Source organism: Mycoplasma sp. 394 (genome assembly GCF_054353895.1).
On record NZ_JBTHHL010000001.1, the window covers coordinates 57,672 to 173,014 of the forward strand.

At 28.0% G+C, this 115,343-nt stretch carries 88 protein-coding genes (2 of these 88 cut by a window edge); 34 read left to right on the forward strand and 54 right to left on the reverse strand.

Features of this window, described 5'->3' with window-relative positions:
• The 14 genes from ACXYRQ_RS00155 to ACXYRQ_RS00220 all read right to left on the reverse strand — a co-directional run.
• Window positions 1-358, reverse strand: the 5' portion of a protein-coding gene (locus tag ACXYRQ_RS00155) for a hypothetical protein (RefSeq protein WP_458614422.1). 305 nt of this gene lie to the left of the window's left edge; the window shows 358 of its 663 coding nt (coding positions 1-358); the start codon lies at window positions 356-358; the stop codon falls past the left edge of the window.
• Entirely contained in the window at window positions 351-1,364 is a 1,014-nt protein-coding gene (locus tag ACXYRQ_RS00160) for a hypothetical protein (protein WP_458614423.1), read from the reverse strand. Before ACXYRQ_RS00160 ends, ACXYRQ_RS00155 begins: the two co-directional genes overlap by 8 nt.
• On the reverse strand, window positions 1,364-2,650 hold the full coding sequence (locus ACXYRQ_RS00165) for a glucose-6-phosphate isomerase (protein ID WP_458597309.1): 1,287 nt from the start codon (window positions 2,648-2,650) through the stop codon (window positions 1,364-1,366). Before ACXYRQ_RS00165 ends, ACXYRQ_RS00160 begins: the two co-directional genes overlap by 1 nt.
• Before the next feature lie 8 nt (window positions 2,651-2,658).
• Window positions 2,659-5,097 (reverse strand): putative immunoglobulin-blocking virulence protein, encoded by a 2,439-nt coding sequence (locus ACXYRQ_RS00170; RefSeq protein ID WP_458614424.1) that lies wholly within the window; start codon window positions 5,095-5,097, stop codon window positions 2,659-2,661.
• Between the two features lie 153 nt (window positions 5,098-5,250).
• Window positions 5,251-7,851 carry a coiled-coil domain-containing protein gene (locus ACXYRQ_RS00175; protein WP_458614425.1) on the reverse strand — a complete coding sequence of 867 codons (2,601 nt, stop codon included), beginning with the start codon at window positions 7,849-7,851 and terminating at the stop codon, window positions 5,251-5,253.
• 22 nt (window positions 7,852-7,873) lie between these two features.
• On the reverse strand, window positions 7,874-8,755 hold the full coding sequence (tsf, locus tag ACXYRQ_RS00180) for a translation elongation factor Ts (protein ID WP_458614172.1): 882 nt from the start codon (window positions 8,753-8,755) through the stop codon (window positions 7,874-7,876).
• A 9-nt stretch (window positions 8,756-8,764) separates the two neighbouring features.
• Window positions 8,765-9,622 carry a 30S ribosomal protein S2 gene (gene rpsB / locus ACXYRQ_RS00185; protein WP_458607307.1) on the reverse strand — a complete coding sequence of 286 codons (858 nt, stop codon included), beginning with the start codon at window positions 9,620-9,622 and terminating at the stop codon, window positions 8,765-8,767.
• Between the two features lie 285 nt (window positions 9,623-9,907).
• The gene (locus tag ACXYRQ_RS00190; protein ID WP_458614426.1) at window positions 9,908-10,921 is read right to left on the reverse strand and encodes a hypothetical protein; all 1,014 of its coding nucleotides are present in this window, start codon (window positions 10,919-10,921) and stop codon (window positions 9,908-9,910) included.
• Window positions 10,906-11,622: a hypothetical protein gene (locus tag ACXYRQ_RS00195; protein ID WP_458597314.1), complete on the reverse strand. Its 717-nt coding sequence runs from the start codon at window positions 11,620-11,622 to the stop codon at window positions 10,906-10,908. Before ACXYRQ_RS00195 ends, ACXYRQ_RS00190 begins: the two co-directional genes overlap by 16 nt.
• A complete protein-coding gene (locus ACXYRQ_RS00200) occupies window positions 11,586-12,755 on the reverse strand; it encodes a S8 family serine peptidase (protein WP_458607309.1) in 1,170 nt (389 codons plus the stop codon). The genes ACXYRQ_RS00195 and ACXYRQ_RS00200 overlap by 37 nt, the downstream gene beginning before the upstream one ends.
• Window positions 12,756-12,828: 73 nt before the next feature.
• Window positions 12,829-15,039 carry a type 2 periplasmic-binding domain-containing protein gene (locus ACXYRQ_RS00205; protein ID WP_458614427.1) on the reverse strand — a complete coding sequence of 737 codons (2,211 nt, stop codon included), beginning with the start codon at window positions 15,037-15,039 and terminating at the stop codon, window positions 12,829-12,831.
• On the reverse strand, window positions 15,040-15,831 hold the full coding sequence (locus ACXYRQ_RS00210) for an ABC transporter permease (protein ID WP_458597317.1): 792 nt from the start codon (window positions 15,829-15,831) through the stop codon (window positions 15,040-15,042).
• Window positions 15,824-16,666: an ABC transporter permease gene (locus ACXYRQ_RS00215; RefSeq protein ID WP_435130416.1), complete on the reverse strand. Its 843-nt coding sequence runs from the start codon at window positions 16,664-16,666 to the stop codon at window positions 15,824-15,826. Before ACXYRQ_RS00215 ends, ACXYRQ_RS00210 begins: the two co-directional genes overlap by 8 nt.
• Window positions 16,650-18,086 carry an ABC transporter ATP-binding protein gene (locus ACXYRQ_RS00220; protein ID WP_458614429.1) on the reverse strand — a complete coding sequence of 479 codons (1,437 nt, stop codon included), beginning with the start codon at window positions 18,084-18,086 and terminating at the stop codon, window positions 16,650-16,652. Before ACXYRQ_RS00220 ends, ACXYRQ_RS00215 begins: the two co-directional genes overlap by 17 nt.
• Window positions 18,087-18,480: 394 nt before the next feature.
• Here ACXYRQ_RS00220 and efp point away from each other — a divergent pair, with 394 nt between their 5' ends.
• From efp to ACXYRQ_RS00260, 8 genes are all read left to right on the forward strand, one after another.
• Entirely contained in the window at window positions 18,481-19,044 is a 564-nt protein-coding gene (gene efp, locus ACXYRQ_RS00225) for an elongation factor P (protein ID WP_458614430.1), read from the forward strand.
• A 2-nt stretch (window positions 19,045-19,046) separates the two neighbouring features.
• Window positions 19,047-19,358, forward strand: a complete 312-nt coding sequence (locus ACXYRQ_RS00230) for an MMB_0454 family protein (protein ID WP_458614431.1) — start codon at window positions 19,047-19,049, stop codon at window positions 19,356-19,358.
• Window positions 19,359-19,420: 62 nt separating this feature from the next.
• Window positions 19,421-20,428, forward strand: a complete 1,008-nt coding sequence (locus ACXYRQ_RS00235; protein WP_458614432.1) for an MAGa3780 family membrane protein — start codon at window positions 19,421-19,423, stop codon at window positions 20,426-20,428.
• On the forward strand, window positions 20,418-21,467 hold the full coding sequence (locus tag ACXYRQ_RS00240) for a nicotinate phosphoribosyltransferase (RefSeq protein WP_458614433.1): 1,050 nt from the start codon (window positions 20,418-20,420) through the stop codon (window positions 21,465-21,467). The genes ACXYRQ_RS00235 and ACXYRQ_RS00240 overlap by 11 nt, the downstream gene beginning before the upstream one ends.
• 51 nt (window positions 21,468-21,518) lie before the next feature.
• Window positions 21,519-24,362 carry an excinuclease ABC subunit UvrA gene (gene uvrA, locus ACXYRQ_RS00245; RefSeq protein WP_458614434.1) on the forward strand — a complete coding sequence of 948 codons (2,844 nt, stop codon included), beginning with the start codon at window positions 21,519-21,521 and terminating at the stop codon, window positions 24,360-24,362.
• A 20-nt stretch (window positions 24,363-24,382) separates the two neighbouring features.
• Entirely contained in the window at window positions 24,383-25,315 is a 933-nt protein-coding gene (gene hprK, locus ACXYRQ_RS00250; protein ID WP_458614435.1) for an HPr(Ser) kinase/phosphatase, read from the forward strand.
• Window positions 25,308-26,291 (forward strand): prolipoprotein diacylglyceryl transferase, encoded by a 984-nt coding sequence (gene lgt, locus ACXYRQ_RS00255; RefSeq protein ID WP_458614165.1) that lies wholly within the window; start codon window positions 25,308-25,310, stop codon window positions 26,289-26,291. Before hprK ends, lgt begins: the two co-directional genes overlap by 8 nt.
• Window positions 26,292-26,314: 23 nt before the next feature.
• Window positions 26,315-27,241 (forward strand): NAD(P)/FAD-dependent oxidoreductase, encoded by a 927-nt coding sequence (locus ACXYRQ_RS00260; RefSeq protein ID WP_435130433.1) that lies wholly within the window; start codon window positions 26,315-26,317, stop codon window positions 27,239-27,241.
• 42 nt (window positions 27,242-27,283) lie between these two features.
• On the opposite strand, the gene nusG is transcribed toward ACXYRQ_RS00260, so the two are convergent.
• From nusG to rpmG, 3 genes are read right to left on the reverse strand one after another with little or no spacing between them, the layout of a single operon-like run.
• Window positions 27,284-27,883, reverse strand: coding sequence for a transcription termination/antitermination protein NusG (gene nusG / locus ACXYRQ_RS00265; protein ID WP_458597324.1), 600 nt, complete (start codon window positions 27,881-27,883; stop codon window positions 27,284-27,286).
• Window positions 27,884-27,890: 7 nt separating this feature from the next.
• Complete coding sequence (secE, locus tag ACXYRQ_RS00270) at window positions 27,891-28,106, reverse strand: preprotein translocase subunit SecE (RefSeq protein ID WP_458597325.1); 216 nt, start codon at window positions 28,104-28,106, stop codon at window positions 27,891-27,893.
• Window positions 28,107-28,259: a 50S ribosomal protein L33 gene (rpmG, locus tag ACXYRQ_RS00275; RefSeq protein WP_435130437.1), complete on the reverse strand. Its 153-nt coding sequence runs from the start codon at window positions 28,257-28,259 to the stop codon at window positions 28,107-28,109.
• Window positions 28,260-28,414: 155 nt separating this feature from the next.
• On the opposite strand from rpmG, the gene ACXYRQ_RS00280 reads away from it, so the two are divergent.
• Genes ACXYRQ_RS00280 through trmB form a run of 4 tightly spaced genes read left to right on the forward strand, consistent with a single transcriptional unit; the run spans window position 28,415 to window position 31,259 of the window.
• Window positions 28,415-28,855 carry an RpiB/LacA/LacB family sugar-phosphate isomerase gene (locus ACXYRQ_RS00280; protein ID WP_458614436.1) on the forward strand — a complete coding sequence of 147 codons (441 nt, stop codon included), beginning with the start codon at window positions 28,415-28,417 and terminating at the stop codon, window positions 28,853-28,855.
• Window positions 28,855-29,094 carry a DUF2188 domain-containing protein gene (locus ACXYRQ_RS00285; protein ID WP_458614437.1) on the forward strand — a complete coding sequence of 80 codons (240 nt, stop codon included), beginning with the start codon at window positions 28,855-28,857 and terminating at the stop codon, window positions 29,092-29,094. The genes ACXYRQ_RS00280 and ACXYRQ_RS00285 overlap by 1 nt, the downstream gene beginning before the upstream one ends.
• A gap of 43 nt (window positions 29,095-29,137) precedes the next feature.
• Window positions 29,138-30,643: a phospholipase D-like domain-containing protein gene (locus ACXYRQ_RS00290; RefSeq protein ID WP_458614438.1), complete on the forward strand. Its 1,506-nt coding sequence runs from the start codon at window positions 29,138-29,140 to the stop codon at window positions 30,641-30,643.
• A gap of 7 nt (window positions 30,644-30,650) precedes the next feature.
• Window positions 30,651-31,259, forward strand: a complete 609-nt coding sequence (gene trmB, locus ACXYRQ_RS00295; RefSeq protein ID WP_458614163.1) for a tRNA (guanosine(46)-N7)-methyltransferase TrmB — start codon at window positions 30,651-30,653, stop codon at window positions 31,257-31,259.
• 18 nt (window positions 31,260-31,277) lie between these two features.
• On the opposite strand, the gene ACXYRQ_RS00300 is transcribed toward trmB, so the two are convergent.
• A complete protein-coding gene (locus tag ACXYRQ_RS00300) occupies window positions 31,278-31,817 on the reverse strand; it encodes a hypothetical protein (protein WP_458614162.1) in 540 nt (179 codons plus the stop codon).
• Between the two features lie 121 nt (window positions 31,818-31,938).
• Between ACXYRQ_RS00300 and ACXYRQ_RS00305 the strand changes: the two genes are divergently transcribed.
• From ACXYRQ_RS00305 to ACXYRQ_RS00335, 7 genes are all read left to right on the forward strand, one after another.
• Window positions 31,939-33,960: an Mbov_0121 family peptidase domain-containing ABC transporter gene (locus ACXYRQ_RS00305; protein WP_458614439.1), complete on the forward strand. Its 2,022-nt coding sequence runs from the start codon at window positions 31,939-31,941 to the stop codon at window positions 33,958-33,960.
• A complete protein-coding gene (locus ACXYRQ_RS00310) occupies window positions 33,941-34,339 on the forward strand; it encodes an MAG1140 family protein (RefSeq protein ID WP_458614160.1) in 399 nt (132 codons plus the stop codon). The genes ACXYRQ_RS00305 and ACXYRQ_RS00310 overlap by 20 nt, the downstream gene beginning before the upstream one ends.
• 17 nt (window positions 34,340-34,356) lie before the next feature.
• Complete coding sequence (ybeY, locus tag ACXYRQ_RS00315; protein WP_458597334.1) at window positions 34,357-34,827, forward strand: rRNA maturation RNase YbeY; 471 nt, start codon at window positions 34,357-34,359, stop codon at window positions 34,825-34,827.
• A gap of 1 nt (window position 34,828) precedes the next feature.
• Window positions 34,829-35,227, forward strand: coding sequence for a cytidine deaminase (cdd, locus tag ACXYRQ_RS00320; RefSeq protein WP_458597335.1), 399 nt, complete (start codon window positions 34,829-34,831; stop codon window positions 35,225-35,227).
• Window positions 35,227-36,105: a GTPase Era gene (gene era / locus ACXYRQ_RS00325; RefSeq protein ID WP_458614440.1), complete on the forward strand. Its 879-nt coding sequence runs from the start codon at window positions 35,227-35,229 to the stop codon at window positions 36,103-36,105. Before cdd ends, era begins: the two co-directional genes overlap by 1 nt.
• Before the next feature lie 361 nt (window positions 36,106-36,466).
• Window positions 36,467-43,591 (forward strand): beta-N-acetylglucosaminidase domain-containing protein, encoded by a 7,125-nt coding sequence (locus ACXYRQ_RS00330; RefSeq protein WP_458614441.1) that lies wholly within the window; start codon window positions 36,467-36,469, stop codon window positions 43,589-43,591.
• Between the two features lie 128 nt (window positions 43,592-43,719).
• Window positions 43,720-49,854, forward strand: coding sequence for a glycoside hydrolase family 20 zincin-like fold domain-containing protein (locus ACXYRQ_RS00335; RefSeq protein ID WP_458614499.1), 6,135 nt, complete (start codon window positions 43,720-43,722; stop codon window positions 49,852-49,854).
• Between the two features lie 58 nt (window positions 49,855-49,912).
• Here the strand turns inward: ACXYRQ_RS00335 and ACXYRQ_RS00340 are convergent, their stop codons facing one another.
• From ACXYRQ_RS00340 to ACXYRQ_RS00415, 16 genes are all read right to left on the reverse strand, one after another.
• Window positions 49,913-51,850, reverse strand: a complete 1,938-nt coding sequence (locus tag ACXYRQ_RS00340) for an ABC transporter ATP-binding protein (RefSeq protein ID WP_458614442.1) — start codon at window positions 51,848-51,850, stop codon at window positions 49,913-49,915.
• Window positions 51,840-53,588, reverse strand: a complete 1,749-nt coding sequence (locus ACXYRQ_RS00345) for an ABC transporter ATP-binding protein (protein WP_458614443.1) — start codon at window positions 53,586-53,588, stop codon at window positions 51,840-51,842. Before ACXYRQ_RS00345 ends, ACXYRQ_RS00340 begins: the two co-directional genes overlap by 11 nt.
• Entirely contained in the window at window positions 53,588-53,908 is a 321-nt protein-coding gene (locus tag ACXYRQ_RS00350) for a hypothetical protein (protein WP_458607356.1), read from the reverse strand. Before ACXYRQ_RS00350 ends, ACXYRQ_RS00345 begins: the two co-directional genes overlap by 1 nt.
• On the reverse strand, window positions 53,908-57,672 hold the full coding sequence (locus ACXYRQ_RS00355) for a DEAD/DEAH box helicase (RefSeq protein ID WP_458614444.1): 3,765 nt from the start codon (window positions 57,670-57,672) through the stop codon (window positions 53,908-53,910). The genes ACXYRQ_RS00350 and ACXYRQ_RS00355 overlap by 1 nt, the downstream gene beginning before the upstream one ends.
• Before the next feature lie 6 nt (window positions 57,673-57,678).
• Complete coding sequence (locus tag ACXYRQ_RS00360) at window positions 57,679-58,035, reverse strand: PTS glucose transporter subunit IIB (protein WP_458607354.1); 357 nt, start codon at window positions 58,033-58,035, stop codon at window positions 57,679-57,681.
• A gap of 216 nt (window positions 58,036-58,251) precedes the next feature.
• Complete coding sequence (locus ACXYRQ_RS00365; RefSeq protein ID WP_458614445.1) at window positions 58,252-59,301, reverse strand: FtsZ/tubulin family protein; 1,050 nt, start codon at window positions 59,299-59,301, stop codon at window positions 58,252-58,254.
• A complete protein-coding gene (locus tag ACXYRQ_RS00370) occupies window positions 59,301-60,455 on the reverse strand; it encodes an MAG3720 family protein (RefSeq protein ID WP_458597345.1) in 1,155 nt (384 codons plus the stop codon). Before ACXYRQ_RS00370 ends, ACXYRQ_RS00365 begins: the two co-directional genes overlap by 1 nt.
• A gap of 11 nt (window positions 60,456-60,466) precedes the next feature.
• Window positions 60,467-61,369, reverse strand: a complete 903-nt coding sequence (rsmH, locus tag ACXYRQ_RS00375) for a 16S rRNA (cytosine(1402)-N(4))-methyltransferase RsmH (protein ID WP_458597346.1) — start codon at window positions 61,367-61,369, stop codon at window positions 60,467-60,469.
• A complete protein-coding gene (locus tag ACXYRQ_RS00380) occupies window positions 61,369-61,794 on the reverse strand; it encodes a division/cell wall cluster transcriptional repressor MraZ (RefSeq protein ID WP_458597347.1) in 426 nt (141 codons plus the stop codon). Before ACXYRQ_RS00380 ends, rsmH begins: the two co-directional genes overlap by 1 nt.
• 209 nt (window positions 61,795-62,003) lie before the next feature.
• On the reverse strand, window positions 62,004-62,678 hold the full coding sequence (locus ACXYRQ_RS00385; protein WP_435130478.1) for a potassium channel family protein: 675 nt from the start codon (window positions 62,676-62,678) through the stop codon (window positions 62,004-62,006).
• Window positions 62,679-62,686: 8 nt separating this feature from the next.
• Window positions 62,687-64,474, reverse strand: coding sequence for a potassium transporter TrkG (locus tag ACXYRQ_RS00390; RefSeq protein WP_458597348.1), 1,788 nt, complete (start codon window positions 64,472-64,474; stop codon window positions 62,687-62,689).
• A gap of 15 nt (window positions 64,475-64,489) precedes the next feature.
• On the reverse strand, window positions 64,490-64,726 hold the full coding sequence (locus tag ACXYRQ_RS00395) for a YneF family protein (RefSeq protein ID WP_458597349.1): 237 nt from the start codon (window positions 64,724-64,726) through the stop codon (window positions 64,490-64,492).
• A 16-nt stretch (window positions 64,727-64,742) separates the two neighbouring features.
• The gene (locus tag ACXYRQ_RS00400) at window positions 64,743-65,864 is read right to left on the reverse strand and encodes a zinc-binding metallopeptidase family protein (protein WP_458597350.1); all 1,122 of its coding nucleotides are present in this window, start codon (window positions 65,862-65,864) and stop codon (window positions 64,743-64,745) included.
• A gap of 65 nt (window positions 65,865-65,929) precedes the next feature.
• Entirely contained in the window at window positions 65,930-66,523 is a 594-nt protein-coding gene (locus ACXYRQ_RS00405) for a hypothetical protein (protein WP_458614446.1), read from the reverse strand.
• On the reverse strand, window positions 66,513-67,235 hold the full coding sequence (rlmB, locus tag ACXYRQ_RS00410; RefSeq protein WP_458614447.1) for a 23S rRNA (guanosine(2251)-2'-O)-methyltransferase RlmB: 723 nt from the start codon (window positions 67,233-67,235) through the stop codon (window positions 66,513-66,515). The genes ACXYRQ_RS00405 and rlmB overlap by 11 nt, the downstream gene beginning before the upstream one ends.
• A gap of 15 nt (window positions 67,236-67,250) precedes the next feature.
• A complete protein-coding gene (locus tag ACXYRQ_RS00415; RefSeq protein ID WP_458614144.1) occupies window positions 67,251-68,471 on the reverse strand; it encodes a class I tRNA ligase family protein in 1,221 nt (406 codons plus the stop codon).
• Window positions 68,472-68,621: 150 nt separating this feature from the next.
• Here ACXYRQ_RS00415 and ACXYRQ_RS00420 point away from each other — a divergent pair, with 150 nt between their 5' ends.
• The 3 genes from ACXYRQ_RS00420 to ACXYRQ_RS00430 are packed head-to-tail and all read left to right on the forward strand — an operon-like array spanning window position 68,622 to window position 71,422.
• Window positions 68,622-69,410, forward strand: coding sequence for a DNA-methyltransferase (locus tag ACXYRQ_RS00420; protein WP_458614448.1), 789 nt, complete (start codon window positions 68,622-68,624; stop codon window positions 69,408-69,410).
• A 30-nt stretch (window positions 69,411-69,440) separates the two neighbouring features.
• Window positions 69,441-70,490 carry a hypothetical protein gene (locus tag ACXYRQ_RS00425; protein WP_458597355.1) on the forward strand — a complete coding sequence of 350 codons (1,050 nt, stop codon included), beginning with the start codon at window positions 69,441-69,443 and terminating at the stop codon, window positions 70,488-70,490.
• Window positions 70,478-71,422 (forward strand): hypothetical protein, encoded by a 945-nt coding sequence (locus tag ACXYRQ_RS00430; RefSeq protein ID WP_458614449.1) that lies wholly within the window; start codon window positions 70,478-70,480, stop codon window positions 71,420-71,422. The genes ACXYRQ_RS00425 and ACXYRQ_RS00430 overlap by 13 nt, the downstream gene beginning before the upstream one ends.
• A 246-nt stretch (window positions 71,423-71,668) precedes the next feature.
• On the opposite strand, the gene ACXYRQ_RS00435 is transcribed toward ACXYRQ_RS00430, so the two are convergent.
• The gene (locus tag ACXYRQ_RS00435) at window positions 71,669-73,060 is read right to left on the reverse strand and encodes a DUF2179 domain-containing protein (protein WP_458614450.1); all 1,392 of its coding nucleotides are present in this window, start codon (window positions 73,058-73,060) and stop codon (window positions 71,669-71,671) included.
• Between the two features lie 161 nt (window positions 73,061-73,221).
• On the opposite strand from ACXYRQ_RS00435, the gene ACXYRQ_RS00440 reads away from it, so the two are divergent.
• The 3 genes from ACXYRQ_RS00440 to ACXYRQ_RS00450 all read left to right on the forward strand — a co-directional run bounded on the left by ACXYRQ_RS00440 (window position 73,222) and on the right by ACXYRQ_RS00450 (window position 80,530).
• The gene (locus ACXYRQ_RS00440; RefSeq protein WP_458614451.1) at window positions 73,222-74,475 is read left to right on the forward strand and encodes an Mbov_0400 family ICE element protein; all 1,254 of its coding nucleotides are present in this window, start codon (window positions 73,222-73,224) and stop codon (window positions 74,473-74,475) included.
• A gap of 144 nt (window positions 74,476-74,619) precedes the next feature.
• Window positions 74,620-76,074, forward strand: a complete 1,455-nt coding sequence (locus ACXYRQ_RS00445) for a hypothetical protein (RefSeq protein ID WP_458597360.1) — start codon at window positions 74,620-74,622, stop codon at window positions 76,072-76,074.
• A 619-nt stretch (window positions 76,075-76,693) separates the two neighbouring features.
• The gene (locus ACXYRQ_RS00450; RefSeq protein ID WP_458614452.1) at window positions 76,694-80,530 is read left to right on the forward strand and encodes a hypothetical protein; all 3,837 of its coding nucleotides are present in this window, start codon (window positions 76,694-76,696) and stop codon (window positions 80,528-80,530) included.
• Window positions 80,531-80,567: 37 nt separating this feature from the next.
• On the opposite strand, the gene ACXYRQ_RS00455 is transcribed toward ACXYRQ_RS00450, so the two are convergent.
• From ACXYRQ_RS00455 to mip, 3 genes are read right to left on the reverse strand one after another with little or no spacing between them, the layout of a single operon-like run.
• Window positions 80,568-80,957: a hypothetical protein gene (locus tag ACXYRQ_RS00455; RefSeq protein WP_458614453.1), complete on the reverse strand. Its 390-nt coding sequence runs from the start codon at window positions 80,955-80,957 to the stop codon at window positions 80,568-80,570.
• Entirely contained in the window at window positions 80,947-82,353 is a 1,407-nt protein-coding gene (gene gltX, locus ACXYRQ_RS00460; protein ID WP_458614454.1) for a glutamate--tRNA ligase, read from the reverse strand. The genes ACXYRQ_RS00455 and gltX overlap by 11 nt, the downstream gene beginning before the upstream one ends.
• Window positions 82,340-84,943, reverse strand: coding sequence for an Ig-specific serine endopeptidase MIP (gene mip, locus ACXYRQ_RS00465; protein WP_458614455.1), 2,604 nt, complete (start codon window positions 84,941-84,943; stop codon window positions 82,340-82,342). The genes gltX and mip overlap by 14 nt, the downstream gene beginning before the upstream one ends.
• Window positions 84,944-85,119: 176 nt before the next feature.
• Between mip and ACXYRQ_RS00470 the strand changes: the two genes are divergently transcribed.
• On the forward strand, window positions 85,120-87,618 hold the full coding sequence (locus tag ACXYRQ_RS00470; protein ID WP_458614456.1) for a putative immunoglobulin-blocking virulence protein: 2,499 nt from the start codon (window positions 85,120-85,122) through the stop codon (window positions 87,616-87,618).
• A 20-nt stretch (window positions 87,619-87,638) separates the two neighbouring features.
• On the opposite strand, the gene ACXYRQ_RS00475 is transcribed toward ACXYRQ_RS00470, so the two are convergent.
• Window positions 87,639-88,640, reverse strand: a complete 1,002-nt coding sequence (locus ACXYRQ_RS00475) for an Mbov_0400 family ICE element protein (protein WP_458614457.1) — start codon at window positions 88,638-88,640, stop codon at window positions 87,639-87,641.
• An 86-nt stretch (window positions 88,641-88,726) separates the two neighbouring features.
• On the opposite strand from ACXYRQ_RS00475, the gene ACXYRQ_RS00480 reads away from it, so the two are divergent.
• The 7 genes from ACXYRQ_RS00480 (at window position 88,727) to ACXYRQ_RS00510 (ending at window position 94,038) form a co-directional block, all read left to right on the forward strand.
• Complete coding sequence (locus ACXYRQ_RS00480; protein WP_458607473.1) at window positions 88,727-89,902, forward strand: DNA cytosine methyltransferase; 1,176 nt, start codon at window positions 88,727-88,729, stop codon at window positions 89,900-89,902.
• The gene (locus tag ACXYRQ_RS00485) at window positions 89,883-90,176 is read left to right on the forward strand and encodes a hypothetical protein (protein WP_458614458.1); all 294 of its coding nucleotides are present in this window, start codon (window positions 89,883-89,885) and stop codon (window positions 90,174-90,176) included. Before ACXYRQ_RS00480 ends, ACXYRQ_RS00485 begins: the two co-directional genes overlap by 20 nt.
• Window positions 90,177-90,195: 19 nt before the next feature.
• Window positions 90,196-90,744: an Eco57I restriction-modification methylase domain-containing protein gene (locus tag ACXYRQ_RS00490; RefSeq protein WP_458614459.1), complete on the forward strand. Its 549-nt coding sequence runs from the start codon at window positions 90,196-90,198 to the stop codon at window positions 90,742-90,744.
• 24 nt (window positions 90,745-90,768) lie between these two features.
• Entirely contained in the window at window positions 90,769-91,227 is a 459-nt protein-coding gene (locus ACXYRQ_RS00495; RefSeq protein WP_458614460.1) for a hypothetical protein, read from the forward strand.
• Entirely contained in the window at window positions 91,228-91,725 is a 498-nt protein-coding gene (locus ACXYRQ_RS00500) for a hypothetical protein (protein WP_458607476.1), read from the forward strand.
• 303 nt (window positions 91,726-92,028) lie between these two features.
• Window positions 92,029-92,484, forward strand: a complete 456-nt coding sequence (locus tag ACXYRQ_RS00505; protein ID WP_458607477.1) for a hypothetical protein — start codon at window positions 92,029-92,031, stop codon at window positions 92,482-92,484.
• Window positions 92,485-92,496: 12 nt separating this feature from the next.
• Window positions 92,497-94,038 (forward strand): Mbov_0400 family ICE element protein, encoded by a 1,542-nt coding sequence (locus ACXYRQ_RS00510; protein ID WP_458614461.1) that lies wholly within the window; start codon window positions 92,497-92,499, stop codon window positions 94,036-94,038.
• Between the two features lie 138 nt (window positions 94,039-94,176).
• Here ACXYRQ_RS00510 and ACXYRQ_RS00515 read toward each other — a convergent pair whose 3' ends face one another.
• The 12 genes from ACXYRQ_RS00515 to secG form a co-directional block, all read right to left on the reverse strand.
• Window positions 94,177-96,102 carry a hypothetical protein gene (locus tag ACXYRQ_RS00515; protein ID WP_458614462.1) on the reverse strand — a complete coding sequence of 642 codons (1,926 nt, stop codon included), beginning with the start codon at window positions 96,100-96,102 and terminating at the stop codon, window positions 94,177-94,179.
• A gap of 1 nt (window position 96,103) precedes the next feature.
• Complete coding sequence (locus tag ACXYRQ_RS00520) at window positions 96,104-96,379, reverse strand: hypothetical protein (RefSeq protein WP_458597372.1); 276 nt, start codon at window positions 96,377-96,379, stop codon at window positions 96,104-96,106.
• A gap of 2 nt (window positions 96,380-96,381) precedes the next feature.
• A complete protein-coding gene (locus ACXYRQ_RS00525) occupies window positions 96,382-97,410 on the reverse strand; it encodes a carbohydrate ABC transporter permease (protein ID WP_458597373.1) in 1,029 nt (342 codons plus the stop codon).
• Window positions 97,367-98,404, reverse strand: a complete 1,038-nt coding sequence (locus tag ACXYRQ_RS00530) for a carbohydrate ABC transporter permease (RefSeq protein ID WP_435130539.1) — start codon at window positions 98,402-98,404, stop codon at window positions 97,367-97,369. Before ACXYRQ_RS00530 ends, ACXYRQ_RS00525 begins: the two co-directional genes overlap by 44 nt.
• Window positions 98,385-100,469, reverse strand: coding sequence for an ATP-binding cassette domain-containing protein (locus ACXYRQ_RS00535; protein ID WP_458614463.1), 2,085 nt, complete (start codon window positions 100,467-100,469; stop codon window positions 98,385-98,387). The genes ACXYRQ_RS00530 and ACXYRQ_RS00535 overlap by 20 nt, the downstream gene beginning before the upstream one ends.
• A gap of 12 nt (window positions 100,470-100,481) precedes the next feature.
• Window positions 100,482-101,855, reverse strand: a complete 1,374-nt coding sequence (locus tag ACXYRQ_RS00540; RefSeq protein WP_458614464.1) for a thermonuclease family protein — start codon at window positions 101,853-101,855, stop codon at window positions 100,482-100,484.
• Window positions 101,856-101,906: 51 nt separating this feature from the next.
• Window positions 101,907-104,453 (reverse strand): P68 family surface lipoprotein, encoded by a 2,547-nt coding sequence (locus ACXYRQ_RS00545; protein WP_458614465.1) that lies wholly within the window; start codon window positions 104,451-104,453, stop codon window positions 101,907-101,909.
• Window positions 104,454-104,646: 193 nt separating this feature from the next.
• Window positions 104,647-104,931 (reverse strand): antibiotic biosynthesis monooxygenase, encoded by a 285-nt coding sequence (locus ACXYRQ_RS00550; RefSeq protein WP_458597377.1) that lies wholly within the window; start codon window positions 104,929-104,931, stop codon window positions 104,647-104,649.
• Complete coding sequence (metG, locus tag ACXYRQ_RS00555; RefSeq protein WP_458597378.1) at window positions 104,932-106,482, reverse strand: methionine--tRNA ligase; 1,551 nt, start codon at window positions 106,480-106,482, stop codon at window positions 104,932-104,934.
• Window position 106,483: 1 nt separating this feature from the next.
• Window positions 106,484-107,284 carry a tRNA1(Val) (adenine(37)-N6)-methyltransferase gene (locus tag ACXYRQ_RS00560; RefSeq protein ID WP_458597379.1) on the reverse strand — a complete coding sequence of 267 codons (801 nt, stop codon included), beginning with the start codon at window positions 107,282-107,284 and terminating at the stop codon, window positions 106,484-106,486.
• On the reverse strand, window positions 107,265-109,445 hold the full coding sequence (rnr, locus tag ACXYRQ_RS00565) for a ribonuclease R (protein WP_458614466.1): 2,181 nt from the start codon (window positions 109,443-109,445) through the stop codon (window positions 107,265-107,267). Before rnr ends, ACXYRQ_RS00560 begins: the two co-directional genes overlap by 20 nt.
• Window positions 109,446-109,448: 3 nt before the next feature.
• On the reverse strand, window positions 109,449-109,682 hold the full coding sequence (gene secG, locus ACXYRQ_RS00570; RefSeq protein ID WP_458614272.1) for a preprotein translocase subunit SecG: 234 nt from the start codon (window positions 109,680-109,682) through the stop codon (window positions 109,449-109,451).
• A 151-nt stretch (window positions 109,683-109,833) separates the two neighbouring features.
• Here secG and ACXYRQ_RS00575 point away from each other — a divergent pair, with 151 nt between their 5' ends.
• Window positions 109,834-111,534: a hypothetical protein gene (locus ACXYRQ_RS00575; RefSeq protein ID WP_458614467.1), complete on the forward strand. Its 1,701-nt coding sequence runs from the start codon at window positions 109,834-109,836 to the stop codon at window positions 111,532-111,534.
• 21 nt (window positions 111,535-111,555) lie between these two features.
• Here the strand turns inward: ACXYRQ_RS00575 and pfkA are convergent, their stop codons facing one another.
• The 3 genes in view from pfkA to ACXYRQ_RS00590 are tightly spaced (at most 7 nt apart) and all read right to left on the reverse strand, a layout consistent with a single transcriptional unit that may run on beyond the window.
• Window positions 111,556-112,530 (reverse strand): 6-phosphofructokinase, encoded by a 975-nt coding sequence (pfkA, locus tag ACXYRQ_RS00580; RefSeq protein ID WP_458614468.1) that lies wholly within the window; start codon window positions 112,528-112,530, stop codon window positions 111,556-111,558.
• Between the two features lie 7 nt (window positions 112,531-112,537).
• Window positions 112,538-113,368: a bifunctional 5,10-methylenetetrahydrofolate dehydrogenase/5,10-methenyltetrahydrofolate cyclohydrolase gene (locus ACXYRQ_RS00585; protein WP_458614469.1), complete on the reverse strand. Its 831-nt coding sequence runs from the start codon at window positions 113,366-113,368 to the stop codon at window positions 112,538-112,540.
• Window positions 113,356-115,343: the 3' portion of a valine--tRNA ligase gene (locus ACXYRQ_RS00590; RefSeq protein ID WP_458614470.1), read on the reverse strand. The gene runs 502 nt beyond the window's last position; 1,988 of the gene's 2,490 nt are visible here — the last part of the coding sequence; its start codon lies beyond the right edge, outside the window; its stop codon occupies window positions 113,356-113,358. The genes ACXYRQ_RS00585 and ACXYRQ_RS00590 overlap by 13 nt, the downstream gene beginning before the upstream one ends.

Below are 115,343 nucleotides of genomic sequence, written 5' to 3' on the forward strand. Positions count from 1 at the left end.
TTTCATTATATTCACGATTGGATAAATCAAGGATGTTACCAAACTTGTTGATAAATTTAGCATCCTTACCAGTTTTGGGTAATTTAAGGATGGTAACATTATGAAGTTGATTGTGCAAGTATTCGAGTAAAATATCTTCGTGAATGTTTTGTTTATTTGGATCTTTTGCATATCTTATGAGAGCAAAAATATCTTCATTTATGATTTTATCTTTAATAAAATTAACATCTAAATCATATCTATTTGCATCCTTATAAATTTTTTCTAGCAATGATTTATCATTTTGTATCAGCAAACTTTTAACATCCTTGATATTATGCATTCTTCTTTTTCTTAATTCCAATTCTCAGTTAATCATCATAACCACCTAGTTCATAAACAACACTCATTATTCGTTTTGTCTCAGTCCAGCTAAGTCTACGACGATATTTAAAATCCTTTCTTAAACCTTTAAACGAAGATAAAAACACATCCTTAGTTTCGCAGCGATATTTAACTAAATAATCGTTTAATGCATTGATATAGGCTTTTAATTGATTATCATCAAGATTTCAGTCATTAGGCAATTTAATTCTTGTATAACTTCGTGATGAATTATTGACATTTTTGCATTTTGAATCTGCTAATGAAAATCTAATACTATCATTTTTTGTATTATCGATGCCATTTAATCATATTTGTCCATTATTATCATTAAAAACAAATTTATATTGATTTTGTGGTTGCTTTTGAAGTTGTTTTAACTCTTTATATCAACCGATAAAAACATCATTTTTATACACCAAAAAATCCTGAGTAGAATTTTTGTTAAACAAAGCAAGACAAACTGGACATTCAGTATCATCAAACATTTTCATTTGCAACGAAATTACTGCATATAAGCGAGTTTTAAGATTTAAATTAGTTGATGTGATAAAAGTTTCAGGGATAATTGCAGCGACAAAATCGGTATGTTTAAGCATAATATCCAAAGCATATTTGTATAAGTCGTCATAACCACCAAAATCATTATTTATCTTAGAACGTGTTGCACTATTTTTTGCTAAATACGGTGGATTAGTAATAGCTAATTTATATCCTTTAGGATAGTTTTTTAATGAATCATTGATGTTAATTTGATATTTATCAAAATGATTAATTTGATTGTTGTTTTGATCGTAAAAATGTTGAATATCAAAACATCTTCATGGGTTATTTAAATTAAGTTGTGATAACAAGAAAGGTATATTATTAGAACCCGCAAAAGGCTCTAAATATATGATATTATGGGATAATAAATTATTTTCTTTAAGTCACTTAAAGAAAATAATATTATCAAATGGATTACAAATAGTAAAGAATTGTCCTAATCGTTTTTTGTTCATTATTTCTTTTCTAGCATACTGAACATATTCTTTTTATATACTTCGACACCAGGTTGGTTGAACGGATTAACTCCTAATAAATATGCACTCATTGCTAATGCTCGTTCAAAGAAGATAAATAAGGTTCCTAAGGTTGCTTCATTAAATGTGTCAAATAACATATGAATTACAGGGATTTTACCACTGATATGATGTGCATTTGCAGTAGCATTAAAAGCAATGTTATTAACTTGGTGTAAATTATTTGAAGCTAGGTAATTTAGTTTGTCATAATCAATTGCTTCTTTTGAAAATTCAATGTTAGCAGAAGGGTTTTCTAAGGTTAAAACAGTTTCAAAAAGAATTTTATTACCATCTTGAATCGTTTGTCCTAGTGAGTGTAAGTCGGTAGAAAATAAGCAACTGGTAGGTCATAACCCTTTTCCATCCTTTCCTTCAGATTCACCAAACAGTTGTTTTCATCATTCTAAGAAGTATTGTAGTTTTGGTTCATATGAAACCATCATTTCGATAGCATAATTGTTATTATATAAATGATAACGAGCAGCAGCATATCAGTAAGCAGGATTTGATTCAAGTTTTGATTCAGAAAGTTCTTTATTAGTTTGGTTTGCTGCATCTAAAATTCCTTTTGCATCGATTCCAGCACATAAAAACGGAAATAAACCAACTGCTGTTAATACCGAAAAGCGTCCACCGACATCATCAGGAACAACAAACTTTTGGTAACCTTTTAAGGTTGCTAATTCAAATAAAACACCTTTTTGTTTATCGGTTGTTGCAACTATATAATCGCTTGCTTGATCACCGATTTTACTTTCAAGCAATTTTCTAAATTCACGAAAAGCAATTGATGGTTCTAATGTGGTTCCGGATTTGGAAATTACATTAATAGCAAATTTTTTATCATCAACATATTTTAGTTTTGCAACTAATGTTTCTGCTGAAATATCATTTCCAGCAAATAAAAGTTCCATTTTAGGTTTTTTGCTTGAATAAGGTCCGTAGATAAAATCATAACCACTTTTAGCACCTAAATATGAACCTCCAATTCCAATGACAACAACAACTTCGATTCCAGTTTTAAATCAAAAATCGGCTTTCTCTTGCATTGCTTTAAATTCATCTTTATCATAATCAGCAGGTAGATTATATCAACCTAACCAATCTTTTTCAGCGACATTTTTGTTAACTATATCATTATGGATTTGGGTTATTTTAGGTTGTAAGTATTTTAATTCTTCTAATGATGGGGCTTTTGAAAAATCTAATTTTAAGTGTTTCATATTTTCCTTTATGTGATTTCTAATGTATCTTGATCACTATATACTTGCACATTGTATCCGTTTTGTTGTAATTGTGCTGCTAAATTAGTAGCAATTTTATCAACTAAAATAGGTTTACTTGCAAATTCTTGGTATAAGGTTTTTGTTAATGTTCTTAATTCGGATAAACCGATTGATGTAAGTGTTCCGTTACCACTGATATATAATTGATTAGTTTCTCCGTTGCTAAAGGTAATTTTTGAATCTAGTTGAGGGGAATTAAGTACAAAGTTTTCATTAAATCCCGCATTATTAATATCGTCTGCAGTCATTGTAAAAATTTGCGAATTATTATATAACTTTAAACGACGGATTTTACGTGGTTTATTATTTGATGCTTTTTGATTATCAGAAAATATTAATCCTTTTAATGATTTAATTTCTGGTACCCTAGAAAAATCAAGTCCTTGAGGATATGAGTTATCTTTTTCTTTGGTATCTGGATCTAATCCAGATCCGTAACTACCTTGAAAGAATGGTTCATTGTTGCGAGTTCAATATACCATTCTTAAACCTAAATTAATTTCTTTATATGGATCAGAAGTATTTTTTAAATAATTTGATTCATCAAAAGCAATGGTATCAAAGATGATTCGTGTTGCTATCGGGATGTTCTTTTTATAGTTTTGGTTAGGATTATAATCATTAGTATTAATTCAAGCAACTTTGTTTAATGCTCAAGGGTTATAACTTCAAGCATCTAAAACAGGATTTCCATAGGTATATAAACCTAGTTCATCAATGTTTTTGTCTTTTAAAGCAATTAATGCAGATGTATTAGTTGCTGAAGCATCAAAGAATAATTGTAGTTGTGGAATATGATTAGGAAGCAATTTAAAGATATCAATATATTTTTGTGCAGCACTTGCTTTACCTAAGTTATTAAAGCGATATGAAGTAATTTGTATTTTATTTTCTTCAAGTTCTTTAATTAATGAAGCTGTTTTTTGGTAAGCATTTGTATCATTCATATCAATATAGAGCGCATACCCTTGGTTGCGTAAGGTTGGGCTTTTGTCATCACGGGTATAATCATAAACTTTAATTCCAGGTGTGTTATTAACATATTTGCTAAAAATTGGTTCATTAGTTACATCGGTTTTAGTTCAACCTGGATAATTTCCTTCTTCTAAATTTCCTGGTGTGATAGCTTGTCAGTCATCATAACCAAAAGCTCTTTTGTATTTGTTATCTCTGGTAACTCTTGCAGTTACACGGTTAAATCCAGGAGGTAGTTCTTGTCCATAACTATCTAGTTCTCCATTTTCATTAATAAATACATTATCAGGATCAAGTGTGTAACCTTTTTTTAGAAAATCGATTGCTCTTTGTGAAAGATTAGTAAATTTGCTGCGATCGAGATGGAAAGCGACATAAACTTTTTCTTCTATGAAGCTATTAAATTTACGTTTTAAATAGATATCACGATAGTTTTGTTTGATATATTGCAGATATCTTGGATCATTTTTATGTCTTATAATTTCTTCAGCGATTCTACCAAAACGATCATTTATTCCAGTTCAAAAACCTTTAGATAGTATATATGGAGCATTTTCAGATTCTGAATCATCGGTAGCATCTGCAATTTTACCTGCATTAGCATTAATCCCATCGATAGCAACCTTAGCATCTGCTGCAATAAGTTGTGGTGTTACTTCAACAGAGATAATTTTTCCGGTTGTAACATTTTGGTATCCTTTCGGATTGGCAATTCCATCTTCGATATCTTGTTTAGAATATTCATGTGGTATAACCTTAAAATCTACCTTAGCCCTTGCTGTTGTGTTTGCAATATTTATTTCTGTATAACCATCTCCGATTCCGTCAATGTTATACTGTGTATTTGTAATAGGTTGAGTAGGTTTTGGCGTTGTTGGTTGTTGTATAGGTTTAGGTTGCTCGACTATAACAGGTGCAGAAGGTTGTGGTTTGCTCTCTACTTTTTGCACAGGTGGTTTTTGTTTTATCGGCTCTTGTTTTACAGGTTGTGTAGTAATAACAACTGGTTTTTGTAAATCAATAGGTTTTTGTTGTGTTTGTGGTGGCTTAAAATCTGGTGCATTTATTATAATTGGCTCTTTTGGCTGTTTTGGTTGATTTTCAGGTTTTATGATAGGTTCTTTTGGTTGTTCTTTTTGTGGTTGACTTGGAGCGATATTAATAACAACCGGATTAGTAGGTTGCTCTTTAATTTTTTGCAAGTTATTATCTATATTTGATGAGTTTGCTAGATTGGTGTTTAATTTGTTTTCAGGAATTAATCTAGCATCTTGATTTGATAAATCAGTTTTGCTTCCACTTAGAATTTGAGCTGATGTTTGATAAACTACTGAAGCAATGCTGCTAGATAAAATTAAGCTACCAGAAATAGCTGCTAAGAGAATGAAATTCTTACGTTTATATGACATCTTAACCTCCATATAATTTATATATAAATTATCACAAAAAAGCAGAATATCAAAAATTATTTTTTAAATATTTTTTGATTTTTTTATGCTATGATAAAGCAAAAAAACTAATTTACAATTATGTATATTTTAATGATAATAAAAATACAAACTCTACGAGTTTGTATTTGTTTTTGTTGATTTGTTTTCTGCAGGTTGATTATTTGTAGTTTTGTTATTAGATTCGGTATTAACCTGTTCTTTTGCTCCTTGATTTTCATTAGTGCTTGCTTGTGATTTAGGATTATTTGAAGTTACTTTTGTTGTTTCTGTGGTGTTTCAAAGTGTATTTAAATGTTCTAAAACAACTAATGAAGCTTTGAAAGTTGCAAATGCATTTGCAAGTGTGTATGGGGTGAATGCAGCCTTGATTTGTGTTGCAGGAGCATACACAGACGTATCAAATTTAGTAAAAGCATTCGATCTAAAACTGATGTTTGGATCATTTAATTTAGTATAGTAAGCATTACGAGCATCTGTTAGTTCTTGTTTAAGTTGTTCAAGGTTGGCATCTTTACTTTGTATTGCTTTAAATACTTTTTCTGATGCTAAAAAGTAATTTTTCTCTAGTGCATCAAATTCTTTGTAAAAAGTTTTTGCATCAAAAGATTGTGAAGTTGATACAAATGAATTTGCATCTGTGCTATTGATATAAGCAATATTATCGTTTTGCGATATATCTAATAAAGATTTAGTAGTTGTATTATAAGCATCGGTATCGACTACTGTTGATTCTAATGATAAATCATTTCATTGATCAGAATATAAATTAGTTCATTGACGAATTCAAGCAATAGTTTCTTGACCAGGAATATAGTAGTTATATTTATTATTTTCAGATGTATCTTTTTGATATCCTAATTGATCTTTTAATACCTGTGAGTCGGGATTTAAACCTAAATCTTCTCAATATAAGTATAAGTTAGATAAAACTAATAATTTTTCATATAAGAATCTAAGTTTAAGATTCTTATCAAAGGTTTTTAGCATATCATCTTCAGTTTTAGATTTAATTGGTGTATACTCAGTATTAAAATCTTTTAAAAGTTGATCGATTTTTTCATTATGAAATTTTTGATTACCATCGTTTTGCGATTTTTTAGCAGTTATTTCGGTAATTTTGTCATCAATTTTTTTAATGTATTCAGTATTTTCTTTTTTGAATTTTTCTAAATCAGATTTAAGATTATCTGCAGTTAGTTTATATTTACTAAAATCTGAATTTGCTTGTGTAAGATATCCTAAAATTCCTAATTTAGTTTGTTCTCCATTAAAATAATCAATATATTTTAAATTACCTAGAGCGGAATAAAAAGGTTTGTTCAATTTATAGTGGTATATACTTCTAAAACCATCTCCAAGTGTTTTTAAATAATCAGCATATTTTTTATGAAGCTCTTGAGCTTGATTTTTAAGACTTAAAATATCATCGGTTTTTAATAAAGCATTTGAAAGTGGAAAGTCACTTATGACAAAGTCGATAAATCATTTGCTCTTGTCAATTATTGGATTACCATCAGAAGAAGTTGCTTTTGATGCATAATTAGGAGTTCAAATTTGTGATAAAAAAGTTGCATAATTAATTAATTGTTCTTGAAATGGTTTTGCTTCTGCAATAAGGTTTGCATCTTGTTTTTTATCATTTGACATTAATGTCTGCAGATTTAATCCACCTAATCTTGCTGTTGTGAATGCAAAAACTTTTGATTGTTGGATTTTTTCATCCTTAACTTTTTGCCCATCTGTTTGGTTTGTAGATACAAATTTTGATTTATCAGTTGCACTAACTTGTTGTTCGATTGCAACAATGTTATCATATCTTCATCTAAATAAATCGTTCATAAATGATTTATTGGATTCTAATAATTTTGGTAACTTAATTTTTGCATCTTGTAATGCAGTTGAAATGCGAGCAAAATATGAAATTCTAGATTCAATGATTGAAGCGATATTTCATAATGATGCACGGTTTTCTACAGTTTGCTGATATATTTCACGATTATTTTTAAGTGGTTCAATTAAACGATTAATTTGATTTATAAATGATCTTTTATTTGCTGCACTTATGTCTTTTGCTTCTCTAATTTCTTCTATAGTTTTTTCTAAAAATAAGATAGTAAAATCATTTATTTCAATCAAAGCTTTTTTGCCTGAATAATGTCGCTTTAAAAAACTACTTTTAATTTCTTGGTTTTCATTCTCTAATTTTTCTTTATCTGATTGTAGTTGTTCGATAGTTTCTTTGTTATGCTGAGCATTTTGTTCGTTTTGTTTTTTTAATAACTCCTCATGTTGTTTTTGCTGTTTAGTACTTTCTTCTTGAATTTTAGTATTTTCTTTTTTAAGTGAATCAACTTCAACTTTTAAATCAGAATTTTCAGTAAACAGATTTGGAATAACTGATAAAGCAGCAGTGTTATAATCAGATAATATTTTATTATATAAAGCATTTAATTGCTCTATGGTAGTAGTTTTTGAATTAGTTAATTCATCGAATTTATTTTTATTCTCAAGATATTTTTCAGAGTTAAGATTGTATAAATTTACTCTTTTTAACATCTCGTCTATTTGTTTTGATTTTAAAACAATTTCCTTTGATTGTTGTGGTTGTTGTGTTGTTTTTTCTGGTGTACATGCAACAACTAAAGCAACGGACAAAGTTAATAAAGATGTACTAGAAAGTAATTTTCATTTTTTTAATTTTTGAATTTTCATAATCTCCTTTTTTTAATATAAATTATTTCCTTACCATTTCAGCAACATCGGCAGCGAAGTTTGATTGAGTTTTTTCAATTCCTTCACCTACTTCAAATCTTATTGCTGATACAAGTTGGCTACCATGATCGTTTAAGTATTTACCTACTGAAATAGAATCTTGCATTACAAATGCCTGTTTTTCTAAAACAAATTCTGAAAGTTGTTTAGTTAATCAACCATGAAAGATTTTTTCTTGAATTTTAGCAGGTTTTGATTCGAAAGCCACTGGTTTTTCAAAACGTTCTTTTATTTCTGATAATTGTTTTTCACTTAAATCAGAAACTAATGTAACTTCAGGGTTCATTGCTGAAACATGCATTGCAACATTTTTTGCAGCATAAATATCTGTACCTTTTATTTTAACAACAGCAGCAATTTGATTATTAGCATGGACATATGTTCCTAGTATTTCACCTTCTTTTGCTTTTACCATAAACATACGACGGAATGAAATTTTTTCTCCAATAACTGATGTAGCTTCGATTAATGCTTTTTCTACTGTTAAACCATTTGGTAGAATAACTTCTAATGCTTTTTCCTTAGTTCATACATTGGCATCAAAAATAGCATGAGAGATTTGTTGAACAAGTTCTAAGAATTTATCATTTTTTGCAACAAAATCGGTTTCACTGTTTATTTCTATTAATAATGAACGATATTTGTTGGTAATTGCAGTAACAGCACCTTCAGCAGCAATTCTGCCAGCTTTTTTTGCAGCTTTAACAATTCCATTTTCCTTTAGTCATTTAACAGCTGCTTCGATATCATAATTAGTTGCTTCAAGAGCTTTTTTAACATCAATTAATGCTGAATTAGTTCTTTGTCTTAATTCTTTTATAAGTTCTATTTTATTTACTGACATAATTTACTCCTAATTATTTGTTTCTGTATTTTTTGATTGAAATTCTGGTAAGATAACTTTTTCATCATCTTGATATGCAAATAATTGTTGCCCGCCTCTTGCTTTAGCAATTGCATCAGCTAAAATTGTCATAATTAAATTAATTGATTTTGATGAATCATCATTGGCGGGAATACCGAAATCTACTGCATCAGGGTTTGCATTTGAATCAAGAATAGCGATTACTTTTAATCCTTTTCTACGAGCTTCTTTGACGGCGATTTCATCTTGCAATGGATCTGCTACAATCATAACATTTGGTAATCTTCTCATATTACGAATACCATTTAGATTTTTATGTAACTTGTCTAATTCTTTTTTGAAATTTAAAGCCTCTTTTTTGGTATAACCTTTAAAATTATTAGTTGCCTTTTCTTCTAATTCTTCCATCTTTTTAACACGAGACATAATTGTTTCATTGTTTGTTAATGTTCCACCAAGTCATCTTTCAGTAACAAAAAATGAATTTGTTCTTTCAGCTGCATTTTTAACAGAATCACGAGCTTGTTTTTTAGTTCCTACAAAAATAAATTGTGCATTTTTAGCGGCTAATGAATTTACAAGTGAGTAAGCAAATTCTAAGTATTTTTGTGTTTTAAAGATATCAATAATGTGAGCACCTTTATTCATTTTATTTGGAACAAGGTATTCCTTCATTTTTGGATTTCATGAATGTGATTTATGTCCAAAATATGCTCCGGCTTCTAAAAGTTTTGTTCTTGAAACAATAGGATTTTTTTCTTTGTTTTCTTTAACTTCCTTTGTTTCTTTATTAGTTTTTTCTACCTTAATTTCAGGTTTAATTTCAGTTTTACTTTGATTTGTCATTTTTTTCCTTTAGTTTGTTTTGTCTAAATAAACTATTCTAACACCTAGCACTTATAATTATTCAAGCACACCCAAGCGAATCCTAGTTTATTGTGATTTATAAAAATAAGTATTAAAATACTTATATTTATTTTATCATTTTTTCTTTGCTATAAAAATATGGTAACTTAATTTATTTGTCTGTATACTAGATAAAAAAGAAAACATACTTCTGAAAACTTAGTTTTTTATTTTAAAGTTGGTATAAAACACAAAAAAACACAACCAAAAATAGTTGTGTTATTTTTACGAAAGAGTAATTTTTATATTATTTGGTTTACCATCTTTATCATAAGATAATTTAGTATTTTTTAAATTTATTATATATGACTTAGCAAGTAATTTTAATACAGATGTTTGCGTATTTGATGTTAATTTAGCATATTTATCATAATTTGAAACAAATTCTACATTATTTCGAGTTCAAATGCGTCCTTCAAAGTGATTATAATATATTGCATATCATATATCATCAAATTCTCTTTGTTGAATTTTAATAATTTTATTAGGAACAAGAGTTTTATCTGGAACATAGTTTTTACTATAGAATAAATACGATTTATATGAGGGAAGTTTAATGTTATCTTTAAACTTTGTATATATTTGATTTGTTTCAGTTACTGGACTAATATTATTATTTTTTAATTTTATAGATATATTAATTTGATTATTTTCATTTTTTACAGTATTGATAGAACTGTTATTCAGTTTCTCAATTTTGTCAGGATAATAATAAAAGTAACTTGGATATCCTATTGGTTCTGCACCGTATTGTGTAATCAAATTGTAAACACGAATTGGAAAAAAATCTCCTTCGATATCTCTTACAAATAATAAATTTATAAGAACTTTATTTTCATTTTTAATTGGTAACATCTCGATTACCATATTATTATTTTTTTTATAAAATAAATTATTTTTATCATTTGAAAATATGTTCTTGATATTATCATAGTTTCATTGAAAATTATAAGAACTACTTATTTTTTTGAAAGTTAGAGTTTGTTCATTGTTTTGTGTTACTAAAGCAAAAAAAGAGTGCTCTTTATCGATAATATTGTTTAATTTTGAATATTTAGTATCAAGAATTAAATTTTGAGATTTCAAATTTTCTTTTAGTTTTCTTACTTGATCATTATTTTCTGATTCGTTTTTTGCTTCCCAAGGAGTTTTATTTTCATAATGACTACATGCTATCGAAACTGTTAATAAAGGACCAGATAAACATAGACTCAATAATTTTATTAGGTTTCTGGTCATGATTTTTCTGCTGTTAATTTTGAACGAGTTTCATAAATAGCATATTTATCATTTAAAATGTAATAGACATTTTTGTTTGTAAGGTTTGTGTTTTCAAAGTCATTTCTTAGTTTAATAGTTAAGGTAAATTCATATGGTCATGAATGATAATTTCTCCCCGCTACAAACATATTGCGATTTGTTGCATCGCTATTATCATTGTTCAGATTTGGATAATTAACTTTTAATGTTGAAAGGTGGTATTGTCTGTAAATCCATCATGAATTTGCATAAATAACACCTACCATACCTACATTAAATATATTAGAGTGATTATGTATTTCAGATACACTTAGTTTTCTTCTCTCAGAATTTGATAATCTTCATAAATCAGAATATGTAGAATAAGCAGCAAGTGGTTTTTCACCACCAGAGATTAGATTTTTATATGTCAATTGTTTTGACTTACTGTAATATAAATCATATATACTGTATTTTCTAACATTGTCTGCATAAAATTTCATTCTGTCTCAATTTATATATCCTGCACCAAGGTTTAATGGTAATATATTGATTTTATCATTATATTGTTTTAAATCAAAACTTGCTATTAAAATAGCTTTTAATTCTGGAACTTGATAACTTGAATTAGGTTTTTTTATTGCCGATAGTAAAGCAGAAGCAGCTAATAAATAGGTGTAGAAAAACTTGTTCCTGATCATCGTCAATAATCTGGATCATCAACTAATGTGTCTGTTTTTCATCATTGATCATTTAAAAAAAGTGATTGATTACTAAATTTATCTGGACCTATACCTAAAGGAGAATCCTCAAAACCTTTAATTTTACCATTTGAAAAATCTTCAATTTGATCATTATTAAAATTATATGCACCGATTATAAAAGTGTTTTTAGTTCTTTGGATAGAAGAAGCTTTTTTTCAAAAGGTGGGGTTCTGGTTAATTGTATCTCTTAACTTTTCTAATATTATTTTTTGATAGGTAGTAGGTTTAGAATTAAGTTTTTCATTTATCCATTTATTAACCTCCATTATATGATTTGGTGTTTTAAGATTTTCGTTATCAGCAGAAATGAAAAATTTCATATTATATTTATATGCATATTCATCGATTAATGCGGCTTCATCTGGATAATCTGTGTTAATTTCTACATTTAAAATATCTATAATATTGTTTATATATGAAAGATTACTATTTTTATAATATTCATTCATTTTATTTAGATCTAGTAGTTTGCGATATGAGGTTGAATAACTCATATTAATATATTCAACATTATTTTTCCTAAAGAACTCTAAATTTTCTTTTAATATGTCATAATTGCTTGCATTATATGTTCTATTATAACTTGTTGAATAAATTTCAGCATTTTTTAGTAATCCAGAATCGCTACCAATGATTGAAGCAATTTCAGTTGCATGATAATTTTTATTTCAATAATCTAAAAATGAGTGATTCATCTTGGAAAAATCATATATTTTATCATCAGTAAGGTTAGGGTCATATTTAACTCTGTTACTATTAACAACATTTGGATTATTAATTGAACCTAGAATATTATAATTATCTTCATTTATTTCTTTATCAATATTTAAAGTTGTATTTCCATCAAATTTTAAAATTCGATAATCAACTAATCCACCATCGATGATACCTATTTTAATCTTTTTATCAGTTCTTTCGTGGATTCCTAGTTTATCTCATAACTTATCAAATAAATGATTGTATTTTTTAATGTCTCTAGGTTGATTTGCAAAAATTGCTGACATTGTTAAAGGAAGGCTTGAAATGCTAGATAAACCAATAATATATTTTCAAAATTTCTTTAATTTCATAATAACCTCCTAATTTAATTATACTCTTTTGTATGAAATTATTTTCAGTAAAAAAAATCAGGTTCCCCTGATTTTAAGATTTTACTTTTGAAAAATAGTAAGTTGTAATTTGACTTAAGGTTTTATCATCAACAGGTTGGATTGCTTCGTGAATCATCCCATCAGTGTTTTTAATTTCATAAATATTTATTAAATTAAAGTCCTGACCTTCGTATTTATCATTAAAATAATTTCTAAGCACTACCTCATAGTCTGTGATAGCCACCGGATCATAATTAACATAATCAAAATTTTCTAAATTAAGATGTTTTGCCAAATATTCTTTATCTGATATATTAACATATGCCAGCATTTTAGCAATAAAACTTGTTATAAATTCGGTTCATATTTCTTGTTTTTCATTATCACTTTTTTCATTCGTTTCTTTTAAAGCATCATCAAATAATCCTTTAATTGTTTCAGATGTATCTTCATCTGAAAGATCATTGTTTACAACTGAATAAACATAAGTAGCAAGAATTTTATCACTTATTGTTTTTGAAACTTTATTAATAAATTCTTCTTTTGAAATAGTAAACAAATCAGTTTGTGATTTTTGTGCTAATTGCGAAAATTTATTTATAAATTCTGAATAATTTTTACTAAGATAATTTTCTAAAAGATGTGGGACATATGAGATTCTTTGCTCTTGATCTACATCGTTACCTTGATCGTAGTCATCTCTTAGTTTATAAAATTCATTGAATTTTTCAGCGTTTTGTTTTGATGCTAAGTTAATTTCATTGTATAAAGAATTTATAAATGTATTAATATCACTAGTTTTTATATCTGAAGAATCAATTTTGCCTAACTCTAGGGTTTTTAAATCCTTTCATACATTAGCTACATATTCTTCAGTCACTAAATTTTGTGCTTTAGCAATCTCTGCATCAGATGTGTTTTCATTAAAAGTAGATATCATTTTTTGGTTAACGAGTTTATCATACCTACTACCGATATCGTTAAGATATGAATAATAACCTTGAGAAATAGCTTTTTGATATTCATTGCTTAATTCTTTTGGAATATGTGATGAAATAACTATACCATCAACTAAAAGAATGTTTTGGTGTGGTTTAACAGCACGAATTGATCCATCAGGAACATCTGGAAAGTTATCTTCACTATAATATGCATCAATTGCATCCCCGTTATACATAATTGCAGATGTTACATCGGGACGTTTTTTATTGATTAAATCATTTGCTATTTCTAATCCATCACCTTTTAAACTTATATGTTTTGCATTGCGAACATCAAAACCAGTCCCGTCTTTAATTAAGTCTGCAAATGAATCGATAAGAATTTTATATGGTTGTGTATTAGTCGAAGAATCATCTTTTACTACTGCACCAGTAAATTTGTCTAAAGTGCGACCACCATCAGGTAGTGGTCAGTAAGCAGAACCATACAGCATATTATCACGAATTGCATCGGTGATTTCTCAGTCTTGATAACCATTAACTTTTAATGTCTTTAAAATATTAATTAATGCATATGGGTCTTTTATACTGCTTTTGTTAGGTGTGATAAATTTATCAACATATTTGCTAAAGTCAATTCCTGAATCTTCATCAAAGGCATTCTTATTTAGCTTTTCTTTATTAATTTTATGAATATTATATGCAACTACCATATCTTGTGAATAATATGGATAAAAGTATTCTCATAATGATTCATCGCTGTTGTTATCACCTTTTTTGCTTAAATCGTAACGATTTAAATGTTCTCATATCTCTGGACGCATCGATAAGCGAACATAATTTTTAATTTGAATGTATGATTTTTGTGCATCTTGATATTTAATTAAAATATGGTTATATGTCTCTTTTAATTTTTGGTTATTTGGATTGTCAATGAGTTGCTTTTTAAGATCATCCAATTGATGTTTTAAAGTTTGATATTCTAAGTAATTAGAATATTGTGGTAAGTTGAAGAAAATCGAGTAATTGAGTTTACCGATAAGTTGTTTTTTAGCAAGTTCTACTGCTAAAAATTCTGAACCAATTCCAGCAACTGCTTTGTTATTAATTAAAGCATTACTAAATTGATTAATTTCATCGAATTCTTTATAATCAAATGTATGTGCAAGTTGAGCAATATTAGCATCAGACATATATGATTTATAGTTATAAAAACTTGGTTTAAATTGATTTTCGACTTTTGATGCTAAAACTGCTGAGAAACCTGAAATTGCACCTATCGCAATAGTTGATGCTAATAAAAGTTTCTTATTTAGTTTCATTTATCCCTTTTTCTTGGTTTTGTAAATTGCATAACCAATGTTTCCTAAAATAGTAATAAATAAAACGATTGAACCGATAACCAATCCCCATGGCTCAAATGCACCCTCATATAATTTTGTACCTAAAGTACTTGCATTTGATACAGTGCGGGTTATGATAAAGTCATCAAAACTAAGAACACTTGAAACTAAAATAACTGTAATAATTGATGGAATCATATAAACAAGGTAGGTTTTAAATCATGCACGAGTTTTTGAGTAACCTAAATCCTGCGATGCTTCGAAGAGGTTATTGTTAAATTTTTCACTACGTGGTAGCATTAAAGAAATTCCATAAGGTAATGCCATAATTGTATGTGCTACTATCAATCTACCAAAACCTTCTGAATCAACTGCAACAATACCAAAGAACAATGAAAACACTAACACAAGACCTAATGCAGTGATGTTATCAGGATTGATAAGTGGGATATTTGATGTTGCTGTCAAAGTAGAACGCATTAAACGATTTTTTTGTCGATAAAGAGCATAAACGGTAATTAAACTTATAATAACAACTAATGTTGAAACAATAATTGCTAATAAAATTGTGTTTAATAAAGCAAGCCCACGTCCGTTATCAAATAAAGTTACTCAGTTTTCAAAAACACCTTTAGTTCAAGTTGGATTAAACTCACCTTTTGGTGTTTTTTGATTAAAACTAAATACTACACCTGTTATTAAAGGAACATAAATAATTGCTAAAATAATATAAATATAACTACGTCTTAAAAATTCAGTAAATTTATTCATAGTGTGCTCCTTTTTTAAATTTAAAAATGAGTTTTGGTATGAATATAAATAAAGAATATACACCAATGAAGATAGCGGAAACCACTATAACAAGTGCAGAACCACTACTTAGATCATATTTATTACCAGGATTTAGTTTTGAGTTGATTAAATCTCCGATAAGTTGGTGTTGTGAACCATCTGGAAGTAATTTTGCACTAATTACAAAGGTTGTTGCACTAGCCAAGAAAATAATTGCTAAGCCACTTAATATAGCTTTAGTTCCATATGGAACGATAACTTTAAACATTGTTTGAATATTATTGTATCCTAAATCATTACTTGCTTCAATAATATTTTTTGGCATATCTTTAAATACTGTATATAAAGGTAAAACCATTAGAGGTAGGTTTAAATAGGTAAGACCAAAGATTATAAAAAGTTCACTATTGAGTGTTTTAGGATTTGTATGAAAAATAGCTAATGCTAAACCTTTAATTGAGTAAATTCGAGCAATGGTAAAAATTGCCATCGGACTAATCATTAAACTTAATGCAAAAAGTTTAAAGATTTTTGATTTAGATGTTGAAATAAAATAAGCATATGGAAAACCGATGATTAAGCATAAGAAGGCAGAAACAATTCCTATTCATAATGAACGACCAATAATGTTTCAAGTGTTAAGATCTTTAAGCAACACTGCTGCATCAAAAGATTCATTATTGGTTGCTGAAAAAGCACTGATAACAATCATTAATACAGGTAATACAATTAAGAAAATTGCAATTAATAAGTAAGGTAAGAATAACCAGGCTTTTTTGTCAAAAGTGAATGTTTGTTTAATTTTTGAAAACATTAGTTGTATAATCTCACTTTGGATCTTTTTTCATCAAATGAATGGTATCAATTGTTCAACTTAAATATACTTTTTCATCAATGTCGAATTTTTTGGCTGTTTCAACATATAAAATATCTTCATCTTCTGTTTCAACTGTTAAATAATAATAACTTCCTCGGTAGGAAATATCTTTTACATAACTTGGTATTTTTCCGCTCATCGATGTTGGATTACTTGTTATATCTATATCTTCAGGTCTAATTAATGCATCGAGGGTGTTTTCACTTCCGAATTCTTCGATATCATGGATAGTTTTGAATTCTCTACCTAACAATTTTACATTCCCGTTAGGTAAAAATTTAGCATCAAAAATATTTGAATCTCCAACAAATCTAGCAACTCATATATTTACAGGGTAGTCATATATGTTTTTAGGTGTATCATATTGTTCGATTATTCCATCGCGCATTACAGCAATGCGATCAGAAAGTTCAAGTGCTTCAGATTGGTCATGGGTTACAAAGATGAAAGTGAGTCCTAATTCTTGTTGTACACTTCTTAGTAACTCCTGCATCTTTTTACGGATTTTAGCATCCAGAGCAGATAAAGGTTCATCAAGCAGCAAAATTTCAGGTTCAATAACTAAACTACGAGCTAGAGCAACACGTTGCTTCATTCCACCTGATAACTCAGAAATTGCTTTAGTTTCATTACCTTTTAAACCAACTAATTCGATGATTTTTTCAATTTTTTCATCCATTTCACTAGCAGTCATCTTACGTTTGAAATATCTATTTTCAAATGCTTCCTTCTTTTGAGCAACATAATTCTCTCAATAAGAATATTTAAAATCTAAATCATCCAACCAATTTTGGATGCGATTATATTGCGATGTATCTGCTGGTATCTTTTTTAAAGCTTCGATATATTTATCTTGCTGTGTATCAATTTTATCCATATTTGCATCAGCTTTTTTGGTTCATTCTTCAATTTTATGTTTAAGTAAATCGATGTGTTTTTGATTGATTTCTTCTTTTTTAATACGTTTTAATTTCAAACCATATGCAATGTTTCCTTGCACATTTAAATGTGGAAACAATGCATAATCTTGAAAAATGGTTGAAACATTACGTTTATGTGGAGAAAGGTCTTTAATATCATAACCGTTAAATAAAATTTCACCACGAGTTGCTCATTCAAAACCACCTATAAGTCTTAAGATGGTAGTTTTTCCTGAACCAGATGGACCAAGCATAGTAACAAATTCACCACGCTTGATTTGTAAATCTATCTTATGTAAGACAGTTTTGTCACCGAACTCTTTAACAACTTCTTTAAGTTCGATAATTGGCATATTTGCTTTTTTAGTTTTTTTCAAACTAATTTCACGAGTTGTTTCAATTTGTTTTGATTGATTATTATCTGAATTAATATACATGTATCTCCTTTCTTATTGATTTAAATAAGCAGCAGGGAGACGGTATCGAAAAGATTCTCACAGTATTCTTCGATACTGTAAGATAAAGACGGATATTCTAAATCACAAAAATTGCTTAAGATGTTTTTAATAGCTAATTTTTGAATTAAAATATTTTTGCTTTTCATATTTTTATATTTTATATAAGAGCAAAAAAAATCATAATAAATTCTTAATTTTTTTGTAATGTTATTTATAGAAGTAAATGGTTAATATGTTTTCGTATGATAAGACTATATATAAATTCTTCAAAATAACAAATATGATTTTATTTGTTATGAGATAAAAAGGATGCATATTTAAATTTTTTCAGTTATAATTTATAAAACATAAAAAAAGTCAGAAACGAGGAAATATGATAAATGTAAATGAATTTAAGCCTGGAATAACATTTCAAGATGATGGAGAAATTTTTGTTGTTTTAGAAGCTCAACATTCTAAACAAGGACGTGGACAAGCAAATGTTAAAGCAAAAGTAAAAAATCTAAGAACAGGTTCAACCACCGTAAAATCTTATACAGGTGGAGACAAGGTAAAACCGGCTCACATCGATAAAAGAAAAATGGATTATCTTTATTCAGATGGTGAAAATATTATTTTAATGGACAAAGAAACATATGAGCAAATTGAAATTTCACTTGATAAAGTTACTTGAGAAATGAACTTTTTAAAAGAAGGACGGGAAGTTCAGATTCGTATGTTTGAAAACGAAGTTTTGGATATCGAGCTACCTGTTAATGTAACTTTACAAGTTACATCAGCACCAGATGCTGTAAAAGGTAATACCACTACAAATCCACAAAAAAAAGTGATTGTTGAAACAGGTTATGAACTAGAAACACCGATGTTTATTAAAGAAGGTGATATTATTATTATTTCAACTGAAACAGGTAAGTATTCTGGTAAATCAAAAGAGTAATTATGTCAAATTATATTAATGTTCCCTTTAATTCAGATCAAATTTATGTTGTTAAAGAGGGTGCTTTTTTAGATATTATAAAATTTACAATGTCAGATTTTAAAGAAATTAAAGTTGTTGGTAAACCTAATTTAGTATTTGAAGAAAATCATACAAATCTAATGATATACCTAGAAATAAAAGTAAAGGAAACATCGCGAAAATCATTAAATACATTATTTAAAAATATCAGTAACCAGTTAAAAAGTGCTATAAAATCATTAATTGATATTAAACCAAAAAATATTCAATTAATTTTAAAGGGATTTTATTAGTTTTACATAAAATAATATTAAAAGTTTGTCTTATGTATCATCAGTTAAATAAAAGGAAATATATGGAAAAAGGTTTTAGAAAGTTTTATTATACTTATAAACATTTCGATTCCAAAGATTGAGCAACCTTTATTATAGGAGTCAATCTTATTCTTTTATATATTTCAATTATTTTATGAAACTGAGCAGATAAAAGTTATGAAACTTGAAAAGTATATAATCAAAATCCAGATTTACTTAGGAAAATCAAAGAAATAGCAGATTCAAATCCAAATATGCAACGTGAAGTATATCGCAGTTTGCTTCCTAATGCAGTGCTATTATTGTGAGGAGGAACAACTTATTGATTTACTTTTATGTCAAATGTTTTAATGGCAATTACGATTTTAATCTTTCCGTTTTTTAAAAAATCCCGTAAAATGCAAAAATTTTATTTTTCTGGAATAGTTTATATTATCATAGTTGTATCAGCTTTTTGATTTGGTTATATAGTTGATTCTAGCATCGGTGGAAATGATACAGATAACGATTTTTATCGAACTTTAGTATGACATGCGATCGCTCCATTCTTTGGTATAATTACTCTTTTTTGAGAAAGAAAAAGAATTCGTGTAAGTACCCGTGTTATATGAAGTTTTTCGATTTATCCAGTTACATATTTGATTTTTGTTATTTTTATATATACATTTGGTTATAAATTTAAAAATCTTAGTCAACATGACTTTTTACCGAGTATAGTAGCACAAACTAATGAAGAAAATTATATTATTCCAAAGATATATAATACCGAATTAGATCGCGGGATAGCAATTTATTCAGTTATCAGTTTCTGACATCCACTAGGTTATAGTGGAGATAATTTATATTTAAAATCTATTTTAATATTAATAATGATTTCTCTATCTTTCTTTTCGGCGCCTGCTGTTGGTTTTATCCTTAGAAAAGTATTGAGAATCTTACAACCAGGACAAAAAGCCTTACCTCCAGTTTACTTTATTAAAACTAAAGAAAGAATTGAAGCGATAGAGCAACGTAAAGCAGTTATGCAGGAAGCAAAAAATGAAAAATAAAAAGGATGATAAAGCAACCGATTATGTTGCAAGTTATTTTAATAAAACCCAAGAAGTTATAAAGCAGCATAATCCAAAAAATATTATTACACTACAGTTTTTTCAGCGTCGAGATGATAGTATTTTAGCAGGAATGCAAGAAGTTTTAGGATTACTTGAAGAACAAACTGACACTTCTAAATATAAAATTAAATATTTACCTGATGGTAGCAAAATCAATAATTTAGAGATTGTATTAGAACTTACAGGACATTATCAAGATTTTGGAATTTGAGAAGGTATGATAGACGGGATTTTGGCTCGCTATACTTCGATTGCCACCAATGCATATGATATTAAGAAAGTTGCTAATAACAAAGAAATAATTTTTATGGGTGATCGTGCTGATCATTTTATCAATCAAACAATCGATGGATATGCAGTTGGTATTGCAGGTATTCACATTGTATCGACACCGATGCAGAAATTTGCTCAAAAAAACAATCAAGAAAGTGTTTTCGGAAGTATGCCTCATGCTTTAATACAAAATTTTGATGGTGATGTAGTTGCTGCCACACTTGCATTTCAACATAGTTTTCCAAACGATAAAATTATCGCTTTAGTAGATTACAATAATGATGTTGTTAAAGATTCGTTAGCAGTATGGAATGCATTAGGTGATAAGGTTTGAGGTGTTCGGATTGATACATCTAAGAATATGAAGGATCATATGTTTGATAATGAACCTGATAATCCAGATTTTTATGGTGTTAATGTTGAACAAGTAAAAAGATTGCGTGTGGCATTGGATGATGTAGGTGCTAACAATTATAAAATTGTTGTTTCATCTGGATTTAATGCATCTAAAATAGCATATTTTGAAGCTTCAAATGCACCTGTAGATTTTTATGGAGTTGGACAAAGTATATTTAAATTAAATAATTCATTTTCTGCTGATGCAACCTTATTAAATGGTAAAAAACAAGCTAAAGAAGGTCGTGGATATCGCTATAATCCAAACCTAATTGATTATATACCTAAATCAAATAATAAAGCATAAAATGTTTATTACCGGTATATAGCTATAAACATTTATATTTAAAGAGGTGATATGAAAGATGATGTATTAGTGATTAAAGGAGCTCGCGAAAATAATTTAAAAAATATTGATTTAACAATCCCAAAAAACAAGTTAATAGTTTTTACAGGTCTCAGTGGAAGTGGAAAAAGTTCTCTTGCTTTTAATACCATCTACGAAGAAGGTCGCAGACGATATGTTGATTCGCTAAGTTCATATTCTAGAATGTTTTTAGGTGGAACAAAAAAACCTGATGTGGATAAAATCGAAGGACTTAGTCCTGCTATTTCAATTGAACAAAAAACTGTTCATAATAATCCACGTTCAACTGTTGGGACTGTAACTGAGTTATATGATTACTTTAGATTACTTTTTGCAAGGATTGGTAAGGTTTTTTGTCCAAATCATAACATTGAAATAAGTTCACAAACTTCAAAAGATATTCTTGATCAAATTTTTTTAAATAATCAAGATCAAAAAATTGCAATATATGCTCCATTGGTTGAAAGTGAAAAAGGAAGTCATCAAAACCTACTTGAAAAACTTAAAAATGATGGTTACACACGGGTAAAAATTGATGGAGATATGTATTTACTTGAAGATGAAATTAAACTAAATAAGAACAATAAACATAACATTGATTTAGTTATTACTAGAGCAATTGAAGTAAGTGAGCAAAAGTATAATGAAATTTCAGAAGCAATTAATATTGCTACTGAAAAATCAGGTGGGATAGTTAGAGTAGAGAATTTAACTACTAAACAAGTAAATATTTATTCAAAGTTATATGCATGTATTTATAAGGATTTTTCAGTTCCAAAAATAGAACCAAGAATGTTTTCGTTCAATGCTCCATATGGGATGTGTGAAAATTGTAAGGGATTAGGTTTAGAATTTAAAGCAGATATCGATGTGTTAATCTCTGAGCAATGAAGAACAATCGAACAAGGGGCAATTAAATATTTTGCTAATACTGTAAATACTCAAAATCTTGAATGACAAGAATATGATGCAATGTTAGAATATTATCATATTCCTAAAAATTTACCAATTGATGAGATGAACGATGAGCAAATGAAGCGAATTTTATACGGTTCGCAAAATGATGAAATAGATTATGTATTGATTTCATCATCAGGGAATAAATATCGCCGTCGCGATAAAATTGCAGGAATTATAACCTTAATTGAAAATCATTATTACAATACAACTTCTGAAAATCGTCGTGATTATTTAAAAAAATATATGGGAACCTTTGCTTGTTCATTATGTAAAGGAGCCCGTTTAAATCAGCATGCATTAGCAGTAAAAATAGATAAGTTGAATATTTTTGATTATATAAAAATGTCAATTGAAAAATTGCTTGAAAAAATCGAAGAAGTACAATTAAAACTTAGTGAGCATCAACTTTCAATTTCGAATCTAATTTTTAAAGAAATTATCGATCGATTATCATTTTTAAAGAATGTAGGTTTAGAATATTTAACCCTTGACCGTAGCGCAGAAAGTTTGTCAGGAGGTGAAGCACAACGGATTCGTTTAGCTACCCAAATCGGATCAAATTTATCAGGAGTTTTATATGTTTTAGATGAACCTTCAATTGGATTGCACCAAAAAGATAATCAAAAACTAATTCAAACATTGAAAAATATGGTTGATTTAGGTAACACTTTAATAGTTGTTGAACACGATGAAGAAACCATCTTTGCTGCTGATTATATAGTTGATATTGGCCCGCAAGCCGGTGAACATGGTGGAAAAATAGTAGCTTTTGGTGATTTAGAAAATATTATTAATTCTCCTGAATCAATTACTGGTAAATATTTATCAGGTGAATATCAAATCAAGATACCTAAAAAGCGTCGATCTGGTAATCAAAATTTTATTGAAATCAAAGGTGCTCGTGAGAACAATCTAAAAAATATTGATGTTAAAATTCCCCTTGGGATGCTAGTAGGGATAACAGGTGTATCAGGCAGCGGGAAAAGTACATTAGTTAATGATATTTTAGTTGCAGGAATTCAACATATGCGAGGTTTAACCGAATGAAGTGCGCAACGAAAAGCGAAGTTTGATACCATTAAAGGACTTATTAATATTGATAAAGTTGTACCTATTTCACAAAGCCCGATTGGAAGAACACCTAGATCTAATCCTGCTACATACACAGGTGTTTTCGATGATATCCGAGATGTATTTGCTAATGTAGCAGAAGCTCGTGCTAGAGGTTATAATAAAGGAACTTTTAGTTTCAATACCAATGGAGGTCGCTGCGAAAAATGCTCTGGTGATGGTTATTTGAAAATAGAAATGCATTTTTTACCAGATGTTTACATCCCTTGTGACCAATGTGATGCCAAACGCTACAACCGTGAAACACTTGAAATCAAATACCGTGATAAAAATATAAATGATATTTTAGAAATGAGTGTGGAAGCAGCTTTTGAATTTTTCAAAAATCATAAAAAAATCAGCGAAAAACTTCAATTTTTATTAGATGTTGGATTAGGTTATATCAAACTTGGGCAAATGTCTACAACTTTATCAGGTGGAGAAGCACAAAGAGTTAAATTAGCAACCTATTTACAACGCAAACCTACAGGTAAAACATTATATGTTTTAGATGAACCCACAACTGGATTACACATTCATGATGTTAAGAAATTAATTGAAATTTTAGATCGCATTGTTGATAAAGGTGATTCAGTAATTGTGATTGAGCATAATTTAGATGTGATTAAAAACTGTGATTATTTAATTGATTTAGGTCCTGACGGTGGTATTAAAGGTGGTAGAATAGTTGCATCTGGAAGTCCTGAAGAAGTTGCTAAATGACATATTGGATACACAGCTGAATTTTTATCCAAAATTTTATAATTTCTTTATAATTAATTAATATGAATCGTAAAAATATCAGTGTTAGACATATTGTGAACTTCTTTAATTTAAAACTTTTAAATAATGATTTAAATAAAGTTAATTGAGGATGTGTGTATCGGCCTGCAATAAAACAAGTTGGTCTGGAACTAACCGAACATATCGGAAATAGTGATTTATCAGGAAATATAATTTCATGAGGAACCACCGAATCTATATGATTTCAAAGCATCGGGAGAGTAGCAGCATTGCGAGCAATTGAACATGTGTTTTTAGGTAATCCACCATTGGTGCTGCTTTCAAGACGCATTTCTAAACCTGCTTTAAGTTGGATTCAATTAATGGCTGATAAATATGGTGTACCAGTTTGCTTGACTCCGATGTCTTCATCTTATATAGCAACCAATATCGGGTCTTATTTAAACAACCATTTTGCAGATGAAAAATTAGTACATGGTTGTTTAGTTTTAGTAGGTGGTACTGGTGTTTTGATAACAGGTGTATCAGGGATAGGAAAATCTGAAGCAGCCTTAGAGTTAGTGCAAAAAGGTCATGTTTTAATTAGTGATGATTCAGTTTTAATCAAAGATAATGGAAATTTATTTATCGGTAAATCACCAAAAATAACTCAAAATATGTTAGAAGTACGTGGAATTGGTATAATTGATGTAAAATATACATACGGAATTCGAGCTGTAGCACCATCATCGATTATCAATTTAGTTGTTGAATTGGTTCGTACTGAAAAACAAAATGAGTTAGATCGCATTGGAGTCGATTTTCTTAAATACCCAATTTTAGGTCGTAGCATTAAGAAAATACAAGTTCCAATCAAAGAAGGGGGTTCAGCTGCTTCATTAATTGAAGCTGCTGTCAGTGCCTATTTATCGCGTCACGATGGACTTGATATCTTGAAAGAAATAGAAAAAAGGAGGTTAGAACTAGATGACTAGTATTCCGATATGAGTACCTGAAACAGCAAAGCATGAAGGGATACCAGATGCACCTTTATTTAGTATTGGTTCATTTAGCGTGCAGGTATATTCATTAATGATTATGCTCGGTTATTTAGCATCCATTTTAACAATCATTTATTTTTGAAAACGAGAGAAGTTAAATATGGATAAACTCTTTGTGTTAATCATTATTACCATCCCACTTGGGATTTTAGGTTCACGTCTTGGATATATAATCGAGCAACTTATTTATCAAGATGAACCATTTAAAGGTTCAGCTTGGTATAAAATCTGAGAGGGTGGATTAAGTATTCAAGGTGGACTTGTAGTAACGATTTTAGTAGATTTATTTTATGTTTATACACAACGCAAACACTTAGATATTCGAAAAGCTGCATCAATAATTATTCCTACCATCTTAATAGGTCAATTTATTGGTCGTTGGGGTAACTATGCAAACCATGAAGTTTATGGAAAAATCGATTGAAGCGGACAAAGTTCATTAATCTTTGGTAAAACCTTTGCACAAAATATGTATATCTCTGATGCTTTAACTAATTCAATGGGATTAAACGGAGCATATCGTTATCCATTATTCTTATATGAAGGATTAGCAAACTTAGTTGGATATATTTTAATTGTATGAGTGATAAACTTCTTTGGTATCTTTAAACCTGGAAGCAGCATTGGTTTATACTTAATTTGATACGGACTGCTACGTATGGCGATGGAACCACTGCGTGAAGAAGCATATGGATTATATCAATATGTTGCGATTGCATTTGTTGTTGTCGGTGTATTAGTATTTATTTACTATCAAATGTGAGCTAAAGTTAAATATAAAGTAGAATACAGACATAAAGTGTTTAAATTCTATCAATATCAAGATCAAAATGCTTACTTTCAATATGTTGATGCTACATCAATAACACATATGTTTAAAAAAGCATATTCTTATATATGATTTAAATAAGTTGAATTAAATAAGGAGTTATTATGGAAAAAGAAATTTATGATTTAGTTATTATTGGAGCAGGACCTGCTGGTTTAAATGCAGCATTATATGCTTCACGTGCAGAATTAAAAACAATTTTTATTGAAAAAGGCGCACCTGGTGGAAAATTAGTGGTAACAAATAAGGTGGAAAATTGACTTGGAACCGAAATGACTGAAGGGTGACAACTTGCAACACATTTTTTAGAACATGCTAAAAAATTTGGTGCAAAATATCAATATGGTGAAGTTGAAGAACTGATTAACCATTCGGATTATGAAAAAGAAGTTAAATTAACAAACGGGAAATCAGTATTTGGTCGCACTGTATTGATAGCAACCGGAATGAAAAACCGCGAACCAAACTTTATTAAAAACTTTCAAGAATTTTTAAACCGCGGAGTTAGTTATTGTGCAATTTGTGATGGTCCACTTTATAAAGGATTTCCATCATTGGTGCTTGGTGCAGGTAATTCAGCAGTTGAAGAAGGAACTTATTTAACCAATATTGCTTCACATGTACATATTGTAATCAAAGATGCAGATTTCACAGCAGAAAAAAGATTAGTTGATGAATTACTTGCTAAGCCAAATGTTACTGTTTATCGTGAATCACAAATTAAAGAATTACAAGGACATGATTCGTTAGAATCTGCTGTTATTGTAGATAAAAACGGAAATGAAACAACTATTTCAATTGGATCATTTTTCCCTTACATTGGAATGGTTCCTACCACAACCTTTGCTAAAAACCTCAATATTTTAGATAAAAACGGGTTTATAGAAACCGATGAATTTATGCAAACTAGAATTAAAGGAATTTTTGCTGCAGGTGACATCCGAACTAAAGATATTCGTCAAATTATCACAGCTGCCTCAGATGGAGCAATTGCTGCTAAAAAAATATCAGATTATATTAATTTTAAGTAAGAAAAATAAAGGATGCTAATTGCATCCTTTATTTTTGATCAATTATTTATCTGCTAAGCGAACCGAATCTAAATCAACTGTTACTTCAGATTTTTTACCATAACTTTCAATCAACAAAGTCACTTCTTTATTTTTATGATCAATCGCTATTACTTCTGCAACATAACCAGTATATGGACCTTCAATAACTTCAACAAAATTATGTTCTTCTAAACCGAAATTGTATTCACCTGAATCAAAACGTCGTTGTGCTTCTTTTTCTTTTTTATGCATTTTAGTAATTTCAAGATTAGATACTGGAGTAGGTTTTGCTCCCTTACCAGAAGAACCAACCAATCCAGTAACATATTGAGTGTTACGCACCAAGAATCAAGCTTTATCAGACATATGCATATGAGCAAAAATATAACCTGGATATAAATTTACATATTTAACCTTAAATTCATTACCTTCTAATTTCTTTTGATGTTCTTTAGAAGTTAGTGTTGGACGTTGAAAGATTTTAAATGCTCCTTGTGGTGTTGCGGTTAAATCAAAATCATGTAATAAATCTTCAGCAACTATTCGGTTATTTAATGATTCGATAACTTGTTGTTCTTTACCTCTAACGGTAGAAATCATATATCATTTCAAATTACTCATAAGCCTCCTAAATGTTTCATAATTTGAATAAATGTGTAAAGCCAAATGATAAGGCTGTTACAAAAATAGTGAATATTACAGTAAAAATTAAAATTTTTACAAAGTTAATTGAATTTGTTTTTGCATCGGGTCATCTAACACGTCTAACCTCTTTAACTAGCTTGCGCATCCAAAAACGTTTTTTTCGCTTCGATTTAACGATATGTTCGTTTTCTTGTGACATTTAAACCTCTTCTTTATGTATTGTATGTTTGTGACAATGGATACAATGTTTTTTAACAGTTAAGCGTTCAGTTTTACCTAAACTCTTATTAGTTGTGTAATTTTTACGACGACATTCACTACAAGACATTGCTACTTTATGATTAGTCTTCATATTTATTAATTCTACCATATTATTTAAAATTTGCTATAAATCAAGCAAACAAAACAATTTAAGATTTTTATAATTCTTATGTAAAATTTCATTTTTTCTTTATAATACTATAAGAATTTAGTATAATACAAAAAAATACACAAAAAAGGAATAAAATGGATAAAAAAATTGTTGCTTTTGCAAGCGATCATGCCGGTTATAAACTTAAAGAAGAACTTAAAAATTATGTTGAATCTTTAGGTTATAAAGTAGTTGATTTAGGACCAAACACTGATGCAGTTCCAAGTTCATATGCGACTCAAGGACATAAATTAGCTGAATATATGGATAAAGAAGATCCTGCATTTGGTATCGGGGTATGTGGTACAGGTTTAGGAATTTCATATGCACTAAATCGTCATAAACACATTCGAGCTGCTAGAGTTACTTCGTTAGAAGATACTCATTTAGCAAAATTACACAATAATGCCAATGTTTTAGCATTCGGAGGACGTCAAATTGCTCCAGAAAATGCTAAAAAAATGGTTGATGAGTATTTAAAAACAAATTATGAAGGTGGTAGACACCAATCAAGAATAGAGGAGTTAGATAAATAATGGCAGACAAGTTAGTTGAGAAAAAAGACTTAAAACCTACCTGACATATCACATTAGATAAAGAAAAAGGTAAATGAAGAGTATCGCGTGAAGGTTCAGAACGCGCAACTATTACATTTGATACTCAAAAAGAAGCGATTCCATATGCTCGTGATTTAGCTAAAAAACATAACGGAACATACTATATACACGGAGAAAACGGAAAAATCCGTGCTGGAAAAGGTTATAAACCAGAATAAAAATATACGCAATATTGGTTGATATTGCGTATTTCATTAAATTATGAAAACAGGAATTTTTAGTAAAAGATTTTTTATCTTTATAGCTCAATTTATTTTTCTTTTTGCTTTATTAGCAGGGATAGCAAGTCTGTTATTTTTGATCAATGCTAACTATATTTACTTATTTTTGACAATAGCTTATTTTGTTAATACTTTTTTTGTGTTTTTTATTGGTTTACAACGGCGCAATTTTGAAGCAAAATTAGGTTGATTATATATCTTAATTTTATTCCCGGTTGTAGGACATGCTCTTTTCTTTGGTTTTGGTTGAATTTCACGAAACAGAAGTGAAATCAAACTAAAAAATGATCCTAGATATAAAATTAATACATACGAATCGCTCGGATTAACTAGCACACATGAATGTTATGATGCAAATTTAAAGGCTGTTGCTCGCATTAATGATACCAAGACCAAAAGTTCCCAATACCATTTTTATAACGAAGGTTATCGGTTTTATAAAACATTATTTGAAGCAATAAAAAATGCTCAAAAATCAGTATTTATTATTTCATATATAATCAAAAAAAGCGAAATTTCAAAAGAGTTTTTAGATCTTATTAAACAAAAACACTCACAAGGTATCGAAATAAGATGATTAATTGATTTTTTTGGTGCATATCATTCTCAAAAAAAACAAATAAAGAAATTAATTAAGTTAGGTATTAAAATTATTTATATTGGTAAAATTTATTATCCATTTATTAATGCCGCAAGTTTTAACCGCAACCATCAAAAATTTATTATTATAGATTCACAAATAGTGTTTTCTGGCGGAAATAATATTTCTGATGAATATGCTTCATTATCAAAAAAATATGGGCACTGAATTGATGTTAATTATAAAATAACAGGTGAATATGTTAATGTTTATATCTTGCTTTTTTTAAAACTTTGACATATTTTTGCTAAAGAAGAACTAAAACCTACTCAATATTTGTCATCAATTTGCGATGATGACCATCGCAATCATTCTGTTTTAGTTGCTGAATCACCAAGTTTTCCACATTCTGTTTCCGAATTTACTTGATTAAAGTTATTTGCTAACGCTAAAGAAAGTATTAAAATTGCATCACCATATTTTTCAGCATCCGATGCTCTGTATCGACAATTTTTATTATGTTTAAAAAGTGGGGTAGAAATAACTGTATACTTTCCAGGCTTACCAGATAAGAAAATAGTGCATCAAATTGGATTATGACAACTTAAAAAACTTATTAAACATGGGTTAAAGGTAAAAATATATAATGACCATTTTATGCATTCTAAAATCGGTATCATTGATTCACAAATTGCTTGAGCAGGTAGTGCTAATTTAGATAGTCGTAGTATGAATTCACAGTATGAAACAATGGATATTATTTATGGAGATGCAGTTGAGCAAGTTAATGATATTTTTGATGAATATGATAAATATTGCAGTGATTTAACAGATAATCCAAAGTTAAATAAAGACTACAATATCTTTGAAAAATTCTTTTTTTCTTGAATGAAATTATTAATATAAGGAGTATATGAGATTAAGATTTGATAAAAATGCACAAGGTAAATTAAATGAATCTATTTATTATCTAAAAGAATTTCCGATACAATTAAATCACACTAATGTTATTGAAATAGGTGCAGGTAAGGGAGAGATGATAACATCCCTTGCAAAGCAAAATCCAGATATCAAATATTATGCCCTTGAAAAATATGCAACTGTTGCAGTTAAAATTCTCAAAAAAATTGAAGAACTTAATTTGACTAACTTATTTATTATAACTGCTGATGCGATTAAAATAAATGAAATATTCAAAGGAACTTGTGATAAAATTTGACTTACCTTCAGTGATCCATGACCTAAGAATGCACATTTTAAAAGACGACTAACATATAAAACATTTTTAGATACATATAAGCAATTATTAGGACAAGGTGGAAAGTTATGATTTAAGACAGATAATGACAAACTTTTTGAATTTTCACTTGATTCGTTAATACAAAATAACTGAAAAATAATTTATCAAACCGATGATTTACATAAATCAGAATATAATAATCAAAATATTAAAACAGGTTATGAAATTAAATGAAGTCAAAAAGGAAAGAATATAAATTTTTTAATAGCAAAACCAAAATAAAATCGTCAAAAGACGATTTTATTTTTGTATTTCCATTTGTGCTTTTGCTAAAACAGCCGATGTATTATCTGGTGTAATGCTTGCTCTAAATTCTGTTTCTAATTGGTTTTGTTTATTAATATCCTTGATTTTAGGCAAGATTTGATAAAATTCTTCAATATTATCAATGCTATTTCAAGCATCCACTAATTGTTTAGTGTTTTGTGTTTGGACAATTAGTGAAATATTATAATTAGTAAATTTATCTAATCGAGGCTTTAATGCTTGTTTTAAAATTTCGCGAAATTGTTGATATAAAAAATCTAAATCATCAAATTGCTTAGGATTATGATAATTAACATCTGCTTTTTGTAATAAATTTTTTACTTGTTGATCTGCTAAACCAGGTAATTTAACAGAATTTATATATGAATCAAGCGTTGAATATTTATATTCATAATACTTTCTATCACTTGCTCCTGTGTTTAAAACTGCAATTGATAAACCAAAAGCACCAGCAGTTACAGTTGTTGCAAGAGCAGAAAATCAAAATAACTTTCTTTTAGTTTTTGCTTCCATTTTACCCCTTTGTTTATTTTATAATTATACTAATTTTTATCATATTTTTAAATTATTTACATAATATTCACATTTTTTGTTCCTTATTAGTAACTTTTTTTTGAAAAATAATATAAAAATTATGTATAAACAAATTGATTCAAGAGATTGTTCGTTATATGTATTTATACATCTAGCAAATAAATACTATAACGAACAATATGATATAAACCAATTAAAGTTAAATGTTAGTTATGATGAAGAAGGTATAAGTCTATTTCATTTTCAAAAAACTTTATCACAATACCAATATCAGTTACAAAGTTTTAAATGTAGTGTAAAAGATTTTGAAAAACTTGATGTTGATGAATATCCACTTGCTGCAATAATCTTAAATCAAAATATGCAACATATGGTGCTAATTGAAGAAGTGCAAGGAAATAAATTGTTAATCTATGATCCAAAACAAGGAAGAATAAAACAAGATAAAAACATTTTTTTAAACTTATATCGAGGAATATTGGTCAAAATAAGTAAAGATAAAGCAGCACAAAAACAAATAATAAAAAAGTATAGAAATACTTATTTCGGTGGTTTAAGTATTTCCATAAAGTTGATTTTTATGTATTTGCTGCAAATAATTATTTCACTTATTACACCATTAACAACAAAATATATTTTTGAAAATATAATTCCATTTCATCTTAAAAAGGAATTATGATTAATGAGTGGATTTTTTATTATTTTATTTGTAATTATTAGTTTAATTCAAATAATGATCACGAGAATCTTTGAAAATAAAGTATTGACTAGTTATTCAAAAGAATTCAATAATTTATTGAAATCTTGAAGTCATCAAAATATTAAAATTATTAATCAATTAGGTGAAATAGAGATAAAAAATCGCATCAGTTCTTTAATGAATTACTTAATTCATAAAAAGACTTTTTTGTCTAAGGTTTTTGTAAACATAATCAGTTTTATCATCTCATTGATTATTATTTTTGCTATAAATAAAAAATTGTTATTTATTGTAGGTGCTTTTGGAATAATTACAAGTGTTTTTGCTAGCATTTATATGTTTTGGTATTTTAAAAACAAAAATCAAATTGTTGCTCAAAGTATTCTAACCGATAAACAAATCAATAATTATATTAATATTTTAAAAGATAATTTTGATTATACATTTGCAAATTTATATCAAAAGAATTTATTGAATGATTATGCAGCATATATACAAGAAAATTCTAATTTTAATTTACAGATGCAAAATTTTAATCATTTTGAATTGTTTTTAGATGTTTTTTATCCATTTTGCATCCTAATTTATGGAACATTTCAAATATGATCGCAGAATTTGAAAGTATATGAACTGTTATTTTTTATCACAGCATCAAATTTGTTTATCAGACCTCTAAAATTTATTCCACAAGCACTTCAGATGTCAAAAGATTATAAGATTAGCAAAACTATGCTTAATATTTTTAGAACTGGTAAACCTGTAAATTCAAATCTTTTAGAGAATATCAATTCGATTGATAAAATACATCTATCATATGTATCCTTTTCATATAATAGCAATCCTAATTACAAAGTTGTTAATATTCCAAGGCTCATAATTGATCAAAAACATATCATCAAAGGCGATAATGGTAGTGGCAAAACTACATTATGCAACATCATTAGTGGTAAATATCAAATTGATTATGGTGAAATCTTAATAAATGATCAAAAAATGAATTTACACAATAACCAAATACGTGAAAAAATTTATTATGTAGGGGATAAAAATCAAAAATTAGATATGTCTATATCTGAATATTTAATGATATCTGATTCTTTTGGTTTCAATGATACCATTAATAGATTTAAGTTATATCCTATTTTAAAAAAAGCAAATTTGGATGATATAGAAAATATAAATATCAATTCTTTATCAAGTGGACAAATGCAAATAATTAAGTTGTTAAGAATTTTTATTTTAGATTACGATGTAGTTTTACTTGATGAAGCATTTGAATCAATTTCACAAGAGATTTTCTTGATGCTTCAAAAACCACTTGGATATATTTTAAAAAACAAAAAAGTAGTAGAAATTTCACATAATAATAAATATCTTTTTGCTGATTCGCAAGTAATTAATCTTGAAAAAGTACAAAATTAGTTTTTTAGAATATTTACTACTTTTTTCATTATTAGCATTGTTTGCGATGTTTATTTATTTGATTATGTATCAGTCGATTAATAAATATCAGCAGGTGATAATTAGACAAAATAATAATGAGTTGATTTTAAAAAATATAGCTTATGATAAATTAGCATTAAAAAACTATCAAATTGACTTTAATTTTGAAGATAAATTGCATCAATATCAAATTAATATTGATGCAATAAATGAAAATGAAGAAATTATTATCAAAAATTCAGATTTATCAATGTTTTTAAAACAAAAAAACCTTGAATTTATCCCAGTTCGTTTAATTGAATCAAAAGAATTAATTTATAAATATATTTATAACTGATTTATACATTTATTTAACTAATTTTATATAATTATGTTATGTTTAAATATAACCTGCAAATTAACCTTTCAAATCAACCTAAAAATACTGATATTTTTATCAATCAAATGTATGATATTTTAAATAATTTTGCTAATTATTTTAAAATTGATAAAAATAAGCAAATTATTTTAGATGTAAGCTTTGTTTCAAAAAATAAAATTAAACAACTTAATTCAGAGTATCGTAATAAAGATTATGTAACCGATATTCTTTCATTTAGTTTTCAAGAAAATAATTTATATGACAAACTACCGATTTATTTTTTAGGTGAGCTAGTAATATGTTGACATAAAATGAAGATGCAAGCAAAAGAGTTTAATCATTCACTTAAACGTGAATTTTGTTATTTATTTACACATGGATTGGTACATTTGCAAGGTTATGATCATTCAAATGAAAGTCAAAAACAACAAATGGATAGTATTGTAGATATAATTTTTAATCCATTAAAAATCACAAGGGGATAAAATGAAAATAAATGTTGAAGAATTAAAAGAATTATTAAAATATTCATATTGTCCATATTCAAAATTTGCAGTTGCAGCAATTGCAATCGATGAAAATGGAAATCAATACAAAGGTGTTAATGTTGAAAACGCTGCATATCCATCTGGTTTATGTGCCGAAAGAAGTGCGTTGTTTGGTTCAGTAGCATATGGTGGAAAAGTTGGAAAATTCAAGGAAATACATATTATTTCTTCAGGAAAATCAGAAGTAAGTCCGTGCGCAGGATGCAGGCAAGTAATGACAGAATTTATGCCTGATGATGCATTGATTTATCAATATAGCAATGATGCTAGCAAAGTTCGTATTAATAAATTGATCGAGCTTTGTCCATATCCCATTCATTCGGAGAATATTAAATAATGAAAATTTGTTTTGCAAGCATTATTGGAAGACCCAATGTTGGAAAAAGCAGTTTATTAAATGCTATTATCGGTTACAATGTTGCAATTGTTACAGATACTGCTCAAACTACTCGAGATCAAATTACAGGTATATATAACGATGATAATTACCAAATTATTTTTACTGATACACCCGGAATCCATAGACCTGAAAATAAGTTAGGTCAAACATTAAATAAAAATGCTTATGAAGCAACTAACGATGTTGATGTATTGTTGTTTTTAAGTCCATCTGATGAGAATCTCGGTAATGGTGATAAAATGATTTTAGAAAAAATACAGAATGTAAAACACAAAATTGCTGTAATTTCTAAAATTGATAAAATTCAAGGTAAACCTGAACTTTTACAACAAAAAATGCAGCAATTACTTGCGTATAATTTTGAACATATTATTTCAACAAACATCAATAATGATAAATCTATTAATGCATTAATAGATTTAATTAAAACATATACTTATGATGGACAAGAACAATATGATAGCGAATATATCACAGATAAATCGATGCGATTTATTGCTAAAGAAATTATTCGTGAATCAGCAATTAATTTATTATATGAAGAATTACCACATTCAATTGCTGTTGAAATCTTGGAATTCGATGAATCTGATCCTCAAAAAATAATAATTGATGCAGTTATTTATGTTAAAAAAGATTCACAAAAAGGAATGTTAATAGGAAAAAAAGCCGAAAAAATTAAAGCAATAGGAAAATCGGCACGTATCAAAATCGCACATCAATTTGGATTACCCACAACCTTATCATTGAAAGTAAAGGTTGCTAAAAAGTGAAATGATGATTTAAATTTATTGGGTAAATTTGGTTATAAATAGTTGTTTAACACTTTGATAAAAGTGTTAAACATTTTTTGTTCAAAATTTTAATAATTTTAGTTTTTTATTGGTTTTTATTTTATATACATACAAAAAAATTTAATAATAATGTGTATATTTAAAACTTAAATAAGTAAAAATATAAATAGAATTAAACTTTTTTATCTTATTTATAGGCATAAAATATTTAACTTACATATTTCAATGATTTTAAAAGTAGTAACGAATTAATAGCATAATGTAAGCAAAAAAAAAAAAAACATTTATAATTTCTTTGTATATCTTTAAAAAGATAAAAACATACATTTGTATGTTAATAAAAGTTTAAAGTTATACTTAATTATTATTTTATTGAGGTGAAATGAAAATCAAAAGAAAATTAAAATTATTTCTTGGTGCTAGTGGTAGTTTAGGACTACTTGCTGGTGTTGCTGCTGCTTCAGCAGGAACACCTACACAAGGACAAAGTCAGACTGCTTCAACAACATCAAGTGTTTCTGACCAACAAGGACAGACAACCACATATAAAATTACTCCATATGTGCATTCTATTTCATATTCAACAGATACAACTAATAGTCAAAAACGAACTTTTTTAGTTACTAGAGAAGTCAATTTAGTATTTGAAAATGGAATCGATTCTGTTACTAGAGCAAAATATGAAACAATTTTTAAAGATAAAGGATTAAAATATTCTGTTTCTAGAAGGTTTGTTAAAGGTAAAACAAATATTTTAGTAGGGATTCATGGAGATTCAGATGTTTTAGTTGATAATAAATTATCAGATTTATCAAATAATCTACCTTATGGAGATAATTTATGACTTCAAACTGATGCATATTGAATTTCAACTTTAAAAGATGGATATGTTTCTGTTTTAGCAAAAAATACTAATGCTGCTTTTTATGCTGCAACTACCTTAGCAGAAGTCTTTAAACAACTTAATGGTTATGAAATTGAAAAATTTACCATTAAAGACTATGCAGATATAAAAATGCGTGGAACATTAGATGATTTCAAAGAATCACAGTGATCACAACAAGATCGTCTTGATTATTTTGCATGAGCATCTAAATATAAATTAAATACATATTTATATGCTGCTAGTGACGACTTAAAACATAGTAGTCAATGAAAATTATTATATACACCAGGTGAGCTTGCTAATATCAAAGAATTAGCAACAACTGGAGAATCTACTAAAGTTAGATTTGTATATACAATTAATCCATTTAACCAAGGTGACTTTACAGCAGATACATATAATTCAGATTTAGCAAGTTTAGAAAGTAAAATTTGACAACTTGCAACAGCTGGTATTAAACGTATTGCGCTATATGCAAGCAATGATGCGAATTTAAATACTAAAATCTTAAATGATTTAACATCTTGAATTAAAGAAAAAGTCGTTACTGCTTTTTCAGATTTTGATGCATCAACTTTATTTTTAGTATCTAATACCGAATACCAAGATTATTACAATTTATTACCAAAAGAAATTGAGATTGTAAAATTACCTAAATCTAATGCAGCAGAAGTTACATCAAATGTAAGTGACTTTGTAAATAAAGCAAATCGTGGAGTTAGTTTATTATTAAATTGACCAACTACACAAAAATATGAAGATCAAGGAAATATGGTTTTAGGTGGTTTATCAACATATCTACCATCAATTACAAATAATCAATCTTTAACTAAAGGATTAGATGGAATTATTGTAAAACCAATGCAAGCTAAACTTGCTTCTCGCATCGCATTATTTGAAACAGCAAATTATGGCTGAAAAGTATGACAATCATCTAACGATGCTTGAGTACAATCGTTTAATTATCTTTTAAATGATTCAGATTTAGAGAGCAAAGACGCACAAGCGTTACGTACCATTGCATTAAGACTATTTGATAATCCTTATTCAGCAACAAACACTGTTGCTAATACCGATTCAGTTGCTTTAGAAAGTCATGCTAATAAGTTTAAACAAACATATAATACTAAAGCATTTAATTTATATGATGTATATACATTACAAGATGAGTTAAATAATTTAACTGATGCAGTTGATTTATTAAAAATTTCAACAGCAACAAAAACCAAAGCATTCTTTTCAGAAATTAAACCTTGAGCAAATATGCTTAAAGATTTATCAACAGCAGCAAATCATCTAATTGATGCAGCTGTTGATATTAAATCAAATAAATATGATGATGCACTTAATGCATTCACATTAGGGGTAAATTTATATAAGAGTGCCATTGAATCACATCAGTATAACTACGATGGAGTGGCAGTTGAAGTAAATGCTGGAAACAAGGTTCTTAAGCCATTTATTCAATGACTTATCCTAGTTGTAAATCATGAATTACACAAGAGTCTTGGAGATGTTCCGAGAAATCAAGAAGTGATCACAAACTTACAAAACAAAGATTCTAAATCTGATGTAAAATGAGTTTTACAAAAAAATAACCAAAGAGTTTTAATTTATGGAAATCAAATAGGTCCAGTACAATACGATAACAAAAATAAATACTTTGGAACATTATTTGATAAACCAATTCAATTCAGAGAACTTTGATTAAGATATGCAGGATATACAGGATATGATAATAGTAATGTCAAGGATCACTTTGATAATGCTAAAATTCAAGTACTCTATGCAGATGATGTAGATTATGCATCAGATTTGGATGTTACTACATATACTGCAGAGAAAAGACAAAGTAAACAAATAATTGATTTAACAAAAAAAACAATCAAAGAATCTTCGTGACATGATATTGATGGTAAAGATGCATCCGTTCCCACGGTAACCGGAATCCAATCATCAGTTCGTAAGGTAATTAAGCTTACTAAACCAATCGATGATGTAATTGGGGTAAGAATTAAAAATCTTAGCAACACTACTAATAATTATGAATTTAGACTTTTAGAATTCTTAGTAAATCCACAAACAGATATAAATGATTTACAAAAACTAAATTATAATTTTTATAATAATTTAACCGATAAACTTAGTAGGGTAGATACTTCGAAGTTGAAAAATCCTACTAATACAACTAAAACTGAATTAGAAAAATTAACTGATGACAATTTTTCTACCACAGTAACTTTTGGAACTGCAAATGCAGCAGATTTAGATCAAATTATCTTTAAATTAGATAAATTATCAGAAGTTTCAGCTGTCGCTTTCCAACAAGATATAAACAATGCTAACAAAGGTTTCCCGCTAATCCAAGTGAAATATTATGATTCTGCAACATCTACTTGAAAGAATTTTGGTAAAGGTTATGATGATAGTTATATTAAAGCACAAAGAGCTGAAGATGCAAAAGCAGAATACTATGAAACATATGGATATGCAAAAACTCAATATATCTCGCTTGTTTCTAGAGCAACAAACAGAGAACAGGGAAATAATCCGTTAAATCTAGCAGGTTTACAAATATATGGACCTAATGAAGCTGTTGAAGGAGTCCATTATTATCCTTTTACAGTAATGAAATATTCTTCCGATCAATCAATCAATGATATTGTTAACCCAGATTCAGATGCTGTTACTAAACTTACTACATCTGTTACAGCATCTGGTAGTTCAGGAACAAATAATGTTTCTAATAATAATAATAGCAATAATGTAGATTATTCTGGAGACTATGTTGATGTAAACTTTGATCGTCACAGTGCGATTAGTTCAATCCACTTTGTGCAAGGGGATAACTTTTTAGATAAATATATCGTGCAAGGGTATGTTAATGATACTTTTACCATTTTATCAACTATTACTAATTCAACAGGTGATGATGTAATTAAAATTACTGATACTAATAAATATAATGGTATCCGTATTAAACCTACAACTGGATTTACAGCAAAACCATCATGAGATATTAAACATTTATTTATTACCCCACTTGAAAATCCGGTAACAACTGCTTATATATACCATTCTTATAATGTTAACACTGATAAATTATTATCATCATATAATAATGATACCTTTAAATTATTTGCCAAAGAAGGAAACACAGTATCAGTTAAAGTAAAAGATAAAAGTGGTTTCGGATTAGATTTACAAAAGATTTATACTTTAAAAGATGTCAAATTTGCAAGTGCGCTTCCAGAATACCTTATTAGTCAAGCATCAACTGATGGTGTAACTTGATTTAATTTATATAATAGCACACAACTAACTGATAAGCCGGTTAGATACATTCGATTACAATACTCAAAAGACTTATATGATAATAGTGATTTTGGTTTAGGCGAAACTAAAACTGATACAACATCAAAAGATATTTACTTTAGTGGTATGACAGTAACAGTTAAAGACTTTGATCGTTTTGGTCGCATTGTAGATAGTGATTTAGAAGCTTCTAACATTGAAAATAACTATGGTGGTTTTGATGGTGATTTCGATACATCAACTAAATTTATCTCAACTCCAAAAGCAAATAACGAAGTTGTTTATGATTTAGGTTCTGATATTGATTTAACATCATTAAAAATCTATGCAAATAACAACTCATATAATTATCCAAGAGACTTAGAAGTATTAGTAGCTCAAAAAAATGATAAAAATACCGAATGAAAATCATTATTTGAAATCGGAAACGATCCAAATAACTTAGAAGATATTTTAGCTCGCACCAATAGTGGAACTATTGATACTGAACATCCACGATTTAAATGATGAGGTGTTGATAATTTAACTGATACTAAAGCTAGATATGTAAAATTATTAATTAAAAAAGATTATCCAGTCGATCGTTTGTTAGAAATCAACGAAATCCAAGTTAATGGTGGAAAATATTATTCAAAAACTGATCCTAGATTCTCTGGAACTAATTATCAAGCTGCTTCGGTAGAACATGAACCTGCTGCAATGCTGGATGCTGATTATACTACCTATTGAGAACCAAAAGAAGAAACTGGTGAGTTATATTATAACGTTGCTGATACCAACTGAAAAGATAAAAACTTAATGGTAGTTTCGACTGGACAACCATCAGATGCTGTTGTCTATCAAATTACATATAATATATTAGATGGTAAATATGAATACAAAAGACTTGGAACCTTATTTAACAACATCGTAACATTTTCTTTATATAAACCTGAGGCCTATTTACAGGGTATAAACAGTGCAAACTTAGTTGGATTTAAAATTAAATGAAGTGGTAAAAAACCAAAAATTGTGCAATTTAACCCTTATGTAATTACTGGGGAAGTTGCAGATAAAACAGCAATTAATAAATTAAAATCATCTTATGAAAATCAAAATGATACTAATAATCGAACCGAAGAATCAAAGGATGCATATGTAAACGCTGAACATGCTCTTAAGCAATTAATTGATTCTAAGGATAAAGCTACTGAACCAGCAAAAAATACAAGAGCTAAACGTGCAGCACCCACAACTGATACGACAGTTACTCAAAAAGATGCAAAAGCAGAAGAAAACATCCAAAGAGTTACAAGACAAGCTCTTAAGCGTTATGTTGATAAATATGTAGAAGCTTTATACTTTCCAACAATTAAAGCAACTGCTAATGTGGATGCAGAAAAATATACTATAAAAATACCTGTTCCTTTTCCAACATATGCTAAAGTTTCCTCAGCTACTTATCTGCAATATTTATTAAATGGTTATGTAAATCCTGCTTTATATACAAAAACTTCATATCAGCCATATCAAGATGCTGTTAATGAAGCTAAATTAGCATTAGCAAATCCAAATAATTTAACCACATCAGTTACAAATGCGATGATCAATCAACTTATGAAAACTAAAGAAGCATTAGTTAAACTACCAACATTTAACAAGCAAATTGCTCAGTTAAATGTTGCAAAATTTGATTTATTAAATCCAATCGAATATCAATATCCAAGTTTCAATGATCTTAAAACTCATGTGGAATCAATTCGTTCAAAAGTTAATACTTCTAGTGATTCTACAACTGAAGATAATTACAAACAACTAAATGAACAATTTGATACTAAATATGCTGCATTAGAAGAATCTACTGTCGGTGCAAAAATTAAAGAATACGAAGCATATCGTGATGCTCATTCATATCCATTTAATGATAAATACCAATTAAAGTTCCCTGCTTTATCAAATCAGTTGTTAACTGAGGTGCAAAATGATGATAATATAGTATATTCACAATATATTACAGCTGATAAAGTGCAAGAAGCCTTAGATTCATTAAAAGCTGTTACTGAATCAGTTATTAATGAACGTAATTTAGCAATTGCAAAATACAAGTTATTATTATTAGATCCGATTTCTAATGATAATAATGTCTGAACCGATGCATCATATCGTGAATATCAAGCTGTTTTAGATCGCATTGCTTCTAATGTTTCTGGTTCTAAAATTGATTTATTATCACAAGCGCAAATTAACCAAGATGAAGCCAATCTTAAAGAAACAGCTAAAGCATTAGTTGTAAATTCTACCAACTTAGATGATGCAAAAACATTAGCAAAAGCATTAATTGCTAAATTAGATGATAAATCCAACTACTTAGCTCGTGTTGATGCAACTAATAACTCATCTGAACTTACTCGAATCATCGAACATCTTCAAGAAGAATATTCATTCCAAGAATGAAGTAAATACACCGATGCTGTAAATGCAGTAAACAAAGATTTACCAAAATTATTGCAAGAGTCTAAAAAAGCTGCTCTTGAAAATCTTTTAGCAAAAGCATTTACCAAAACCGATGTAGACAAAGTTGCAAGCCAACTTACAGCATTATTAGACAAACAAAACCAAGTAACCACATTAAACCAAGACATCGATACTTTAATTGCTGGATTAGCTTCACAAGCCTTGAAAAACACTTATTCTAACTCACTTACAGCACTAAATGCACAATACGATGCGATGGTAAATGGTTTACAAAGCATAGATAAACTTGATAACTTAGCACAACCTACCTTAGATGCTTTAGTTGCACTAAAAGTTAAGGTAAATCAAGCAAACCAAACTTCTAAAGCAATTTCTGAGGAAATTAAAGATTTAACACCAGATATTAAACAAAGTATTTTAGATGATGTTAATAATGCAACTAATAATGATTTATTAGCAAAAGAATTAACAATTGCACAAAAACTTAGTTTCAATTATCTGTTAAATTTAGTTTCACAGCAAGCTGATCAAATCAAAGATGCTGCATCAAAAGAAAGTTTTAAGAACGAGTTAAAAGATGCAACTACAAAAGCACAGTTATTGCAAATACGCAAAAAAATTACTGATGCCCAAGAACAAGCTGATAAAGAAGCTCAAAAACCTGCTCCTGAAAGCAAACCAGAGCAACCTACAACTCCACAAAAACCTAAAGATGAAAATCCAAAAGTTGTTACAACTTCAAATAACAAAGGTGCCATTGCAGCAATCGTTGTGTTATTAGTCTTAGCAGCAGTATTAGTTGCAGCATCAGTATTTGTATTTAAGAAAAAATCTAAGAAAAAGGATAATTAAGGAAGTATATAATTAAGAAAACTAAACTTAAAGCATTATTTTTTGGCGCTTCTGCAGTAGCAACTGCTTGTATCGCTGCTGCTACAAGCAATCAAAGTGAACAAACTGCTTCACACCAAGAATATGCTATTTTTCCAATGGTTCATAATATTTTGTATCAAAACAAAACTTCTTTGATTAGTCAGGATGTTAACTTAGTATATGAAAACGGAATCGATTCAGCAACTAAAAACCGTATTCAAGAAGCGCTTGCTTTTAGACATATTACTTCAAGCGAATCTAGAAGTCTTGTAAGCGGAAAAACCAACATCCTAGTTGGTATCCAAGGTGATAGTGATAATTTAGTTGATAACAATATTACAAAAATAGATTCAAGTGATGATTTTGCAGCAAGTAATTTTGCTAAAAACGATGCATATGTAATTAAAACACAAGATAATTACATTTCATTATTAGCAAAAGATTCAGATGCAGCTTTCTTTGGTGCAACTACTTTATGACATATTTTCCAACAACTTGATGGATATAAAATAGAAGATTTTACCATTAAAGATTATGCTGATGTTAAAATCCGTGGATTTATGGACTCACACCGTGTTTTTGATGGTGCTGAACATAATCAAACCAAAGATGAAATGATTGATATTATGCGCTTTTCAAGCTACTATAAAATTAATACTTATATCTTTGAACCTGATAAAACACTAGCTGGAGCTTATGCTAATAATCAAAATCAAATAACTACTAAAGAAGGTGATTCAGATACAGATAAACAAACACAAAAAGCTTGAATGGTTCCACTCAATCAAGCACAACTGGATGAACTTACAGAATTAGCCAAAGTTTCAAAAGAAACTCATGTTAAATTTGTTTTTGTCTTAGATGCTTTATCAGATTTTACCAATGAAAATTATGATGCTAATTTAACACTTTTAAAAGCTAAATACTTACAAGCAATTAAGGCTGGTGTTCGTAAAATCGGATTAATGTCTATGGGTGAGCAATCACCTAAAACGGTGCAATTATTCACTGATTTAGTTGCTTGAATCAAGAGTTTAAAAAGCACCTATCCTGATTTAGATACTAATATTATCTTCCAAGGATATTTTGGTCGCTCATCTGCGATTACTCCACGCTTACAAAAAAGTGCTTCTACTAAAACACCAGGATTTATTTTATATTATGCATCGCTTCCATCAGAAGTGCAACCGTTGATTTTAGATGATGAATTTAATGATCACCAATACATTAATGAATACGATGTAGACAAATATACCCAAGATGGACAACAAATTAAACCGATCTTCTTTAAAGAATATCCAGATGATTTTGCTCGTGATGCAAATAAATTATATTTAAGAACTGCTGAAGAATTGCTTCGGCCAAATGCTCAAAATGGATATAACGGAGAATATACATCTGTTAATGTTGATCCAAGTAAATTTATCGGATTTATTTTATCTACCGGAAATAAAAAAGCAGAGTTTTCAAAATTTGGTTTCTTCGATTTGGCTAACATTACTTGAAAAATATTACCAGCAGGTGATGGTAGACAAATTGAAAAGGATCTGATATATCAGGCTTCGTTTCGTGCTATCGCTAATAACACTGCAATTGAAACACCTGAATCAATTGCTTTAAGAAGACTAGGAGCATACATTGCTCAAGATACTTATTCAGAAGCACTTTTTGCCGGAGATGGATTAACTCCAGCAGCATCTAATTTTTATGATGTTTTAAATAGTGATAATAGCAAGGGAACTAGCACTTATCATGAAAAAGAAGCGCAGACTTATTTAACACAATTAAATTATTTATTTCCACAAATACAGATTTTATTAGAAAACAAATCACATTCTAAATTTATCGATACCATTCATGAATTTGTTTTAGCTGCTTCGGATTATTTTCAAGCACAAAAGTACTTTGTGTTAACTTATATTGAAGCAAATAAATCTAATCCAGATGATGAAGAAATTGTTGATTATTATATAAAAGCACAAAATTATTTCCAATCATATCAAAGTCGTAACTATTATTCAACTTCATTTAGGGATATTAGTATCGGATCACACTTTACCCGTAATCTTACTTCGTTATTAACACCACAGCTATTGGCAAAGGTAGAAAAACTACTCCCAACTGCTGCAGATCCGCAAAATAATGGAATGAGTATTATTACCGATTTAACTAGTCCAAATACTCAACAAAATATTCCTGGTTCAATATTTACTTTAAATAACCAAAGACAATTCGTCTATACATTGGATGCGAATCGAACAAATAATAATCGTATCTTACCTAACAACTACTTTGGGGTTAAATTTGATAAACCAATCGATGTTAAAGATTTACAAATTAAATTTGGAACAAATACTTATAATTCAGAAGAGTATTTCACTAAATTTAAAATTCAATATCATCTAGATACAGATAACAAAGATGTATGAAATGATTTACCTAAGGATGCTAATGCTCAATCAAGTAGTTCGTCTGATGGTTCGACTACAACAGATAACTCTTATACTTTAAGCACATCTAGTTTTTCAACTTCAAATACCTTTAAAATTTCAGTAAACCAAAAAAATGTTCGTGCCATTCGTATGATTGATACCGAAACTGGAACTGGTAGAAATAAATGATTCCGTATTTATGAATTTGTTGTTAATACTGATACAGCTCCAAGGGCTGGAACAACTGCATTAGTCTTGCAACATGATGACCAAACCCACGGAAGTGATTCTGCTAATAAACTAAATTTTACATCTGATAATGTTTCAAATATAAATAAATCTATTTTTGATAATAGTGTTTCAATCAATAATTTTACTAATAATAAATTTATTCAATTTAAATTAGCTAATGCAGCAGAGGTTTCATCAGTAGTTATCGACCAAGGAAAAAATGACTCATCAGTTAGTTATTTAAATAATGGTGTAATTGAATATTGAGATGCTAATGCTAATGTATCTGGTTCTGAATCTGCTACTGGTGCTTGAGTTAAATTTGGTAACTTAGTTCCATCACAAAGATACCAAATCATTCGTGGTAAGGCATTTGCACAATTTTTCAGATTACGTTCTACTGATACTTCATTTTCTGGACCATTATCATTAGTTTCAATCCATTTATTTGGACCTGGAAATCAATATTTATATACTGATAAAAACTCAAGTGATACAACTAATTTATTTACACAAGTTGTTGATAAGGATGAATTTGGATTATTTGTTGGTAAAACAACTGGTTCCAATGGTGCTTCATCAACTACACCAGTAAACTTAACAACAGATAAATATGTTGGTTTAGACTTAAAGCAAATGTATCAACTTAATACTATTAAGTTAAACAGACAAGATAGCATTCCTAATAATGTTTCATTAGAAACATCAAGAAATGGAATCGAATGATATCCATATACAGGAACTTTTAATGATAACAACAAGTTTGCTAGATATATTAGAATTAAAAAGGCTACAACTACAACAGGAGAAAATAATCAAGAGCCAACACTTTCTAGTTTGGATGTAAAAGTTGTAGATAGCAAAACATACGGAAGAATGATTGGTTCAAATGTGCAAACAATTAATGGTTGAGGTGAAGATACTCGTTATTCAGGTAATGCTATCGATGGTAATGTATCAACATATGATATTTATAATGGATATCCACTTCAAAATGATTACATTATTTATGATTTAGGAAATACAGTAACCTTAAATTCATTAAAGATGTATGTAGATAAAGATACTTATAACTATCCAAGATTCTTTAAAATCTTAGTTTCTGATAAAAATACTAATACTGATTCGGATTGACATGAAATCTATAACAGTACACCATCAGAAAGTAGCACTAATCCTACTTCGTTATCAGAAGTTAAAGATCCACAATATATTCAAACTAACAACTTATCATATCCACAATTTAAAAATATTGTAAAAGTAGATCCACAGCGACCAAATTATAGATATTTTGATGCTGATAAAATTTCTGCACTAACTAACAAAAATGTTCGATATGTAAAAATAGTATTTACCAAGACACTTAATATACTTTTAGATAATAATAATCATAATTTATCTCGTGGAGTACAAATCAATGAAATTGTGGTAAATGATAATTGAGATAATGTTCCAAAAGACCCAAGATTTGATGGAACTAATTATTTACCTGCTAACAAAAATAACTACCCAGTTAAATTCTTAGATGGATATTACAACACTTACTGAAGTCCAGATACACAAAATGGAAGTTTAAAATTCTATGTTGATCCTAATACATATGATGGTAAGGATTTATTAGTATATTCTGATGGATCAGCAACCAATGCAACCATTTCAGTGATGCTTTATGATGAAAGCACTAAAAAACAAGAAACACAAAAACTTGGATTATTAGCATTTTCAAATATGACTTTTGATTTAACTCAATCAGATAGCAATAAGAAAATCATCGGCTTTCAAATAGATTGAAGTGATAAAAAACCAGTTATTTATGAACTTGCTCCATCAATGCGTCCTACCACTTCTAGTGATGATAGCCACGGAAAAACAACCTTAGCAGAACTAAAAACACAAGTTGATAAGACACCAGAAAACTTTGATGCTTGAACTAAGGAAGCTCAAGATCGTTGAAATAAATTAAAAGAGCAAGTTAGTGCATTAGTTGCAGATAATGCAAAATTACCTATTTATACTTTAAATAACATCAAAGAAAGTATTGATAATGCACAAAAAGGTGATCTTAAAATAACAGCAGATAATGTTAAAACATTAAATGATATTATTAATGCTACACTTCCTAATACCTCATATGTGCAAGATGCTAACTATGCGTTATATCAGTTATTATTAACTAGTGCAAAACAAATGATTGATCCAAAGAATCAAAATCTTTATTCACAAGCTGATTATAAAGCTCTAAAGGATAGATTCGATCAAGTGCAACCTACTTTAAAATACACCAGCTTCGATCAACAAGTTTCTGATTATAATTTAACTAAAATCGATTCATTAGATGCAAGTCACTATGATCCACAAACTTTTGCAAAATTACAGCAAGCAAAGAAACAACTTGATTCAAAAATTAAATCTGGAACAGCAACCCCTGCTGATTACTATCAAGTTAACCAATTAGTAAAACAATCAATCGATAGTTTAAAACCAAATGATTTAGGAACCACATATACAAACCTTGCAGATGCAATTACTAAAGCAAAAACATTTATTGCTGAAAACGCTCTAAAATTCCCACAACAATCACAACAATTACAAAAACAAATTGATCAATGACAGGCAACTTTAAACAACAAAGATGCTAAGTTAGAAGATTTACAAAAAGCTTTAGATCGAATGAATCGTGCTAATGAAGATGCACAAACTCAAAAAGATGAATTAGTTGCTTCATTGGATAATTTATTAACACCACTTGCTAATACTGATGAAATCTATACTGATGATTCATATCAAGCATATCTTGATGTAATTAATCAAATTAAAACACTCAATCACGATCCATCGATGTTAACTGCATCAGATATCCAAAAATATGTAAAACAAATTCAAGATGCACAAAGTATGTTAGCAATTTCACCAACAAAACTTGAAACTGCTAAAAAACAAGCTGTCACATTGACCGAAGGCCTAGATTCAGAAGTTCAACAAGAATTTAAAGATCAACTTGCAAAAGCAAAAGATACTGCTGCATTAGCTAAAATCATTAATGCAATTAATGATAAAGTGCAACAAAGCAAGAAAAATAAAGAAGTTTTATCTAATAGCATCAAACGTTTATTAGATAAACTAACAAACGAAAAACTTAAAGCAGACTTAGAGCAAGAAGTTAAGGAAGCTAAAACCGAAAATGAATTAGCAAACTTTAAATCAAAGGTATTACAACTATTAAGTCCAAAACCAACCTTACCTGCTCAGCCAAGTACACCAGAAAATGGTGATAATGATACTCAAAAACCAGAGCAAGGCGGAAGCACTAATAACCCTTCAAATACCGAAGGTTCAAAACCACAAGAAGGAGGCAATAGTGGATCAACAACCACTCCACCTACTTCTGAAAACAAACCAAAAGACCAAAATCCACAAGATAATAAAAATGCACAAACATCAAAAACTGTTGAAAAATCTACTGGACCAACTGGTGGAGCAATTGCTGGTATTGTAATCGCTGTATTAGCATTTGTTCTCGGTATAGCAACCTTTGGATATACTTGATTTAAAAACAAGAAGAAAAAATCAAATCAATAATTTTTAAAAACATCGCATCTGCGATGTTTTTTTGATTCAAAAACACTGCAAAGCAGTGTTAGATATTTTGTTTTTGTGAATTATTTCATAACTGAAAGTATTTCCCTTGATTTTGTAGCAGTTGCTGATGACTGCCTTGCTCGATAATTTGTCCATTATTAATTACTAATATCAGATCAGCATTTTTAATGGTGCTTAATCGATGCGCGATAATAAAAGTAGTTCGATTTTGCATTAATTTATCCATCGATGTTTGTATTTGATATTCAGTTAAGGTATCTATATTCGATGTTGCTTCATCAAAGATTAAAATAGGTGGATTTTTATAAGTAACCCTTGCAATTGTAATAAGTTGTTTTTGTCCTTGCGAAAGTTTGCTGCCACGATCTTTGAGATAGGTGTGTTCTTTAGCATCTAATTTATCTATATGCTCTGTTAAATTTGAGACAAGAATGGATTTATGTAACTGTTGCTGGTCAATTGCATCGAATCCGTAAGTTATGTTGTTGGCTACTGTGTCAGAAAATAATGATGCATCCTGTAAAATCATACCTATCACCTTGCGTAGTGAGTTTTTATCAATCTCTTTGATATTAATCCCGTCGATATAAATATCCCCGCTATTTTGCTCATAAAAGCGTATTAATAAGGAAGTGATGGTGGTTTTACCAGCACCAGTTGGACCAACTAATGCGATTTTACTTCCTGCTTTTGCTTTAAATGAGATGTTTTTTATAGCAATATTTTGATCATATCCAAAAGACACATTATCAAAAACAACCTCTCCATGCACTTTTTGATAACCTGTTAAATATCCATATGCATCAGTAAATTTATATGCTCAAAATGCTGCATCTGATTCAGATTCGATGTATTGGTTGTTTTTTAAAACAACTTTAACAGCTTGGATGTTACCGTGATTGAGTTCTGGGGATTGCTTAAGAATATCAAACACACGTTTACCACCTGCTAATGCGATGATTATCGAATTGGCTACTTCTAAAATTGATGAAACAGGGCCAGAAAAACTTTTAGCAAACTGAGTAAATGCAATTAATACCCCAACACTTAATCCGAAACCTTCGCTTTGTCCGTTGATCAATAAAATTGCTCCAAAAACAGCTACAATAATATATCCTATGTTACCTGCCCACATTGCAAACGGAAACAACAAATCAGCATAACCACGGGCTTTTAGTTCGTCTTGGTATAAAGAATTTGAATATTTTTGATAATCATTTAACACATTTTGCTCTTGACCGAAGATTTTTAATGTTTTTAAATTTGATACTACTTCTTCAGTAAATCCTGATAAAGCACCATTGCTTCTTTGACGCTTGATAAATCCTTTCTTTGATTGCATCCCGATAAAATATGAAAACATTAAAATCAGTAACATCACTGCAAGCATAATTAAGGCAAGTTTTCAATTCAGCGAAAACATAACTACTACTGAAACACTTAAAGTGATAAATGTATCAATAACTTTCGGAAGCGAGTTAGATAAAAAATCCCTTAATGTATCAATATCGGATGTAAAGCGAGCCATTAAGTCGCCTTTAGAATTAGCATCAAAGAATGCAATAGGTAGACTTTGAATATGCTTATATAAGTTGCTACGCAACTTAGTTAATGTATGATTCGAAACTTTGATTAATAATCTTTTTCAGATAAAACCAGCGAAAACTGTTATAAAAAATCATACAGTTGATAAAGTGATAACAATATAAAACCATTTATAGTTAAATGTTTTTGCATAATTTTGTGCATTAGCTGAAAAATTATGCAAAAATCCATCAATAATAATTTTTCCGATAAAAACTTGATTATATAACAGACCGCCTGAGCCGATAATGATTAAAAACAAAGAAATAATTAAAATTATTTTATTATCTTTTCATAGCAGTTTTAAAATATTTTTAAAGGTAGAAATTTTTTGTTTATTTGTTAGTTTTGGAACTTGCTTAGCAAAAGAGGTATGAAAATTATTTCGCATCAAGACCTCCTAAAGCACCTTGCAACATATTTAGTTTCTGATAATATGAATTAGTTTTTATAAGTTCATTGTGAGTACCTACATTTGTTATCATTCCATTTTCAATCACAACAATTTGATCACAAATAGCAAGTGAAGCAATTTTTTGTGAAACAATGATTTTGGTAGTTTTAATGTTATTTAAAACTGATAAAATACTTTTTTCAGTTTTAGCATCTAATGCTGATGTTGCATCATCTAAAAGTAGTATTTTAGGATTTTTAATTAATGCCCTTGCTAAATATAACCTTTGCTTTTGTCCACCTGATAAATTTTTACCACCCTGTAAAATTTGATAATCCAATTGTTCTTTTTGACTTGTTACAAAATCTCAGATGCAAACTTGTTTTAGCACATCGATAATTTGTTCATCGCTGGCATCAGGATCACCTCATTTGATGTTATCACGAATGCTTCCTGAAAAAAGTGATGTATCTTGAAAAACTGCTGAAATACCAGAGCGAAGCGAAGAAAAAGAATAATCTTTTACATCAATTCCATCTATTAAAACACATCCATCGGTTGCATCATAAAACCTTGGTATCAGCGAAAGTATGCTGCTTTTTCCTGATGATGTAGCACCAATTATCCCGATACTTTGACCTACCTTAATTTTTAAATTAATGTCTTTCAATGAGTAAAATGAGTTACTATGATATTTTAAGTACACATTTTTAAATTCAATTTCACCTAAAATTTCTTTATTAATGCAAGTTTCTTTTTCAATAATCGAAACTTGATGCTTAATTAGCTCATTATATCTTTTAGCACTTGGTATAGAGCGAAACAGTTCACCTGAGATGTTTAAAATCCCTAGAAATGAACCAGTTATCATTCATATGTAAGTTGAAAAAGCTGTAATAGTACCGATTTTTATTTTTTGTGCAAGCACTTGATTTACTCCAATAACAACTAAAGCAATCACTGACATAAAAATGGTATTCATAATCACAATATGATATCAAGTAAAAACCTTTTCACCTTTGATGTTAATATCTCGCATTTGATTGTTTACAGCATCGTGGTTTTGTGCTTCTTGGTTTTCAGTTACATATGATTTAATCAGTCTCATTGAATTAAGGTTTTCTTGCAACTTTGTATTATATTGATCAGATTTTTTAAATGTTTTATAAAAAATTGGGATACCGTATTTTCACATAATTAAAAAGAAACCAAATAATAAAGGTAAACTGACTGCAAAAATAATTGATAGCACACCTGATTGTGTAATAGCAAAAACTAAAGAACTGATAAACATAATTGGTAGCCTAAATAAAGGGCGACCCATAATTCCATATAATTTTACAATGTTATCAATATCGGTATTAAGTCGGTTTACAATCACACCTGTTGAAAATTTATCCATATCTTCAAATGAAAAAGTTTGTATTTTGGAAAAAAGTTTCAAGCGCAGATTCTTAGCAAAACGATACCGTGCAACAACATTTAAATAAGAGCTAAGCATAGTAAAACCACCGATTAAGATACCAAAAGAGACTAATAATGCAGCATTTTTAAGCACAATGTGATATTTATCATTATAGTTTTTAAATGCATCAGAAACTGTATCAGTGATGTCTTTAACAAATAAAGGCATATATGTTTCTAAAATGATGCTAGAAACACCTAGCAAAATAGTAACCAGAAATAAAATTCTGGTTCCATAGGTGATAGAAAATAAAGAAATTTTATGATTCATTATTTAATGTGTCCATCGTTAATGCATTTGCAATCCACATTTTCAGTATTTAATGTATGTGTAGTGTTAAGAAGATCAAAATATTTCTTTTTAAATTTTTTATTTAAAAAGTAATAAGTGAATAAACCTTTTTTGTTAGCATCAATGATGTTTTTTTTCTTTAGGTCGCTAAGGTGTTTTGAAATATTGGCTTGTTTGCTTTTTAAGGTTTGAGCAAGTGTTAAAACATCGCATTCTTGTTCGTGACAGGTAAATAAGTGCAAAATAATTTTTCGTTTAATATTTTTTGAAAGTATTGATAAAACATCAGAAAGGTTCATTATTTATCCTTTCGTTCTATTTTCATTTCAACAGTTTTGGTAAATTCATCAACATCTTTTAAAAAGTCATCATTTACCACGGTTTTAGTTTGCTCATCAGATATTTCATCGGTATTACTCATAATTCAATCTTTTGGATCTTCGTATAAATAATCTGTTGTCAAATTATCAAAAGTTGATTTATTATCAACTTTTATCCCAATTGAATCTCAATAACCAATTTCATTTTCGGTAAATTCTACTTCTTTGCTGATGTTTAAATATACCGGTGCTGCAACTTCTTCATCTTTACCAATCACAGCAACTGATGCATCTGAATCATCTGGCATTGAAATATCTTCGGTTTTGACATCAAGGGTTTGATTTCCTGTTTCTTCCTTAATATCTTCATTAGTTTGGATACTCTGACTAAAAATTTTATGTAATTCTGCATCTAAATGATCATCATTTTGGATAAGTGATGTAAGAATCATTGCATCATTTTTATCTTCTTCAATTGAATGATAATTAATTGGTTGGGTAACCTTTTTAACTTCTGTATTTTGCTCTTGCTGCAAGGTATTTTGAGAACTTGTAAGTTTAATATCAGCATCAGTAGCAACAAAAATATTAGTTTTATTTAAAATGTAGGTATTGGTTGGTTGGTTTTCTGAAACTACTTCATCAAAATCAAATCATAAACTAATTTGATTTTGCATAGTAATTCAATTGATTGGATTAATTACAATAACATCGTATTTTTTAGCCTTTAAGAAGCGAAATTTATCACGGATGGCTAAATATCCGTTTATAGCATTTTCTCCGTATTCAAAAGTGTCAAAAAGCACACATTTATAAGGTTTTTCATTCTTAGTAATAACTAAATCGATGTCTAATGATCCGATGTTATATTTGGTAAATAATTCATAATTGTGTTTACCTTTAATAATATCTTCAAATTCAGTCTTCACAAGTTCTTTAAATCAAGTTACTTTACTTTGGTTTTCTACCGATGAATCAAGTTTTTTAGATGCAAATGTTTCTTTTAGAAGCTCTCTTTTTGAATCAGCATCCCTTTCTAAAAACTGTAATCATTTTTTAAAAATAATTAAATCATCCGATGAATTTGGCAGAATTTGTATATCATCTGCTTTAATAGTTTTGATCACTATCATTTTCTCTTTAGCACGCGATATAGCAACATTCAAAGCATTTGAACCACCACTTCGTGAAACATATGTAGAATTTAACTTAGTGGATTTATCATATGAAATAGTAGCAATTACTAAGTCTGCTTCATCTCCTTGGATATTTTCGATGTTGCGGATTAATAGTTTTTTTTGATTAATTGCTGCTTCTAAATTTGGATGGTAAGAATAAATTAGGTTAGTTAAATAATCACTTTGTCGTGAGTTGAATGCTAATAAAATGATTTTATTATATTTATCTAAATTTAAATTAAGTAACTGTAATGCCTTTTGTGCTTCAACTTTGTTGTGATTATCTTCTCAGTTTCCATCAACTTGATATACTTCAACTGAATTTTCATCACTAGCAGATGCATTATCAACTACATCAAGTGATGATTGGTAAAAGTGTTTAGATGAAAAAGTCATTAATGCAGCATTTTTAGCACGATAATTTTTATCTAAAATAATTTGATATACTCCTAATGATAAAGCATAATCAAGTAGTGAATCCACTTTACCAAAAATGGTATCATCAGTATTTCGTGAACCAAATCAGTTGCTTGGACGCATTTGTTGTTTATCTCCTGCTAATATCTTAGTTTTAGCTAAATATAAAATCGGTAAACCTTTTTCAATGAATATTTGACTAGATTCATCTAAGATTGCATAATCAAATTCTTCTTTATTTCAAGTAGATAAATCTGTATCTGGTGTTGCTACAATTACAGGGAAGATTAATTTAATCATTTCAGCATATTTTTTAACAAAACGATACGGTTCAAGATTTTGGATGCGAACACTTTGTGAAAATTCACGATATAATCGTTGCAATTGTGGGTTAAATTCTTTGATTTGCTTTACATAGCGCTCTAAGGTAATGTTTTTAACTATCTCAGCACTTAATGTTTGCTGATCGAAATTGATATTTTTAGATTCGTTGATAATGCGATTTAGGTATTTTACCGAGTTACTAACATTTTTAATAGAATGAAAATTGTTTATTAATCGGTATAAACTTCCTGAAAAGTTGCTTAATTTGTTTTCGATCTGCTTAGCAACATCGCGAATCTTTCAATATTTTTTCATAAAAAATAAGAAATAACTATTATTTTCTTTTAAAATGCTTTTTGCAACTTTTCCTTCTTGTAAGGTTGATGAAGGGTAAATAATATCTTTTGGTAAATCATTAATAAACTGTGGATCATTTTCTAAATCGGCATCCATTTTGTATTTGTATAAATAGTAATATGCTTGAAATAGTTGGTTTATCCCATCTTGATTCAGGATATTATTTACATTAACAATATGTCTGCTTTCTTGTTGGCTTATTACTGGATATTTTTGTAGTTGTTGCTTTGAATCAAAATTTTCCAGCATATCAAGGTATTCTTGAATAGGTTGATAAAACTTTTTCTTTTTAACATCTTTATAATTAAGTAAAAATAAACAAAATTTACTTAAAATTCCAAGACGTTCATTAATAACATCTAAGGCAGCTTTCTTTTGCGAAGCAACAATAACTTTTTTACCATAAATTAAAATATTTGTTATTAAATTAACGATTGTCTGTGATTTTCCAGTTCCAGGAGGCCCTCAGATAATGGTATTTTGCTGTAATGCAGATAAAACTGCTTTATCTTGTGAAAGATTGGATTTAGCAACATTAAATAATGAAATATTTTCATTTTTAAGAAGTTGTATCACTTTGTTTTTATATTTGTTTTTATCAAATTCAACCTTAAAAATATCATTAATTTCATCGTTATTAATAATTTCTTTCATCCGATTGCGTGAATATCCACCTCAAGGTTGAAAAATCCCTAATAACATACCCTTATGAAACATTAAGTTTTCATTAATAATCAAATCACTGCGAAGTGGAGTAAATTTATCATATAAATCATTAGGTAAGGTAAATAAATTGTTTCAATCGGTTTTTAGTTTTTCAAAAATTGCATTAATTTCAAAGTTCTCAAAGTTAGAATCGATGTTAAGGTTAAATCCTGAGTTGTTTAAAAAGAAAATGAGTTTTTCATTAACTTTAATATCTCCATCTGAAAATAAATAAGGAATAGTATTTTTAAATTTAATTTGAACTTCTTTAAAAAACATTGGCGCATAAATAACTTTGTCATCTTTGCGCAGTGAAACAAACAAAAATCCGATGTGTAACGGTCATGTATTGGTTTCATCCAAAATGGATGTTACTTTATTATCTAAAATTTTTCATTTGCGAATCGCTTTTTGTTGTATATGTTCTAAAAAATTAATCACATTTTTTTGTTCATATTCAAAATTAACCTTAAAATCTACCTTAGATGTTCTTATATATTTATTTGCTTTTGATTCTAAAAGAGATTTTAAAGAATTAAAATCGTAAGTATTTTTAACTTGATCGATAAAATCGATCAAGTTTCCATCTAATAAACTGATCTCAAATTTTTCCTTATTCAAAACTTCTTTAAAATCTTCAAGACGTAAAAGATTATAAATATCTACACAATTATTTTCACTAAGTTTAGTAAAAATTGATGCATCATTTTGTGAGATATCGAGCAAATTATCTAAAATTACTTGGTATTTGTTTTCTTGCATAAGTACCTACTTGATATATTTTGCTAAAGCATCTGCTACTGCTGCTGTATATTGTTCAAAAGTGATAGAAATAGAATTAGATTTTAAAAACAACCCACGAACACCTTTTAAAGCCTTTATTGACTGTATATCAATTATTTTAGTATCTTTTAAAGTGATATTAACTCTGTAGTGTGTATTGGTTATTTCGATAATATTTTCATGTTTTAATGCATTAATTAATGTTTGAATTTTAAATGGTAAATTGTTTTCTTGGTAAATAGTATTTTTTTGATGATTTTTACTTTTATTTTTTCATTTTAATCAAATGAATCCAAAGGTTATAATGGTATAAAAAATAATAATTCAGGTTCTTTTTTTCATATATTATTAATTTTACAACATTTACCATAATATAAAATAGAATATATGAATTTAGTCAAAATTTACTTATTTTTTTTAGTTGTTTTTAATTCAATTTAACTAAAAATTTAAATAACTAATTATTTTTTATATGATAAACATTATTATGCTTATTTATATAAAAAAACTAGTAAATATTACTAGTTTACAACTATAATTCTGATTAATAATTATCTTCTAAGACTTCGAGAATCATAAATCATACATTGAATTATAGTTTTTTTGATTTGAAATAATTTTTGTGTTTTCTGAGTTTGCTTGCTTCAATCCTTGCAAATATCTTGCATCAGTAGATTCAACATTATTTATATGTAAATTTTTTATATTATTATCAAGAGAATTATTTCGATTTGCTAAATTTTGATTTATTCCACTTATAAATACATTTACATCTATAAAACTAAATGATTTTTGTTGATAAACTATATTTTTTATAATTTGTACATCATTAGATAAATTAAAATATTTAACAATTTCAGAAATTATTCGGCTAATTTCTTTATTTGTGTTGACATCTGTTTTAATGTTTACAAAAACTTTTGCAGCATTTTGGATTTGGGAATCATTTAAATTATATGTAGAAAACTTCTTAATTATTTTACTACTTAAATTGCTTCCGGATGCTTTTGCAGCAGTAATATAAGTTAATCCTGAATTTGCTAACATCTTCTTTAAATTTGCAAGATTTATTGAATTATTCGCATTTTCATTTAAGAAGTTAATTAAATAACTTAATTGTAAGTTTGCGATTTTATTAATTTCTTGATCTGGAAAGTCTGGATACATATGATGTATTTTTTGCGTTGATACAAAAGTGTATGCATCAGAACATTCAATGATTTTATCTAAATATTGCTTTATATTAGGTAAATATGAATTTTGTAAAGGTATTTTGATAACTGAAACAACTAATTTGTTTAGCATTTTTGCTAATTTTGTTATTGCAGGAGTTAACCAAGTTCCCACATTGTCTATATAACTGCTGATTAACACAATTTCAGCATCTGCTAGTATATTTTTTAACATTAATGCATCAATATGACTGCTAAAGTCATCAATATTATCTTTTAGATTCTCTTTTATTAATATTTTGCTTTCACAAAAACTTTTACTGAGTTCTTGTTTATTTGCAAAAATTGCAATATATTCAATTTCATCATTTTGCTGAAAAGAAATTGGGTTTTCACAAAAACTACCACATATATCTAAAATTTTAATACTTTTCATTAATGTTTAAAAGCAAAGATTCTTTGTCAAAAACTTTTATTTTTGATATATGTTAAATCAATTTCACGTGTAACGGTTTGTAAGTGTCCGCTATCATCATAGTTAAATGAATTAGCAAAAATAATTGACTGTTTAATAATTGGATCAAGTTTATGTATCAAGTTAAAACCACCTTGGGTAATGGAATTTAATTGATAAAAACCTTTCAGTAGTTTTGAATCAATGTTTATTTGCTCTGTAAGTTTTTTAGTTATAAAGTCTGTTAATAAGTCATTGCTGCTATTAATTCAAACTTTTAATTCTTTGTTATTATATTTTAAAATTTGGTTGATTTTTGAACATAATATATTTACAAAGTTTATCAAAAGTGAATATATATCATTGTTGATTTCATCGAGAATTTGACCAGAATCACAAGATAAAATTTCATTGATTCTTGCAAAAATAACTTTTTTACTTAAATTTTGATCTAAAAACTTATTTACTATAACATCTGTACCCATTGCGATGTTAATAGTATTGAGAATATAGCCATTTTTTACAAAACTTACATAAATATTACTATCACATATGTTAACTAAAAGGTTGTTATTTTCTTGATTAAGTGAGCTTGCAAGAATTTGTTGAAAGGTCGCAAGTGTGTATGTAATATTTTTTTTATTTAAATTTGTCAAGTATTTATATGTCTTTACAAGAAAGGAATTTAATTGTAAATTATTTGTATTAAGAAATAATTGACTTTGAAATTGATGCAAACTTTGATAATCTTTGTCTTTTGGAAAAGTATCATAGTATTTATAAACACCATTATAAAAAGTTTGATATTGGTAGTTAAAGGTATTCAAATGAATAAAATCTTCAATTTGCTCAGGTTTTTCATTTAAAACATCTGTATTAACTTGCTTTTGACTAAGGATGTATTTAGTTTCTAAAAATAAGTCATCTTTTAAATTGATATTAATAAAAATATCATCTTTTTTGTATTTTTTGGTATAAGTGTTGATTTTATCTTTAATAAAATCTAAAATAATTATGGATTTTTGATAATAGATTTTAACATCTTCGGCGATTTTGCTAAAGTTGTTATTTGAATTTTTAATAGAAGAAAAGTAAAAATGATTTTGATGAATATTGAAATTTAAAAATATTTTCATTTTAACTCCTTCTATATTAATTTAGTTAATTTACGTAATTTTGCACTTTTTGAGCGTCGATTAATTTGAATTTCTGCTTGAGTAGGCAAAATTTGTTTTTGAATAAATGCTTTTGGTTCTTGAATCGGTAATTTGCTTGGTAGTTTTGACTTACAAAGTTGATTAAAATGCTCTTTTACTACCTTATCTTCAATTGAATGAAAGGTGATAATTACTAAGGAAGCATTGATTTTTAACAAATTAATGGCATCTTTTAGCATTGTTTTTAAAGAGTTGATTTCATCGTTTACTTCGATGCGAATTGCTTGAAATACAGGTTTTGCAGGATTTTTAGCACGTAATAATGCAGCAGGATATGCTCTTTTTATCACATCAACTAATTTTAGTGTTGTTTCAATAGGACGCGATGCTATAATGGCTTTCGCAACCCGACTAGCAAGTTTTACATCAGCGTATTTATATAGCAACCGTACTAAATCACTTTCACTATATTCGTTAACTACCTTATAAGCAGTTAATTGTTGATCTTGATTCATACGCATATCTAAAATTGCATCTTTGTTGTAGCTAAATCCACGGTGACCTTGATCGATTTGTGGAGATGAAACACCTAAATCAGCAATAATTCCATCAACTGAATAAACACCTAAATCCGATAATCTTGATTTTATATCTTTGAAATCACTTTTGATTATCGTGAAGTTATTCGATACTTTTTTAAGACGTTCAGATGCTATCTTAATAGCATAGTCATCTTTATCAAAAGCATACAAGTGTCCGTTTTCAAGTTGCTTTAATATCGCTTCTGAGTGACCACCCATTCCAAGGGTTAAATCGATATATATTCCATTTTTATCTATGTGCAAGGATTCGATGCTTTCATTAAGGAGTACAGAATAATGTAAGTTTGTCATTATAGCAGCGAAATTTTTTCTGCTAATGCCGACATATCTGAAAGTGATATTTCAGCATTTTCTGCATCAAATTTTTCCTTAGCTCAAATTTCAACAAGCGAACCCATACCCACAAATGTTATTTCTTTTTTGATAGCAAGATCAGTAGTAATTTTTTTTGGGATGCTAAAACGACCCACTGAATCTAGTGTAGCCAAAAAGGAATTACCAAGAATAAATCTAGTTACCTTTCTCACATCCTTATTAAAGAAGCTTTTTGATTCAATATTTTGACGGTATTTATCAAATTCTTCAATACTGCGTAGTTCGGCATTACCATCAAAACCGATGCTAACCATAAATTGATTACCCAACTGTTCTTGAAAGACTGGAGGTAAGATAACACGGTTTTTGTCATCTAGGTTTCTTGTATGTTGTCCAACCATTACCACGTCCTCCCACTATCTAATAAAATTCTACCACTATTTACCACCACTTATAAATAAAATTTTTATATTTTTTATTTTTTTAGTTTCTTAATCAATTTTGTTTTGACTAAAACAAAAGAAAACACCTATTTTTATGTATATTTAAAAATAGGTGTTAAAAAATTTGTGAAAAAATTTTCCACATTTTATCTATGTGGAAAATAATTTTAGTTTTGGTTATTAAATCATTCAAAGGCAGCAGTAACATTTTCTATTTCACCGATAACAGTAACTGTATCATTTTCATGTAAGACAGTATCAGCAGTTGGTCTAATTTTCTTTTGTTGGGTTTTAATTAACACGATTGTTATTTCTCATTTGTTTAAATTTAGATCTCGAATTGGTATATTACAAATACTTTTGTTTTTAATTACAGAGTTTCCTAACACAAAACCATCACCGAGTTCTTGTAGATTCTTGCTATATAAAATAAATTTTTCATTTGATGCAATTAATGCAGCACGGATTCCGGCTTCTTGTTCAGGCCGCAAAATTGCACTAACACCAATTTGTCTTAGCACCCTTGCGTGACGACGACTTACAGCGCGAGCGATAATGTTTTTAACTTTTAATTCTAATAAGGCTGCAATGATTTCGATATTATCAGGGACAGCAACAACGATTGTTCCGATTTTTTCTACACCAATTGCTTTTAGCAATTTTGTTTCCGCAGCATCACCTACTATAAGCCTTTGTGCATCATCTTCATAAAGTTTTAACCGTTCTGAGTCGGTATCGATAATTGTAATTTGCTTGCCTAATTTAATTAACTCTTCAACAACGGCCTGTCCGAAGCGACCTAACCCGATAACAGCGATGTCATCGCTTTGTTTAAATTTCATATTTTCTCCTAACCGATTGCTAGATCAGCATCGATGTATTCATAACTGCGATCTTTTGATTTCTTACGTTTTCATACCAACAAGGTTGATGAAACACCGAATTGACCGATAAACATTGTTAATATTAATGCAAGTTTTGAAGCAACATTGAGATCTTTAGTTATTCCAGTGCTTAATCCGGTAGTTCCGAAAGCACTAGAAACTTCAAAAATGATATGCATTGGATCATAATAAGGTTTTGATAAATTTGAACCAGTTTGCATCATATTTGATGTACTGATGTGTCCACCTGAAACATCAAAGGAAGTAAATGTGATTAAAGTGACAAAAAAGACTAAGACAAAAGCTAAAATAAAAGTTTGTGTAGCCATAAAGACGGTTTTTTGTTCAATAGCACGTTTAAACATTCTTACCCGTTTGCGACCCATTAAAACAGAGATGGTAGTCATTAGCAAGACAGCAAAAGTAGTTGTTCGTATTCCACCACCTGTTGATGATGGTGCAGCACCAATAAACATCATAGCTGTTCATATTAAAATTGAACTTGCACTAAAATCTCGTAAATTCACACTTGAAAAACCAGCAGAACGTGTTGAAAAAGTTGTGAATATTATCGCAAAAGTTTTATCAAAATTGTTTCCGTACATATAACCTTGATTAATATAATGTTTTAAATTTTCAAGATTATCCTTACTTGTGTTTAATAAATTGTATATTTTTAATTCCGAATCACTAAGATTATTTGAATTTGTGATATTTAAAAGATGTGAAAATTTTTGGTTATTATTAATTGCAGATAATCAAGTATTGTATTCTTGATAATATGCTCCTGGGATATAAACTTTATTTCAGATAGTATTTTGTGATTTAGATGTTGCTTCAAAGGAAATTGTTAAAATAAAACCTACTAAAAATACTAAAATATAGGAAATAATTGAAACTTTGGTAAATAAACTAAAGCGATGTTTTCCTTGGTATCTACGGATTTTATGTTTTAAATAGCGATGGATATCATATATTGTTGGATAACCTAAGCCACCTATCACAAAAAGGATGATAAATCATATTTGTAATCCAAAATTAAGATAATAAGGCATGATTGAATTACCAGAAATAATGTCAAAACCAGCATTATTGATAGCTGAAATAGTGTGAAAGAAACCAAATCTAAATGAGTGTGCTCAGTTTTTATAAGGATTTATATATTCGCCTTGTGTTTGTAAATATGATTTAATTCCTAATGTTTGTTGTGGTGGAGTGTAATAAAAATAAATCGACATTAAAATACTTGAAATAAGTATGACAATTAATAAAAATTTCAAAGAAGATATAATTAATTTTATAGTTACATTAACATCCGAACTACCGCGTTCATGCTGGAGCAGTTGCACATTTCCAATTGATGTGATTTGTCTACCTAATAAATAATTGAAAATAAAGAATTTTAAGGCAAATATCCCGATTCCACCAAGTAAAATTAAAATAGCAATAATCGCTTGACCAAAATAATTTCAATGTGAAAAAGTATCATAGACAACTAATCCGGTATCTGAAAAAGCACTCGCTGTTGTAAATAAAGCATTGATATAATTATCAAATGAAGTTCAGTTATGATTATATGTCTTTTGAGTAATTGGACTTCAAAGCAGTAAACTAAAAATCAAAACTACAAAAAAATAAACAATTAAAAGATATTTTAATTGCGAAATATTTCTGCGTCAGTTTAAAAATTTTATAAATAACTGGACTAATTTTAAAGACTTAAGGAATTTACGAACCTTAAACCAAAAACTCATGTAACTCCTTAGAGATTATTTATCAGATTGCATAGAACGCATAATTTGTCTAATTTGTGATTCACTAGCAGTGCGTCCCATTTGTTTAAACATTATTCGAATTTGTTTTTCTGTAATAGGTGGATTTTCTTTAAGTTGTTTTTGAAACATTTTTTTTGCAACAATAAATGTTACAACTGCAGCGGCAAAAATAACAAAAATGATAACACCTATCATCATACCAACAAATGCTCCTGTTGACATTTCAACCATTGTTACTCCTTAATAATTAATTATACTTAATTTTTTGATATTCTGAATCATTAAAATCCTTAAGAAAATTAACTATCAAATCACTAGCAGCTAATAAATCAGAAATTGCACAAACCCCGATGGGACTATGTAAGTATCTTTGTGGTAGTGAAATTGTTAACACAGATGCCCCACCTGGAGCAAATTGTAATTCCTTAGCGTCAGTTCCTCCACCAGCAGCAACAAATTTATAAGTAGGAATTTGATATTTATTTGATATTTTTATAAATGCATCAATTAGTTTTGGGTCCATCAAAGTTCCACCATCTTTTACACGGATTGCAGCACCTGCATTTAATTTGGTGCTACCTGGTATAGTTGCATATGTATCATGTGAAGATGTAGTATCAAGAGCAATTGCAATATCTGGGTTAATAATTGAAACTGATGTTCGAGCACCACGGGTTCCAACTTCTTCTTGTACAGTTCCTACTAAATATAAATTTACATCTAAATCACAATTGGCTATCTGTGAGGCAATTTCATCTAAAACTGCTACACCTGCACGATTATCCATTGCTTTTCCACCAATTAAATTTGTATCATTGAACAAAATTGTTTCACCTGATAAATAAACTCTATCCCCTATTTGAACTCCTGCAGCAATTGCTTGTTCTTTTGAATAAAAACCAAAATCTGCATATAAATCATTATTTGTAAGAGCTTGTGAAATTTTTGATGCTTCCATAATATGGATGCTGGTATGCCCGAAAACACCTATATACTCTTGTTTTGATGAAGTGATTAATTTTGCTTTAGTTCCAATAACAACAGAGGCTCAAATTCCGCCTACTGGAGTTAAAAGAAGTTGTCCAGTTTTGGTAAAATCACGAACTAAATATCCTACTTCGTCCATATGAGCAGCAATCATTACTTTTGGAGCATTAGGGCTACTTGCTTTTTTATAAAAAATAATTGAACCAAATTTATCTCTAGATACTTCAAAATTATTACTAATATTTTTACGAAGCAAACTTGCAACAGGTTCTTCGTAACGCGACATTGCATCAGTTTGCATATAAGAAATTAATTTATTTTTAAATTCATTTTGTCTTGGTTCTGTAACATAATAAGATGGTTTATTGCTTTGATCTGACATAATTTCCTTTTGTAATATATTCTACCAAATTTTAAAAAATAGCCCATAATTATTGGACTATTTTTTTAGAAGAAATCAGTAATTTTTGCTCGGATGTTTGTTGTAATTTCTTTTTGTTTTGAATTTGTATAATGCATTTTATTATTATTTAATAAGTTTTGCAAATAATTTCTTTCTTGTTCATTTAACAGATGCATAATTGAAATTAATTTTACATATGCTTCGTTTTTATTGTTTCTTTCTTGAAAGTTTTTATATCATGAAAGTTTGTTTTGCAAACGATTGAAATTTATATTGTGTCTACCGATCTTGTTTTCAAAACGACTTTGACTTCCATAATGAGCATTAAAAAAATTGATAATGCGATACTTTAGCATACTTCAAAAATAGTTAGCAAAAGGGATGTCCTGCTGATTGCGTTTTGTTTTTAACATCTGCAATAGTTCATAATATGCTGCATTTAATATCTCATCAAAACTAAATACATGATCAAAATATACATTTTGGATTTTATGACATACAGCGAATAAAATTTGCTGGTATTGCTTTATAAATGCTTGAATAATCTGATTATTTGTGATGTGTTTTTTGCTTTCATCCAAGTTTAAAAACTCAATAACTTCTGAATCAAGATTTTTGATCTGGAACTTAGTCCTCATTTAATTTACTGATATAATCAAAAAGGATAATACCAGTTGCAACCGAAACATTTAAAGATTGTATGCTTCCGTATTGTTTGATATAAACACTTTGATCGCAGACTGACAAAACACTTTTTGAAACTCCATCTCCTTCATTTCCTACAACTAAAATAGTTGGTTTATTATATTTTATTTGTGTGTGTGGAATTGCCTTAGCATCTATGGTGGTAGCATAAGATCAATACCCAAATTTTTGAAGTTTCAAAATTGTTGCCGAAAGACTAGATACTTTGTAAAAATTGATATTTACAAAACCACCAGATGCAACTTTTAACACGGTAGAATTAATTAAAACACTTTTTTCTTTTGGAATAATAATGTCTTTGATTCCGGCTGCATTAGCAGTTCTAATGATTGCACCAAAATTATGTGGATCTTGTAAATGATCTAAAATTAAAATACATTGTGGTTTGGTTTTAATTATAAGATTTATATCTTTATAATTAAAACCATCTAATATACCAATAAAGCCTTGGTGGTTTTCCTTGGTTATATTATTTAAAAAAGCATTATCCTTTATTTCTGCATTGTTAGTGTTCTTTAAAAATTTAGTGTATTCTGCTTTAGCTAAATATATTTTTTTAAATTTATATTTAGCAGCAATTGCATCGAGCAAGGTGTTTTTCCCACACACTAATAATTCTTTCATATTTTCTTTAAAATTTTTCATAACATTTGTCCATATTTAGACCAATTTTTGTTCTATTAAGGTATTTCTGAGTAAATCTGCATTTTGGTAGTCTTTATTTTGCAGATGTTCTTGTCATTGATGATATATTTTGACATAAGGTAGATAATCAAAATCACAGATATCAAATCTTAAGGTACTAAAAATTTCAGTAAGTAAACTAATATCATTACTTTTTTTATTGATATTAATGTTTTTAATTAAATCATTAATCTTTTTATTAAAATCAGAAAATTTTTGTTGATATAAAAGTCGCATAATATTTTTGTATTTATCTTTATCATAGTTGCTTTTAATATTTTTTAGGTATTTTAAAAAGAAGATTTTCTTAATTTTCTTTAATAAAATTTCGATATTGTTTATTGCATTATCATCGATGTTAATATTTGCTGTAAAAGAATTTAGTAAAAATAATAATTTTAGGTGATCACCTGTATATTTATTCAAAAAGTCTTTTGCTAAAATAAAATTTTGTAATGATTTAGACATCTTTTGTCCTTTTAAATTAATTTGTCCAGTTCGCAATCATTTCTTGGTAATATCATTATCTGTTACTGCAAAATATTGGATATTTTCATTTTCATGATGTGGAAATGTCAAATCCATACCGCCTCCATGGATATCGAGTCCATCATTATTAAAATGTTTATAAACTAAAGCTGCACACTCAGTATGTCAACCTGGCCTACCAATTCCAAAAGATGAATGATATTTTATCCCTTTATCGGTTGTTTTTCATAAAACAAAATCAGCATAAAATCTTTTATGTTCACTAAGATTTTCATCAAAAATCATATGCTCTATTTTTTGTTTTGATACTACGCCATAGTGTGATAAGTTATTTTTTACACTAAAATATAATGAATTTTGTGACGTATATGTATGATTTTTTACTGTCATTTTTTTTATAAAATCTTCAATAATATCCAAATTTTTTGTAACATATTCATATTGATAAACTGTGTCAACTTTTAACTTTTTTAAAATATCTAAATAATAAGTTGCATACTTTGTAGCTATTTCTGATTCGCTGACATTTTCTTGTAAAGCTCTATTAATGATTTTATCATCGATATCAGTTATATTATGTATAAATTTAAAGTCGATATTTAATGCTCTGGCAGCTTTTAAAATAAGATCCATAGTTAATATTGGTCTAAGGTTCCCAATATGCACATCATTATATACAGTAGGCCCACAAACATAAATTTTTAGCATATGATTATTATATAGTTTTTCAAAAGAAGAGAATTAAAGAACAAAAAATATGGAATTTATTCAACAAAAACATCAAAAATAACAATATATAAAACGTTTTGTGAAGATATTCATATATAAGATTTATAATATAAAAGTTATAGGAGTAATATGGAAGTTAATAAAGTGTATCAGATGGATGTTATTGAGTTTTTAAAGAATTTAGAAGATAACTCAGTTGATTTAATCATTGCAGATCCACCTTATAATTTAAATAAAAGCAGTTGAGATAAATTTGAATCTAATCAGGAATATTTTGAATTTATTTATTCTTGATTAGATTTAGCAGTTAAGAAATTAAAAGATACAGCAAGCATATATTTGTTCAATAATTCATATAATTCTGCTTTCATTTTAGTTTATTTAATTAACAAAGGGATGTTATTTAAAAATAATATTATTTGATATAAAAAAGATGGTTTTTCACCAAGTAAGAAAAAATATGTTAATAATCAAGAGACAATTACATTCCTAACAAAATCTAATAAATATACATTCAATTATAATGATATAAGAACTGAATATCTTTCGAAGAAGCGACTTTTGAATGCTAAAAACAAAGGGATAATTAAAAAAGGGAAACGATGAACACCTAATCCGAATGGTAAATTATGTACTGATATTTGAGAAATTCCGTCGGTTAGACATACGAATAAAGTTAACGGCAAGGTTGTGAAGACTAATCATCCAACACCGAAACCGAAAACAATGATTGAAAGAATAATAAAAGCAAGTTCTAATCCGGGTGATCTTGTTTTAGATTTATTTAGTGGTAGTGGTGTTACATCATTTGTAGCAAAAGAATTAAATAGAAATTTCATAGGATGTGAGTTAGATTCAGAATATGTTATGAAAATAAACATAAAATTACTAGATATAAACAAGCAGCAGCAAAAATAATTGTTATAATTTATAACTTATAAGGATTTTATGCAAAAGAATTATCAAGAGATTTATAAACATTTATCTAAATCACAAATACCGTTAGAAGATTTTAAAAAGACAAGGTTATTTAGTTATTTATCTAATTTAGGATACCAGTTATCAAAATTCAAAAATATGAATCAAAAATCATTGTATTATATACACTTTACATCTTTTTGTAATATTTATCAACCTAACAAAATAAGGTTAAGAAATGATTCGTTTTTAGATGATGTGATAAATAAAAAAGATTCTATTTTAGTAGCTGGATACCGTGAAAATAAAGATGTTTACTTAGTTTTTATGAGTAAATCATTTTTTGGTTATAACAAACAAGTATCTGTATCAAATTCATTTATTTTAATGGAATATAGTGATTTAAAAAATAAGATACTACCATTAAATTCGGATGTAATTTTGCCTTATTGAATTAAGAAAAATAAGCAATCAAAAATAAAATATTTATACTATGTAACATCGAATGACTTTGATGAAGAAATTTTTGATAATTTTAAAGAAACAGTTAATAAGATGAATTTTAATCCATATTCTGAAAATATTGAAATTCAAAATTCACTTATAAACAAAGGCCCAAAAATAAACCAAAATGAAGTCTTAAAAATTAGAAGTTTTTGAAATTATAAATGTGCCTTGATAAGCTCAAATTATGACTATAAATGCCCACTTGGTGAAAACATTGATATAGATAAATTAAATAATTACGGTTTATCTTATGTAGATATTCATCATATTGTTCCGAAATGATATTTTATTAAGTATTTTAAGGATAAAGGTGAAATAATTGATTGAAATATGATTCATAGTAGCACAAATTTAATTCCATTGTGTGCTGCTTGTCATACAGGGATTCATAAAGGCTCTTCGAAAGAATCTATTAAAAAAGAACTTAGCTTTAAAATAATTAATTCGCTTTATAACAATTTATTTAATAAAAATATACAAAGTGATTTTGATAGTTTTATTATCAAAAATACTGATATCAAAGAAATAAAAAAATTATTTGAAATTTATACGGATGAATTATGAAGAAATTAACTGTCTGGGATTTATTTGGTGGTGGTCAAAACTCGGTATTTAATGCAATAAATGAAGATAAATATTTAAAAGACAAATTTGAAATATATACATGAGATATTACTGAACCTACTAGAAACAACCATTATAAATTAGATTTAGCATCAGATAATATAGTGCAATTATTTTGAAAATATCCTAGACCTGATATTATCGTTGCTAGTCCATTGTGTCAAAGTTTCAGTTGTGTTTTAGCAATGAAAGGTGGAGGAACTCCTTTTTGAAAGCTAAATGAAACCAAGGATTATGTTTTAGAACGAAGTGTAGAAGAATTTGAAAGATTAAAGGGTGGTTTTACTAAAAATTTAAAGGCAGATGTGCAACTTTTTATCAAACGTCTGGGTGAAAAATGTTTAAATAATACAATTGAATTAATAAAGTTTTATAAACCAAAATATTTTTATATTGAAAATCCTAAACAATCAATGATGTGAAAATATATACAATTTAACCGTAAAGATTTTCACAATGAAAATCATTACTTTAATGAAGCAAGCTATGGAAAATATGGTTTTCTAACAACTAAAGCAACTTATTTTTATAGCAATTTAAAATTAATTTTAAAAAAAGGAAGAATCGATCCACCTTATACGATACAAGAAATTAATGGTGAAAAGTATTATGTATTAAAAGATGATCACAACATTAAACTTAGACGCGATTTGGATAGTAGGATGTTAGGATTGGCTTCATTGAATCGGATGATTAAGGCTCGTAAAGTCAAAAGTGGTATGGGTGCAATGGATTTTGTGCAAAGATATAAAACACCTGTTCAAAAAAATAAAATGGTAAATGAACAAATATGTGAAGCAGGACCCGCTTCTGCCATACCTCATTCATTGATAATAGATATTTTTAATCAAATTTTAAATGATGTAGAAACGAAAGAGTAAGAAATACATTTAAAGGTATTAAAAATAAAAAAATGGAACAAATGTGGAAATAATTTTATTTATAGAATAAAAAAGTGAATTTTATTTGTAAATATTTAATATTTTCAAATACTTTAATTATAATTATTTAGCCTTGTACCCCCAAGGTAAAAAATAATTCTCAAATTGTGTAAAGTTATTCATTTATGTCCTTTTGCTAGTAGCAAATAATATGATGATACAAAAAAACCAAGGAAACTTGGTTTTTTAAAATTTGTTTTGTGGTAAGAAAATGTGTCCATCAATGCTGGTAACATCGGATATTGCTATAAATGCATCGCTATCTATTTTTCGGACATCTTTTATAATTCGATTTACTTGTCTAAACAATGTAATTGATGTAACAACATCTAATAATTCATTTGAATAACCACCTTGTGCTTTAAACAAACTTACACCTGTAACAATTTTACGGTCAACTTTAATGATTTGAGCGATTTCTACTGCTTTTTTGAGTGAGTAAATTTCAACACGGACTAACTTAAATTTTGGATACAACTTATTTAAAACAATGATATAGACAATATTTGTTAAGATTGTTGCAACAAAATTCGGAGATAAATATAATTGAAATGATCACTTTAAGGAGTTTATTTGAGCAAGTTCATGACCAGAAATATTACCTGATTTTGATGCTGCTTCCAAAAGTAGTGAACCAGGCAATCATGAACCAATTAACACACCGATTAAAACAATTATAATGTTAATATTACCTGAAATAGAACCAAATGATTTTTGCTTAGTATTTGCATATCATTCACCAATAATCCCTGTAACTCCAGCAGTTCCACCGATTATCTGAATAATTGCAAAAATTCATGCAAGTAAAAATCCGTATATAATAGCAAAAACAAATAATGCAATAATATTTCCACCATCTTTTCAGGTTAGTGGGATTATCCCGCTTAATGGTTGCTGTCATTCAGAAAGTGATTTTTTAATTTCAGCATTTGAAAAATCACCAATTAAGTAGATTGAACCAATATTATGAATAAATCCTAATCCGAAGGAAACTAATGAAGAAACAACTAAAAAAATTACCGTTAAATTCGTAAATAATTTACCTATTTTTTTATAACCAAAAATAAATATCGGTATGCTTAGGATAATATAAGCTAATCAAAAGACAAATTGATCTAAAAAGTTGCGAATTCCTAGTGTAACACTTCCTTTTGGAAGCAAAACAATTAAAAGTTTTGATAAAGCTTGTCCAAAAGTTGCTAATCCAAAGTTATAAATTCCGACATTTTTAACTAAAAAAACCGAAATAACGCCAAAAAAGACAGCAGCAGCAATTGTAATTAAAACAAGTTTTCAAAAAGGTTTTTGTGAATAAAGCAAACTTAGTTTCAATCCGAAATTTGCCATTTTGGTTCTTTTATAAATGGTATTTTTTTTAACTAAACGAGTTTTTCTTTCGCTGGTTCCTGCTAGAATTTCTCCAATTTCTAATGTAAGTGTTTTTCGTGATATTTTTGAAATTAAACTATTATCATTTTCGGCTTTTTTGGTTTCTTCAAAAATTGGATCACAAATGTTGGTTTCATTTGTTACATTTTCTTTTTGAGTTTCTAACGAATCATTTTTGTTTTCTTGCATCAAACCTCCTTTTACATAGTAAAAAAATAACAAATTCTTGTTAAGTTTTTTATTAGAATAATTATATTCTTTTTAACTAAAAATTAGACATTTATCTAACTCAATTTTAGTTTTATAATTATATCAAATATAGTTTAGATATTAAGTGATAAAGGAATATGATGAGAGAAAAAGATATTTTAATGAAATTAGTAATGCCAAAATATTCAATAACATATAATCGCTTAGGAATTAATATTGGTAAGCATCCTGTAATATTTTTTAAAAATTATCAAGATAATGAATATTATTATGTTTCTGCTCGTAGTGCATCTGATTTTGATAATAAAAAGAGATTTAAATATAATTACGAAGTTGAAATAACTAATTCAAAGATGTTAAATAATAAAGTAAGTTATATTGATACAACACAAATTTTTCATATAAATAAACAAGATCTATATAAAGTTTTTGATAAAGATTCAGTAATATTTTTAAATACAAATTATTTTGATATTAATGATATCAAAAGTATTTATAATAAAATTTATCAAAACTTAACTAAAAATCCACCTTATGTTTCACTTAGTTATATAAATATCAACAAAAATAAAATTCATACACAAACTAAATATTCACATAAAGAGTTTTTATGAAGAAATTATTCTGAATTACAAATAAAACCAGATGGATATAAATATCTTAATTCTGCTAAATGACAAATAAACAAAATTCTAAATAATAACAATTATCCAGATACTATTTTAGAACTTGATGATTTAGCTGGTGGAATATACACAACATATACTGAAATAATTCAAAAACATCATTTATTTGAAAAGTTTAAATCTTTTTTAAAAAAGGATTATCCACAATTTCTTGAAGATAAAAAACTTGATTTTAACAAATATTCACCAAGGCAACTTGAACAAATTTATTTAGGTTTACAAGCATCAGTTGATGTTGATAAATATTTGGATTCAAAATGAGAATACGATCAAATGCAGCAAATTAGAATAGGTTTACAAGCAAAAATTGATATAAAAGACTATTATGATAATAATTTAGATGGATTAAAGATGCAGCAAATAAGAGAATGTATTTTTAATGAACTAGATATAAAGAATAAATATAAAAATTATTGAGCAGATTCTGAAAATGATAGTAATTATGATATTAATAAAGCAGATATCAATGTAAAGGACATATTTAATGAAAATTTTGATGACAAAATAAATATCGTTTTTAATGATATTCTCAATTCTAATATATCTTCATTAAATGAAGATGCGAAAGAGACTAAGAATGAAATAAATGTTAAAATTGTTAAAAATATAGATAAAGAAAGTAAATCAGATAATGATGAAAATTCAGATGTTGATAATAAACAAGAGAATGACTTAGTTATTGAAGAAGATAGCGGTATAGTTATGTAAGTTTTAAATTTCAATTGAAAATATTTCCTTAAAATAGATAAAAAAATAATAAATTCACTAAATCTTATATATAAAATTTTGATATAATAATAATATCGTGTATATAAAATAATTCGATATATTTATATAAATAAATGGAGTAAAATGAAAATCAAAAAGAAATTAATATCGCTTTTACTAATTTCATCTAGTGTCACAGCAGTAGCGACAACTGCAGTTGTTGCTTCTTATATTTCGGTAAAGAATGTTCCAACTAAAACTCAATCAATGCATATGTCATTAGCACCATTAAAATATTTTGATGGTGATAATGAAGTTAAAACAAATGAATCAGATAAGAAAACCGATTCAGATAATAAAAATTCATCAAAACAGGAAACAAAAGAGTTACAAGAAGCAAAAGATGGATACAAACAACTTATAGCGTCAATTTTAACTAACGAAAATAGCATTTTCACTGATAAATCTTTTAGTCAATATAAAAAAATAGTAGATGATGAGAAGAAAATTCTTGATGAAAAACTTGACAAAAAAGAAATTACTGTTTTTGATGTAAGACTAGCAAATTCAAAAATTATTCATTATAAGTATCAATTAGTGATAAATGATGCAAAATTAGATGATGTTTATAAAATCATAACAGATTTAACAACAAAAATAAAAAATGATGGTGCCGCAGAAGTTCAAGCAGAAATTGATAAAAAAGTAGCAGACTTTAAAAAATCTTATGCAGATGCAAAAGATAATAATCAAAAAACAGAACAATTAACTAAATTAACTGAAATTTTCCTTGATGCAACATTGATTCAACCTGCTATTAAAGATCTTAACACCACTAATATTAATTCACTTAAATTAGAAATTGAAAACACCTGAAAAGAAAATGCATTTTTCACTGTGGATTCATTTAAACAGTTTTCAGATGAAAAAACAAAACTTATAAATCAACTGCAAGATTTATTAACTAATGGTACATCAATTACACAAGCGCAAGAAGATCAAGTTAATTCAGATTTAAAAAATTCAATTAATAAGTTAGTTATAGAATCATCTAAATTATCAGATGCAGAGAATAAATTAAAAGAACTTATAAGCAAGTTACCTAATGAAAAAGATAAAAATACCAAAAAATCAGTTCAAGATGTTGCAAATGAAAAATTAGCAGAAATCAATAATGCTAAAACAGGTGAAACATTACCATCTGATAAATTACAAGATTTATCTACATTGTTTATAAATGTCTGAAGTCAAATAAATAACCAAGAACTGATACAAAACTTTAAAGAGAAATTAAATCGTGAAATTAAAAAAATAAGCGACAACGATGAAGTCCAAGTTCTTTCAAATGAAGTGCAAAAAGCAGCAACAATAGAAGATCTTAAAAAGGTACAACTAAAGATAACCGAAAAAATAGCAACTCAAAAAGAAGTGATTGAAGAACCAGAATCTAAATCTACTACAGCAGCTATAATTATTACATCGATTGTAATTGGTATTCTAGCAGTTGTTGGAGTTGTTATTTCATGAATTGCTGCTCCTCGCAAAGAAAAGAATAAAGATTCAAAAGCACAAGAGCAAGAACAAAAAGCAGAAAATTAATTTCTGTTTTTTGATATTTAATTAGTTAACTGATTTTATAAATTATAAGAATATATTGTTTCTAAAACTATATCCGTAGAAACAAATATTAACAAAGATTAGCGAATGATTCCAAGATCGTATTGATTAATCAAAAACTTAATTAATATGATAAATCAATATTTTATAAATATACTTAGATAATTATAAAATTATATTTCTTTATTAATTGTTGAAAAATTTCCGTGTATAATGAAATATTGTTCAAATTTCTCTGGAGGGGGGGATTCTATAAACACAATTAAATAAAACACTGAATCAATAATGTTGATATAAGTTGCACAAGATTTTCTTATCTGTTTTTATATATTTAAATAAGATAGTTATAATATATTTATGGTTAAATAATGGAAAAATTTTCATTTATTTATCGTAAATTACAAATAAAAATATATAATTATAGAGCAAAGAATTTATTTAGTGTTTATCTTGTTTATACTTTTCATTAATAAGTAATTTAATCAAAGTAATTTTTCATTTTTAATTTTTATATTTATAACACTAAATTTATTATGCAAATAAAGATATAAAGTGAAATTTATATCTTTATTCTTATATCTTAATTTTAAGAAAGGTTTAAATGAAAAAAATACACCAGAAAATTTTTCTTTTATTATCAGGGATTACTTCATCAACGGTAATATTAGTTACTGCATGTTCTAATCAAACTGATAATAAACCAAAGCAAGTAATTATAAATCCAAAATTAATTAATTTATCAACATTACAAACAACATCAAAATCAGCAAAAATAAAAGCCATAATTGATTCAAGCAAACCTGAATATAATAATGCAACGGATTTTAAAATAACATTTAATAACACTTCTTATATAGCTTTTGAGATAAAAACATCTAATAACCAAAAAGAAATTACATTTAACTTAAATGATTTAAATCCTGCTACTATCTATACATTTATAAAATTAGAATTTAAAAATAGTGTTTTAAATTCAGATGTCAATAATTTTTCTTTTACAACTACACAACAAAGTGATTTGACACCACCAAAAAAAAATGAACCTGATCCTGAAAGTGAAAAATCTCAACCTATTGACAAACAAGAATCATATAAAATCGAATCTGTTCAAACATCTAATGTTCATACAACATCTGCTATATTAAAAATTAAGATTCACACATCATCTGATATTTTAGATGCAAGTAATTTTATATTAACATTAAATAATCAAAACTACACTTCTTTGTCATTTAACAAACAAACAAAAGAAGTAACTTTTGAATTAGAAAACCTAAACATAAATACAACATATAAGTTAAATAAATTGATAGTAAATGATAAAGAATTTCCATCATTTAATTTTAGTTTTAAGACAAAAGCAGAAAATGTAGTTGAATCATTACAAGCAAGTTCGATTAGTCACAACAGTTTATCAATCACATTCTCTTTGACAGATAATAATTTAGATGTCACACAATTAAATGTAGAAGTAAGCGATTACAGTCAACCTATTTTAGTTTCATTTAATCAAGAAACTCAAAGTTACAATTTTACTTTAACTAATTTAACCCCACAAAAATCATATACTATCAATTCTATAAGTTATCAAGGTAAGACATTATCAATAAAATCCTTGAATCACACCTTTACAACCACTTCTAATGCATTGCAAGTTAATCAAGCACATTTGGTATCAAAAAGCAAAAATACTGCTGCAATCGAGTTTAATTTAAACCGCGATATAACAGACAATGAATTAGCATCATTATCGGTAGATTTAACAAACAACGAAGCAACAACCAAACATAATAAATTTAAATATTTATCAAACCATAAGATATTGCTTCAAATAGATTCACTAAAACCACAGACAACCTACAAACTAACTAAATTAACTTTAAATAACAATGATATAGCATTAAACCGAGAAAATCAACTTTCTTTTACAACATCAAAAGAAGTTGCTGCTGATTCATTTGTAATTAGCAAAATAACTTATAAAGATATCACTGCTACTTCTGCTACAGTGCATATTGACTTTAGTTCAAACGATCTTTTAAATGAAAACCATCATGAATTTGAAGTAAATTTAGATAATAAAGTTTATAAATTTAGTGATTATAATCCATCTGAATCATATGTTGAAATTGTGCTTGATAATCTTGATTTTCATACTAAGTATTTTGTAAATTCAGTTACACTAAATGATAAAACTTTAACATTACCAACTGATGAATCACAAAAATCATTTACCACCTTGGACTGAAATCGTCCGGTAATATTAAATAGTTTAGGATATACTTTTGAAGATAAAGTTTCAGCTGATTCATCTGATGTGATGTCATTAGATTTTGGTGTTATTGATTTATTTCCACTTCATCGATCTCAGTATTTCTTTACAGCAGAATTTACTGATGAAAGTGCAAATAAAGACTACAATTTAGATTTTTTTGCTACACCTAAGGAAAATAATAACAATCAATTAAGTTTAGATAATATTCGCATCTTTGTTAAAAATAATCCTGAAGAAGCTGATGAAGGACATTATTATGATTTAGAACCAAATAAAACATATAAACTCAAAGCATTAAAATTAACTAATGGTGATGGACAAAGTGAACACGGAACACTTACTTTTACTTTAAAACAAGGTGCTTCATTTATCATTGATACACATATTAACACCACCAGATATCAAAATGTTGAAATAACTAATACTAATAATAATTTAAATGTTTCACTTAGTTTATCAGCCGATTCAAGTGATCCTGTTTCAGTTGATATAAAAAGTGATTTTGGTGGTTTATGAAATATAAATTTAACTAAAACAAATGATAAATATACAGGAAGCTTACAGATTAATAATTTTCCGTCTGGAACATACAGCATCGCAAGAGTATATTTAAATTCAAAACCTATTTTTGTAAATAAAAATAATAAAGGTAACGATACATTAAGAATTGATGCAAGTAAACCAACAACAAATAATATAAATACAATAAACTATTCATATGATAAATTTAATTATCAACATAATATTATTTTAGATTTACAAAGTAATAACACTGTTAATACATTTGTCTATAAACAGTCTCCAAATATTGTTATACAAAAAAATGACTCGGAAGATTTTATTAATTTAAATAGTATATGAAATCCGAATACTAATAAATTAGAAATAAAAACTTTAAATTTAGATTTTGCAACAACTTATAAAGTTATCGGAATTGGTAGTGTACATATTAACGAAAATAAGTCATTTACAACTATAGCTAAACCTACTACAAAAGCACAGCTTAGTGTTGATGAGTTAAATAATCTAATTAATTCAATCAATCACTTAACATTAAAAAAACGTTGATGAGCATCTGGTATTAAAAAAGCTTTATTAGCAGATAAAGATTTATTTAAATACTTTAATTTTTCAAATAAAAATGGATTCGATAATGAAATAACATTTAATTTTGATGAAAGTAAATTTAGTAATCTAAATGAATTAAATGGTACATTATCGCTGACTTTGAAATTAAGTAGTGGAAATAATCATTCAATTGAAAAAACTTTTAAAATTGAAAATCTATACTCAAAAGCTTGAATTATTGCTAATAAAACTAACACATTATTATTCGATCCATTAGTACATATCTCAAAAACAGGTATTAAAAAATCCACCAAGGACTTTGATGATGCATATAAAGATGCTAAATATAGTAACATTGATGATTTAGATTCATCTTTTGGAAAACCTGCTATTATCGTTGATCTAAACGATGCATCGCTACAAAACTTTATTGATATCGATGATGGACTAAAAAGTTATGATCCAAGTGTTTTTAAAGCATATTTTGTTAAATATAAGGATGATGAAAATGTCTATAAACCATATAAAACCACTGCATATGCTCCATTAGGTATGATTCAATATAAAATAATGTTTTGATTCAATCCAACTAATGCTGAAGATAAATATACTAACCAAATTACACCTTTGTGATTAGTCGGATTTAATAATTATACTAACAAAGATGCAAAAGATTGATATACATATTTATCAAGGCAAGCAAAATTATATGCATCAGCAGATTATTTAACTGTTAATTCTTCATATGGTCTTAAATCAACTGCAACCGAGAGTGCTGAGCAAATGGTTGCATCAATAAATAATAAAGCAAATTCTCAAGAAAAAGTAGATTATCTTGATAAATATACTAATTTAATCAAGTTTATTAATGATAATTATAATGTTATAAAAGATGCCTATAATCCAGCTGTAGCACGCAGTTATTATCAAATTGAAATTATAAATGCATCAAAAATTGAATATGGTAAAAACAAGTTTGTAGATATTGCTTTTGCATTAAAACCAATATATTTGGGTGCAAGTGATGCATATAAAGCAAAAACAGATGTTATAGCAAAAAATGTTATCCATATCCAATTACTTAACAATAATTAAAAAATATCCCAAAAAAAACAAGTTTTTCGGGATATTTTTAATTCTTAATTAAGGTTAAATTAATGGCATATTCACCTAAAAGTTGTCCATCTTTAGCTAGTGTATAAGTGAATTCAAATAAATCATCAGCAAAGTTTTTATAAAACCAATTTGATACTAGTTCGATTGCTTGGTTGCGTCAATTATAACCTTCAAGATCTAATAAAAACTTAAATTCTTTTTGGTATTTTAAATATACGGTTGTAGCACCTGCATAAATATTGATATTGGTTTCTGATATTTCGATTCGATTTCGAATTCCTTGTGAAGGTTCGCTAAAAGTTAAAATGTGATAACCATCATCAAATTCATAATCTAACACAGAAATAAAATCAATATCTTTTGATTCACCATTTTGTTTTGTTGTTGATTTAAAATTAATTTTCATATTTTTTTAATGCATCCTTGATAAATTCTGGTCCATATAAATATATTGCTTTTGCTAGTTCAGGACCATGTTGTTGCGATGTAGTTGCAAGACGTATGGGCATAAAAAGATTTTTACCTTTAATGTTTAAGTTCTTTGAAGTGGTATTGATTGCATCTTGAATATTATCGATACTAAAGTTATTAAAGTCTATATGATTTTTAAATTCATTGATAACTTGAATTTCATTATCATTAAATTCAAAGTGCTTATCAATAGGATTAAGATAAAGCATTAAATTTTGATTCATTTCAGAATATGTGATAACACTTTGTTTAAATGTATCGATAAATAAATTAATTCATTGTAAACTTTTATTACTATTATCAAGTGATAAATGTTTTAAAATTTCATTGTTATCTTGAGTTTTCATATATTGTTTTGAAAATCAATTCATTTTCAAAATATCGAATTTTGATGGACTTTTACTTAATCTATTTGGATCGAATTTTAAAATATTTTCGGAATGCGACATCATTTCATTAGCATCTGCTGCAGTTCAACCTAATAATGATAAAAAGTTAAATATTGCTTGAGGTAAATATCCTTCATTTTTATAATCTTCTATAAATTGTTTTAATGATGTATCACGCTTAGAGAGTTTTTTACCATCCATATTAGTAATAATGGTAAGATGTCCAAATTCAGGCATATTTCAGTTAAGCATTTGATATAAAGCAATTTGTTTTGGTGTGTTTCCGATATGTTCTTCACCTCTTAAAATATGTGTAATCTGCATATCATAATCATCGATTACTACTGCAAAGTTATAAGTAGGATATCCATCAGATTTAATAATTACTCAATCACCAATTTCATCTGAGTTAAAACTTATTTGTCCACGTACTATATCATTTCATTGATAAACTTGATTTTTTGGCATCGCTAACCGAATCGAATAAGCACCATTTTGATCACGAATTTGTTTTTCTGCATCGGAGATTTTTAATCAATTGCGATTATAACGAAAACTAGGAATACCTTTTGCATCGCTTTCTTGCTTTTGTGCTTCTAATTCTTCGGTTGTATCATATGCTTTATAAGCAAATCCTAGTTCTAACAACATATTTGCAACTTGTTGGTAGCGACCTAGTTTTTCGCTTTGTCGATATTGGCCATATTTTGGGTTTGGTTTTAAAGGTGATTCGTCAGGTATGATACCTAATCAAGCCAAATTATCTATCTGTGATGCTTCACCACCGATAACATTGCGTTTGACATCTGTATCTTCAAGACGGAAGATAAATGTTCCATTATAATGTTTTGCAAATAAATAGTTAAATAAAGCTGTTCGAGTTCCTCCGATATGTAAATAACCGGTAGGACTTGGTGCATAACGTGTTCTAACTTTTTGCATTTACATTATCCTTGAATGCATGATCTGAGTATGCAGAATTTACTCCTTTATCAAAAAGGTGTGTTTTGTAATTTGCTCCATAAAGTTTTTCAAGAGCTTGCTTAAAGGAATTATTTTGATCTTTACCTCCACCATAAATAACATCATATTGAGGGGTGTTGTAATCACCAAATGCTCCATCGTAGTTAACACCCGATGAACGCAATGCTGTAGCAATAGTAACCCATGAGATAAAGAATACTGAATCAACTAAAGCAACTAATTCATTTTTCTTGGTTCTAACACCTGTTCCAGATGCACCACCACCAACATTAAAGTCTCTTATCGCATATGACAGTCCTGAATGGTAGTATTCTTTTCCATCATCTTTGGATGTAAATAGATTTGGTTTATTATCACCATAAGATAAAAACGGAAGTGCTAAAAAGCGATCAAAGACACCTTTGCGGTTCTTAAATTCAGAAAGTACATTTGAATGTGATAAAAATCCACCACGTTGTGCTCTTGGATTATTTGCTAAATCTGTTGAACTTTTTCCGTATAAAGAACGGTTGGCATTAGTTCATAATGAATATGAATAAGGTGCGCTAGTTATTAAATCTTTATTTGTATATTGTCAATCACCTTCTTGTAAAAAGAAGTCGACAAACCCTTGTGATTTAGTTTGTGTTGCTGGAAAACCAACAAGGTAAAGTAAGTTGTAATCAGAAACAGGTTTTTTCTTGTGATCATCAATTTGACGTTTAATAATTGGCCCATCTACACTATCATAACCACTTTGTGATAAGTAATCAAAAGTAGGAAATGATACTTTATTTGTATTGTTTACATAATCATTTGACATATCTTTAGCAAATTGTTCTTTGGTTTTTCCATTTAGCAAGTTTTCAGGTAATTTATCAACATCTACTTCAAAGATAGCAAAATCTAAAAATTCTTTTGCATTTTGAGCATTAGTTGCAACTGATGTAGGGTCAAATTTAAAGAAGTTACGACCATCTAAAATAACCTTAACAGAATTTTTATCAAAGCTAAAACTTGAAAAATGCTGATCAAAAGGAATAGTTTTTAATTGATTACCAATATAACTACCATTATTATTTAAACGAGTTAATCCTAAGGTAAAATCAGGTAAAGAACTTATACCATTTACCACGTGGTAGTTAGTGATAAAGTAGAATTTGGTTGGATAACTTTGGCCTTCTTTGATTTCATAATCAATTATTGATGCAGTTCCCGCTTCAGTTTCTTGTTTTTTTGGATATCCAACTAATTGGTTGAAATCAGTTGGTTTATTTTTGCTAATATAATCTTTAACTTTTTGTTTTACGGTTGGATCTAAACCGGCTGTTTCATCTAATTTTTTGTAAATTTTATCATATTCAGATTTTAATCAATTAGTATATATGACTGCATCTTTTTCATTACCACCTTCCTTTTCGTTTCCATAGTCAGCCACAAGTTGCTTTTCGGTATCATCTTGGATAAGTTTTCAAACACCACGGTTACCATTCGATTTGTTTCATCTGTCTAATAATTTTGTTTTAGTATCTGAATCTTTAAGTTGATTTATCAAGTTTCCCAAATCTATATTATTTGTTAATGCAGTGGTTAAAAGGTTTTGTTGATTTTCATCTTTAGTAAATAAAAAATGATTAATACTTACATGATAAGATTGTTTGGCAAAATCTGAATATTGTTGGTTAGTGATAGTTCGTGCGACTCCTGTATTATTTTCTGGATTATTAATAGCATCAGTTCAGTTAGCAGCCACACGAGGACTGATATAAGGAAGTTGTAATTTCAATTTATCTTTATCATTAACTGCAATTGAATACCCCTTGATTCTTAATTCATCATAATTTGGCATATCCAGTTTTTTTAATTTTGCATCAATTTCTTGTTTTTGTTGCGAAGTTAAATTACTTGTAAGAGTCGAATCTGCGCTAAGGTATCTGTTTTTAATTAAATTTCAATCATAATCAAATTGTTGATCTTGATTCATATTAATAAAGTAGTTTACTTGGTCATTTTCACTAACATTTTTGGTTTGACCAAAGTTAAATTCTTCTTTTTTCTTAAATCCATCGATTGTAAAACTTTTATAAACATCAGCATCTTTACCAAAAGCCATAAATATAGTTATTTTACCATTAGCATCATCTACTTTGGTATTTGTTATGGTAAATTGAGGAATTTCATTTTCTTTTGCTGATAATTTTAAAATAAGTTTTCCTGGTTCCCTAATAGCAATTGCATCCTTTGTTACATCAACATTTGAAGCATATACATCTGACTTATTTCCTGAAAAATCAATATTAAATAAATCATTTAAAGAAGATTTTTCAACTTTTTGCTGTAATTCATTTTTTGTAAGTGTATTACCAGGATTTTGTGGATTTGTTCCAGGATTAGTCCCTTGATTTCCAGAACCAGGATTATCAGGGTTTTCTTTTTTGTTTTCACCTTCATTTGCATTTGAATTGGTTTTTGTTCCACATGCAACAGCAGAAATAGCTATAAAAGCAGCAGTAGCATTAAAAAGCAAGAATTTAGATAAAAACTTGGATTTTTTTATTTTTAATGGCATAATTTCTCCTTATTATTTAATATAAGATAATTTGAATAAATTTTACTACTTTAATTTTAAAAAAAATATTTTTAATTTTCCAAAAGTAATAAAATATTTTCAAATAAATCATTGATATTATACTAAATATAAAAAATTTTTTAAAGTGTTATAATATCAATACAAGGAGATATATTATGAAACGGACCTGAAAAATTAGTTTAATTGCTCTTTCTTCTATTGTGATAACCTCGGCTGCATCTGGGGTGTTTGCTAATATTGTTGCAACTGCTGCTGATAACAGTTATCACTCATTTACTGTTAGTGATCAACAAACCTTTGATACTCGCAGTAACCTTATTTTAGAAGGAAGTAAGACTTCAAAGGATTATAACCTAAAACAAAAAGATCCAGAAACAGTCAAAACTCCTGAAAAAGAAGAAATCAAAACTATTCCTTCGGATGTACATCAAGAAGATATTATTAAAGTACAACCAAAACCACAAGAGCCTCCAAAAAAAGAAGAAATCAAAAAACCTGAGGAACCTAACCCACCACAACTTACTAATGAACCGATTAGTAAACCTGGTACATCAGAAAAAGTTACAGAAACTCCACCACCTACTATCGAACAGCCAAAAGTAGTTGAACCACCTAAGGTTATTGAAACTCCTAAACCTATAGAAAAGAAACCGGAAATTATCCCACCACAACAAGTTATACAACCTGTACAACCTGTTGAAAAACCACAACAACCAAAAACAGTTACTAAAACTGTGCAAACAGATGTAGGTAATATTCAAGTTACTGTTGAAGATGTTCCTCCACGTGTAGATAAACGTAGCGATCAAGTAAAAGGAATCACAAATCGTATACCATATCGTGCTGAATTAGTTCCTGATTTAAAAGATGTTAAACTTAATGCTGAAAACTATGCGCAAACAGTTTCAAATGGAGAAGCATCATTGAAAGCCTTTAGTAATCTTTGAGCAGGTGTTCCAGGAAAACCTGGTCCACTTCAAGAATACTATAAAGACTTATATATTTCTAGAGGTCATGATGAATTGCAAAATTATTTAAATAATAGTCCTAATGATTTAAATTTAATTTTACAATTATATGATAAATATCGTAATGTAATTGAGGCTGGTAATGCTAAGAAATTTATGTATGATTCAGTTCAAAATAAATATGATGAATGATTTAGCCGTACCGATACTTTAGAATATATCCCACCAGTTCGTGGTTATGGAAAAGAGTATTTAAAAGTAGGGTGATTATGAATAGCAATGAATATGGACCCAAGTAAGTTTAAAGAATTATCACAAAACCTTAAAAATGAACTTGCAAAAGGATTTTATATCAGTAAAGATGAAAGAAATGTTTATGTAAATGATAAAGGTGAACTAGATTCATATGCAGTAAGTCCAATTTTCAATTCAGTTGTTGCTGAAATGAAACGAAATAATGCTGAAAAGCGAGCTTTAGGATATGATACACAATGAACTCGTAGTCCTGATGACATTGCCCGTGGTAATTATCCTGGGTGAAGAAAATATGATGGTGATATGTCATATAAATACCATAAATATGGTTTTGAAAGTGATGATGGAATTTCAGTAACTGAATATAACAAAGAATCATCGAATACTGCAAATCCTAATGGGCCTAAAAAAGCATTTATAATGACTGCTGATTTAGCTAATGAAAAAGCATTTGCTAAAATAACCAATGTTATTAAAAATATGGTAGCTGCAAATGATATTCCGCTGGGAATTAGAATATTAAACATCGGTAAATATGATGATGCTCAAAATATTAGAAGTTTATTATCAGTGTTGCCTAAACATTTACCTTTATTAGAATTATATTTTGATAGCTTTAACACATCTGCTCTTGAAGCTATTTCTGATAAAGATATTGATGAACTTGGGTTATATACCAGTTTAAATTCTCTTGATGAAAGATGATCAATTAATCCATGAGCACTAAGAAATGTAGCCTGAGTAAATACCTTAGATTATAATGTAAGTTCCGATTATAATCGATATGAAAAAATTACTACTAGAATTACCTTTAATTCACTTGCTTTTGATGAAGATGACTGACACGGTGAAAATGATATGACAACAATTAATAACGGATTACGTATGGCCTATGTAACCAGAAATAATGAACGTATTTTCCAGGGTGCATTTGGTCCAGGGTTGAAACCCGATCGTAATGCTTCTGGAAATTCATATCCGACTGGTTTAGATTTATCTCGAATTAAAGAAGCAAAAGGACTTAAAAATATGATTTTCTATGATGAAGATCACGGTTATTCAACCTTACGTAAATTAACCAGAATTGTCTTATATAATAATTCCGATACATGAGAAACTGATACTGATAATATGAATAAAGCACAATTCGCTATGGTTTTAGCAAAAGATATCCCGATGCCTCGCTCTAAAATTATTTTTTCAAATGGCAAAGGAACCAAGAATATTTTAATTAAACCAAAAATACCAGGTGCGACTTTAGATGGAACTGGTTTGGCTAACTTATCAACATTGATTGCTTATAGCGACGGAACTTTCTTTAAAGAAACAACTAAAATCTTTGTTCCAAATGATGCAACCAATTTATATAATCAATTAAAGGCAAATGGATATAATGTTGATTATCAATTAAATGATATACAAGAAATATAAAAATAATACCTAAAAAGGTATTATTTTATTTCTTTATAATTTGATTCGTCAATGAATTTATCACCCGATAATTCTTTACGTTTTTCTCGCATCTGCTCTCATGATAAACTTGGATTTGCAAATTCTTTAAAATCTAATCCTGATTCTAAGGCAAGTCGTATTTCTTCCATCTGTCAAGCATCAAAAAGACCACTAGAATATAAACTGGTATCAACTCCACTTTCTAAACCAAGACGTATTTCCTGCAATTGGCCATGACAATATGAATCTAAATCATTATTTCGTAATTCGACATAATCTGGAAATTGATTAACTAACAACTCTTGTTCGCGACTACGACCTTGATATTCAAATAATGCTTCTTGGTATTCCCTTTTAATTCAAATTAATAAGTTTTGTAGTTCTTTAAGTGTTTGTGGGTCCTTGTTACGTTTTTTTTCGATTTCAAGCAATAAAGTTTTCTTAGCTTCGCGTTGTTTTGATGTTAAAGTCGCATCATCACGAACTCAATCATAATCACGCTTTAAAAAGTTATCACAAGCATATAATGTCTTAGCACGCACTTGATTTTTTTTATCAATATATACATGCGAAAGCGATACAAGTGGTCGATTTTTACTTAAATTATCAATTATCCCTTTATATAACTCATGAATTTGTTCGATGTTAAAAAAATCTGTTTCTAAATAATAAATTGATTCTTCATCAAAAACTTCATGCAGATCATGGTCACTTATTTTATAAATTTCAGATGTATCTATAAAGCTATCATGGATAAATAAACCAGTTTTTGCTTTAGGAACCTTGATTTCATATTCCAATTTAGCTCGCTTATGATGAAATTTGTTTTTGGCACTTCGCGCTTTAACGTAGTAATAAACATCTTTATAAATATCTAAAAAAACTACAATTGGATGTACACCAAAATTATTTTCAAGTCGATCAAAGGTAACTGATTCATATGGTTTGAAAGGTTTTAATGGTTCAAAATGTTTTTGTATTTTATCTTTTTGTTCTGACATATTAACTCCTTTAATAAAATTATAAAACATTAAAATAAAGCAAAAACAAATTTTTAAATTTATATATAATAAAATAAAGGGGTAAAATGATTGATAATAAATTAACTTATATTACACTGTTTTCATCAGCAGGAGTTGGTTGTTTCGGGTTTAAAAAGCAAGGATATGAATGCATCGCTACAAGTGAATTACTTGATAAACGTTTAAATATACAACGAATAAATAATAAATGTAAATATCAAAGTGGTTACTTATTAGGTGATATCAAAGAAAATTATGATAATTTATATAATGAGATACAAAGATGACATTTGCTTGGTAATAATGTTGTTGATGTAATTATTGCTACTCCGCCGTGTCAAGGGATGAGTGTTGCAAATCATAAAAAGAATAACAATGATATAAACCGAAATAGTTTAATTGTAGAAAGTATAAAATTAATAAACAATATTCAACCAAATTTTTTTATTTTTGAAAACGTTGCTTCCTTTTGAAAGACGGGGTGTTTATATAACAAAAAAATCGTTACAATATCAGAAGCTATTAAAGAAAGTTTAGGTAAAGATTATGAATATCAACATAAAATTATAAATTTCAAAAATTATGGGAGCAACTCATCAAGAACACGAACCTTAGTCATTGGTGTTCATAAGAAATTAACTGATAAAATTGATGTTGAGAAAATCTTTCCTAAATATCAGGGTGAAAAAACGCTCTATCATGTGATTGGTGATATGAAATCATTAAAATGAGGTGAATATGATAACGAAGATTTTTTTCATAGCTTCCGAACTTATAAACACCATATGCAATCATGAATACAAAATATCAAACCAGGACAATCAGCATTTGATAATTTAGAAGATATAAATAAGCCACATAAAATTATTAATGGTAAAATAATAATAAATAAAAATAAAAATGGTGATAAGTATAAAAGACAAAGTTTTGATAAGGTTGCTCCATGTATTCATACTAGAAACGATCAACTAGCAAGTCAAAATACAATTCATCCGAATCAAAATAGAGTATTTTCTATTCGAGAGTTAATGAAAATGATGACAATACCAAATGATTTTAAATGAACTAATATCCCTCTGTCACAGTTGAATAAGTTATCTTATGATGAAAAAGTTGCTTTTTCAAAAAAGAATGAAATGAATATAAGACATTGTATCGGTGAATCAGTACCTACCGTAATCTTTGAACAAATTGCTAAGAATATTAAGAAAGAGTTTTTTGATGAAGAAAAGTTTAAATAAACAACAAATAAAACAAATTATAGAAGAAAACGAATTAATAAACCATCAGAATTTAATTAAATTTATTAAAGATAACAAACAAAAATATGATTTCAATAGTTTATCTAGAATAATTGAATTATCTAATAGTAAGCGTAATCATTATGCAGCATTTTATACACCACAAATTATTTTAGAGCAAATATATTTACAATTACCAGAATTTACAAAGAAAGAAATTAATATTTTAGAACCTGCAGTTGGTTCAGGTAATTTTTTTACCTATTTTATTTAGAAAATATCAAAAAAATATCGTGAACTTAACAATTATTGATATAAATAACGAATCGTTAGAACTTTTAAAAATTCTTTATAAAAACAATATACCTGAAAACTTTAAGATTAAATATGTAAATGATGATTATTTAATGTTAAAATTCAATAAAAAACTTGATTTAATTATTGGAAATCCGCCCTTTACCAAAATAAATAAAATTAAAAAAGTGAAATATCAAAATTTACATCAATATTCAGTGAATTTAAAAAATTTAGCGGGATTATTTTTAGAAAAATCTTTATTAGAAGCCGAGAACATTTCACTGATAATGCCAAAAAATTTATTAAATACACCAGAATATCAAGAAACACGTAACTTATTAGTTAATTTTAATATTTCATCAATTATAGATTTTGGCGAAAAAGGATTTAATGATATTTTAATCGAAACTATTAATATAACAATTTCAAAATGTATTATAGATAGAATTTATATTAAATCATTACCCAAAAAACAAGAAAATTATCAATTCAGGGACTATATTTTCTCTAAGGAATTGCCATACTGAGTTATTTATCGTGATTAATTTTTTGATTTTGTATATAAAAAAATGGAATTTGATATTTTTAAGGTATTTAGAGACCGTCAAATTACTAATTCAATACTCATTAATAACAAACAAAATACAATAAGAGTCTTGAAGTCTAAAAACATTGATGATAGTGGAAAAAGTATCAGCGAAATAGAAAATTATGATTCTTACATCCTGGATGTTGTTGCAAAAAAATTAGATGTCTATAAATATCTTGATTATGAAAATGCTTATTTAACACCTAATATGACTTATAAACCTAGGCTAATATCAAAACCAAAGGGTTATCTAACAAACGGATCAGTAGCGATATTAATACCTAAGAATAATTTAAAGTTAAATGACAAACAAAAAGAATATATTTCAACCGATGAGTTTAGAAAGTTCTATCATATTGCACGAAATTATCAAACTCGTTCAATAAACATTGATTCTTCAAGTGTTTTTTGATTCGGGAAAAACAAGGAGCTAAATTAGATGTATAAATTATTAAGCGATTTCTTCGATGATAAGAATTATGATTTAAGAATTTCAAAAAATTCTAGATGAATTGATCAAAAGTGTACATATGATGTTTTGTCAATAGTTTCTGATTGTATTTTAGAATATATCAATAATAAAAAGGATACATTTAAAGTAAAAGACATTTGATTTAATGAATATACAGTTATAAATGTTTCAAATCTATTTACCAAACCAAATCCAACTAATAAATCATCAAGAGAATACGATAAATATTTTGGACAACCTATCAATTTACTTGTATATGCAGGAGTTTTAAAACAAAACAAAGTAAATAATGTAAGGCACTTTGAAGTAATTAATAAAAAAATTTTAGAATATATTGCATTAAGACCAATGAATGCTCTAAACTTCTTATACGAGTATATCAAAAAGGTTTTAAAAGATACTGATATATATCATTATTTTGTGAATTTTTTAAACAACACCAATGCTTATACCTTTAAATATTAAATGAACATTTAACAAATTTTTATAAACAAAATACAAAAATTAAGGGGACATTAGAAATTTATAGAATTTTTACTAAAATTATAAATCCACTTTCATTTGTAAATAAATCCTTAGGAACTAAAAAAGGTTATTTGTCTAAAAATATTATTACATTAGATGATTTAACATACAATAAAACAAATTTTAGAGATCTAAAACCTAAAAATATGTCTAGAAATGACTATGCACAAGTTATAAATAAGAAAAATTAATGAGACAACATATCGAAAATACTTAATCGATAAAGCAAAAAAAGCAATAAAAATGTTGAATCAAAAATATAATAACAATAAAAGTGAAATTATAGGATTAACGGATAATAACGATGCAACACAAGTGCTTCATATCTTTCCACAGTCTAAATTTCCACAAATAGCAGATTATTTAGAAAATTTAATTGCACTAACACCAAATCAACATTTCTTAATGGCACATCCGAATAATAGCACACATTATATTGATGTAAATTTTCAATATTTAGCATTAGTCGCTAAGACATTTACAATTAAAAGTGATATCGAATCTGGAAATGAAAACTATTCATTTAGTAAATTTATTAATGTATTGAGATGCGGGTTAAATACAGAGAAGTTCGATAATATAGAAAACAAAGATTTTTTCATAATTATAGAAAAAATTGATTTAATATATTCACAATTTGGAAATGATAATCAATATAAGGAAGAAATTAGGATAAATAAACAAAGGATATTTAATTAAATTAAGGAAAATATGACACAAAAACAAAATTTTGAATACAAATTAACAAACGGATATAATATGAAACCAATACTACCGAAAAAACCTATTACATTTGATAGGTTTGACGAAGATTATGGAATACATCCTGTTATTTTCTTTTACAGCGATCTAACAGGTTCATTTTACTATCTTAAATCTAGAAGTGCATATAATAAAAAACAAATCCAAAGAAAACCGTATGAATATGAAGTTTTAATTAAAAAGTCAGGCAATGGATTGCTATATAATGACAGTTATATAGATACAACACAAATTTATAAATTAAATATTGCAAAGGAAGATTTATACAAGGTTTTTGAAAAGGATTCTGTCTTATTTTTAGATACTGAATATTTTAATATAGATGATATTGATGAAATTTATTCACAGTTATATCGTAATTTAAAAAATAATCCTCCGTTTGTTTCGATAAGTCAGATATATTTTTATGATGAAGAAGTTAAATCAAGAACACTTTATAGCCATCAAAATTTTCTTGATATGGAATTAAATACATATAAATCAAAAAGTAATATTTCAGTTGAACAAATTATACAAAAACAAGAGTTATATAATGAAATTATAAATTATCGTAACAACAATTATGATATTCTGTTTGAACTTAAGGAACTATCAAAAGGTTGTGATTTAGAATTAACTGATATTCATAATGAAATTAATTTTTTTAATGAATATAAAAATAAGATTTCAAGTGAATTTTCAAGTTTTATTACAGATAATAAATTTGATTTTAATAAATATTATTCAAGCCAACTTGAACAAATATATTTAGGTTTAAAAGCAAATTTAGATGTTAAAAAATATACAAAAAATATTTTTAATGGTTTTCAAATGCAACAGATAAGACTTGGTTTACAAAAAGATTATATATTAGATAAGGTATATTTATATATAGATCCAAAATACGATTGAAAACAAATGCAAGAGATAAGAAAAGGACTAGAGTTATCGTTGGATGTGAAATTATACCTAGATTCAAAATTATCATATTATCAAATGCAACAAATTAGAAATACATTACTCGAAGATAAAAAGAAGGTTATTAGCGATGATGTAAAAGAAAAAGGAGTAAATAGTGAATATATGAACAAGTTGAATATGCCATATTTTGATGCAATTTTGGATGAAGTTCACAAACGAAAACACATTACATCTGAGAGCAGTAGTCACAGAGAAATTGTAAACATCAAACATAAGGTCGCTAAAGTAGATGAAATAAATTCACAGTTACATTTATTTAATGAGCAGCAACAAGAACAAATCAAACTAGGAATACATGTAGATATAAATGTATATTCATATTTGGACCCAAAATTATCAGCCAATCAGATGCAAGAGATAAGATATCATTTACTAGAAAAAAAAGTATATCAAATGAATTTAGATTTAAAAGAAAATGGTATATATAGCCAATACTTTGATTATACATATAAAAATGTTTTCAATCAATTTAATGAATTAAAAGAGTTATATAGTGATGAAAAATCAGATGTAAAAGAGAATGTGATGTAAGTGTGATATGTTTTAGCAGATAAATGTATACTGTTTAACAAAATAATAAAGTCACTAACCATAAAGAACATAATATGGCTTTATAGGCACTATTTTGTGGGTATAAAAAGTTGTCTACACAAAGTGTATAGACAACTTTTATAACTCTGAATTAGAATTTGGTAGTTTTTCAAAATGATTATCTAATTTATCAAAGATAAATGTATCAATATTTGAGTTTTTATCTTTTTTGATGGATTTATAGTATCCATATACATCGAATAAATATCATTTTTTATCTTCTTGATTATAAAATTCTACTCAGTATGTAAGTTTCTTAGAATCTGTATTTATTTTATATCCTAAAACAGATTGAGTTTTATATATTTTATTTAAAAATAAGAGTTTAGCGAATAAATCAGCTAATGAATATTGTGATGTTTTAGATTCTGCAAAACTTTTATCGATTAGTTTGTAAATATTATCCAAATCAAATTTAACAACTTCAAAGTTTAAAAAGTCATTAATAGTTTTTGTCGCTTGTGCCTTTGTAGTAGCATTAAGATTAGGATTTCGCAATGCTTCAGATGCTTTTTTAACAGCCGGCAGAGTTTTTTCAAAATAATCTATAACAATTTTATAAACATCAACTTTTTTATTGGTATTTTTTACAAACAATTCTGCAGCTTTTAAAGCAGAAATTTTTTCATCCAACTTCTTTGTGTCATTATCATTTTGAAGTTGTTTGATTTCTTGTTGTAGTTTTTCAATATTCTCTTGCGTTTTTTTAATTGTTTCAAGAGTTTCGGGTAAGGTATTAATGTATGAATGATAAGTTTTATAATAAAGCATATCAATGTGATTTTGGATAAATTCTTTTGGTTTTGATAAAAATTCACTTTGTTCTGATTCACTGAGTTTTTCAGTAAAGACTTTATATTCATCGTTTTTATTTTCTTTTGTATCAGATGTTGCAGATGGTGAAATTCCAAAAATTAAGTAAGTAGGACCAAATCCACGAGTAATTCCGTGAATTTCATCTTCCAAGTTTGCAGGAAGTGATTCATCAGTTTCAATGCGATAATTAGGATATAATTTATAAAACACATTTCAAATGTTTTTTAAAGTATTTTTAGCATCTATTTTAGTATAATCAATTTTTGAATCAAGAATCTTATTTTTTTGTAGAGTTAAATTAACTAAATTAGTATCAATGGTGTTTCCACGGATGTTATTTGCAAAATCAATTTTAAATGAAATGTCAGCATTATTATAAGTTAAAAGTTTATTCACAGGTTTAAATGCTTCTATTTGTTTCTTGTTAGCATAATCGACATAATTTATCCCAACTGCTAATGGAGTATCTTTGATGAAGTTATATACAATGCTTTTAACTTTATCTTCGGTAATAACTTTATTAAAATCATCAATTTGATAATATTCAATTTTGCTTAATGCTTGATATAAAGTTAAAATTTGTTTTTCTAAATCGATATCATCCCCTGCTTCATTTGTTCCATATTTGTGGACTAATATTTGTGCAACAGAACGTTTTCCGTTGATTTTATGATATGCATCTAGTTTCTCTAAGATTTGTTTTTGTTTTGTGTGAATATCATTTAACAAAATGATATTTGAATTAATTAAGTCTTGTCCTTGTCGTTGGTATTTATGTTTTTTATTATATTGATCAAAGTTGTATTGCATCAAAAGGATACTATTTGCTAAAAAGTTGATATTATCTTGGTTAAATGCAACACCTTTACCTGCTGTTGTAATAATTGTTGGTAGGCTTGTTTTTAAAAACGAGTTATTAATAGAGACATTTAAATTTTGATATCTGATGTCTACATCTGAATATGTATATGCTAGTCAGTTTGCAGTATATAAATTATTTTCAAATTTTACTAATGCAGGAATATTTTTATCAGCAACTCTTTGTTTGATATTAAATCCGTTTTGTTGCACTCAATCCTTAGCATACTGAATTGTTTTATCACCTTGGTATAAACATGACACGGCTGTTAAAGGAACGACACATGAAGATAAGGTTGTAAAAAGGAGATATTTAATTTTTTTGTTCATATTAACTAAACATTTCTGAGTATTTTCAAGATTTAAAACCAGCATATGAAATAATTACACCGATGATAAATACTACACAAGAAAATGCTAAACCTCCTATAGAATATGCTTTAGAAAACTGAAATGCATCTATGATGCTCCGATCTAGTTCGACTTTTTTGTTTAATTCAATGGTATAACCTAATTGGTGGATAAAAATTGATAATCCGATGATTGCTATCAAGGCCAATGCAGCAATAATTGTTCAAATAATAATTCTGCGTTTATATGTTCTCATTTTTATCCTTTAATAGTTGAACCTTGTCTGCTGATTGCATTCATAATTCTTTTTCTAAGTAATAAATAAATAATAAACATTGGCAAGATTACAAAGATAGCAGCTGCCATTTTAATATTTTGGAGTGGAACACCAGCACTGTTATCATCGCTAAAGTCCATACCAGCATTAAATAATCAAACTGATAGCAGTTGTAATGAATTACGATCTGAAACTAAAATTGATGGTCACAAGTAAGCATTTCAAGAAGCAAGAGCGGTTAAGATAACAATAGTTAAAGTAGTAGGCATTACCATCGGAAAGGCAATTTTAAACATATATTTTATCCCACCTGCTCCATCAATTAATGATACTTCTTTAATGCGTCCTGGAATTGCTTCAAATGAGTTTTTATACATAACGGTATTAAAGATGCTAGATACAAAAGGAAGTGCAATAGCAAATAATAAACCAGTATAATTAGCCCGCATATTAGTACGAAACACCACGATATATTGTCCAGATAATAAGGCAACTTCAGGTAGCACCAATAAAGCAAGTGCTAAGAATCAAACCAAACCTTTTCCTCGTCACTTTTTAAGAGCAAAAGCATATCCCATTAAAAAGGTAATGAATACTTTTAAAACAACTGATATAATAACATTTAATGCAGTAAAACCTAATGAATTTCAATAACCAGTTGCTAATGCACGATGATAGGTATTGGCAACAACTTTTGACCAAGCAACAGTATCACCAATACCTTTGGTTCCTTGATAATATGTATTTCCTTCGGTAAAATCAGAAACAAATCGAAAATTAGTACTTAGGTTTGCAACTTCATCATCTGTCATTAATGAAATTGAAATCATAAAGAAAAATGGGAATAATATTAGAACACCAAAAAAACATAACACTAATAACTTCGAAACCGATAAAAAAAATGCTGATGCAGGATTGCTGTCGATTACTTGGGTGGTAACTTTTTCTTGGTTGCGACGGATTTTTCTATGTATTAGAAGTTGTTGAATTTTTAACTTTAACTCAAACATTTCTTTCTCCTAAATTATTTAATGATAATTGCACCATAAAAAATCCTCCACGAATAATAGATGAAAAACTTACACCTATGATAAATAACAAGATAGCTGCAGCACCTGCATTATGAAATTGCGCGCTTTTAGTCATTAAATATACATATAACATTAAGGTTCCGCCACCGTATGAAAATGCATCAGTTGGGTTATTATTGAATAAAGCAAGTGGAAAGACTTTTAAACCTCCGATGATACCTAATGTGATTATAAAGTTAATAGTCCCTTTAATTGATGGTAAAGTAATACTAAAGAATTGTTTGATCCCACCACATCCATCGATAGAAGCAGATTTATAAAGGTTTTTATCTACTCCGAGCATTGCTGTGGTAAATATAAGGATGTTAAATGCTAATCCACCTCAAATCCCGTTAATAAACATTGCAATCAATGCATTGAATGTATATGGATCGGATGTGTTTAATCAGGCACGAGTGGAACCGGTAATTTTGTTTAATATCCCTGCTGGAGCAAAGAATTGGATAAATACCAGTGAAACTGCAACAGCATTAGTGATATATGGCATAAAGAATACAGTTTGTCATATTCCACGTGCATATTTACGATGTAGTTTTGCAATAATTGAAGAAATAATTAGTGAAAAGGACATCACAAATGGTAGCACAACTAAACCATATATAAATGAGTTTCTTACCCCAGTAGCAAAACGCGCATCTTTAAACACATATTCATAATTCTTTCATGTTCCTTCACCGCTTTCGGTTGTAAAAGATTGATAAATATTAATTCCCATCGGAACTAATGTAAACATTAAAATGAGTAAAAATCCAGGGAGTAGTAAAAGTAATGGGATATATAAAGGGGTACGACGTTCTAAAATTGAATGTGATAAAACGACTTTCTTTTGTGATTGTTTTTTTAGTGACCAATTAAGTAAAAACCCCATATGAATCGAGATAAAAGAGTGCAACTTACGAATTAGATATTTCATATTCTAATCTTTCTTCGGAAACTGCATCAAAGATATGCAATTTTGAAATAGGTAAATCAAAATAAATATTATCCCCGATTCGATATTCTAAATCATTATCTAATAAAAAGTTAATTCTTCCGATGTTGTTAACTTCAACTATTAATTTACTTTCTTTTCCAAAGTTCTCTTGCACGATAACTTTACCTTTAAACATCGCTTCTTCGTTGTTTTTAATAATAAAATCTTCTGAACGAACCCCAATGTTTAAACTTGGATTTGACACATTTTTTATAAGTACATTTTCAAGCAATTTACCAGCAACATATACTCTGTTATCCTTATATTCTGAAGGGAATAATCCCATTTCAGGCATCCCTAAAAAACGAGCCACGAATTGGTTTTTAGGTTTATTATATAACTGCATTGGTGTTCCAAATTGTTGCACTTTTGCAGTTGACATACAAACAATAATATCTGAAATTGACATTGCTTCCTCTTGATCGTGGGTAACAAATACAGTAGTAATTCCGAGCGATTGTTGAATTTCCCGAATTCACTGACGGGTTGAAATCCGTAGTTTTGCATCAAGGTTAGAAAGAGGTTCATCCATTAATAATATTTCAGGTTTTTTAACAATTGCACGAGCAATTGAAACACGTTGTTGTTGACCTCCAGATAAACGAGTCGGTTTTTTTTGTAAAATAGGAACTATTTCAACACGTTTTGCTACTTCCATAACTTCATTATGAATTGCTTTACGTAGAGAGATTACATTTTTTGTTAATTCTTTTACTTTTTGGCGATCGCTTTCATTTAGAATGTGGGGAATAATTTTCTTACGTTCTTGTTTTATTTTATTGTCTAAATCATATCTTTTGCTTAAGTCTTTAATTAGGTTAATAAAGTGTTTTTGAGCAACATATGGTAATCGCTCGCTATCATCTTTAAGTTGTTTAAAACTAAGATCTTCGGATTTTGCTAACTTATATTCTCTTTTTGCAGCTAAATAAATTTCATTGGTTCTTGCTTTTTCTTCGGCATATTTAGCATATATTTCTTTACGTTTTAAAATATATTTATAGCGAGTGATTAAATGCAACAATTTTTTTTCTACTGAAACAATTTTTAATCGCTCATTTAATTCTAGATGGTCAAGGTTTTCAGAAACTAAATTTGCAACTGCTTGCTGTAGTAATTCTAAATGAGCTGGGATGTCTTCAGGTTTTAATGGTTTAAAATGTAGCAGTTTAAGATCCATATTAGATAAAATTTCGGCTTTTTTAAGGTCTTCTAATAAGTTGTTACTTTTTTGAGATAGGTATTTGTCTTTAATTTCTTGTTTTTTAGTTTTAGTATCAAGATCCACTTGCTTATTAGTTTTCAAGACATTTTTAGTTAAAAGGGAAATTTCAGATGTTTCATGTGAAACGGCAAGTTTATAATCAGTATGAGCTTTTTCAAGATTTTCAATCATACGAGCATATGCTTCGTTGAATTTGTGCTGTAAATTATAAGATAAAAGTAATCAGTCATCAAAAGCTTGTCTTAATGAATTTGTTTCATTTTTACTTGCACCAAGCGCATTTAGATATAAAATTCTAATTTCATTTTGTGCTTGTTGCTTTTTTAACATTGTACGAAACTGTCAATCATAATCATTTTTTAATGGAAAAGCAATGTTAGCATAAACACTTAAATGTGGATATAAAGCATAGTTTTGAAACACAAATCCGATTTTGCGACGTTGTGGAGTAAAATCGGTAACATCTTTTCCTTTAAATAAAATTTTTCCTGATGTTACTGTTAATAAACCAGCAATAGCATTTAATGTAGTAGTTTTTCCAGAACCAGATGGACCTAATAAAGTTACTAATTTACCATCTGGGATTTTAAAACTAACATTATCGACAGCTAAGGTTTCACCAAAATCGATATTTAAGTTTTTCAACTCAATTGCAGGAACTGAATCTAGGTTTTTTTCTCGAAATTCATCTCGGTATTTTTGAATTTTCATTAAATCTGAATCGGTGATATTAATAGACTGAGTTTTAAGTTTATGAATTAACTTCTTCAGTAATAACATAAATTCCTTTCGTTATTTTTGATTAGTATATGTTTTAACTTTATTAGATGCATCACCAGGTTCACTGGAATAAAATGGAGCATATGAATTAGGTCGTTTGCTTAAATATACATATAATGAAACTTGATCAGGGGTGTCAAAATATTTAAAGAATCCATTTTGTTCTGCTACAGCTTGGTCAGCTGCTTGTGCCATCTTTGGATAAATATTATATATAAAGTCATCTGTTTTTGCTTGTTTAAAATCCACACTTCAAGCCGCTTCAGAAAGTGGAAGGGTTAAACCAGCACGAATAATTTCAACACCATAACTATATTTATATTTACTATAATCATTTATAGGTTGACTTGAATCATTGCTACCAAAGATAATATCTGCTACATTTCTACCATATGTATCTTTTCCGCTTGGAAAGGCAACTAAAACATCATCTTTATATTTATTGAAAATTTTTTCAGCAAATTCAGTTGACTTATAAGCAAAATGTGATTCAAAAGGACTAGCAGTTTTATAATTTTTTCCACCACCTATTCCTTTTTCAGGGGTATCAATTCCACGTAATCTTATTTTATATTGCTCGCCTATTTTAAATTCAGCATTACCTATTATTTTAGCTTCTAGTGGCTCAATGGTAAATGTATCACCATCTGAATCAGAAACAAGTTTAGCACGTAATATTTTATTTTTAAAGCGTTCTTGATTAAAATCAATTCCTAATGGGACAAAGTTTTTTTCATCTGTATCAACTTTCATATCCTTAATAGGGACATCAAAACTAAATGGTTTTTCAATATTAACTACAGATACTCAATCAACAGGATGATTTTGATAAAACATTTGATATCCTAAGGTTATTTTGTCTTTTATGCTTTTAGAATCTCATTGCGATAGAGGATTATTTTGTCCAGGTTCTTTCGGTTTGTCATCTAAATTAAGTGATACACTAGCATATAAAAACTTAAATACAACATATTTATCAAAAAACTTCATACGAACTAGTTTTGGATAACTACTCTTAGCATCATCGATTCTTAATACAGCTTTTTGTGGTTGTAAAAAAGTCAAATGGATTTGTTGTTTAAATTGATTTTGTATTGATGATGCGATTTTTTCTTTAATCTTATCAATATCATTATAAAAAGAAGTTCTTTTTAATGTATTGTTTAGAACTTCTGGTGTGGTTGTGATGTTATAATGATAGTCTTTTTTATCTTCTGTAAAAATAAGTGGATATTTTGAAACAGAAGCATCAACTTTATATTCAAGTATAGGGAGTTTTTCGTCATTAGCAGGATCATATTTAGAACAAGCTACTGCAGCAACTAAACTACTTGCTGATAAAGTTGGTAAAGCAATCATTTTTATTAATTTAGTAAACTTAGACATATTTTCCTTTCATTAAAATATAACTTGCCAAAGCAAATTATATTTATAATATTAACTTACTCCGATTGTGATAGCATCAACAAATTTGGTGAAATTGAATTTTTCTTGACTTGGATTATTGAAATTGTATTGATCAATGGATTGTTTTCATGCATTTTTGATTTGTTCTCTAAATGTATCAGAGAATGTTCCAGCAGGTTCTTCAAATGTATGGATTTCATCTGGTTTATTAATTGCTTCTTTTGCTTCCGCTAACACAACTTGAAGATATTTATTTGTACCACTCTTAGTTTTAGCAAATTTATCAGGATCTAAATTAACTAAGTCATTTGTTCCTGAAATATAAGACATTCCTTGTTCTAAGGTTCTTAAAGGTGTGTTGGTAATAGTATTTTTATCAACTTTAAAGTCAAAGGTTTTTGTAGTAGTAATCAATCATTTTACAAAAGCACGAGTTGCATCTTCATCAATATCATTTGATTTAACACCCATCAATGAAGGTCCTTGAAGGTATAAAACATTTTTATCGGTTGACTTTGCAGATCATTTTTTAGGTGTTGGTAGAGCAAATAATTCATCTTCGGAAAGAACATCAGTAGCTTTTAATATACGTTTGTGCAATCCAACTTCATTTAAAGCATTAGTAAATTTATTGTCTGTATCATCAATATTTTTTTCATAATCTTCGTATTCTGTTGTATTCATTTTTAGAACATCTTTTAATATTACGAACGCAAATGAATCACCTGATGAATTCTTCATATCAATAATTTCAACTTTAGAATCTGTTTTATCTTTTAACATATCTTTAGCTTTTTGGATAAAATTAGTATTTTTTGGATTATCTTTTAATGAAACAATATAACCTAAGTTTTTACCACTTGTTTTAAGATTTTCAATTTTAGTTTTATTTTCATCATCAGCAGGAAGTAAATCATATTTTCCGATTGAAATATCATTACCTTTATCATCTTTTGGTATAGAAGATCATACAAAATTTTTAAAACCACCATAAACAGCTAGAATATTTGATTTGTATTTATTATATAATTCTTCAATTGCAGATGTACTTCCATCTCTATTTTTCTTGAATGTAGGATTTTGGATAAAAGTAAAGGTGTTAGATTTTGATGGTTCAAATGAGAAGTTACCACTTTTATCATCAATTTCAGTTGCACCATCATTTTTAATATCTTTATAATTTTTTGAATATCCTGCAGTTGAACCGATTGAAAAGGCAATTTTATGTTTAATTTGATCAGTTGATGAATATTGTCCGCCCGGAAAACCATAAATTGCTTTGGTTTCAAATCCCTCAGTAAATTTATCTCAAATTTGTTGTGATACAGTATATGCATCACTACCTTTGCTTTTTAAAGCGTTATATTGAATTACGGTTTTATCATTTTGACGAATCGCTGTTGAAATCATTTTTGAGTAATCAGCACCTAAGCTAGAAAATAATGCTGAATCATAAACTCCAACCATATCATCGATTCCGAAAACATGTAATGATGTATCATTTGTCTTTGCTGAGTTTGTAAATAAACTTTGCATAGTTTTTGAGAAATTAATAATTCCTGTGTATGTTCCGAATAAATCATCCTTAGTTATAGTTTTATTTGGATCTAAATATCCTGCATTTTTCAGGATATCTTGTGCATTGGCAACAGGAGCTCCTCAAATTGCTGTAACGCTATTGCGATCAACATGTGATTTATCAATAATGTCATTGAATTCATCACTAATTTTTACACCCTTAGCTTTCATTTCATCTAAAAAGTATCCTAAAACAGGTGCATTAATTGATAAAACATTTGAACTTTTGAATAATGGAAGAATGTATGTTCCTGGTTTGGTAATATTTTCAGTTGTATAGTTTGCATTAACGAAACTTTTAGCAAAATCATCTAAATCAGTATTTAAAGATTTATCTTGTGAATTGAAATTTAATAATAAATTTTCTCCATTGCTATTTAAAACTGAAGCAATTACAGGATAACCGATTAATAAATTATAATAATCTTGTTGTTCTTCTTTTTTTAATCCGTGTATAGCTGCAATTTGTTTTCCAACATTTTGCACCCCGTCTGGATAACTGTTTCCATAGTTATCTACCTTAACTATTTCAGCAGCAGCAGAGATTCCTAATTCATTTAGTTTTGCTTCTTTTTGTTCGTCGGTTGCGTTTTTATTATCATTTACGAATTTTTGATATTTGCTAACTAAATCATTATATACATCAACAATAGCTCTAATTGTATTACCTTGAACACCACTTTGAGAAAAGGTAATTCCTAATTTAATATATCTATTCCCGTTGGAATCTTTCTTTTCTTTTTGACCATGACTTCTATTGTTTTTATCATTTTGAGCATTTTGAATCCGATCTTCTTGTGTCGCAGTTTCTAAGTCGCTTTTGATAACTAATGAACCTGGGTTACCTGGATTTCCTGGTGTAGTCGCACTACCTCCACCAGTATTATTTCCTTCACCACTTGAAGATTTACCACCTCCACATGCAGCAGCAAGTGCTACTGTGGTGCTACCCACTAAACCTGATAAGGTTAGTAAATATTTTTTTAACTTCTTTGACATATTATGTATATCTCCTAAATTATTTATTTATGTTATATAGAGCAGAAATATTTATTTCTGTATAAATTATATATTATTTTCTATAGTAAGTTTTAATATGCTTATTTTATAAGGTTATTTAATAATCTTTTGCTAAGAAGTGAAAATTCATTTCATATTTTTTTCATAAGTAACAAAAAGAACCAATATGGTTCTAACGATTTATTGACAATTGATAAATAACATTAACAGCCTTGGACATCTTTGATAAAGTTTGTAGTTCTTTAGCAAACTCAGGATTTTTAATGAATTTATCAAATTCGTTAAAATTGCTTCAACGTTCAATTACTAAAATTTTATCATCTGCTTGTATTCCGTATTCAAAAGATAAATTAGTTTCTTGCATACGTGTTTTTTGTGTAAAAACATATAAATAATCAATAAAACCCTTCATTTTTTCAGGATTAATTATATATTGTGTAGCTTTTGTGTAAATCATTTAGTTTCCTTTTTTGATGCGATTAAATAAAATAAAATGTGATTTAGGGATGATGTTATCAAATTTATGAAAATTAATTATTTGTTGAAAATCAAAACCAGATATGCATAAAGCATCTGCAACTTCTGAAACTTTTTTAGGTAGTAAAATAGATAAATATGTTGAAACAGCATAAATTCCATTTAATAATACTAATAAAATATCTTCCAATCTGATTAAATCATTTGTCAGTGTTCAAGGTTTAGTTACATCAATATATTTGTTTAAATTATCTGATAAATTTGTTGCAATCGCAAATGCTTTATGGATTTGATAGCGATCAAATTCATAACAAAAACTTTCTTTTGATTCTTTAATTTGTTCAAGCATTTGTAAGTCTTCGTTTAAATATTCATTTGTTTTTAAAGGTCTGTTAAAACTATTTGAAATCATCTTTAAGGTGCGTGATACTAAATTACCATAATTATTTATTAATTGTGAATTAATAACATCAATAAAACGATCTTCATCAAAGATTAAATCTTCACCTAAGGCAAATTGTGAAATAAAGAAATATTTAATCATTTCAGGATGGTATTTAGAGACTAAATCAAAGGGATCTATTACATTGCCTTTTGATTTAGACATCTTTCCTTGTGATGTAACAATTCAACCGTGTGCCTGGATGCGATTTGGTTGTTTGATGTTTAATGCTTTCAAAAAGATAGGTCAATAAATCATATGAAAACGCGAAATTTCTTTACCTAAAATATGTACAACTTCAGAGTTTTCGTTGTTTCAATATTTATTAAAATCACCTGGTTTATCAATATCATTTATATCAAAATCTAATGCACTAATGTAATTACATAAAGCATCTAATCATACATATAAAGTATGATTAGTATCTTCGTTGATTTTAATCCCTCAGTTAATATTAGTTCTTGTTACTGATAAATCTTCTAAACCTTTGTTAATAAAGTTAACTAACATCTCATGTTCTGTTTTTTTAGGGAATAAAAGGTCTGGATTATTATTAATATATTCTTTGAGTCAATTTTCAAATAGTTTCATTTTAAAAAAGTAACTATCTTCACTTACTTTTGTAAGTACATGTCCTGAAGCTGGATGATAAAGTTTTCCATCTTTTTTAATTGCTTGTGCTTCGGTTAAAAACTCTTCATCTGAAATTGAATATCATCCTTGATATTTACCTTTATAAATATATCCTTGCTTTAAAAAATAACTAAAAATATCTTTAACTATTTGTTTATGTTTTGTAGATGTGGTTCTTGAAAAATAATCATAATTAATATCAAAAACTTCTCACATATTTTTAAATTTACTTACAACTTGATCCACAAATTGCTGGGGTGCTAAATTATGTTGCTGTGCAATTTGTTGTATTTTTTGTCCGTGTTCATCAGAACCAGTGAGCATTTTGACATCATAACCTTGACTTTTTTTATAATTTGTAATCGCTCAAGCGAGTGTGGTAGTAAATAAATGTCCAATGTGTAAGTTTCCGCTTGCATAATAAATAGGAGTAGTAATATAAAAAGTTTTTTTCATCTTATTCCTTATTTAATTTTATAGGTTTATACAGTTGTTTTATTTGTGGTAGATAATCATGATTATTTAAATCTTTTGCATCGTGAAGATATAAATTAGGTAAAAAGTGTGAACCTCAGCCGGCTTGATATCGCGCTTCAATTAAAACAAATTTTGCTTTATCTTGCAACCTCGGATGCACAAATTGAATGCGTTTAGGTTCGAAATTGTATTTACGCAATAATTCAAATGCATCGATGCAACGTTCTACAGGTAAAACTAGTGATAAAAATCCTTTTTGTTCTATTATTTTTGAGCAACCTAAGATTAATTCATCTAAATTAAGTGTAATTTCGTGGGTTGCAATCAATTTTGCTTTTGATATATCTTGCTTAATTTTGGATGCATCAAAACGATAAAAAGGTGGGTTGCAAAAAATTATTTGATATTTTTTTTGATTTTGTTGATTAAATTGCTTTCAGTATAAATTAAAATCAGCATTAATCACATTTATTTGCTTATCAAGTTCGTTCAAAGCTACATTATATTTTGCTAACTGTATTGCTTGTTGCTGTATTTCAATTGCATCAATATGTAGTTTTTCACTGCGTGCTGCGATAAAAATTGATAAGGCAGCATTATTAGTTCCAATTTCTAGAGCATTTGTAAAATGATTTGATAAAAACACAAAATTACCCAGTAAAATTGTATCAACTGAGTAATTAAACATCGTTTTGTCTTGATAAACATATAAATCACTATCAAAACCTAAAGAGTTTTTGATTCAGTTTTGTTTTGGTAATTTATTTTCTAATTCGTTCATGATGGAATTTTTTCTTAACATATTCAGTATATAAATCAGCAAGGCAGCAATCTATTTTACCTTCAACTAAATCGACATCTAAAACAACAATATCGACATAATCACCAATAGCAAAGGTGCGTTTTTTTGAAATTAATTTAGTAAGGTTTTCGTTAGGTTCATAAATATCATCGATTAATGTAGTTTTGTGAACTAAACCAGATGCCATAAAGTCAAATTCCACAAAGAAACCAAAATTAAGAACACTAACAATTTGGACTTTAAAAGTTTGTCCAACTTTGTTTTTTAAAAATTCTGCAAATTTTAAATCATTAACACTGCGTTCGATTTGAACTGCCTTTTGTTCAGAACGAGTATTTAGATCGCCGAATATACTGATTTGATGTTTATATTCAGCAAGATTCTTTTTATTTTTATTGATAATAAAGTCACGAATGATGCGATGGATTACTAAATCTGGGTAACGACGAATTGGACTGGTGAAATGACAATAGAACTTTGATGCTAGTCCGAAATGTCCGATGTTATCTGGTGAATAAACTGCCTTTTGCATTGTACGTAAAAATAGTAATTTAATAAAATCATCATTGCGCATTTGCTTTACATGATTTACAAAATCAGCAAATTTATTTGGTTTAATACTAGTATTTGAATTGATTGCTTCACTGCTTATATTAATTGCGTTCAATGAGTTTGATAATAATGTTAATTTTTCAGCATCGGGAGCCTCATGAACACGGTATAAAACAGGTAATTTATGATCAAATAAGAATTTAGCAACTGTTTCGTTGGCTCTAACCATAAAGTCTTCAATTAGCACCTCAGAAAAACCACGATCATTGATTAAAACTTCTTTAACAGTTCCATCATCGTTAAGTTTAATTTTCGGTTCGGGAAGTTCAAAGTCAACATAACCTTGTTTAATTTTATATTCATGTAAAATTAAACTCAGTTCCTTTGCATCATTTAACATCTGTTTTAGTTGTGATACTTGCTTTGGATCGCATTCTTCATTAATTAAACCACTTTGGTAATACTTATCAACTTGTTTATAGGTTAAGCGAAACTTGCTTTCTATGATTCCTTGAATAATTTTTGTTGAAACGTTATTCCCATCCTTATCAATTTCCATTTCACAACCCATAACAAAACGTCGAACATTTGGATTAAGAGAACAAATTCCGTTTGATAATTCAATAGGAAGCATCGGTATAACACGATCCGGTAGATAAATACTAGTCCCACGTTTTAGTGCTTCATGATCAATTGCGCTACCAGATTTAACATAATAGGAAACATCTGCAATATATACACCTAAAAAGTAATTTCCATTATCTAATTTTTTAACATAAATTGAATCATCGAAGTCTTTGGTATCATCACCATCGATGGTAACAATCATTTTATCAGTTAAATCAACACGATTTTTTAAATCTTCATTGTCTATTGTTTGTGGGATGTTTGCAACTTCTGAAGTCATTGCATCTGGGAAATTTGAAGGGGCTTTAATATGCTCGAGGTATGATTTAACATACACCATCGGGTCAGCTTCATTGCTAATTACTTTAATAATTTTAATTGAAACGGTTTTTCCATCATATTTAATAATTTTTGCAACTACTAAATCATTAAATTTTGTTTCAACATTTGATTCGATAATATTTCAAGTTACATTTTTCATCCGAGTTTCAACAGGGATAAAATAAGTTGAATAATTTTTATGTTTTATAAAACCAATGACTTCTTTGTTACCACGTTCTAAAACTTTTACAACTACACCAGAGTTCAATTGGTTTTTATCTTCATACGGGTTTGAATAAACATACACAAAAACCTTGTCGTTATTCATTGCTCCATTGAAATTAAAGTTTTTAATAAAAACACGATCCTTAGTTTTATTTACTTCATCAATGTTATAGTCAACAAAACCAAATTGACCTTTAGAATTGACATTTAAAATACCCTCAATTTTATCAACTAAAACTGGTGCATAGTATTCATCGTTAACATTTTTAAATAACTTATATTCTCGTTGTAATAAAGATAATAAACTTGTTAGTTCACGATTGTTCTTAGGCAGAATCCGAAAACGTCTTGCTATATCTAAAAAACTTCTTGATTTAACAGACTGGATGTATTTTAAAACTTCTTCTTTATTCATAATTTAACGAACAAAAACCCTTAATAAAATTGCAATTACAAATAATAAAATTCCTAATACAATCATAGTATATTTTAAGGTTTTTTTAACTCCCCTTTCTTTTGAAATTTTAAATAAATCAAGGTCTCCAGAACCAACTAATGCACCTGAAAAACCATTTGAATCAGGTGACATTAAAAAGGAGACAATTAAGATTACAAAAGATATAATAATTAAAATTACTGTTAATGCTATCATAATTTCCTTACTTATAAGTTTTATTATTATATATTATTCTATTTTTTTCTTAATATTTTGATTATAAATATCATAATTTATTAATTTTGTTTTACAACTCATCATATGCTATGTATTTTCATTTTTATAAAGATATAATATAATTAAAATTATGCAAAAAAAATGAAAATATAAATTTTTATCATTGTTATCAACCTTTGCTACTACCACAACATTAATAGCAGCAGCTTGTTCACCTAAGCAACAAGTCAGCAGCTCTGAAAATGTTGTAGATAAAGAAGCAGAGAACAAAGAAAACGAGATAAAAATCCAAAATCAACGAATAGAAACTTTGCAAAAAGTACATAACTATGCTTTTAATTTAGTCATCCCACAGATTATTACACAGGTAACAAAAAGTGCTAATGATTTATTAAATAACAAAGATAAACAGAAGCAATTCACAGAGAATCCTGAATTAAAAAACCAAATTACACAATTAACTAAATACGATGACTTGCTTAATGGTTTTAATGATATTAATAAGAAACTTTTAGAAGCAAACTTTTATCAAAATAAGCCATACTATAATTTCACAGCGAAAATTACTAATATAGGTCGTATAATTTTTCAAAATCGTATATATATAATTTCACAAATACTTCAAACCAACCATGAAGATACAGAGAAAATAACTAATTATGTAAAAAAATATAGCGAAATATATGCACTTTTGAATTTTACAGCTCGTTTATATTGATCGGAAAGTGTTTTAAATGTTTTGTCTAACGTTAAACAAATCGATCAAAATAAAATAACTGATATCCAAAAAGAATCTATCAATTTTCACAGTCAAATTGATGATATTTTAAAACAAATCCAGGAAACTAACTATTTAGAAAATAAAGAAATAATTACAAAAGTCGAAGATTTAACAAAAAAACTAAATGATACATTTTTAAAACTTAATGAGTTTTGAAAAACTTATTTACAATTAGAACATAAAAAGCAAATATGAAGTTTTGCTATCGGTAAATATAAAGATACTAAATTGGAGATAGAAAATCAAATCATAGATAATTATGAACCTTTATCTAGTTATATTGATAAATTAAGCAAGAATAAAGACAAGGATGAAAAAGAGAAGAATGCAAACGAAACAAGAATTCAGCAGCTTAAAAACCTTCAAGAAAAACTTTTAAAAGAAGGTAATACACCAGAAACAGATGTCAGAAATGATGTTGATTATCAATTCTTTTTACCTGTAAATGCTACTTTTAAGTATCGCGATAATCAATATCCAGCTAATTTATTTTTAACTGTATATTCAAAGGATAATACTGGTAAATTTAGGTTAAATGACTTTGATTTGGATGATAATACTACAAATTTATCTACACTTATTCCTGATGATGTAAAACATTTTGCTAAACTTACCCTATCCCATAATGATTTTGTTAACTTATATGCTTCATACTTTAATGTAAGAGAAATGTTTCTTAATCCAGAAGATGAGCAAGCATTACAACCATATAAACTAGCTTTAATCAATTTATTTACAGTAAATTCAGTAAATTATGATAAAGCAGACAATGTATTAAAACTAGGTTTATTAAATGAATTTGATAACGGTAATTATAATTATAATGCTGACAGTTTTGAAGGCAGCATCCCAGGATTATTCTCAAATTTTGCATTATTTTTCAATAAAGATAGTTTTATAGAAGATTCTAATGTTGATTTATTCTTCCAAATTTCAGATGATTTATATAATTATCTAGATGCTTTAAATAAAAAGCAGAATTCAAATAAGCAACCAAATGAATCGGGTTCAAAAGAAAATATATTCAAAATTGAAATTCAATATCAATAAAAGTCCCTAAATTAGGGACTTTTATGATTGATTTAGTTTATTAAATTTCTTAGCAAGTTCAACTGCTTTATCTTTAGCTGGATTATCCATTGATAAAGCTTGTAAAATAGAGATTCCAGTAACTATACCGTTAATTAATCCAATTGCTAAACCTGATTTACCTTCAAGTAATAATTCCACTGCTTTAATTCCCATCACAGATGATAAAACACGTTCAGCAGCAGTCGGTTTACCCCCACGTTGGATGTGATTCAGTGGATTAATGCGAGTTTCCCATTTGGTTGCTTGCTGAATTAATGAACGCAGTAAATTTAAATCATATTTTTTCTCTGAAATTACAATCATAATGCTGCGACGTCATGATTGTTTTGATAACTCTAGTGCTTTTTCAACAATTTCTTCGTTAGAAAGATTTAATTCAGCGGTTGCAATGATTTCAGCACCAGTAGCTAAACCAGAATATAAAGTTAAATCACCACAACCATTTCCCATTACTTCAACTAACATAATGCGTTTATGACTTTGTGCTGTATCACGAATGCGATCAATAGCTTCTACCACGGTGTTTAATGCGGTATCATAACCGATGGTTACATCGCTTGAAGCGATATCATTATCAATTGTACCTGGCAAACCAATAGTTTTTACACCTAATTCGTGTAATAACTGAGCACCTTTATAACTTCCATCTCCACCGATAACAACTAATGCTTCGATACCAAGTTCTTTTAGGTTTTTTACAGCAACTAAACGAGTTTTTTCATCTTTAAACTCTGGATAACGGGCTGAAAAAATGCATGTTCCACCTTGATTGATATAGTTGTCTAAATTAACTTTTTCTGATGGAATTATTTCATTATTGCATAAACCTTTATATCCTTCAAATACTAAATAACTTTGGATTCCGTTTGCTTTTGCAGTTTTTACAATTGCTCTTAATGCATTATTCATTCCAGGTGCGTCACCACCAGAAGTTAATATAGCAATTTTCTTCATTATTCTCCTATCTTACAATATCAAGTAAGTTTTTTAATAAACAAACTACAGTAACAGGTCCTACTCCACCCGGAACAGGGGTAATGGCTGAAACTTTATCCTTTACAGATTCAAAGTCTACATCACCTGCTAATGTATCGCTAAGTTGACTATCTAAATTAGTTCCTACATCGATTACGATCGCACCTTCTTTAACATTCATTGCTTTAACATACTTAGCAACACCGATAGCAACAATTATAATATCACCACTTTCCACACCCTTTAAACCAGTGCGTTCGTTATAGGTGGCTACATCTGCACCCATACGCTTGATAATATGAGCAATAGGTTTACCAACCACTTTACTACGTCCTACAACACACACTTTTTTACCTTTAACATCAATATTATGATACTCCATTAATTCTAAGACAGCCCTTGCGGTAGCTGGAACAAAATGCTTAGTAGGAATATCGTTATAAAGTGTAAATTCATTTTTTGCACTAAGTCCATCAACATCTTTTTCGTGTGGGACCGCATCTAATATCACTTGCTGAGGTATATGTGCAGGCAAAGGTAGTTGGATGATAACTCCGGTAGATTTTTCATTTATAATATCAAGTTTCTTAAGCAGTAGCTTTTGTGTAATGGTTTCAGGGAATTTATATAATATTCCTTTTAAACCAATTTCTTCACATTTTTTTAATTTAGCTGCTACATATTTATTTGATGCTGGATTATCTCCAACCTGCACAATTGATAAATTCGGTTTATCTTCATCATCGAGTTGTGCAACTTCTGCTTTTAATTTTAAAAGTTCTGCCTGGGCTAATTCTTTTCCACTTAGTATTTTCATTTAAGCTCCTTTTGGTATTTTTCTAGGTCTTGTGAATATTTTTGTAACTTAATTCGTTCTGCTTCAACTTTTTCAGCAGGTGCAGAAGTAACAAATTTTTGGTTTGAAAGCATATTTTTAGCTCGCTGTATTTCAAATTCAGTATCCTTAATTTTCTTCAACAGGTCTGCTTTATTTTTTTCTTTTAAAGCTGCATCTACTTTAATATAAAGGTTTTTACCTTGAATAGAAATAAGAAAATCATTATTTTCTGAAACTAGTGCATTAGCTAATTTATTAATCATTTCAATAGCATTTTTAGGTAAATTGCCTTGATAATCGTAATATATAACATCTTTTTTAGAGATTTTATTATCATCACGGAAGCGACGAATAGCGGTAGTTATTTCGATGACTTCATCAATATATTCAATGCCTTTTTTGATTTTCAAAATAGGCCATTTTGCTTCTAAAAGCTCTGTATTATAGATATTTTTGTATAAATAATCGGTTAAAAAAGGTAAGAATGGGTGTAGAATAATTAATGTTTTTTGTAACACTTGCAATGCAATCTTTTTATTAGAATTAGTTTTTAAAAATTCAACATATCAACCACTTAAATCATTAAAAATATATTTGTATATTTCACTGCCGAGTACAGCAAAATCATATTTATTAACAAACTTGCTTATTTTTCTTGACAAGAATGCGAGTTTGTTAAAAATTCATTTATCAGCTGGACTTAATGATTTATCCTTTGAATCAGGAAGTTCTTTAATGTAGTTTGCTATATTTCATAATTTATTATTTACTCTTCATGCGGCTTCAACTTTTTCGCTTGAAAAACGAATGTCCATTCCGGGTGCTGTATTAGTTAGCAAAAATCAACGAAGAGCATCGGAACCATATTGATCAATTAATTGCATTGGATCTATTCCATTATTAAATGATTTTGACATTTTACGTCCATCTTCAGCACGAATTAATCCGTGAAATAACAATTGTTTAAATGGTATTTGCTTCATGAATTCTAAACTCATAAAATACATTCTAGCAACCCAAAAGAAGATAATATCATAACCTGTAACTAATAAAGATGTAGGGTAAAATCTTTTTAATAATAGATCATTCAAATCAGGTCAGTTTAAGAAAGTAAATGGTGCTATCCCTGATGAAAATCAAGTATCAAGAACATCAGGATCTTGAATCCAATTTGGACCAGGACTGTCTATTTGGACTTTAATTTGATCTTGATAATATCAAACCGGTAATCGATGTCCTCACCAAAGCTGACGTGAAATGGTTCAATCATGCACATTTTCCATCCATTGCTTCATTGTGTCTTTAAGCCTATTCGGATAGAATTTAACTCCATTTTTGGATTTTAAATCATTTAATATATGATTTTTTAACTTATCCATTTTCACAAATCATTGTGGAAGCACCAATGTCTCAACAACTGATTTAGAACGATCAGAAACAGCAATATTTGAAATTACATCTTCTGCTTTTTCAAGCATATTTTGCTCTTTTAAGTAGTTAGCAATTGCTAAACGTGCTTGAAAACGTTCCATTTTATCAAAAGCACAACCGGGAGCATTAATAAAACCGTTTTTATCAATAGTTTCATTAATTTGTAAGTTTAACCTTGTTATTATTTCAATGTCTGCTTCAGAATGTGCAGATAATTTCATTAAACCACTTCCAAATTTTGGGTCAACATATGAATCAGCTATAATTGGAAGTATTTTCTTAGTAATCGGGTGCACAACAAACATCCCCTGATATTTTTGATAACGAATATCAGTCGGATTATAAACAACAGCAACATCACTTAGCAGTGTTTCAGTACGCACAGTAGCAATAATCAATGATTCATTTGAATTATAAATTGGGTATTTAATATAATACATTTTTTGTTGGGTAGGTACATTATTAACTTCAATATTTGAAAGGGCAGTTTGTAATTTTATATCCCAACTGATTGCTCGCATTC